This window comes from Corynebacterium atrinae, assembly GCF_030408455.1.
Classification (GTDB): Bacteria; Actinomycetota; Actinomycetes; order Mycobacteriales; family Mycobacteriaceae; genus Corynebacterium; species Corynebacterium atrinae.
In genome coordinates this window covers 1,940,964-2,054,190 of record NZ_CP046977.1, presented here as the reverse complement: position 1 = coordinate 2,054,190, position 113,227 = coordinate 1,940,964, and the positions used below count along the sequence as shown (strand labels likewise).

The following is a 113,227-nucleotide window of genomic DNA, read 5'->3' as shown; positions in this document are numbered from 1 at the left end:
CGACGGTCGCCCCGGCCTTCTCCGCGGCCGCCACCGCAGCAGCGCAATCCTCCACTGCCAAGTAAACGGTCCAGGCGGTGGGGTACTCCGGCTCCTCGAGCGGGCGATCCGGGCCCATGAGCGAACTCATCATGCCGCCCACCGGGACACCATCCTTGGTAGCGATGCGGTAGCCGCCGAACTCAGCCGCTCCCTCGGGGATGTCCCAGCCAAACACTTGCGAGTAGAAGGAGTCGGCCCCATCGATGTCGTGGGTGCCGAGGTCAATCCAGATGGGGCTGCCGGTGCGTGCCATTGTTAAGGGCTCCTAGCTTGAGGGATCGGTGACCTCCAGGAGTGGAGGCCCACGCGATTTTACGCCTGGAAATGTGTGCTGCGCCACAGGGTTGGGCGTCGCGAGTGCCAAAATTCTCTAGAATCTAAAAGCTGATTTGCGGCGACCTGCGGAAACGCCGAGCGCCCCGACGCATTTTAGAGAATTTTGGCACCCGCCCGAAAGCGCCCCCAGCAGTGTCTGATTCCGTGACATCGTTCCGCATGTCTCATGAGATCGTTCCGCCCCATAAAGCCCTGATGTCTCACAACACTGTTCCGCATGCCCCGCCCTCCCACGGGAGGAACATCATCGTGCCCAGGATCAGAAAAGCAGATGTCCCGGGACATCGTTCCACCCACTATGAACACGCAGTGTGGACGAGTATCAGAAGGGGCCACGGAAACGTCAAGGCCAGCCGCTAGCAGCCTTACAACTCGGATCAGTAGGTTCCCTTGGTATCAGCGAAGATCAGCCAGGTACAGGAGGCCGCCAGTGGCGGCTTTAAATACTGGGGCACCCAAGAAGTCTCACGCATCAGTGGAGAAGAAGCTCCGATACTCCCGCCGAATCGACCAGATTCGACCGACCTGAACCCGCGCAAAAAAGGTCATGCCCCGAGACAAAGTAGGAACTATGTCTCGAGACACGACAAAGCGCCCCCAGCAGGACTCGAACCCGCGACCAGCCGGGTAGAAACCGGATGCTCTAATCCACTGAGCTATGGGGGCTGTGCGGAAAAGAGTTTAGCGCACGATCCGCCGGAAGCAGAAAAGTTCCCAGCTAGTGACCAGTTTCACGCTGGCTATGACTTAGGTCATAAGGTGATTAGGGTGGGTCGCATGGCAGATACGGATGTGGTGGGCAACGGGCGGGCGCAAATAAGCAGTGCCACGAAGGCCTTGAAGGCGCGGCCGACCTGGCCTCTCTTCCTGCTTTTCTTTGCGGTGGCCGGCGCGGTGGGCGCGACGATTTCCTATGGTTTCCTCGCGGGTTCGCTCGCTGCCTTGGGCATTCCGGATCCGGGGCGGATCACGACGATTGGGTTGCCGTTTTTCCGGGCGGTGGGGTGGATGCTGGCGGCGCTGTCGGTCGGCTCGTTCATGTTCTCGTCCTTCTATATGGCTCCGTCCATCCCGGGCAACGATAATTCGCAGCTCGTGCGGGCGAAGCTCTCGGTTGATGGGCACCTGGCGGCGCGGACGGGTGCGGTGTCGGCGTTGTGTTTCGGCCTCGTTGCCCTGCTCATGATCCCGCTGGTGCTTTCCGACGTCTCCGGTACCCCCTTTGCACAAACCCTCGATGTGGCCAGTTGGTCTTTGGCCATTGAACAGGTCGCGACTGCCCGCGCCTGGGCGGTCGTTGCAGGGATTGCCCTGGTCGTGGGCGTGGCGGGGCTCTTCTTCCGCTCGTGGATCAGCCAGCTCCCCCTGTTTATTGGCGCGATTCTCATGATCGTCCCGCTGGGCATGGAGGGGCATTCGGCTTCCGGCGGCGACCATGATTGGGGTACGAACTCCTACCTGTGGCACCTCATTTTCATGATGGTGTGGGTCGGCGGGCTCATGGCGCTAATCGCGCACGGTCGTCGCCTTGGCCCGTACCTGGGCACGGGGCTGCGCCGCTACTCCAATGTGGCATTCATGTCCGTCATCGTCATGGCGGTGTCGGGCCTCATTAACGCGGTGATCCGGGTGGAATGGTCGGATTGGCTGACCTCGACGTATGGCACGATTCTCATCGTCAAGACCGTGGGCGTGGTGGTTCTCGGGCTGTTCGGTTGGGTGCACCGCAGGTTGACCATCCCGCAGTTGGAAACCAAACCCGCGCTGTTCATGCGTTTCGCCATCGTCGAGGTGATCGTCATGGCCGCAATCACCGGCGTGGCCATCACGATGGGCCGGACCCCGCCGCCCCCGCCGCGCAACCCCAACCTGTCGAACATGGCGACCCAGCTCGGTTTTGATCTCTACGAGAAGCCGACCTTCTTCAACGTCTTCACCATGTGGCGTTTTGATGTCATGTTTGGCACCATCGCTCTCTTGCTCACCGCCGGTTACCTCTATGGAGTGTGGCGGGTGCGGCGTGCGGGCGGATCGTGGAGCACCACCCGCACCGTGTTTTGGCTGCTGGGCACCTTCACGCTGTTGGAGACCATGAGTTCCGGGCTCGGAATGAACATGGGTGCCGCCTACTCCATTCACATGATCGTGCACATGATTTTGTCTATGGTTGTGCCGCTCTTCTTGGCGCTCGGTTGCCCGCTCACCCTGATCATGCGGGCCTACGCTCCCGGGGAGCCGGGCCAACCCAGTGTCCACGACATGGTCTACGCCTACACGCAGTCGCCCTGGCTAAGGTTCCTCAGCCACCCCGTGGTCAACCTCGCGCAGTTCCTCTTCTTCTTCTACATCCTCTACCTCATCATTCCGTTGTATGAGGTGATGATCTCCGAGCACGCCGGCCACCTCATCATGAACTGGGTCTTCCTGTTCTCCGGCTACCTCTATTTCTGGGAGGTCGTGGGCAAGGACCCGCTGCCCGTCCAACGCCCCGCCGCGATCCGCCTCGCGTGGCTGGTGGGTTCCATGCCTTTCCACCTCTTCGCCGGCATCTACCTCATGCAGCTGACCACCATCATGGGCTACGACTTCTACATGTCCCTCGGCCTGCCGTGGGAGCTAAACCTGCTGGAGGATCAGCGCGTCGGCGGCGGCATCGGCTGGGCCTCGGGGTCGTTCCCGCTGGGTCTGGTGTTCCTCATTCTCTTCTTTGAGTGGCGGCGGGAGGATCGAGTCATCGAAACGGAGTACGACCGGCGCGTTGATGCTGGTGAAGATGATGATTTCGAGGCCTATAACCAGATGCTCGCCCAGATGAGCGCCGGACGATACGTCACCGACGATGAGTTGGGCAACCCCTCTGCCCGCTAAAGGCTACTTCTGTGGATAACGTTCCGCCTTGTCAGGCGGTTATCCACAGCTTATCGACGCCCCGGTAGTCACCGTCCCCCCGCCCTGTCACCCTGGGTGGTGCCAGGTCAACACAAACACCACCCAGGGGGATATCACCATGGCTCATACGACCACCACCATCATCGGCAACCTCACCCACGATCCCAAGCTCCAACGCTTCGAGCGCTCCGGCGCCCAAAAGTGCAGCCTGCGCATCGCCTCCAGCCGCCGCGTGCAGGATAAGGACAACAACTGGATCGACATCGACCAGATGTTCTTGAGCGTCGATGTCTGGGGCCCGCTCGCCATCAACTGCAAGAAGTCCCTGTCCAAGGGCATGCCCGTCATCGTTCACGGCACGTTGATCACTCACCAGTGGGAAGACGAGCACAACCAAAAGCGCTCCAAGACTCTCATGCGCGCCAACAGCGTCGGCTTGGATTTGAACAAGTACATCATCGGTTCCATGAAGGTCGATAACGCGGAGAAGAACCTCATCAACGTTGGCATTCCCGATCCCCAGACGGCGGACACGCTCTACGACGAAATCGTGGCCGATCAAAGTGACCCAGCGGAGCGGCCGAGTGAATCGCTGCCGCCGTTGCCCGCCGCCCCCGCCCCCCCCAGCCATGGCGGCTGCAGTGGGCGAGGGGACCGGCGAGGGGACGGGGACGCCTCCCTTCTAACCGGGAGAGGGAGGTCATGTACCCTTGTGCGTGACGTCTGAGCATTGCGTGCCGGCAGTGCCAACAAGCAACACATAAGGGGAACAATGTCCGAATTCATCTACACGATGAAGAACGTGCGCAAGGCCATCGGTGACAAGGTCATCCTGGACAATGTCACGATGGCCTTCTACCCGGGCGCCAAGATCGGTGTCGTCGGCCCGAACGGTGCCGGTAAGTCCTCGATCCTCAAGATCATGGCCGGCCTGGATCAGCCCTCCAACGGTGAGGCTTTCCTCGACCCGGGTGCCACCGTCGGCATCCTCATGCAGGAGCCTCCGCTCAACGAAGAGAAGACGGTCCGCGAGAACGTGGAAGAGGGCCTGGGCGATATCTTCGAGAAGAAGAAGCGCTTCGAGGAGATCGCCGAGGAGATGGCGACCAACTACACCGATGAGCTCATGGATGAGATGGGCAAGCTCCAGGAAGACCTGGACGCCGCCGATGCGTGGGAGGTCGACTCCAAGATTGAGCAGGCCATGGAGGCCCTGCGCTGCCCGCCTTCGGATGAGCCGGTCACCCACCTCTCCGGTGGTGAGCGCCGCCGGGTTGCCCTGGCCAAGCTCTTGCTCTCCGAGCCGGACCTGCTGCTCCTCGACGAGCCGACGAACCACCTCGACGCCGAGTCCGTCCTCTGGCTAGAGAAGCACCTCGCCGATTACAAGGGCGCCGTCCTTGCCGTGACCCACGATCGCTACTTCCTCGATCACGTCGCGGGCTGGATCTGTGAGGTCGACCGCGGCAAGCTCTACCCCTACGAGGGTAACTACTCCACCTACCTGGAGAAGAAGGCCGAGCGCCTCGAGGTGTCCGGCAAGAAGGACCAGAAGCTGCAGAAGCGCCTCAAGGAGGAGCTCGCCTGGGTTCGTTCTTCCCCGAAGGCTCGCCAGTCGAAGAACAAGGCTCGCCTTGAGCGCTACGAGGAGATGGCTGCGGAGGCTGAGAAGTACAAGAAGCTCGACTTCGAGGAGATCCAGATCCCGACCCCGCCGCGCCTGGGCAACAAGGTCGTCGAGGTCAAGGAGCTGGAGAAGGGCTTCGACGGCCGCGTCCTCATCAAGGACCTGTCCTTCACCCTGCCGCGCAACGGCATCGTCGGCGTCATCGGCCCGAACGGTGTGGGTAAGTCGACGCTGTTCAAGACCATCGTTGGGCTGGAGCAGCCCGACGCCGGCGCCGTCGAGGTGGGTGAGACCGTCAAGCTGTCCTACGTTGACCAGAACCGCGAGAACCTCGACCCGGAAAAGACCGTCTGGGAGATCGTGTCCGATGGCCTCGATTACATCATCGTCGGCCAGAACGAAATGCCGTCTCGCGCGTACCTCTCCGCGTTCGGTTTCAAGGGCCCGGATCAGCAGAAGCCGTCCAAGGTTCTCTCCGGTGGTGAGCGCAACCGCCTCAACCTGGCGCTGACCCTCAAACAGGGCGGCAACCTCATCCTCCTCGATGAGCCGACCAACGACCTTGACGTGGAAACCCTGGGTTCCCTCGAGAACGCTCTGCAGAAGTTCCCGGGCTGTGCCGTGGTCATTTCCCACGACCGCTGGTTCCTGGATCGCACCTGTACGCACATCCTCGCCTGGGAGGGCAATGTGGCTGAGGGGCAGTGGTTCTGGTTCGAGGGCAACTTCGGAGACTACGAAAAGAACAAGGTCGAACGCCTCGGCGCTGACGCTGCTCGCCCGTCTCGGGTTACTCACCGAAAGCTGACCCGCTAGGCGAAGTGTAAATGTCGGAACACGGGCGAGAGGTATAGATTGGACGTGGACAAACACGGACAATTCGCTGCACCGACCCCGTGTACGCCAGAAAGGAACGAGCGCCCGTATGTACGGAATGACCGCTGACGATAACTCCCCGCTTCACATCACCACGGTTCCGGTCCGCTGGTCTGATTTTGACCGCTATGGCCACATTATGAACGCGAATTACGTGGAGGTAGCCCAGGAGGCGCGTCTGAAGTTCGCCGAGGATGAATTCACGGCGCGCGGGCATGATTTCGCGGTGTTCGTCCGCCACCTCGATGTGGATTACCTGCGGCCCGTCCTGCCGGACACCACCGAGCTGGTCGTTGAAACCCAGGTGGTGGAGATCGGCAACACTTCCTTCACCACCCGTCAGGAGATCAAGGATCGCCAGGGTCGGGTCGCCTGCATCGTCGAGTGCGTGCAGGTGGCGGTGGATATGAACACGGAGCGTCCGCGTTCGATCACGGAGAAGGAAGTCAAGATCCTTACTCGTTCGCCTGATGTTGATCAGCTGGAGCCGGGTGAGTCCGACAAGTGACATTGGAGTCGCTGCGGATCGTTGATGGCCGCCCGGGGTTGCGCTCACTCATTGATCGCGCCGTCGGCCTCGACGCTTCTGCCTCCGCCCGCTTCCGTCAGCTTGATGGGCAGTCGGTGGATGTCTTCGTCACCACTCCGTTTCAGGTCGTTGCTTCCAGGCGGATCACTGGTTCCGCCTCGCGCGACGGTGCGGTCGTCGCCGCCACCGACTTGCTCGATGCACTGCGGGATGAGGCCGAGGACATAGGTCCGGCGCGGGACCCGAATTGGCCGGGCGCGTTGCCGCCGGCCTCGGGTTTCGCGATCGTCGATACGCTTCCGGTGCAGGTCGTGCGCGAATTGGCAGACAAGGGCCAGGCGCTGGCCCGCCAGTTTTCCGGGCCGCTGGGCCCGCCCGCCAGCCTGCTGGATCAGGCAGTGATCACGCTCGACGGCACCGTCGAGGTCCCCATGCGCATGATCTTCGCATGCACCTCGCTCGGGCTCATCCCGGGCTTCTCCGCCCCGATTGATATTCCCCGCCACCTGCGGGTATCCACCACTGGGCGGTGGGTGCGTATCGACGCCCCCTTCGGCTCCGTCTACCGCTCCACCTCCCTGTCGCTGTTTTAGAGCAAAAAGGCTCCCGCCGCTGCCGCGCCGGCCGCCACCGCCCACGGCGGCAGCTTCCACAACGCCAGCGCCAGCCAGCAGGTGACGGCGATGGCCAAGCTCGCGGTGCCGGTGATGCCATGCGTGATCACGGGGTCCCACAGTGCCGCTGCCAACAGGCCCACGACCGCGGCATTAATGGCGGTGAAGGCTTTGCGGACCCCGGCTAGGTGGCGCCAGCGACCCCAAAAATGCATCCCGCCGACCATGAGCAACGCCGCTGGGGCGAAGATGGCGACGGTGGCGAGTATCGCCCCAGGGATTCCAGCATCGACCGCCCCGAGGTAGGACGCGAAGGTAAACAGCGGCCCCGGCACCGCCTGCGCCGCCGAATACCCGGCGAGGAACTCGGCCTGGTCAACCCACCCGGAGGCTACGGTTAGGCGCTCCAGGAGTGGCAGGACGACGTGCCCACCGCCGAACACAAGCGAACCTGCCTGGAAGTAGGCGGCAGCGCGACCGCCGACGGCCGCAGCGGCAACGAGCAGGGCCGTGAACAGGCCGAGTGCCAGGGAGGCCGCGCGGAACGACACGGGCCGCAGGTCCCCCCGCGTGACACCCGGAGTGGATTCTTCGCGCATGACCAGCAGACCTATGAGGCCCGCTCCGGCGATGACCGCCAGCTGCGTCAGCGACCCCGGCACCGCAACGACGATGAGCCCGGCTACCACGGCAATCGTCGCCGCCACGGGGGTCGACGCCATCGCCCTCGCCATCCCGCTGACCGCATGGAAAACTACCGCGACGGCCGCAGCGAGCAATCCCGTTATCCACCCCTGTTCAGCACCGCCTTGTGCGAGGAAGATCCCGAACGCTCCGAGCGCCACCGCAGAAGGGAGCGTGAACATGAACCAGGCCGCAAACATCCCGGCCCAACCTGCCCGGTGGTAGCCCAGGGCCATTCCGACCTGCGATGATGCTGGACCCGGTAAGAACTGGCCCAGGGCGACCAGTTCAGCGTAGGCCTGCTCGCTCAGCCATGACCGACGCGCGACGAATTCTTCCCGGAAGTAGCCCAGGTGCGCCGTCGGGCCACCGAAGGCGGTGATTCCCAGCAGGCCGAAACTCCCAATGACCTCGAGAAGGGGACTGCGCTGTCGGCTCATCATTGAGATGTTAAGCCAGGACTGGCCTGTGCGCTTGCCAAGCAGTCGACGGTATTCCTTCAGTACTGTGAAGAGGTATGCGCATCGGTATTCCACAAGAAGTGATGAACAGCGAGGGCCGCGTGGCCTTGACCCCCTCGGCCGCCGGCACCCTGGTGGCAGACGGGCATGAAGTCATCGTCCAGCAGGGAGCGGGGCTGGGGAGTTCCTTTCCGGATGCGGAGTATGAGGCCGCCGGGGCGCGGATCGTGCCCACGGCGGAACAGGCTTGGGGCGAGGCGGAAATGGTGCTCAAGGTGAAAGAGCCCTTGGAGGAGGAGTTTCCGTTCCTGCGCGAGGACCTCATTTTATTCACCTACCTCCACCTGGCCTCCTCCCGTGAGGTGACGGAGGCCTTGCTCAACGCCGGCACCACGGCCCTGGCCTACGAGACCGTCACCGATGCGCGTGGCGGGTTGCCCCTGCTCACGCCTATGAGCCAGGTCGCTGGTCGGCTCGCGGTGCAGGAGGGAGCGCACCACCTCATGAGCCCGAAGGGCGGGCGCGGCGTCCTGCTCGGCGGCGTGCCCGGCACATCACCGGCGAAGGTGGTCGTGCTGGGTGGCGGCCAGGTCGGGGCGTCGGCGGTCGCCATCGCCCAGGGCCTACGCGCCTCGGTGACGGTCCTCGATCTCGACCCGGGCGTACTCGCCCGCTTCGATGACATCTATCACGGCAATGTCCGCACGATCATTTCTGATCAGCTCACCATCGAATCAGAGCTTCTCGACGCCGATCTGGTTATCGGCGCCGTCCTCGTCGCCGGGGCCAAGGCCCCGACCCTCGTCCCCGACAGCCTGGTCGAGCGGATGAAGAGCGGGGCAGTGCTTGTCGACGTCGCCATCGATCAAGGTGGCTGCTTCGAATCCTCCCGCAAGACCTCCCACGAGGAGCCCACCTATCGGGTGGGGGAGACCCTGTTTTATTGCGTGCCCAACATGCCGGGCGCTGTCGCCAACACCTCGACCCGCGCGTTGACCTCGGCGACCCTGCCGTATGTCCGCGCGATGGCATCGCTGGGGGTGGAAGGGGCCGTCGAAAAGCATCCCGGCCTCGCGCCGGGCCTTATGACCGAGGGTGGACGGCTGATCAGTGAACCTGTGCGGGCGGTGTTCCCGGATCTGGCTGATTAATCAGCATCGCCGCGACCCGCTGCATGTGATCCCAGATCGCATGCCGGTGGGCGGGCGGAATGGTCTCCTCGTCGATCTGGGCTAGCGAATTCTCCATAAGATCGAGCCAACGAATGGCCGCGGCCCGGTCGACGGGAAACTCTTGGTGGCGCCGCCGCAACATCGGTGCCCCACGCTGCTCATTGAACGTGGTCGGCCCGCCCCAATACTGGGCGAGGAACCACTTGAGGCGGTTTTCGGCGCCCTCCCAGTCATCCTCGGGGTACATCGGCCCGAGGATGTCGTCGGTGCGGACCTGCTCGTAGAAGCCTGCGGCCAGGCGGGTGAAGGTGGCATCGCCACCGACGGCGTCGTAAAGCGATTGACTCATGGCTCCACCTTAAAGCCGCCGATACCGTGTGGGTACGGCGTGCTGATCCCCGCAGCCTGCATATCGGAAAGCGTCTGGCTGAGGAGGCGGCGCTGCACGGTCCATTGCTTGGCGGGGAGGGTCTTCACAGATAGGCGCAGGCTGAGGTGGTCGGGGGCGACATCGGTAATGCCATTGAAGGTGGGATCGCCGAGGACGAAGTCCGAAATCGCGGGGTCCGCCACTGCCTTTTTCGCCGACGCCAGGATCACATCCGCCGCCTTGTCCGTGTCATTCGATAGGCCGATGGGAACCTGGATGCGCGCGATGGAGAATTCGTCGGAGAAGTTGCCCACGCGCAGGATCTCCCCATTGCGCACGTACCACAGGGTGCCATCAATGTCGCGCAGTGTGGTCACGCGGAGGGTGACCTCCTCGACCTCGCCGGTGATGCCGTTGCCGACGTCGACGGTATCGCCGACGCCGTATTGATCCTCCAACAGCATGAAAATGCCGGAGAGGAAGTCCTTGACGAGCGACTGCGCTCCGAAGCCCAACGCAACGCCCACCACGCCTGCAGAAGCGATGATCGGCGCAACATTAACGCCGAGCGTGGACAGGATCGCCAGCACCGCCCACGACCACACGAGGATCGCCGCGGCGGATTTAGCCACGTCAGACAGGGTGCGGATGCGGGTAACGCGCCGCGCTTCCTGTGTCTGGCGCAGGGCTTCGGCCTGGGCGCTGGAATCCGCCTCCTCTCGCGGACGGCGAGTGAGCGTACCCGCGATCTTTGGCAACGAGATCTTGGTCGTGGCGTTATGCCGGGCCAGCCGGTCGATGAGCCGCCGAAGTAGCCAATGCGCCACCGAAGCCACGAGGAGGGTGAGGAGGATGTGTAACGGCTTCTCAATCAGCCATGATTGCGTCGCCGGCTCGCTCCACCAGGTGTTTAAGGTCTGCCTTGTTGTTTCCATGTTCATACGCCTACGAGGGTAGCGCGTGGAGGGGTGTGAATATAAGTGCGGTGGCAGGTTCGCTCGAAATGAACCGCTTGGTCTATAGTTGCGACAAGTTTGTCCGCCCCGTCGACCACTACTGAGAGGGAAGAACCGACATGAACAACGGTTTCTCAACCGCCTCGATCCACGCCGGCTACGACCCCGATGGCCTCTACGGCTCCATCAACACTCCGATCTATGCGTCGACTACCTTCGCCCAGAACGGCCTCAATGAACTTCGCGGCGGCTTCGAATACACCCGCTGCGGCAACCCCACCATTGACGCCCTTGAAAAGACCATCGCCGCGCTCGAAGGGGCCAGCCATTGCCGAGCATTCTCCTCCGGCATGGCCGCCACCGACGTCATCCTGCGCATTCTCCTTCGCCCCGGTGACCACCTCATCCTCGGCCACGATGCCTACGGCGGAACCTGGCGTCTCATCGACGAAGCTTACGGAGCGTGGGGGGTGGAATACACCGTCGTTGACACCACCGACGTTGCCGCCGTCGAAGCCGCCGTGCAGGACAACACCAAGCTCATCTGGCTAGAAACGCCCTCCAACCCGGCGCTCTCGGTCACCGATATTGCCGCCGTAGCCTCCATTAAGGGCGACGCCGCTTTGGTAGTGGACAACACCTTCGCCTCCCCCTACCTGCAGCAACCCCTTGCCCTGGGCGCGGACCACGTGTTGCATTCCACGACGAAGTACCTCGGCGGGCATTCCGATGTCGTCGGGGGAGCGGTGGTCACCAACGACCCCACCCTCGACGAGCAGCTGTTGTGGTTCCAGGGTGGCGTAGGCCCCGTCCCCTCCGTCTTCGACGCCTACCTCACCGCTCGCGGCATCAAAACCCTGGCCGTTCGCATGGATCGCCACTGTGACAACGCCGAAGCCGTGGCCGCGCACCTGGAGGCGGCCGACGTCGTGGCCAGCGTCCTCTACCCGGGTTTGCCCTCCCACCCGGGACACGAGGTAGCCAAAGCCCAGATGAAGCGTTTCGGCGGCATGATCTCGGTGCGCTTCCACTCTGAGGACGCCGCCCGCGCCTTCTGCGTCAACACCACCCTCATCTGTCTGGCTGAGTCCCTCGGAGGGGTGGAATCCCTCCTCGAACATCCCGCGACGATGACCCATCAATCGGCCACGGGCTCGCAGTTGGAGGTGCCGCGCGATCTAGTGCGCATCTCCGTTGGAATCGAAGACATTGAGGATCTCCTCGCGGACATCGATGTCGCCCTGGAGGCGGCACGGGCGGTGGAGCGCTAGGCAGGGGCAGGAAAGACGAGGTGGGGGAGTTGGGCACCCTGAAGGTAATATAAATGAACCCCCATATGCGTTAGAGGATATGAATTAGCTAATATAGGCCTAGTGAACATCCCCTCCAAACGTCCCCCCGCGTACGTGATGATCGCAGACCAGCTTCGAGGTCGCATCGAACGCGGCGAGTTGCTGCCGGGCGATCGCCTCCCCGCAGAGCGAGAACTTGTCGACGAGTTTGGGGTGGCCCGCATGACTGTGCGCCACGCATTGGACATTCTGCAATTAGAGGGGCTCATCGACCGCCGCCGGGGGCGCACAGGTGGCACCTTCGTGCGAGGGATTCCCCCGGTCCTGGACCTCACCTGCATTGATGGCCTCATGCCTCAGCTGCGGGAGCGGGGGCTGACAGTCACCTCGACGATCTTGGAAGCCACGGAAGAATCGGCGTCGCCAGCCGTTGCCTGTTCCCTAGACCTGGAAGTGGGCGAGCCCGTCTTCCGTGTCAGCCGACTGCGCCATGTCGACGGCACGCCCATGTTCATTGAAATCTCTTATTTTCCGGCCGCGCTCGTTCCGGGTCTCCTCGAGGAGGATCTTTCCGAGTCCCTCTATGCACTCCTCCGTAACAAGTGGAATCTGCATCCGGCGCGGAAATCGGAAACCATCAATCCTGGCATCGCCTCCGGGTGGGAGCAGGATAAGCTGCGCATCTCCCGGAACCTGCCGTTGCTGCGCATCTCCCGCGTGGCCGAAACAGCAGATGGCGTCAAGATCGAGTTTTCCGAGGATGCCCTGCGCTCGGACGTCACCCAGATTCGCGTGATTACGGATACAACGGCGGCGTCGGATTAGCTCCCACCGGGTGTGCCCTGCCAAAATTCTCTAGAATCCATCAACCGATTTCCAGCGACCTGCGGAAACGCTAGGTACTACCTTAGATTCTAGAGAATTTTGGCACCCGATTGATTCTTTGGCTTCAGCACAAGCGATACCCGGAGCCACGAATCGTCTCCACCTTCTCTGCGCCAATCTTCTTGCGCAGCGTCCGAATGTAGACGTCCACGACGTTGGAGCCGGGGTCGAAGTCCATGCCCCACACCATGCTCAGCAGTTGGGCACGGGAAAGGATCTGGCCGGGATGTCGCATGAACGTCTCGAGGAGCCCCACCTCGCGTCGGGAAAGGTCCTTCCACGTCGAACCCACTTGGACTCGTTGAGTGCGCAGGTCGAGGATGAGGTCGCCGCGGGTGAGCTGGAATCCTCCGTTGCCGGCGTCACCGACCTTGTCTGCCAGGCGCAGCCGCACCCGGGCGAGGAGCTCGGCGAATTGAAACGGCTTGGGCATGTAGTCGTCCGCGCCGCCCTCCAGGGAGCGGATGCGATCTTCAATTTTGGTGCGGGCGGTGAGGACAATGATGGGCAGGGTGACCCGCAGTATCCGCAGCTGTTCGAGGACGTCGGCGCCGTCCATGTGTGGCAAGCCGAGGTCCAAAATCATCAGATCGAAGTCACCGGACCGCGCCATGCCGAACGCCGCGGGACCGGAGTCGACGACGTCGCAGGCATAGCCAGCGGCGGTGAGACCTCGGTGGATGAAGTCGGCGATGCCGCGGTCGTCTTCAGCGATGAGGATCCTGCTCATGGGAGTTCTCCTTCTTCTGGGGCGGGGATCTCGAGGCCGAAAACTGAGCCCACCCCGACGGTGGATTCGACGAAGGCACGCCCGCCGTGGGCTTCGCCGATGGCGTGGACTATCGAAAGCCCGAGGCCAGCGCCGCCCGGGCGGGTCGTGCTGGGGTGGGAGCCGCGGGTGAAACGGCTGAACAGTCGCTCTTGTTGAGCGGGGGGTATTCCGGGCCCCCGGTCGCGGACCCAGATGCGGAAGATGCGGTCGGCGCCGGAACCGGAGTATTCGGAAACGAGGTCGATGAGTCCTTCGCTGTAGCGGAGGGCATTGCCGTAGAGCTCGAGTATGGCCTCGGTGACGCGCTGTTCGTCGAGGACGACGGTGCCCTCGGCGACGTCGATAAGCGAGATGCGATCGCTGAGGATGGTGGCTTTGTCTTCGATGTCGATGGCGAGTTCGGCGACGTCGCAGTCGGCGAGGCGGAGGAAGGCACCGGAGTCGGCGACGGCGAGGGTAAGGAGGTCATTGACCATGCGGGACATGCGGTCCAGTTCCGCGGTGGCCAGCTCGATCGAGCGGGTTTGTTCAGCGGGCGGGGATGCCTCCAAAAGCTCCAGCTGCCCACGCACCACCGTGATGGGAGTGCGGAGTTCGTGGCCGGCGTCGTCGACAAACTGCCGTTGGTCTTTGTAGGCGGTCTCGATGCGGTTGAGCATCTTGTTAAAAGTGGTGGCCAGTTGGGCAGTTTCATCGTGGCCCTCGACGGGGACGCGCTGGGTGAGGTCGGTGTTGTTGATCGCGGCGGCGACCTCGCGGACCCGGCGAAGCGGGGCGATGATCTGCCCGGCGATAAGCCACCCGATGAGGATCGCGGCCACCACGCCGCCGACGCCAATGAGGCTGAGCATCCGCACCTGAGAGGCCACTGCGGCCCGAGCCTCGGCGGTAAAGTACACCACGGCAAAGTGCGAGATTGGCTGGTCCTCGCCGGTGAAGAAGGAAATCCGACCCCAGTGAGCGCGACCGCGTTCGGGGTCGTCGTAGATTCCCGAGGCCAGAGCTGAGTCGAAAACTTCGTGGACCAATGGTTCGGAGGGAACCAGTGGGGCGGGGTGTGAACCGCTGAGTGAGCTGAGATCCATCTGAATCAGTCGCCCATCAGTGAGGCCGACTATCGCCTCATTATCGTCGGGAATCTGGCGGGAGAGGTATAGCTCAATGAGCTGCGCAGGGGACTCAAACGTGGTGTTGGTGGTGGGGTCTTGCCCCTCATCAACGAATCGGAGGAACTCGCCGATCTCTTGCTCTACTGCGGTGTTGGCGCTGTCCGAGGACTCCGAGAGCATGAGAGAGCGGGCAATGAAGATGACGCTGATGAGAGTCACCACCACCACGGCGGCAATCCATATGACGATTCGCCACCTCAGAGATGCCGCGACGTGGCGGATCTCCTTCCATGCGATTCTGGGCGGGCGCATGGTTAGTCGTCGTCCCCGCCGTCGTCATCGTCATCGTCGTCGTAGTTCTGGACGTTGAGCGGTGCCTGCGGGGCCTGCGGGGCCGGAGCAGGAAGAGGAGCAGGAAGAGGAGCGGGAGCGGGCACCGGTGCGGGAGCTGGCACTGGCAACGGCTCCGTCGCTGATTCGAACGGGCCCTCGGCGCCGTCGTCGGAAGCGGGAGGCGTCGACGTGGGTTCGAGGGTCGGTGCTTGCATGGTGATGGTCGCTCGGGTGGAGTCGATGCGCGGGCCCTGGTCCTTGTTGGCTAAGGCGGCTCCGACGAGCCCGACGAGGAACAGAAGACCCAGGATCGCGATGAGTGGTGCGAAGCGGCTGAAGCTGCTCATGGTTGCACGTCCTTCTCGTGGTGGAATGTCTGCTGTTCCTATTGTTCAGCCGTGTCGTGAAACGTCAGTGAGGTGCAGATGAAAGCTTCTTCATCTGCACCTCCCTTGCAGCTAACTGGCGTCGACGCCGCGATTCCGCAGCGCTCGCTCTACCCGGGAGCGTTCCTCGGACACCGCGCGGCGCAGGCCGGAGGGCAGGTCACGCTCGAGGAAGCGGTCGGCTCGGGCCAAGCCCTCGGAGCTGATGTCCCAGGACGGGTAGAGCCCGACGATCGCCTGCAGAGCCATCTCGGTGGATAGCCGCTGCCACACGTCTTCGGCGACGTCGAAGTAGGGTTCAGCGAGGGGAGCGCGGGCCGCGGCGGAGCCGGGGTAGCTCAGGCCCTCCAACTTGTGGCGGGCGGCCAGGTTGGACAGCTGACCCGCGACGACGTCGTCGAACACGCCGCGCTTGACCTCGACGGTGTTCACGGCGGCTGCCGCGCGCAGTGCCGCCTGTTCGCCGGTGGCGCTGCGATCCTTGGATCGCTGCTCACCAATCTGCTTATCGACGTCCGCGATCGCCCCGTAGGCGATCAGCGCAGCCAATGCGAGCCAGCGCAGCTCGGCATCCTCGGATTCGACGAGCACCTTCTGCAGGTAGTCGGCGGTGACGTCGTTGAGTGGTGCCTTGGCCAGGGCGTGCTCGAATACCAACGACATGTCGGCGCCGGATTCGCGGACGCCGGCGAGGAGGGTGTCGGCGAGCAGGTCGCGGCCTTGGCTCTCGGCCCAGGTGGGATCAGCGTAGCTGCGCAGGGCGGTGGAGGCCTGGGCGAGGATGCGCTCGAGGACAGCCAACTCGGTCTCCGCGGGGGCGCCCAAGGCGACGAGGCGGATGAAATCACGGGCCTTCATCACGCCGGCGCGGGTGGCTTCCCAGGCGGCGGACCAGCAGAGGGTGCGGGCCATGGGGTCGTCGAACTTATCGATGTTGTCGACCACGAACTTCAGCGAGGCCTCGTCGAGCTGCATGAGGCAGTAAGTGAGGTCGTCGTCATTAACTAGCACCACATCGGCGGCCGACAGGCCGACGAGCTCGTCGACGGGAGTCGACGCGCCGGTGACGTCGAGCTCGACGCGGTGGGTGCGGGAGACGCGGCCGTCGATAAGCGAGTAGAGACCGACGGCAATGCGATGGGTCCGCAGCTCACCCGCGCCGGGCTCGGCGCCGGATTGTTCGACGGTGAAGGAGGTGTAGCGGCCGTCGTCGGAGACCTCGAAGACGGGGGTGAGCTGGTTAATGCCCGTGGTCTTGAGCCACTGGTCGGCCCAGCCGGAGAGATCGCGGCCCGAGGCGGTCTGCAGGGCGGCCAGCAGGTCATCGAAGGTGGCGTTGCCCCAGGCATGGTCGGCGAAATGACGGCGGACGCCGGCGAGGAACTCCTCGCGGCCGACGTAAGCCTGGAGCTGCTTGAGCACGCTCGCGCCCTTGGCATAGGTGATGCCGTCAAAGTTCTGCTCGACGGTCTCGATGTCGGTGGCATCGGCAAGAATCGGGTGCGTGGAAGGCAGCTGATCCTGCTGGTAGGCCCAGGATTTCTCGACATTAGCGAAGGTCACCCATGCCGTGTCGTACTCGGTGGCCTCGGCCTGGGAGATGGCGGCGGCCCAGGTGGCGAAGGACTCATTGAGCCACAGGTCATCCCACCACCGCATGGTGACCAAGTCGCCGAACCACATGTGGGCGAGCTCGTGAAGGATGGTGTCGGCGCGGCGCTCGTAGCGGTAGTGCGTGGCCTTGGACGTGAACACGTACTCGTCGCGGATGGTTACAGCACCGGCGTTTTCCATGGCGCCCATGTTGTATTCGGGGCAGAAGATCTGGTCGTACTTGCCAAAGGGGTACGCCATGCCAAAGTGCTCGTGGTAGAAATCGAAACCCTGCTTCGTCTCCTTGAACAGGCGGTCGGCGTCCAAGTGCGGGGCGATGGAACGGCGACAGAAGATGCTCATGGGCACCTCCAGCTCCGTCGGCTCGCTCGCGGGGGTCTCCGCATGGTGGGTCAGCTGCCCCTTCCACGTGGAACGAACCTCGTGGTAGCGGCCGGCGCAGATGGCGACGAGATACGTCGACAGGGGGTAATCGATGCGGGACGTATGCACCGCCGAGTCCTCCTGCATCGTGGTGCGCTGCGGCGCGTTGGAGATGACCTTCCACGCACTGGGAGTAGTCACCGACAAGCTATAGGTGGCCTTGAGATCCGGCTGGTCGAAGCAGGCGAACACGCGCTTGGCATCCGCCGTTTCGAACTGGGTGTACAGGTAGACCTGGCTATCGGCCGGGTCAACGAAGCGGTGCAAGCCCTCACCGGTGCGGGAATAAAGGCACTGCGCGTTGACGCGAAGGACGTGGCGGCCGACGGTGAGATTATTCAGCGCAATGCCGAAAGTCTCGTCGTAGCCGTTCTTATCCAAGGTCAGGGCCTCGGAGCGAATATTCTTCCCATCCAGGTACACCCCATCGATGCGCTTGGCCCGCAAATCGATGAAGGTGGAACCCGGCTCCCGCACCGTGAACTCGACGGTAGCCAGGGAGGAAAACTCCGTATCGGACTGGGTCAGGTCCAAAGCAATGTCATAATTGTCCACTGTGAGCAGCCGGGCCCGGTGCGCGGCTTCTTCTCTAGTGAGGTTCGTGGAGGTCATGAATGCGTCTCCTTCGACGTCGACGGACAAAACTAGATCAAATGCAAGCGCTCATGCAAGCGTGTCTTAGCGCCCAGCCTAATCCGCTCCTATCCTGGCGAGTATGACAACTAACACAGTTTCTTTTTGGTTCGACGCTACCTGTCCTTTCTGCTGGCAAACCTCCCGCTGGATCAAGGAAGTAGAAAAGGTCCGTGACATCTCCGTCACCTGGATCCCCATGTCCCTCGCCGTGCTCAACGACGGCCGCGATCTCGACCCCTCCTACGCCGCCGCAATGGAAGCCGCCTGGGGCCCCGCCCGCGTCTTTGCCAAAGTCGCCATGGAAGAACCCGCCAAGCTCGACGAGCTGTACACCATCATGGGCACCATGATCCACACCCAAAAGCAGGGTGGAAAGAAGGGCTACGGCGCCTACGACGAGATCATCGAAGCTGCCTTGAAGGAGGCTGGACTCAACGCTACCTACGCCACCGTCGCCAACTCAGATCAAGTCGATGAGCAGCTGCGCGAGTTCCACCAAAGCGCGATGGACCAGGTCGGCGACGACGTGGGCACCCCCGTGATCAAGCTCGGCGACACCGCCTTCTTCGGTCCCGTGATCACCCGCGTCCCCACCGGCGAGGAAGCCGGCGAGCTTTTCGACGCCGCCGTCCGTCTCGCCCAGTACCCCTACTTCTTCGAAATCAAGCGGTCGCGGACCGAAGGTCCGCAGGTCTAAGCGGGTTAAGGTTGGTTTTGGGGGCGGCGCGGGGGTAATCGGCGCTGCCCGTTGTGGCAGTGGAAATTTGCTTAGGTTAAGCTAACCTCTGGTTTCTTACAGTGGGCTGATCTCTTCCTCAGTTTCCTCATCCTACAAGGGGTTTTACATGCGCTTTAGCACCCGTCTCGCCGCTACGGCCGTCGCTGTGTGCGGCTTGGCTGCAGGCCTCGTCGCTTGCGGCTCCGGCGATTCTTCCAGCACCTCTGCCACGACTGGTGCCGGGGAGACCTCGGCCGCCGCCGCCGATGGCCCGCTGGTCATCTACTCGGGCCGCAGCGAGGATCTCGTTGCGCCGCTGATCGCCGATTTCGAGAAGGAATCCGGCATCGACGTCGACGTGCGTTATGGCAGCACCTCCGAGCAGGCCCAGTTGCTGCTCACCGAGGGTGACGCTTCTCCGGCGCACGTGTTCTTCTCCCAGGAGGCCGGCGCACTTGGTCTGCTCCAGGACAAGGGAATGCTGACCAAGGTTCCCGAGGAATCCTTGAAGAAGGTCCCGGCGGGCTTTGCCTCCGAGGACAAGGAATGGGTCGGCGTGACCGGGCGCGCACGCGTCGTGGCATATGACAAGGAAGCGGTCGAGGAAGCGGACGCCCCCGACACCGTCGCTGAGATGGTGGACCCAAAGTGGAAGGGCAAGCTGGGCGTCGCCCCGACGAATGCGTCCTTCCTTGCGTTCGTCACCGCCATGCGTGTCACCGACGGCGAGGACGCCACCCGCGAGTGGCTGCAGAAGCTGGCTGATAACGAGCCCAAGACTTATGCCAAGAACGGCGATCTACTTAAGGCAGTCGAGGCAGGCGAAGTCGAGCTCGGCCTGATCAACCACTATTACTGGTACGCCGAGGCCGCCGAGAAGGGCGCGGATAACCTGCGCGCCCAGATCAAGTTCGGCGCCGACGGTGACTTGGCCGCCCTCGTTAATGCCACGGGCGTCGGCATTCTCAAGAACGGCGAGGGCCGCGAGGATGCGAAGGAGTTCGTGGAGTTCCTGCTCTCCGCTGAGGGGCAGAAGTACTTCGCAGAGAAGACTTTCGAATACCCGCTCGTTGAGGGCGTCGAAGGCCCCGCAGGCGTTCCGCCGCTGAGCTCGCTCAAGGTTCCCGACGTGGATCTGTCCAAGTTGGGCACGGTGGAAGAATCTGCCGCACTGATCGATGAGGCCGGTCTGACTGTCAATTGATCAACCGTTCTAGCCTGAGCGGCCGACGTGCACCCGCACGTCGGCCTCTTCGGCGTTTCTCCGTCTCCTCCTACCCGGTGCTGGTGACGCTGGCGCTGCTGAGCGTGGGAGTGGTGGCGACCCCGCTGATCTTCCTGCTCAGCGAGGCCATCGCCGCCCCGAATGATCGCATTATCGACGCCCTCCTGCGTCCCCGCACCGTCACCCTCACCGTCAATACGCTGTTGTTAACGGCGGGGGCGACCGTGGGAACCTTGCTGGTCGGTGTGCCCAGCGCTTTCGCCCTGGTGCGCACCAATCTCATCGGGCGCCGGTGGTGGTGGGTCGCGGCCTCCCTGCCGCTGGCCATCCCCTCCTACGTGGCGGGTATGTCCTGGGTCAGTGTCATGCCGCTGCGTGGCTACTGGGGTTCGGTCCTCGTGCTCGTGTTGGTCTCTTCGCCCTATGTCACTCTGCCCGTCGCGGCTGCCCTGCGTCGGGCCGATACCGCGGTGGAGGATGTGGCCCGCACCCTGGGATTGGGTCCCGTCCGGGCGTTTTTGTCCATGACACTGCCGCAGATCGCCCCCGCAGCGGGGGCCGGAGCACTGCTCGTAGCGTTGTACACCATCTCCGAGTTCGGCGTGGTCGCCGTCATGCGCTATCCCTCGCTGACGCCCGCGGTGCAGGCGGCCTTCTCCGGTTCCTTCAATCGGGAGCTGGCGATGGTGCTCTCCTTGCTTCTCGTCTTCATGGCGCTGCTGGTCGTGGCCGCCGAGCGCGCCCTGCGCCGGCCCGTCGCTGCGCTAAAAGTCCGCGTCAACGCCACCCCACGCGTCCACTTGAGTTGGCGCGGGCAGCTGGCCACCTGCGTCGGGATGGGCACCATCCTTATCGCCGCGGTTGGGGTGCCCATCGCGGTGCTGCTCTACCAGTTGTCGCTGAGCGTAGCTGGCCGCGAAGTCGACGTTGCCCGCTTGCTGGCGGCGGCCCGTACCACGGTGTTCCTCGGTTTTGCGGGCGCGTTGGTAGCCACCATCCTCGCTCTGCCCGTGGGCATTCTGGCTGCTCGCCGCCGCACCAAGCTCGTCGCCGGATTGGAATCGGCCACCTTTCTCGGTCACGGCCTACCCGGCATCGTCCTCGGCCTCTCGATGGTCTACCTTGCTTTGGCCGTCGTGCCCTCGCTCTACCAAACCGTGGGCTTGCTCGTCATGGCCTACGGCATCCTGTACGTGCCCAAGGCGATGGGGTCGGTGCGTACATCGGTGGCCCAGGTTCCGCCGTCCTTGGAAGATGCCGCGCGCACCTTGGGTCGCTCGCCCCTGCGGACGTGGACCGACGTCACCGGAAAGCTGGCGTGGCCGGGAATCGCGTCGGGGGCCATGCTCGTGGCACTGACCGTCATGAAAGAACTACCGGCCACGCTGATGATGCGCCCCACCGGAGTGGATACCCTGGCTACTCGCCTGTGGCAGCTCTCAGACATTTCTGCCTATGGCGCCGCTGCGCCTTATGCCCTCATGCTCATCGCCGCAGCCAGCATTCCGGCTCTGGTGCTCGCCCGTAATCCTGGAGGAACCCGATGACGTCCGCTTTGACCGTCTCCGGCCTATCAGCCCGCTACCCCGGATCCGACGCCACGGTGCTGCACGAGGTCAACCTTGACGTACCCGAGGGCGAACTCCTCGCCGTGCTCGGCCCGAGCGGTTGCGGCAAGTCGACATTGCTGCGCGTCCTTGCCGGTCTCATGCCCGCCACCGCCGGCACGGTCGATCTGGCGGGGCGGCGCGTCGTCGATGGCCCGACCGGCGTGGCGCCCGAGCACCGCAACATCGGCCTCGTCCCTCAGGACCCCTCCTTGTTTCCGCATCTCGACGTCGCCGCCAACGTCGGCTTCGGCCTGGGGCGGCGCCGCCGCTCCGTCCCGGAGCGGGTCACTGAGCTTCTCGACGTCGTCGGCATCCCCGAGCTCGCCCACCGTCGCCCCGACGAACTCTCCGGGGGACAGGCCCAGCGGGTGTCTCTCGCCCGGGCGCTCGCCCCAAACCCAGACTTGGTGCTCCTCGACGAGCCTTTCTCGGCCCTCGACGCTGCTCTTCGCGTGCGTCTGCGCAGTGAGATTCGCGGGATCTTGGCAGCACGCGGGGCCACGGGCCTACTGGTCACCCACGATCAGGACGAGGCCCTATCCACCGCCGACCGGGTCGCCATCATCAACGCCGGACGCATCATCCAATGCGGAACCCCGGAGGAGGTCTACTCGCGGCCCGCCACGGCGTGGGTAGCTGAGTTCGTCGGTACGTGTTCGCTCCTGCGGGGTGTGAACGACGGGCACACCGTCACCTCTGTGTTCGGCACCTTTCCCACGCCTTCGTCGTTGCCCACCGGCGAGGTCCTGGTCGTGGTGCGCCCCGAACAAGTGCGGGTCGTCGAGGACGGTGAGCTTGGTGTTGAAGCGGTGGTGGCGGCCATCGAATACTCCGGGCATTCCACCCGCTACCTCCTGCGCAGCTCGGCATCTGGGGAGGAAATCACCGCCCGCGAGTTCGGTCCCGCACGCCATGCGGTGGGGGAGAAAGTCACGGTTGCGGTTAGCGAACGACTGCATGCGGTCGCCAGGTAAGATCAACCGCATGCGCGTTTACCTTGGAGCTGACCACGCCGGTTTTGATATGAAGAACATCATTGCCGCCCACCTGACTAAACAGGGCCACGACGTCATCGATTGTGGCGCCCACACCTACGACCCGGACGATGACTACCCGGCCTTCTGCATTGAGGCCGCCTCCCGCACCGTTAACGACCCGGGTTCCCTGGGCATTGTCCTCGGCGGTTCGGGCAATGGCGAGCAGATCGCCGCCAACAAGGTCAAGGGGGCTCGTTGCGCCCTGGCCTGGTCGCCGGAGACTGCCCGCCTGGCCCGCGAGCACAATAACGCCCAGCTCATCGGCATTGGTGGCCGCATGCACTCCGAGGAAGAGGTCCTCGCGATCGTCGACGCCTTCCTGGATCAGGAATGGTCGAACGCGGAGCGCCACCAGCGTCGCATCGACATCCTCGTGGACTACGAGCGCACTGGCATCGCCCCGGAACTCCCGGAGGACTAGGCAGCGTAGCGCTGTCGCACCGATTCTTCTCGACGTCCCGACACCGCGCACCCCAGCATCAGCAGGCGGAGGGCGCGCTCGGCGGCGTCGATAAGCAATTGCCGTCCGTCCCGGACGGCATCCTCGAGTGCCATCGGCACGGTCATGATCGACTGGATCGCACCGATGCCGACGTCGTGAACCTGCGGCGCACCCTTGCCCAGCGAGCCAGCCAGCGCAAGAACCGGGACGCCGGTGGTTTGTGCACGGCGGGCGACTTCGGCGGGGACTTTGCCGCGCGGCGTCTGGAAGTCGATGGCACCTTCGGCCGTGATGACGAGGTCTGCGGAAGCGACGAGCTCGTCGAGGTTCGCCGGGGAGGGGAGGTCGCCGAGGAGCACTTCGAAGCGATCCCGGGCGGTGGCGCCCAAGGCCATGAGCCCGGCGCCGAGCCCACCCGATGCGCCTGATCCGGCCCCGAGGTGCAGGTCGGCCTCAGGTTCGAAAGTCGACGTCAACAGATCCGCCCAGCGGTGCAGGGCCTTTCCTAGCTGCTTGACCTGCTTCTTACTTGCCCCTTTTTGGGGCCCGAAAACCTCGGCGACGCCCGTCGACCCCGTGAGCACGTTGTGGATGTTGCAGGCGAGGGTGATTTCGACGTCGGCAAGCCGGGGGTGCAGACCACTGGTATCGATGCTCACCGCCTGGGCCAATCCCGCGCCACCGCGCTTGATGTCCACGCCATCGTCGTCGAGGATGCGCGCGCCGAGGGCGCTGAGCGCTCCCGCCCCGCCGTCGGAGGTGCCGGAGTCGCCGCAACCGACGACGATCCGGTCGACCCCGTGATCGAGGATAGTGGTGATGAGCTGGCCGACACCATAGGTTGTCGTGGAGGTAGGATCGCGCAGATCCCGCGGCACGAGGCTCAGGCCGGCGGCGGACGCCATCTCAATGACGGCGACCGATTCCTCCGGAAACTCCAGCCACGTCGCGGTGACTTTCTTACCCACCGGCCCCATCACCTTCGCGGTGTGCAGGACGGTGCCGGGGCGGGCAGCGAGGATCTCGATGGTGCCCTCACCGCCATCAGGGACGGGGTAGAGGTCGACGCGGACGCCGGGCAGGACGCGGCGGACGCCGGCGGCGATGGAATCAGCGACTTCGACAGCCGACAGGGACTCCTTGAAACCAGAAGGCGAGACGAGGACGCGTTCGGGCAGGTACATAGTCATGATGTGAGCTCCTAAAGGAAGAGGGGAAGGCCGAGGATCGGCCAAATGAGGAAAGCGAACAAGGCGGTAACCGCCAGGTGCATCGGTGCGAGGAGCGCGGAGATGCGCATAAGGTCGGCGGTGTCGTAATTCGGGTGGCCCTCCTCGCCGCGGAAGATCGCGAGCGGCTTAGCTGAGGCGGGCAAAGTGTGGCAGAACCCGGCGGCGGCCGTGGAAATGAAGGCAATGGCGACCGCGCTCATCCCAAGCGACGGGGCGATAGCGATGACGATCGGTACCAGCACCGCGGAGCGAGCCGAACGGGACTGAATAACCAGGTGCGCCGCTGTCGATACCGCGATGACCAGCAGGACGAATAGCCAACCGGGCGTATTGCCCGTTAAGCCCGTAGCCAGTACCTTGGCAGCTCCGGATGCAGACAGCGCGTGGCTAATGGCAATGGTTGCGGTCATGAACAGCAACAGAGCCCAGGGCACCTTTTTCACCGTCGCACCAAGATCCTCCGTGCCGAGGTAGGGCGACGTAATGAGCAACGCTCCCAGCACGGCGACCATCGCCGGTGGTATGCCGTGAATGTCCTCGCTAAACCACAATGCAATGGACACACCCAGGATCGACAGGGCACGGGTCTCGGCGGAGTTGAGCCTCGGGCGCAGCTCCACCGTGTCGGAGAGACCCTCGCGGGTAATGCGGAGAGTGCTTTGGCGCTGCGCAGACGTACTCAGCGCCAGATAAGTAATCTCCGCCGCCAGGTGCGAAGTGACCAGCGCGAACGGCAAACCCAACACAAGCCAGCGACTGAAACTGAACCCGGACATCCCCGAACCAGTGAGAATTTGATCGGTGATGAGGTGAGCACCGGCTCCAATGAGCGAGGCCACCGCCGAGAACAACACGACTCCGGGCAGCGCGATGGCCAGCACTCGGCGGTACCACGCGGGCAGCACCGGGCCCAGAGCCAAGAACACCGGCAAGATAAGTGCGGCCCGACCGCTGGTCGCCGGAACCGCAAACGCGGTGCACACCGTCGCGAGTGTGAGCAGATGCAACAACGTCCGCGGAGAAGAGATCCCCACGCTGAGCCACACCGCCGCGCGGACCGCCAGCCCCGTTGAGGTCACCGCCGAGGCAATAATGAACGCGCCGATGAGCAACCAGACGGTGTCATCGCCCAGCGGGGCGAACATATCCTCCACGTCGATGATGCCCAACAAGACGACGATGCTGGCCGCACCAAGGGCCACGAACGTATCCGAGACTTTCGAAAACACCCAGAACCACACCGCCGAGGAGAACACGACGAGGGTCGCGCGGGCGTCGCCGCTGACCTGATCCGGCAACGGAACAACGACGAGCCCCATGATGAGCAACGCGGCGACGATCTTGGCCACGTTGGTGGCCGTGAACGCCGGACGCCTCCAGGACGTTTTGGCCGTGGCTAACGGCGGGGGAGGGGTAGTAGCGATACGAAGGCTCATGACGCCACCTTCACCAGCGGCAAGTCCACCCCGAGGGAGATCCCCGCCCCGGATGGAGACTCAGCCCAAGCGCGGCCGCCGTGGTGGTCCGTTACCGCGCGCAGCAGCACCCCGGCCAGCTCCCCGCCGTCGTGATCTGCAGGTTGCCATTCAAACAAGCCCTCCAGGGCCCCCGGCTCCAGGCGCGCCGGGCCACTCAGGCTAATCCGCAGCTGCGCATCGTGGATACTCGCGCTGACCTCGGGCGGAGCATCGAAGAAGCGGGCACACTCGCTCAACGCCAGCGCGACCAGCTCCCGATCCACCGCGAGAGTGGCTTTCGGCAGTGGTCCCACCAAGCAGGCTTCGGGAATTCGCGTGACGACGTCCCCGACCACCACCTCCGCAGCCACCGGCGCCGTGGCGCCGTGGTCACCGCGCACACCCGGCGGAATGCCCGCCAGCGCCGCCAGCACCGCCGAGCTTGGCTCCGACTGGCGGGATGCACGGGTGAGGATGCCGCGGTGGGCGGCATCGGCGGCGTCGATACGCTGGTGAAGGGCGAAAACTGCCTCGTCGTGGATCCGCCGGGCAACCACCCACGCTAACGCGGAGGCGAGGACCAAGGCGCCGAGACCGGTGAACAACATCGCGCGGAGGGTCGCGTTGACCGCCGCAGTATCCGTATCGGTGAAGCGAGCGACCACGAGCGAGCTTTCCGTGCCAGCGATCGCGACCCTGCCCCAATGAACTGCGCCGCGCTGCTCATCCTGGAAGACACCCGAAGTCTGCGGGGAAGAAGTAGCGGCCTCCACTAGCGGCTCCCCAGCCAACAGCGGTCGCGGACCGAGGTCCGTCTGCATCAGCTGTCCATCGACCACGCCAACGAGCGCCTCGTCCGGATGAGGAATCTGCCGCGAGAGAAACACCTGAAGCAGCCGATCAGGAGAATCGAAAGGCGCGGCGGTCTCCGGATCGAGGCCCTCGTTGGTGAAAGTGAAGAACTCCTCGATCTCCTGTGCCACATCCTCATTCGCGGACTCAGCAACCCCGGACTGCAAGACCGTACGAGTGGTGAGGATAAGCGCGATGAGCGTGATCGCCACCAACGCGATGAACCAGCCGATGACGCGGCGTCGAAAAGCGGTGAATGGCGCGGAAGGTGTGTTTGTCATGAACACCATGGTTGCCCGCTGGTGTGAAGAGACCATGAAACCGACATGAAAGAGCTTTCATGTGGCTATTTCTAGCCCGTGACATGCAAAACCGGCCCGTGGGCTGGGTTCCCAGGGCCGGTCTTTTGTGGCTTAAGTGCTAGAAATCGAAGTCGAAGCCGCCATCGAAGAAGCCTCCGCCGGCGTCACCGCCGCCGAAATCGCCACCTCCCATGTCTCCCATATCTCCCATGTCTCCGGCGTCGCCCATGTCACCCATATCGGCTGCTTCGGTGCCGTCACCGGCGCCGCTGGCGAACTCGTTGGCCCCGTAGTTCACACCAGCCATGCCCGAGAACATCGCCGAGAACATCATCATCGACGCCGCAGTCCACATGCCGGTAGCCATGGCATCCGCCCACCACGGGCGCGAGTACCAACCAGCCGGCACCGGACGACCAGCAACGTTGCCGCCGGGGTAGTAGTTCGGGGTCTCATCGGTAGCAACTGGCGAGGCCGTGAGAACCTGGCCGTCCTGCTCGATCGTGCGTCGCTCCGTCACCTTGCCGGCATTGCGCTGGCCCTCCAGAGGCGGCAATTCCGGCCCGGGGGTCATGCCCATAATCTCGCGGGCGGCATTCATGTAATGCAAGCCCTCGAGAGCTGACTCGCGGGCCAGCTCCGCCTGGCGCACCGTCGTCGCGGTGGAAATCGCCGAGGCGGCGGCGTTGTAGCGCTCAGAAGCATCAGCAATCGCCTGTGTGGACGCAGTATCGTTGCCAGCGATGGTGAGCACCTGGGAGCCGAGGCGCTCGATCCAGCGTCGGGCGTCTGCCTGGGCATCCTCCAGCTTGACGGTCTCAATCTCGGCCGTCTTCTGCTTGGTGGAACGGGTGGACAGGTAGTACAAGCCGCCACCAATGATCGCGAGGATAAGTAGAGGTTCCAAGGAAAATCACTCCGGTCTGTAAGTAGTTGTCTCCCATACAACGCACAACCTGCGCACAAAGTTCCAGTTTTCGCGAACGGGTGCGGATGGGTTAAACTAGTCCAGCGCACGCAGGGGAATGTCGTATAGTGGCTAATACCTCAGCCTTCCAAGCTGAAGACGCGGGTTCGATTCCCGTCATTCCCTCCACGTAAATCAACCCCTGACCTGGCATGATCGCCGGTCGGGGGTTGTGTCGTTCCCGTCCGGCTAGCGGGGCGGATCTCGTTTGGCTACCCCAATGTATGCTCGCTTGGAGCGGAGTAGTTAAACTTCGGTATCACCTACGGGGCGTGGCGCAGCTTGGTAGCGCACCTGCTTTGGGAGCAGGGGGTCGCAGGTTCAAATCCTGTCGCCCCGACGTAGGGGGTCACTGTGGTGGCCTCATATATCTTTTACCTTCAATGTGAAACCAGGAGAGTTCTTCGTGAAGAGTTCCGTCGAGAAGTTGAGCGACACCCGCGTCAAGCTCACCGTCAATGTTCCTTTCGAGGAGCTGACCCCGGAGATCGACCAGGCCTACGCTGCCATCGCACAGCAGGTCACCCTCCCGGGCTTCCGTAAGGGCAAGGCTCCGCGCCAGCTTATCGACGCCCGCTATGGTCGCGGTCCGATCCTCGAGCAGGTCGTCAACGACATGCTTCCGTCCCGCTACCAGGCCGCCTGCGAGGAAAATGACCTCGTCGTGCTGGGTCAGCCGAGCGTCGACATCACCAAGATCGAAGACAATGACTTCGTCGAGTTCGTCGCTGAGGTGGACGTCCGCCCCGAGATCGAGGTCCCTGACTTCTCTGAGCTTGCCGTCGAGGTTCCGGCCATCGAGGTCAACGACGAAGCCGTTGAAGAAGAGATCGACCGCCTCCGTGGCCGCTTCGGTGAGCTGAGCGACACCAACCGCAAGCTCAAGACCGGCGACTTCGCCATCATCGACCTCAAGGCCACCGTCGACGGCGAGATCGTCGACGAAGCCACCACCGAGGGCCTGTCCTACGAGATCGGCCAGGGTGACCTCATCGACGGCCTCGATACCGCCCTGCGCGGGCTGAAGTCCGACGAGGATGCCGAGTTCACCACCACCATCGTCGCCGGTGAGCACAAGGACAAGGAAGCCACCGTGGCTGTCCACGTCCAGCAGACCAAGGAGCGCAAGCTCCCCGAGTTCGACGACGAGTTCGCTCAGATGGCTTCCGAGTTCGACACCGCCGACGAGCTGCGCGAGTCCATCAAGTCCCAGGTCGAGGATTCCAAGAAGGGCGAGCAGGCCGCCGCCATCCGCGACGAGGTCCTCAAGGCCGCCCTCGCCAAGACCGATTTCGCCCTGCCGGAGTCCATCGTCGACGAGCAGGTGCACAACCAGCTGCACTCCCTCCTCGGCCAGATGGCCCACGATGAGGATGCCCTCAACGAGGTCCTGAAGTCCCAGGGCACCACCCGCGAGGAGTTCGACAAGCAGGTCCACGACGACGCCGAGAACGCCGTCCGCACCCAGCTGTTCCTGGACACCCTCGCTGAGCAGGAAGAGCCGGAGGTCTCCCAGCAGGAGCTCACCGACCACATCCTGTTCACCGCCCAGTCCTACGGCATGGACCCCTCCCAGTTCGTCGGCCAGCTGCAGCAGTCCGGCCAGATCGCTAACCTCTTCGCCGACGTGCGCCGTGGCAAGGCACTCGCCGCCGCCATCTGCCGGGTCTCCGTCAAGGATGACCAGGGCAACGACGTCGACGTCACCCAGTACTTCGGTGAAGAAGACAACGCCACCGACGACGTTGAGGCCGAGTCAGAAGACTAAATCCTCAACCCCCGGCCCACGCCTCGCCACCGCTGCAAGCGGTGAGCGGGGCGTTCGTCGTCAAGCAACAGCCATCGAACGCTGATAGCGAACAGAGAGGCGGTTTGCCCGACCGCGCTTGTAATCTAGAGACACAAACGAGAACTACAGGAGTTTGACTAACATGACTGACCAGATCACGATGACCTCCCCCGGGGCAGGTATGAACCTGGGTGACTCGGTGTACGAGCGACTACTGCGCGAGCGGATTATCTTCCTCGGGCAGCAGGTGGACGACGAAATCGCCAACAAGCTCTGCGCCCAGATCCTCCTTCTCAGCGCCGAGGATCCGACCCGCGACATCTCCCTTTACATCAACTCGCCCGGCGGTTCCGTCACCGCCGGCATGGCCATCTACGACACGATGAAGTACTCCCCGTGCGACATCGCCACCTACGGCATGGGCCTTGCCGCCTCCATGGGGCAGTTCCTGCTCTCCGGTGGCACCAAGGGCAAGCGCTTCGCCCTCCCGCACGCTCGCATCATGATGCACCAGCCCTCCGCCGGCGTCGGAGGAACCGCCGCCGACATCGCCATCCAGGCAGAACAGTTCGCCGCCACCAAGCGCGAAATGGCCGAGCTCATCGCCGAGCACACCGGCCAAACCTTCGAGCAGATCACCAAGGACTCCGACCGTGACCGCTGGTTCACTGCCGAGCAGGCCAAGGAATACGGGCTCGTAGACCACGTGGTCAGCCACGCACAGGGCTCGATCAGCAACTAGGGAATTTAAGGAGACACAACATGAACAACGGATTCCAGATGCCCCAGTCGCGCTACGTCCTGCCTTCCTTCATCGAGCAGTCCGCCTACGGCACTAAAGAGACCAACCCCTACGCCAAGCTCTTCGAGGAGCGCATCATCTTCCTGGGCACCCAGGTCGACGACACTTCCGCGAACGACATCATGGCGCAGCTGCTCGTCCTCGAGGGCCTCGACCCCGACCGCGACATCACCATGTACATCAACTCGCCCGGCGGATCCTTCACTGCCCTGATGGCGATTTACGACACCATGCAGTACGTCCGCCCCGACGTCCAGACCGTCTGCCTCGGCCAGGCCGCTTCCGCCGCGGCCGTGCTGCTCGCGGCCGGTGCCCCCGGCAAGCGCGCCGCCCTGCCGAACGCCCGCGTGCTCATCCACCAGCCCGCCACCCAAGGAACCCAGGGTCAGGTCTCTGACCTCGAGATTCAGGCTGCTGAGATCGAGCGCATGCGCCGCCTCATGGAGACGACCCTTGCCCGCCACACCGACCGCACCCCGGAGCAGATCCGCATCGACACCGATCGCGACAAGATCCTCACCGCCCCGGAGGCCAAGGAATACGGCATCATCGACACCGTCTTCGATTACCGCAAGCTCAACGGCTAGGTAGTTGCGTGGTTAGGGGCCCTTCGGGGCCCCTCTTTTTTGCTTATCGACGCCCACGTTCTTCCCGAGGTCACCGCGGGCACTCGATGGGGTCTATTCCTCGGCCGCCTACCTGGAACTTTTTGGGGTTCGTGGTGACGGTAGGGCCGGAACTGGCCGTCGGGGTTCTTAGGTCACCACGAACCCTCAGTCGGATTGTTCCGGTGGCTGCTTACCTGTGCCTTTTGGGGTTCGTGGTGACGCTGGCGCTGGTTCGACCCCGCGTGGATTCTTGTGTCACCACGAACCGTGAGTCGGGCGACTTCGAGGCTGGTTGCCCTGCATTTTTGGGGTTCGTGGTGACGGTAGCGCCGGAACTGGCCGTCGAGAGTCCTTAGGTCACCACGAACCCCAAAAGACCAAGCGCGACCTAGAGCTCGTCGAGGACGCGCGGCAGCTCGGTACGGGTGCGCACGCCGAGCTTTCGGTATACGCGGGTGAGGTGGTACTCGACGGTTTTGGCGGAGAGGAAGAGCTCGCGGGCGACTTCGCGGTTGGTGGCGCCGTCGGCGACCATTTTGGCGATTTCTTCTTCTTGGGGGGTGAGGCCACCGGCGCCGGTCGTGCGGGTACCTAGGCCACCGGCGCGGCGTTCGCGGTTGCAGCGCTCGACGAATTCGGTGGCGCCCATTGCGGCGAAGACTTCTCCGGCGCGGGCGAAGATTTCGTCGGCTTGGCGTCGGCGACCGAGTCGGCGGAGGACTCGGCCGTATTCGTAGAGGATGCGGGATTGGTAGGAGGGCATGGCGAGTGAGTCGATGAGTTCGACGGCTTCTTCGAAGCGCCGGATGCCGCCGTCGATGTCGCCGCGGGCCATGAGGATGCCGGCGCGGGGGACGGCGAGTTTGGCGGTGAGGGAGGTGATGCCGGAGGAGGCGGCCTTTTCTTCGGCGGCGGTGACGATGGCGTCCGCTTCGTCGATGCGGCCGGCGAGGACGAGTTGTTGGCCCCAAACGTCTTCCCAGGGCCAGAAGCCGGGGTGGCTGGTATCGGTTTCGCGGCCGATGTTGACGAGGGTTTCGCCGGCGCGGTTGACTCCGGCGTTGTCGCCTTCGATGGAGGCGATGAGCATGCGGCACATGGCTGAGGGGATGCGTTGGATGACGAAGGTGTCGTGGCTGAAGGTGAGGCGGTTGACGTAGGAGCGGGCGAGTTCGCGGTCGCCTCGGAAGGCGGCGATGGAGGCGCCGGTCCAGAGGAGGAGTGGTTCGAGGAATTTGATACCGAAGCGTTCGGCGCGGGCGAGGCCGCGTTCGACGACGCGTTCTGCTTCGCGGTATTCGCCGAGGAGGAAGAGGGTGCGGGCGAGCCAGCCGTCCATCCATAGGGAGATGCGTTCGGAGCCTTCGCCTCCGGAGTTGAATTGGAGGTATTGGCGGGCGGAGACGGGGTCGTCGTGGACGAGGGAGATCCAGCCGGCGGCCATGTTGCGGCGTTGGGCTTGGGTGGGGGTTTCTCCGGGGAGGGGAACGTCGGGTGGGATGGTGCGGGTGAGGGCGCTCGTGCCGATCATGGCGATGTATTGCGCTTCGATGCGCATGGGGGAGCCTTCGGGGGCCCAGTCGTCGGTGATGGCTGCCCAGTCGACGACTTTTTGGGGTTCCCAGTTGGCGAGGTGGATGAGGACTTTGCGGGAGGCGACGCGGGTGCGCATGGCGGCGTCTGTGGAGCGCGTTTCTTCGAGGGTGTCCCAAGCGCGGTCAATGAGGCTGGTGGATTCGGAGCGACGTCCTTCGTGGAGGGCAAGGTAGGCGCGCATGGAATCGACTTTGACGTCGCGGGAGACGCGGGAGAGGGCACCGGCGTGGAGGCGGGCGCGGGGGATGTCGGCGGCGGCGATGAGTGATTCGATGGAGTTGAGGTGTTGGTCGTGGGAGACGTCGGGGGCAGAGGCGACTCTGGAGGCGAGGGAGAATAGTTCGGCGGCGCTGAGCCATTCGCCGGCGGCGGCGAGTTGTTCGGCGCGTTCGGATAGTTGCTGGCCTACGCCTTCGTTGCTGCCTTCGGTGCCTAGTGCTTCGTGAATGAGGGCGGCGTCGAGGTTGTTGGCTGCGTGGTGGTAGCGGGCGGCACGGCGGTGGAGGCGGGTCACCTCGGCGGGGCCGGTGGTGGCACGGATGACGGCGCGGTCGGTGGGGTGGACGAATTGGACGATGGACGTGCCGGTGTTGGGGACGATTTCGAGGAGATTGTTGTTGACGGCGGCGTCGAGAAGCGATCCGTTGAGGTCGTCGGCGAGGAAGCGGATGAAGTCGGGTTGTCCGCGGCCGGTGCCGGGGAGGATGGCGACGGCGCGAAGCACCGCATCGATCGACAGGTTGCGGGTGCGGCGGTCGAGTGCGGCACGCCAGGGGGCGGGGATGGGGATTTGGGGGTTGGACAGGCGCCAGTGGTCGGCGGGGGCGGCTTGGAGAACTTCGCGGATGCGGCCGGGGCGTCCGCCGGTGATGTCGCGGAGTTCGGAGGCGGTGAGGGGGGAGAGGTGGGCGCCGACGACGGAGAGGGCGAGGGCAGCGACGTCCCCGACGTCGAGTGGGGGGATCATGACGGATTGGTCGGCGAGCTCGCGGAGTTGGGCCATGGGCAGGTCGGCGCTGCCGTCTGCGGCGTCGGAGGCGGTCATGATGAGGGCGAGGCGCCCGCGCTGGAGGCGGCGGGTGGTGGAGATGAGTTCCTGGAGGGAGGCGGCGTCGGCCCAGTGGGCGTCGTCGATGACGATGGCGGTGGCGGCTCCTTCCTGATCGACCAGGTCAAGCAAGCTGTCGGAGCCGCCACCTCGGGCAATGATGTGCCGAACCAGCGCGCCGGAATCGCCTGCCTGCCAGGACAGGGCAGAGACGCGGATTCCGGCCCAGCCTGGCAGGGAGCGGCCGATTTCGCGGACCAGCGAGGATTTACCGGAACCGGCGGGCCCGGTGAGCATGAAGATGAGGCCGCCGCCGGATTCCAGTTCGGTGACCTCGTCGATCATCGAGCGAAGCATGGGCGCGGTTGTCGCTTGGCTCCCTAAGTTGTGGGTGGTGAACACGGTACCCACGCTAACACCCTCCTGTGGTGATCATCCCTGGTCGCCACCGGCTACTGGCAGAATCGTGCCGGTGATGTAACTTGCTTCCCGTGAGGCGAGGAAGACGATGGGGGCGGCTTGTTCGGCGAGGGTGCCGTAGCGTTTGAACAGGGAGGATTCGATCGTCTGGTCGACGATTTCCTGGTACCACTGTTTGCTTTGCTCGTCCTCCGGGAGGGGTCCGCGCTGGACTTTTCGTGCTGGGGCCAAGGTGCCGCCGGGGGCGGTGCCGACGACCCGGATGCCCTTGTCAGCGGCTTCGAGGGCCAACGCGCTGACCAGGGCGTTGACGCCGCCTTTGGCGGCCGCGTAGGGGACGCGGTTGACGCCTCGGGTGGCCACGCTGGAGATGTTGACGATGGTGCCGGGGACGGGGGCGTCGATAAGCGCTGGTAGTTCGGCCCGCACTGACCACAAAGTGGTGAACAGGGAGCGGCGGATCTCCCTCTCAATTTCCTCGGGGGTGTAGTGCTCGAAGGGCTTGGCCCAGATCGTGCCGCCGACGTTGTTGATGGCAGTGTCGATGGAACCGAGCTTCTCGACGCCCGCGTCGACCATCGCCGCAGCTCCCTCCCAGGTCTCCAGGTCCGCTACCGCGGACCCGACGATGCCGTCGGTCACCTCCGCCAGCTCGGCGGCGACGTCGTGGACGAGCTCGGAACGATCGACGAGGAAGAGCGAACCATTCTCGTGGGCGATGCGGTGGGCGACGGCCTGGCCGATGCCCTGCGCAGCGCCGGTGATGAGGACGTTCTGCCCCTGAAAGCGATTCGGGGTGATGAACTCGGGGGCACTCATGATGTCTCGATCGCTTTGTGCATGGTGGAAATGGCGTGATGGTTGTGGCTGACCAGCAGCTCACGGACCCGGAGCATGTCCTTGGCCTCGATGGCGTCGATGATGTCGAGGTGTTCCTGCGCGATGCCGGGTTCGATGAAATCGGCGTCGGCCAAGGCCTCGTCCATCGCCGCGACGGTGTTGAGGTTGGTGTAGGACTGGAGCATCGCGTCGTTGCCGGCGCGGCCGAAGAGGAAGCGGTGATAGTCGTTGTTGGCCGCGATGTAGGCGGCGGAGTCGGTGATCCGATCGCCGTCGATGAAGGAATTGGCGCGCTCGGCCAGCTGGCGGAACTCCGCGAAGTCTTCCTCGTCGAGCAGGTTGATCACGAGCTCGATGACGCCGAGTTCGAGGGCCAGTCGGGCGTTGAATTGGGACTCGGAATCCGCCTTGGCGCGGTGGATCTCGCCGGTCTCAATCCCCGGCGCTGAGACGGATACCGATTCGAAGCCATCCTTCTCGCTGCGGGTGACCTCCGAGGTGGGGGCACTGGGAGTTCCGGCGGCGGAGCTGAACTTCTCGTAGTAGAAGCTGCCCGGCGGGTTGGGTTGGTCATTGAGGAAGGTGCGCACGGCCTCGACCATGGGCGGAGGGCCGCACAGGTAGACATCGGCTTCGCCGTCGTGGAGGTGCTCCTCGTCGGTCATGTGCTGCGTGACGTAGCCCTTGCGCTCGTTGTTCGACTCCGGGTCGGAGACGACGGTGAAGTAGTCAAAGTCGGGGAGGCGATCGCGGAAGGCGTCGAGCTTGTCCAATTCGACGAGGTCGTGGTCGAAGGTGGCGCCGTAGATGAGCCGCACGGGGACGTCGAGAAGCTCGTCCTCGGTGAGTTTTTCCAGGATGGACATGACCGGGGCCAGTCCGGTGCCGCCGGCGAGCAGGAGAATCGGGTTGACCGGCTCGCGCAGGAAGAAGGAGCCCATCGGGCCGGTGAGGTTGAGTGTGTCGCCGACCCGCGAGGTATCGGTGAGGTATTCACTCATCATGCCGCCCCGGGTTAGCTTGACCAAGAAGGTGACGATGTCCTCCGACGGCCCCGAAGAAAACGAGTAGGAGCGGTGCCAATCCGCGTTCGGCGGCGCGATGTTCATGTACTGGCCAGGCAGGTACTGCAAGGACTCGCGATCCTCGATCTGCACGGCGAACTTCACCGTGGACTCCGACAACCGCTCCAGCTCCGTGATGGTGCCCACCAGCGTCGATGCCCCGGTCTTGGCCAGCACCGATGTCGTCGCGATCTGCACGACCATGTCCGTGTGCGGCTTGGTCTGGCAGGTGAGGATGTAGCCCTCGGCGGCTTCCTCCTCGGTCAGGGCGTCGTCGATGTACTCGCCCTCGTCGTAGTCGCCGGATTCGCAGAAGGATTTGCACGTTCCGCAGGCGCCGTCGCGGCAATCGAAGGGGATGTTGATGCGGGCCTGGTACGCAGCGTCGGCGAGGGTTTGGTCGTCGTTGCACTCGATGAAACGGGTGATGCCGTCCTCGAAGGCCAGGGCGATCTGGTGGCTCATGGCGGGCTCCTTAGAGTTGGTAAATGTCGACGACGTGGTGAATGAAGTCGTTCTTGAGCACGATCTTCTTCTTGCGGATCTTCAGCTCGGGGCCGCTGGTGTCGATGGTCAGCCACGTCGTCCCGAAGTAGTGGTCCGTCGTCTGGTAGCGGTAGTAGTAGGAAATCCAGTTGTAGCGAACCTCCACCTCTGCTTCTCGACGATCGAGTATCTCCAGGTTGGTGAGATAGTGGCCGGTCCGCGGTTCCGGGATCGATGTCGCAGACGACCGCTCCGTCCGGATGCGGAACACCCGGTCTTCCAGACCGCCCCGGTTGGGGTAGTAGATGAGGGAGATCTCCTTCTTCGGGTCCTGCGTGAGGGTGTCGTCGACGTCCCAGGCGGGCATCCAATAATCGACGTCCTCGTGGTAGCACTCGAGCCACTCTTCGAACTTGCGGTCATCGAGTAGGCGATTCTCGAGGTAGAGGAAGTCCTCGATCTCGGTGCGGGTGATGTCGGTAGACATGTTCTTCGGTTCCTTTTCGGTGTCGGGAGGTTAGGCGCGGGAGCGACGGCGGCGTCGAGAAGCGGGGGCAGCGGAGGATGCTGCTGCCTTGGCGGCAGCGCGACGCTGGGCAAATGCGACGGTGGCGGCGGAAGAATGCTCATCGTCCTGGACGAACTTGTTCTTCGCGGTGTCTTCAGCGTCGACGGCCCGGAGCATGACCTCCTCCCAATAGCCGTGCTGAATGGGGTAGAGGCCCTCGTCCTCCGTGCGAGCGCCGGAGGACAACACGGAGGTGAGCCCGAGCTCGCGAGCCTTGTCATTGAGGCCGGGCACCTGCTGGTGGAGGCCACGAGTCATGTCGTTCCAGGGGAAGGACGTGGCCAGGTAGGTCTTCTGACAGGAGCGGAATTCCTCGAGATCATCCGGGGTTGCCATGCCGGTGGCGTTGAAGAAGTCCTCGTACTGGCGGATGCGGGCCTCGCGCGCCTTATCCGACTCACCCTTCGGAGCGATACACCAAATGGTGACCTCGGTCTGGTCGACGCCCTTCGGCTCGAGGCGGCGGATCTGCGTGGAGAACTGATCCATGATGTAGACGTTGGGGTACAGGCACAGGTTGCGCGAGGCACCGACCATGAAGTTGCCGCGGGCCTCGCCATGCAGCTCCTTCAAGGTGTCCAGGCGATCGTAGAGGGGGCGATCCTCCGGGTTGGCCCAGTCCGTCCACAACAACAGGTGGCCATTGGGGAAGGAGAAGTACCCGCCGCCCTGCTCGCCCCATTTGCCGGCGTCCATCGCCTTGGTCTCATTCTTCGACTCGCCGGTGCTGCGCCTGGAGGTGGTAGCGGCGTAGTTCCAGTGTGTCGAGGAGACGTGGTAGCCGTCCGCGCCGTTCTCGGCCTGCAGCTTCCAGTTGCCGTCGTAGGTGTAGGTCGAGGATCCCTTGAGCACCTCCAGGCCCTCCGGGGACTGGTCAACGAGCATATCGAGGATGACGCGGGCATCGCCCAGGTGCTCCTCCAGCGGAACCACATCGGCGTTGAGGGAAGCGAACAGGAAGCCCCGGTAGGACTCGAACTTCGGGACCCGGCGCAGATTGTGAGACCCTTCCGTGTTGAAATTCTCGGGGTATCCACCGTCCTTCTCATCCTTGACCTTGAGCAGGGTGCCGTCATTGGAGAAGGTCCACCCGTGGAAAGGGCACGTGATGGTCGTGCGATTGTCCACCTTCTTGCGGCACAACATCGCGCCGCGGTGTGAACAGGCGTTGATGAGGCAATTGAGCTCGCCATCCTTGCCGCGCGTGATCACGACCGGCTGGCGGCCGATGTTGGTGGTGAAGTAGTCGCCGACCTCGGGGATCTGCGAATCGTGGGCCAGGAAGAGCCAGTTGCCCTCGAAGATGTACTTCATCTCCAGGTCGAAGAGCTCTTGGTCGGTGAAGACTTCGCGGTTGACTCGGACGATGCCTTCCTCTGGTCGGTTCTCTAGAGCGCGAGTGAGGATCTCGCGGGCGATGCTGGTGGTGGTCATGGCGGTCATGGTGGTCAGCTCCTGTGCTTGGGGACGGTGTGCGAGGATGAGTTGCTGCTCATAGTTGCCGGTTATTCAGGCGGGCGCCCCAGGGGATGCCCTAGGAGTGGTTCAGGGGGTGGCATGCGAGTTCGTCTGCCTTGCCGACGTGATAGGGGAGGTGCTGCGCAAACGGTGTTTTCGGGAGCACTTTGTGGGACCTAGGGGAATTTTGGGGAGTGGTCGGGGTTGCCGGCGCTCGTACCCTGGCCATGTGGCTATTGGTCGGCGAGGCCCTGGACAGGGCGTTTGAGGTGCTTGTGCAGGGGCTTTCGAGGAATGTGGGGGTAAGTTTGGCGCGCTGATCTACCCCCGAAAGGGCGGTTCTTCATGAGGGGGTTACCTAGGCTTTCGCCAGGGTGGGGTGGGCGACTTTTGATAGGTTCGTTCTCTCTGCGGCCCTGACCTGCGGGGATGAAATTAAAGCGGATCGGCGGGGCTCGCGGGGTCGATGCCTGCCGGAAACTTCCCCTTGCCATCGCCCCGTGAAGTGGGACACAGTGGTGACATTCCAGCGATTGCACCACTCTCGCTGGCTTCGTCAACTTCCGCCAGCCATGAAGAAACCCACATCCCGTTAGGAGACACCCCGCATGTCTTTTGAAAACCTTTCCGGAACCGAGGGCGACCCCACCGCCAAGGGCTCCGGCAACGCCGCCACCGACAAGTTCAAGGGGGAGGCCGTCAAGTCGGACACCTCCAAGGACCGCGCCAACGCCATTTACACCGACCTCCTCGCCGCCATCGCTGAGGTCGCCCACAAGCACGAAGTCACCTACGACGAATACCGCGTGCTCAAGAACTGGATGATCCAGGTTGGCGAGTACGGCGAGTGGCCCCTGTGGCTGGACGTCTTCGTCGAGCACGAGATCGAAGAAATCAACTACAACCGCAACGATTACACCGGCACGAAGGGCTCCATTGAGGGCCCCTACTACGTCCCCAACTCCCCGGAGCTGCCGTGGAAGGCCGAGATCCCCATGCGCGAGCAGGACAAGGCCGCGCAGCCGCTCATCTTTAAAGGCCAGGTCACCGATATTTCCGGCAACGGTCTCGGCGGCGCCACCATCGAGCTCTGGCACGCCGACGAGGAGGGCTACTACTCCCAGTTCGCCCCCGGGATCCCCGAGTGGAACCTCCGCGCTACCTTCGTCAGCAATGAGAACGGCGAGTTCGAAATCAAGACCATCCAGCCTGCTCCGTACCAGATCCCGACCGACGGCCCGACCGGCTGGTTCATCGAATCCTACGGTGGCCACCCTTGGCGCCCCGCCCACCTTCACCTGCGTGTGAAGTCCCCGGGCTACCGCGAGATCACCACCCAGCTCTACTTCGAAGGCGGCGATTGGGTGGAGAATGACGTCGCCACCGCCGTGAAGCCGGAGCTCATCCTCACCCCGACCACGGACCCCGAGACCGGCTACAACGTCGTCGTCTACCCCTTCGCTCTGGACAAGGAAGACTAGTCTTTCTCCACTCTTGCCCCACGTCCCCGATAATGGGGCCGTGGGGCATTTCCCATTACTAAAGGAGTTCGCAGTGTCAGATCTGACCATCACCCGGGTTGACACCCGGCTTCTCGACGTCCCCCTCATCCGACCGCACGGATTCGCCACGTACACCGCCACGACGCAGCCCATCTTGCTAGTCTCCGTCGTCCTGGACGGGGGAGTAACCGGCTTCGGAGAAGGCGTCGTCCCAGGTGGAGCCTGGTGGGGCGGCGAAAACGCGGAAACCATGAAGGTGATCATCGACGGCGAGCTGGCCCCCATCATGATTGGCCGCGATGTCAACGACCTCGCTGGCATCATGGCCGACTTCGAACGTTCGGTGGCCAACATGCGCTTTGCCAAGGCTGCCTGCGACATTGCCATGCACGACGCCTGGGCTCGCGCCCTCGGTATCCCCGTCCGTGACCTGCTCGGCGGCCGCGTTCGCGACGACATCGACGTCACCTGGGCCCTCGGAGTTCTCCCGCTCGACGAGGCAGTCGCGGAGGTCGAAGAACGCATCGCCTCCCACGGTCACTCATCATTCAAGCTCAAGATGGGTTCCGGCGACCCTGCGGAAGACACCCGCCGCATCGTCGCACTAGCTCGCGCGCTGGAGGGCCGGGTCGGTTTGCGCATTGACGTCAACGCCCGTTGGGACCGCATCACCTCCCTCAAATACCTGCCCCAGCTTGCCGACGCCGGCCTCGAACTCTTCGAGCAACCCACCCCCGCCCACGATCTCGCCACCCTCCGCGAAATCACCCAACGAATCGGCGTACCCGTCATGGCCGACGAATCCGTCTGTTCCCCAGCCGACGCCCTCGCCGTGGTCCGTGCCGAAGCCGCCGACGTCATCGCCATCAAAACCACCAAACTTGGTGGCCTCCTCGAATCCAAAAAGACCGCCGCGATTGCCGAAGCCGCCGGCCTCGCCTGCCACGGCGCCACCTCCCTCGAAGGCCCCTTCGGTACCGCCGCCTCCCTCCACTTCGCCTGCTCCACCAAAGCCATTTCCTACGGCTCCGAACTCTTCGGCCCCATGCTGCTCAAGGAGTCCTACACCACCGAAGACCTGGTCTACGCCGATGGCAAGGTCACGCTTCCCGACGGCCCCGGCCTGGGACTAGAGCCAGACTGGGACAAAATCAACCACTTCACCCGCTCATGAAGTCCACCTGGCTCATCCGTATCTCCATTGGATTCCCCGCAGGCATCGATCCGGAAGTCCGCGCCGACCGCCTTTCGCGCGTCCGTGATTACGTGCAGTCGTGGCCAACCGCCGCTGTGTGGCAGGTGGTGGGCGGGCTGGATCTGGTCGCGGTTGTCACGGCGGCTGATCCGCAGGTGCTATTGGCTGGTATGCCCGCTGGTTCCTGGCTGGACGTGAGCGTGGAGGCGATGGTGGGTCTATGAGCTGGGCGGTTTCGCTGCACTCCTGCTTCCGACCTGCTTCCGTCCTGCTTCCGGTCGTGAGGAGGGCGTCGCGATCACCCCAATTTTCGCAGATTTCGGGCCATTCGCGTCGCGATCACGCCTGATCCCGACCCCCTCCTTCCGACGCGAGCCTTCCGCTACCTCAAATCCGCCATCCGCCGCAATGGCTACCCGACCCGGATGTGGATAACCTCCGGCGCGATCCGGTGCTGTCCACAGATTCCCTAGCCCCGGCGGCGTCGGCAAGCAGGACGCTGTCGAATCGCCGACACTGGCCGCATGAAGAACTGGCAGCAGGAATTCGGATTGATCAATAAGCGGAACATGGCCATCAGCGACACGGAGTTCTGGGAGTCGCTCGCCTCCTACAAATTCCTCACAGCAGAGGTTGCAATGCCTCGGAGCTCCTACGATGAGCTAGCGCCGTGGGTGAGGCCAACGGTCCAGGCTGCGGCGGTGGGAATGTCGGTGGATACCGCAGTCGTCGCTGGTAGAGCGGCGGCTCGGCTGTGGGGAATCGCGCTCCACAATTGGCGGGACCCGACGGTTGATCTCCTCTATACCGATGACAAACGGCCGGGTGGGCGGTCGACGTGGCCGGCTGGTTGGGTCTATCATTCGGCGCATCTTTCGCCCGATGATGTACGAGAGTTGCGGGGTGTCCGAGTGACGTCGGTGATGCGAACCCTTCGCGATATTGCTTCGTGGAACGGGGAGCTGGAGGGTGTCGTGGCCACGGATTCGGCGAGGGCCAAGTGGTCGGAGCTGACGAAGGCAACGTTAAGGAGGCACATGCTGCCCAGTCCGCGCTTTGCGGGGAAGGCATCGGTGGAGAGGGTAATCGAGCTTTCTGATGAAAAATCTGGGAGCCCGTTGGAATCTCACGCGCGCTTCCTCCTCGTGGAGGCCAATCTTGAGGGTGTGGTATCCATCGAAACCCAGGCCAAGGTGACTGATCCCGCAACTGGGCAGAACTTCCTCCTTGACCTGCTCATCAACAACTGGATCGCAGTGGAGATTGATGGGCAGGTGAAATACGACGGGGTCTCCTTCGGTGCCACCGAGGATGTCATTCGGAGGGAACGGCAGCGGGAGAAGACGATTCAGAACATGGGGTTGGTAATGATCCGGACTAGTAAGCCGGAAGAGGTGGTGGAGCTGGTAGCCCGGGCATTGGCGCGGGTCATGCCGTCGCTGAAGCGGGCTTAGTGGGTGATCATCGATAGGCCGGAGGGGGAGTTGCGGGTGGTGTTGATGGTGAAGGAGGCCAGGCTATGGAGGTAGCGGTCATCGGAGGATTCGATCGGCTGTCCTTCGGTGGTGAAGGCACGTCGGCGCACGCGGAGTAGCGGTGTGCCCTCTTCGACTCCCAGTAAGGCAGCATCTTCGGTGTCTGCGGGCACGGCGTCGATAGTTCTGGTGGCCGTGGCGATGTCGACGCCACTGTCTACGAGGTGCTGGTAGATAGAGCCGGAGTCAGTATCAAAGTTGAGTACCTGCTGGCCGATCCACAGGGGGTAATTGAGCCTCTCAACGAGCGCGGGTACCCCGTCCATCAGTCGTAATCGCAAGACAGAGACGATGGGGGAGTGGTCGGGGGTTTCTAGTTCCGCAGCCAAGTGCGCATCGGCTGGCCTCTTGGTTACCCACTGGGTGCGCTGGCCGGGCTCAATTCCGGAGTTGTGGCACCACTGGCTGAAGGAGAAGACGTTGTCAAAGGACTGGGTGGGTACGGCTTTGAGTACTCGGGATCGGCGGCCCTGACCGGAGGAGATCATTCCTTCGGAGCGGAGGAGCGCCACCGCTTGGCGGACGGTTCCACGGGCGGAGTCGAATTGGCGGCACAGTTCCGATTCGGAGGGGATGGGCTCGCCCGGTTGTAGGTTTCCATCACGGATCGCGCTTCGGAGGTGCGCCGCGATTTCCTCGTATTGCTGCATTCGCGTGGGCCTCCCGCTGGTATGTCGGCCGATTCTCTTATCTGAACAAGAACTCCGCTTTATGGGTGTATGGCTCACACACTAGTCGCATCCGCCGCCCCATGCCTAGGTAGAAGTCAGGCCAGGACGGGAGGGGAATGAACAAAAAGTGAACAGCGGAATAACTTGTCTAGGCAGGTATGGCAGCGGCGCCTATGGATGAGTCAAGATCGGAGCATGACTTTCCCTGATCTTATTGTTGTCGGCGCTGGCATTATCGGGCTCGCCACTGCTTACCAAGCCCACTGCAAGGGCATGTCCGTCCACGTCATTGATAGCGCTGACCGCCCCGTCGGCTCTTCCATTCAGAACTTCGGCCATGCGTGTTTTACGGGCCAAGCGGACCTCGTCCAGGAAGTCGGGCGCAGTGCGCGCGCCGGATGGCTCCATGCCGCAGGTGAGGTCGGATTCTGGGCTGAGCAATCAGGCACCTATATCCCCGCCACCACGGAGCTGGAACTACATGTCCTCCAAGAGTTTGCCCAGCACAGGGGTGAAGAAGAAGTCACGATCCTCAGTCCGAAAGGCGTTGCCCAAGCCATCGGTAGCCCCGACCTGCAAGCCCTGGGCGGTGCCCATCTCCCCCTCGACGTTCGTGTCAATCCCCGTGAGGTAGCGCCAAAGCTGGCGGCCTGGCTGAGTAAGCAGGGCGTTGAATTTACCTGGAACACTCACGTATCCGCCGCCGGGGAGGGGGTCGTCGCCACCAGCCGTGGCGACTTCCGGGCCGCTCAGCTCGTGGTATGCCCAGGATATCGCCTCATGGAGTTGTTTCCTGGGCTGGCGGAGTCCCACGAGGTACGCGTCTGCACTCTGGCCATGAGTCTCATTGAGCGGCCGAGCCGCATTCCGCAGGGTCTGGGCATGCTCACTGGCACGTCGTTGGCGCGCTATGACGGTTTTGCTGCCATGCCCAGCGTGCCGGCATTGAAGGCTGAGTTGGGGCGCCGGGAACCGGAGCTGGTCAGCTGCATTGCCAATCTCATGGTGACAGGTATTGATCAGGGGCTCCTCGTTGGTGATTCCCACGCCTACAGCTTGAGTCCTGAACCGTTCATTGATGAAGATGTGGCGCAGTTGCTGCTCGATAAGGCGAGTGCCCTATTGGGGCTCGAGCGTCCGAAGGTGAAGCAGCGCTGGCTTGGTCGCTATGCCGACAGTCCCGCCACCAATCTGGTGCTTGAGCGGCCGGACCCCCGTACCACCGTCGCGGTGGTGACCTCGGGCATTGGCATGACCTTGTCTTTTGGTATCGCGGAGCTCGTCCTGGAGGGCGGCAATGTGGAGGGCTTCTAACCGGTTGGCGTACGCAAGGTTTCTTGTACATGAACTTTTCCGGCTCGACTAGACAAGTTATCCATCCGGCCCCAAAATGAGGTCAAAGCACCGAAAACCCTCAGAAAGGCCCTCCCATGACCACCACCCTCTTGCGCAGCGGCAGAATCTCCGCAGCCGCGGCAGCAGCCCTCTCCGCATCCATCCTGACGGCATGCAACACAAGCAACGCTGAGGACACCACCCTCACCTTCGCCGCCGTTCCGGCAGAGTCCTCAGCCAGCCTAGAACAATCCTTCGGCAATATCACCGCGCTCATTGAGCAGGAGACGGGCGCGAAGGTGAAGTTTCAGAACGCATCTGACTACGCCGCGGTCATCGAGGGGATGCGCGCCGGGCAGGTGGACATTGCGTCCTTCGGGCCGTTTTCTTATGTCATCGCCAAGGATTCGGGCGTGAACCTGGAACCGATTGTTGCCCCGACCAATGATCCCAATGAGCCGCCCGCTTACACTTCCCTCGCCTACGTGAAGGCCGACTCGGACATTCAGTCCATTGACGATCTCAGGGGCAAGACCGTGTGTTTTGTCGATCAGGCTTCTACGTCCGGCTACCTCGTGCCCATGAAGGGCCTCAAAGATGAGGGCATTGACCTCAGCACTGATCTCACGTCGGTGTTGGCCGGCGGCCATGACGCGTCGCTGTTGTCACTGGAGTCAGGCAATTGTGATGCGGCTTTTGCACACGATGCCATGCTCACCACGCTTACCAACTCCGGCCAAGTCGCAGCCGGGGAGCTAAGAGCGGTGTGGGAGTCGGACCCGATTACGGAGGATCCGATCGCTATCAACCGCGACACCGTCAACGAAGAGCTGGCCACCAAGATCGTCGAGGTCTTGCGGGATAAGGCGAACAAGAAGGACCTGGTGGCGGCGGGAATCTGCGCATCCGAGGAGGAGTGCGGGCTGCCGGAGGAGACGGAGTATGGCTACGTTCCGGTCTCTGATGCCGATTTCAATCCGATTCGTGAGATCTGCGTGGCCACGGATGCTCCTGCCTGCAAGAACGTGGGTTAGCGCCGTGAATTCACTCTCCGCGATCCAGCGCGAAGTTGACTCCATCTATGCCGTGCAAATGGATAACGTGACCAAGGATTTCGGCGGTGGAGTCAAGGGTTTGGACGATGTGACCCTTGGTTTCCGGACTGGTGCCATCACGGTGTTGTTGGGTTTGTCGGGTTCGGGCAAGTCCACTCTCCTTCGCCATATCAATCGCCTGCATACACCGACGTCTGGCCACATTCGCGTCCTTGGCCAGGAGGTTAATAGCCTCAAATCCCCAGGCCTAAGGGAGTTGAGGCGCGATGTGGGCGTCATTTTCCAGCATTTCAATCTGGTGGGTCCGATGTCGGTGTTGGAGAATGTGTGCACTGGCCGTTTGGGTTCTTTGCCGGGTCCACGCTTGAGCTTGATGATGTACCCGAAACGCGTGCGTCGAGAAGCTTTGGAAAAGCTGGATCGAGTCGGCCTGGCCGATCGCGCCTACCAGCGGGCGGATACGTTGTCGGGCGGGCAGCAGCAGCGGGTCGCGATTGCGCGCGCCCTCATGCAAAATCCCAAGATTTTGCTTGCCGACGAACCCGTTGCCTCCCTCGATCCGGTTTCCTCCCTGGAGATCATTACGTTGCTGCAGCAAATATCGGCTGAGGACAATCTCACGGTCATTGCGTCGCTGCATCAGGTGCAGCTGGCGATCGATTTCGCTGATCGCATCATTGGGTTGCGTAGCGGCCGGGTCGTGCTGGATCAGCCGACGACGGGGCTAAGCGCAGAGGAGGCATCTCGGATCTACTCCAGCGTGGCGGGTCTCGGCAAGGAGTCAGTGGAGGTGGGGAGTGACTAGCCTCGCCACTCGGACGCGTCCCGCCTCACTTGCTGCCACATTCGTGCTGTTGGCCCTCGTCAGCGCCGGAGCCTGGTCTATCCATTCCCTCGGAATCAGCTTTGCGACGATCGCGGATTCCCTCAGCAATGCGATCAGCTTCAGCAAGCGGATGTTCCCCCTCGATTTCCCGCCGCTGGGGGAGACGCTGTCCCTGGTCGCAGAAACCCTTGCCATCGTTTTTCTGGCCACCGCCCTGTCCGTCGCGCTGTCGATCCCCGTGGCACTCGCCGCCGCTCGGCCCACGACCCGCGGCCGCACGTCTCAGGCTGTCGCGCGTACCCTCATCGTCTTGGCCCGCGCCATCCCGGACCTTGTGTTGGCCATCGTCTTCCTCCGCATGTTCGGCCTCGGCGCCACGGCAGGCATCCTGGCGATGGGCATTCATTCGGTGGGGATGATCGCCAAGCTCTACGCCGATGCCATCGAAGAGCTTGACGACGGCCCCCGCGAGTCACTCGAGTCCGCCGGCGCGACGCGCCAGCAGCAAATCATGTCGGCCATCACGCAGGCCCTCACTCCACAAATGATCGCCACTGGATTGCACCGTTTTGACATCAACCTGCGCACCTCAGTGTTGCTCGGTTACGTCGGGGTGGGCGGTATCGGCCTGGCCATTTCCGACTCTCTGCGCGTTCTTGATTACCAGCGGGGCATGGCCCTCGCGCTCATTGTCCTGGGCTTGTGCATTGTCATCGAGTTGCTGTCCGGGGCGATCCGCGCCGCGATCATGAACAAGTCCGGTGGCGCGGTCGTCGGCGGTACCTGGGTCGATCGGATGCTCAACCGAGGCCGGGTGACTGGCAGCAACGACGTCACGCTCACCCCGCCGTGGAGCACTGAACGCCTCCGCCGCTTCGGGGCCATCGCCCTCATCGGCGCCCTGGCGGTGCTGTCGCTGGCCCGCGTCGATGTCACCTGGTCGACACTGTGGTCCGGGCTGCTTAACCTGCCGCAAACCCTGGCGTTGTTCTTCCCGCCGTCGGCCGGGGGAGTCTGGGGCACAATCCTGGAAGAGCTGATGGTGACCGTGCAGATCGCACTTGCGGCGACCCTCCTAGGCGCCATCCTCGCTCTGCCCATTGGCGTGCTCGCCGCCCGAAACGTCGTGGCCAACCGCTATGTGCACAGCGTTTTCCGAGTCTTCATCGTCATCATCCGCGGCATCCCCGAGCTCATCCTGGCCATCATCTTCGTCGTCATCACCGGCCTCGGCGGTGTGGCAGGCACCCTGGCCTTGGCAGTGGGCGCCGTTGGGCTGTTGTCCAAGCTGGTGGCCGACTCCCTTGAGGAGACCGACGTCGACGTGCAGGATGCGCTGCGTACCGCCGGGGCCACCGAGGCGCAGATCTTCTTTTCCGCCACGCTGCGCCAGGCGGCCCCCTCATTTGTCGCGCACACGATGTACCTGCTGGATACGAACATCCGCTCCGCGACGTTGCTCGGCGTGGTCGGCGCCGGCGGAGTGGGCTTCCTCCTGCTCAACGCCTCCCGAATCAACCAATTCGATGTGGTGACCATGATTTTGCTGCTCATGGTCGGCGTCGTCCTCATCGTTGAAGCGCTGTCCATGTGGCTGCGCACCACTGTCCGCTAACAATTCCCCAGGAGTTCCCTTGATCACCACCGCCATTTTCGACATGGCCCACACCACTATCGACGACCGCGATGAGGTGTACCGAGTCCTGCGCGAAGCCACCGAAACGCGCGGTGCCAGGTACACCGACGAGCAGTTCCGGAAGTACATGGGAACGGAGAAGAAGTGGGCGATCGCCCAGCTCCTGCAGGTAGGCGGCATCGAGCCCACCGATGAACTCGTCGAGGAATCCTGGGAGTGGTTTATGGCGGAGCTGCGCCGCACCTACACCGAAAATCCTCCGGTCGCGCTGCCCGGGGTTGAGGACATGTTCGCCACCCTGCGCGCTCGCGGCATCCGCATCGGGCTGACCACCGGATTTAGTCGCGAGATCGTCGACCTCATCCTCGGGACCATGACTCTCGACGTCGATGCCACCGCCGCAGGCGACGAAGTGGAGGCCGGCCGCCCGGAGCCCTTCCTCATTGGCAAGGTCATGGCCGACCTGGGAGTGACTGACCCCACCGAAGTCATCAGCCTTGGCGACACCTCCGCCGACATCGTTTCCGCCCAACGAGCTAGCGTGACGTCCGTCGGGGTGCTCACCGGCCACCTAGACCGCGAGGACTTCGCCGAGCTCAACGCCGATCACGTCCTGGCCTCCGCCGCCGACCTGCCGCACCTTCTGGAAGAAATCTAATGCACGCCCGAGCCCAGGTATGGGAGGGCGGCCAGACGTTCAGCTTGGTAGACATCCCACTGCCCGAGCCCGGACCAGGCGACGTGCTCGTGCGAGTGACCACCGCAACGATCTGCGGATCGGACCGACATACAGTGTCAGGGCGTCGACAAGCAGCATGCCCATCCGTCCTCGGGCATGAAGGCGTCGGCATCGTCGTGGACAGCCGCCGCGCCGGTTTCGAGCGTGGCGAGCGAGTCGTTTTCGCCGTCACCGCCTCGTGCGGCGCATGCCGCAACTGCACGCGCGGGCTGAGCGCCAAATGCGCGCACGTGCTCAAAGTCGGCCACGAATCACTCAACGGAGAATGGCCTCTGTCCGGCACCTACGCCACCCACATCCTCCTGCGCGCCGGGCAGGCCATCGAGCGCGTTCCCGATTCGCTTTCCGACGCCGTCGCTTCCACCGCCGGCTGCGCCGTCGCCACCGTCGTGGCGGTCCTCGAGAAGGCCGGCGATCTACAGGGCCGAACGGTGCTGGTCACCGGCATTGGCATGCTCGGCACCATCGCGTTGGTGGCGGCGCGCGCCAGGGGAGCGGAGCGGATCATCGCCTCGGACTGCCGAATCGCCGAAAGGGACTACCTCCGTGAGCTTGCCGACGACCTCGTTGCCCCCGGTACCCAGCACCTCGTTGACGTCGCCCTCGAATTCTCCGGCGCCGCCTCCGCAGCGGAGGAATGCGTCAACTCCCTCGACATCGGCGGCACCGCGGTCCTCGCCGGTACCGTCGCCCCCGTCCCCAGCATCGCCCTCGACCCAGAATGGCTCGTGCGAGGCTGGCGCACGGTCACCGGAGTGCACAACTACGAGCCGCGCCATCTGGCAGAGGCTCTGGACTTCTTGGACTCCTGTGGCGATGTGCTGCCGTGGGACCAGATCCTCGGCGGGCCGATCACGCTGGAGGAATTGCCTGCGGCTTTCGCCGATGGTTCGGGTGCGGCGCGTGTGGTTGTGCAGATGTAGCCCGGCGGGAAGTACTACTTCTCGAGCCAGGTGAGCACGTGCTCCAGCTGAGTCGCGAGATGTTCCCACGGCCGATTGAGGTCGAGAGTCTGCGCTCCAATGCGATTTCCTTGAACAGTGATGTCAAGATCAGGCTGCTGAACAGCGTCGGTACGCGCGTAGAGTACGAGTCCGCTAACTGAGCCATCGCGATCCACATCCGAATTCTTCACATAGCTCAGCATTTGATAGAGGTGGGATGAGTGCACTGTTGCCTTGTTCCACCTACCCATCTGCATTGACTGGCTGTAAAACTTCGCGTCGATGATGAGGGTGTGCTGTCCATTGCGGAGTGTGACATCGGTATACATCGTTGGCAGCTGCTCGGCTCCGAGCGCGCGCTCGTCGTCGTAGTCCCAGGCGACAGACGGCGCGCTGGGAGAGAGCTCCGGATGGTGGAACGCGTAGTACTCAAGCAGAAACCGCTCATACAACCTATTCATCGCTTCATCCGAGATCCACGAAGCGAGTTTGGTAGATCCGGGGTCATTCGTTGGTAGAAGTCCCCGAACTACGAGTTCACATACTCCCAGGAGCAAACGATAGTTGGCATTAGCTCGGTGGTAGGTGAGTGCTTCCCACCGGATTGATCTGGGAGCGACGAGACTGACCTCATCCAGGTAGGGCAGGAGTCGACGTAGTGCGTCTCGGCGGGGTTGGTCAACATCCCCATGCCGGATGAGGAACACGATGATGGATTTCAGCGCCTGGTTGTGCGGAGTATCGGATCTGTACTCATCAAACTCGCACACCAGTCGTCCTTTGACTGCAGAACGAGTGGCGACCGTCCCAGCGATGTCGATCCGACCGCGAACAGTGGGTAGTTCGTCGCTGAGGTGCAGATAGTCGCGGTGGATTCCGCGCTTGACCTGGGATCCGACACCACGCACGAGGATCTCCGAGAACAAATCATGAAGATGCTCGAATGGTTCAGCTGCCATCGAGGCATGACCTTCACTACGGATTGCCCGAAAGGCATACGCCATCATCACGTACACGTTGCGGATGGAAACTGAGCTAGAAGCCATCAGAGTGCAGCTCGAAGAATGCCCGACCACTCTTCTGCCTTGGTCGGTTCGTCGAACCAATATTCGTCAATTAATGGGATGAGCTCATCCTCTACGACGGACTGGAGCCAGTCATCGTCGAGGTCCCCTGATGCAGAGCTGGACATGAAGCTGTGCCCGATAGCGAAACCTTGGCCTAATGCTGGGTCAGCGGAAATGACCTTGTTGAGGTCAATGACAGCCTCGACGAGGCGGTCGAGTATCGGGCTATTGACGGAGCGTTGCCAATTGACGAAACCGTCTGAGGTGAATCCCGGTGGCATCTCAAAGAATCCGAATCGACGGCGTAAGGCGTAGTCAAGCACCGCCAGGCTCCGGTCGGCTGTATTCATCATCCCGATGATGTGGACGTTGGCGGGCACGGAGAATCTCTCGTTCTTGTACAGCAGGCGAATATCCTGACCGCGCTTGTCGGCTTCAATAAGCATGAGTAGCTCACCGAAAATCTTGGAGATATTCCCGCGGTTGACCTCGTCGATGATGAAGAAGTACGGACGCGTGGTGTCATCAGCCCGGGCTTTCTCGCAGAATCGATAGAATGGTCCTTCCGCCAGCGTGAAGCCACCCACCTCTGTGGGGCTGTAGCCCATTACGAAGTCCTCGTATGAGTAGCTCTGATGGAATTGAACCATCTGGACCCGGCTCTGGTCTTTCACACCCATCACTGAGTAGGCCAAGCGCTTCGCGGCAAAGGTTTTGCCCACGCCGGGTGGTCCTGCGAGGATGACGTTTTTCTTCCGGGTCAGTAGGGAGCGCAAGCGTTCGTAGCGTTCTTCGGAAAGATAGACCTCTTGCAGGAAGGCTGCCTGATCGTAGGTCGGAACTGAGTCCGGAGTATTCGGCAGCTCCGGCTCATCCTCTCCGGTGATCAGTTCCTCCAGCATCTCGACGTAGTCCTGTTTGGCTGTGATGTCAGTGAGCGTCTTTGTAGACGCATTGCCGGGGTGTGCCCACAAGCCGCTATGGGTCCACTTCACTGATCGGATGTGTGGGTAGGAGGCCTCATCCTCTTCATATCGAGCATCGGAAGTTACCTCGCCCCTGCCGACAATTTCTTGCCGTCCGCGTTTGGCGTAGATGATGTCACCGACGGCGATGTCATTCTGGAACTGCCACAAGGCGAGGGCATCGTTGGTTCTCGATACGCCAGTTTCACCATCGTCGAGGGCTCGGCGAATCGCTTCCTGGCTCGGGTAATCGGCGAGGTCACCGAGCTTCTCCCACCCAACGGCCATGATGCCGTCGGAAGAGAACTCCTCCCATTTCGATGCCTGAGGTCCAGGAGAATAAAGCCAGTAGTGGCGCGGGCGGGGCTCCGCCAGCTCATTAGTGGTGGGGTTTGTTTGGGGTGAGTCCCATAGTTCGCGCACTCCGGGAGTCCAGAAGTGGAACGGTTCCTTGATTTCGGGGGCTAAGGCAGCGCGGATGGCCAGGAGATCGCGATCAATCGATTCAGGGTCGCTACCCGAAGCGCCACCGATTCGATCGGCAATTGCATCACGAATCTTCTTCTTCATCGAGGCTGAGGAAATCGGCTCAAAGGTAGATGGGCGCGCGAGGAACTGCAGCACATTGCGGATGGTGGGTCTGTCAACTCCGGAGGAGAGCATGGTTCGCTGCAGCTCCCATGGATCAGCAGTCGCCGCCTCCCTCTTTACGTCAGATAGCTTGTTCCATTCGCGCACGAAGGTGGACACCCAAATGAGGTGGCGCCACAAATCGCTGTTATACCAGGGTCCTGGTTCGAACCCGGCAATTCCGGCAGGGCGGTCGAGCCATGAGGACATTGCTTCGGGGATCGGAGGAGGAGGATCCAGCTGGGACAGTACTTGGTTAACGTGGTCTCGCCTAGTTTGAGGTAGAGCCGAGCGCAGCCCATGCTCGCGCAAAAAGACAATTTCGGCCGCCAAGAGAACAACTTCCCGGGAGGCACCGTCGAGCTGCAGGGCAAGTTTTTGCCACTGGGTGCGATCTTTGCCGGAGATCGGATTGTCCTCTATCCGCGCACGAAGCTCTTCGGCCGCCGCTGCCGTCCAAATGGTCGTCGTCGGTTCAATCAATGATCGACCGTCTCCCAACATCTGGGTGATGATCGGGCTTACCTCGCGGCCCATTTCCATGTCAGGAGCGGGACGTGAGGCTTCGAGTTTGTCAGGCATGGTTCAAGTCTGCCCGATGGCACTCGCTACTTCGACTAACCCCGATCCAACAGCCACCCCACCACCCCTCCGAACACGAGCCCCCAGAACGGCGCAGTGATGCCCAACAGGGTGAGTTCAGAGACGGTGATGAGGAAGCAGACGAGGGCGCCCGTCGAGAAGCTTCCTTTGAAGCCTGCGAGGAAGGCGTTGCGGAGGGGGATGAGCATGGCGACGCCGGCGAGGGCGGCGATGAAGGAGGCTGGCATGGCCAGCATGAAGCCGACGAAGGCGGGGGAGATGAGGCCGACGAGGATGGCACCGACGGCGGTGACCATGGCGGCGGTGTAGTGGCGTTCTTTGTGGGGGCTGGAGACGATGAGGGCGTTGGTGGGGCCGGTGAGGCAGGTGGAGGTGGTGCCGAGGAGGCCGAGGGGGAGGGACCAGAGTCCAGAGGCGGCGGCGGCGAGGTTGACGCCGGGGCGGTGGCCGGCTGCGCGGAGGACGGCGGTACCTTGGCCGTTTTGGACGATGACGACGGTGATGGTGAGGGGGATGACGAGTTCGGCCATCGCGGCGAAGGAGAAGGTGGGGGTGGTGAGGAGCGGTGAGGCGATGATGCCGTTGTCGAGGGCGCCTGGGGAGAGTTCGCCGAGCAGGAGGACCGTGATGGTGCCTACGACGGCGGCCACCGCGACTGGTGGCGCGACGGCGGCTGCCCGGGGGAGGGCGGTGAGGAGGAGAAAGACGAGGACCATGGGGAGGGCGATGAGGGGGGCGTCGATAAGCGCGTAGACCAGTTCGAGGCCGAAGCGTAGGAAGATTCCGGCGACCATGGCCATGACGATAGTGGCGGGGAGCCAGGCCATGAGGCGGCCGATGAGTCCGCTCCAGCCGAGGAGGAAGACGAGGACGCCGGTGACTAAGTAGGCGCCGACGACCTCGGAAAATGTGAGGCGGGTGAGGGCGTCGCCGACGATGATGGTGCCGGGGATGGTCCAGAAGTACGCCTGGGGGCTGCGGTAAGACCAGGTGAGGAAGAGGGTGAGCAAGCCGTTGCCGAGGAACGCGCCGAAGATCCAGGAGCTGGTTTGCGCGGGGGAGAGGTTGCCGGAGGCCGCCGCCGCCAGGATGACGGCGATCGGCCCGGAGGCGGAAAAGAGAAGCGCCACGAGCCCGTTGCCGAATTCTTGCGGCCCCAGATCGCGGGCGATCTCGCGGAGCGTCGGTCGACTCAGCTGTGGGCGTTCGATGGCGCCGATCATTAGCTCAGGAACTCCTTGAGCAACTGGTTCACCTCGGAGGGGCGTTCCACGGTGGGGACGTGGGCGGCAGGGGAGAGGACTTCCACGCGCGCGGGGCCGCTGACGCCATCGGCGATCTCTTGCAGGATGGCCGGCGGGGTGGAGGGGTCGTCGGCTCCGGCAATGGTCATAGCGGGGACAGCGATCTCCCCGAGGCGGGAGCGGAAGTCCCACTCGGCGAGGGCTTCGCAGGCGGCGATGTAGCCCTCGTCGGAGGTGGCGGTGATCATGCGGAAGAAGAAGTCCGTGGTGGCGGGCTTGGTCTGAAGGAATCCGGGGGAGAACCAGCGGTCGACGATGGCTCCGGCGATCGAGGGCAGGCCGTTCTCGCGGACGGCGGCGGCGCGCTCGAGCCAGGATTCGGAGGTGCCGAACTTGGCGGCAGTGCACATGAACACGGCCTTGTTCACGCGCGAGCAGGTCGCCGCGAGGTATTGGGCGATGGCGCCGCCGAGTGAGAGTCCCACGACAGAGAACTTCTCGACGCCGCGGGAGTTCAGCGTTTCCAGCACGTCATCGGCCATGTCGGCCACCGTGCAGGGGCCAACGAGGACGGGGGAGCGGCCGTGTCCGCGATGATCGACGGCAATGACGCGGTGAGTGGTGGAGAGTTCGTCGAGCTGGGGCAGCCACATGTCGGTGGTGGAGCCGAGCGAGCCGATAAAGACGATCGTCTCCGGGCCGGAGCCAAATTCGACAGAGTGCAGGATAGGCATGATGTTCTCCTCTAGGGCTTATCGACGACCGCGGCCAGGCCCTGTCCGCCACCAATGCACATGGTGACCAGGCCGGTGCGAGCGTCGGGGTTGCGGGACATGTTGTGGGCCATGGTAACTAGCATGCGGGCGCCGGTGGCGCCCACCGGGTGGCCGAGGGAAATGCCGGATCCGAGCGGGTTAAGTCGGGGATCGTCGGCTGGGATTCCCCACTCGGCTAGGACGGAGAGGGCTTGGGCGGCGAAGGCCTCGTTGAGTTCGATGAGGTCGATGTCGTCGAGCGTGAGGCCGAGGCGGGAGAGCACCTTGGCGGTGGCGGGGACGGGGCCGATGCCCATCGCCTCCGGGGCGACACCGGCGACGGCCCATCCACGCAGCACGAGCATGGGCTCGAGGCCAAGTTCAGCAGCCTTGGCGCGGGTGGTGACGATCATCGCCGCGGCCCCGTCGTTTTGGCCAGAGGCGTTGCCGGCGGTCACGGTCGCCTCAGCATCCGAGCGGCCAAGCACCGGGCGCAGTTTCTCCAATTTCTCCAGGGAGGTGTCGGGTCGGGGGTGTTCATCTTTGCTCACCACCACGGGCTCCCCCTTGCGTTGGGGGACGGCGACGGGGACGATCTCGGCGTCGAAAAGCATGCTGCCCTGAGCCGCGACGGCGCGGGCATGGGAGGCCACCGCCATCTCGTCCTGGGCTTCGCGGCTGATACGAAAGGCGCGGCGAAGGTTCTCGGCAGTCTCGATCATGCCGCCGGGGATGGGGTGGTGCTTGCCACCAGCGGATTCTCGGCCCTCGGCGAGTCGATCGCGCAGGACGAGGTCGCCGCCGCGTACTCCCCAGCGGATGTCGGGGGTGACGGAGTATTCGGCCCGGGACATGGATTCCGCGCCACCGGCGATGATGAGGTCGGCGGCCCCGGCGGCGATGTGCGCGGCAGCGGTGGCGACGGCCTGCAGGCCGGAACCGCAGCGCCGGTCGAGCTGCATGCCGGAGACGGAATCGCCGAGCCCGGCGTCGAGGGCGACCACGCGACCCAGGGCGGGGGCGGAACCGGCGGGGGAGGCCTGACCGAGGATGATGTCATCGATGTCCTCCGGGCGAAGGCCAGTGCGTTCGACAATGGCTGTGACCACGATGGCGGCCAAGTCCTGGACCGGAACGTGAGCGAGGGCGCCGCCGTAGCCGCCGACGGGGGTGCGCAGCGGGGAGCAGAGGACGATGTCGGAGGGGGAGGTGGGAGACACGTGGAGGAGGCCTTTCTAGAACAGTTCGGTGGCGGCGAGGTCGGCGGTGATGTGTTCGGCGGTATCGATGAGCGCGGGTAGGAAGGTGCGGTGGAGTTCCTCCAGGTCGTGAACCACCGTCTGCGTGGAGATGTTCACGGCGGCGACGACCCTCCCCTGCGGGGAGTAGACGGGGGCGGCCAGCGACCGCAGACCTGGTTCGAGTTCCTGGTCGACGATGGCCCAACCCTGCTCGCGCACGCGTTGGAGTTCGGCGCGGAGCTCGGCGGCGTCGATAAGCGTGGCGGGGGTGAGTGCCCGCAAGTCAACCGCGGCGAGGTAGGCATTGAGCTCCTCCTCCGTCATCCCCGCGAGGATGACGCGGCCCATGGAGGTCGCGTACGCAGGGAAGCGGGTGCCAATGGTGATCGAGACGGTCATAATTCGGCGCACCGGCACACGGTTGACGTAGACCACGTCCGAACCATCGAGCACGGACAGCGAGCTGGATTCTCCGACGTGCCGGGAAAGCTCTTCGAGGCGGGGCTGAGCGATGGCGGGCAGCCCCAGGCCAGACATGTAGCTGTAGCCGAGTTCGAGGACGCGGGGGGTGAGCCAAAATTCGTTGCCATCGGTTCCGGCGTAGCCGACGGTGACCAAGGTGTGGAGGAAGCGGCGGGCGGTGGCACGGGCTAGGCCGGTGGCTTCGGCTACCTGGGCGAGGGTCTGGCGGGGCCGGTCGGCGTTGAAGGTGCGGATGACCGAGAGGCCGCGGACCAAGGATTGGACGTTGGGAGTTTCCATATCCGAGATTCCTTTCTGGTCGCATAGTGAACGCTTGTGCAGTTCGTGAACGCCAGTGTACAGTCTGGCTCATGCTTGACAAGACCCTCCCCTCCATCGACGCCGCCGTCGCCGACATCCCCGACGGCGCCTCCATCGCCGTCGGCGGCTTCGGGCTGGTCGGCATCCCCGCCCGGCTTATCGACGCCCTCCGTGCCCAAGGTGCGAGCGACCTCACGGTCATCTCGAACAACCTCGGCACCGATGGCTTCGGGTTGGGGTTGTTGCTCGCCGACAAGCGGATTTCCACCTCCATCGGCTCCTACCTCGGCTCGAACAAGGAATACGCCCGCCAATACCTGGCCGGCGAACTCACCGTCGAGTTCACCCCACAAGGCACCCTCGCCGAACGCCTCCGCGCCGGTGGCGCGGGGATTCCCGCCTTCTACACCACCGCGGGCGTCGGCACGCAAGTCGCCGAAGGCGGACTCCCGCAGCGCTACTACGCCGACGGCAGCGTCGCTGTCTACTCCGAACCGAAGGAAACCAGGGTCTTTGACGGCCAGGTCTACGTGCTCGAGGAATCGATCCGGGCCGATTTCGCTTTAGTCCACGCCCACCAGGGGGACCGCTACGGCAACCTCGTGTTCAACAAGACGGCCATGAACTTCAACCCCGACGCCGCGATGAGCGGGCGCATCACCATCGCCCAGGTCGAGCACCTCGTCGACGTCATCGACCCCGAGCGAGTCGACCTGCCCGGCATCTACGTCGACCGCGTCGTTGAGGTCGGGCCCCAAGAAACCGGCATTGAAAACAGGACGGTGAGCTAACCATGACCTGGAGCAAGCAACAGATGGCGGCGCGCGTGGCCACGGAATTGCGCAACGGCCAATACGTCAACCTCGGGATCGGCATGCCCACCCTCATCCCCGGATACCTGCCCGACGGACTGGAAGTGGTGCTGCACTCCGAAAATGGAATCCTCGGCGTGGGGCCCTACCCCGCCGACGCCGCAGTAGACCCCGAACTCATCAACGCCGGCAAGGAAACCATCACCATCACCGAAGGAGGGTCCTATTTTTCTTCCTCCGATTCCTTCGCCATGATCCGCTCCCGCGCCATCGACGTCGCCGTCCTCGGCGCCATGGAAGTCTCCCAGTATGGTGACCTCGCCAACTGGATGATCCCCGGGAAAATGGTCAAGGGGATGGGTGGAGCGATGGACCTCGTGCATGGCGCCAAGCAGATCATTGTGATGATGGATCACACCACCAAAATGGGCGAGTCCAAGATCTTGCGGGCCTGCCTCCTGCCGCTCACCGGGGCCACGTGCGTCGACCTCATCGTCACCAACTACGCCGTCTTCACTGTCGATCCAATCGAGGGCCTGACGCTGGTGGAATGCGCCGAAGGGGAGTCCGTGGAGTCCGTCCGAGCGGTCACCGAGGCTGATTTTGCGCTGGCTGAAGGCCTTTTGGGCGAGGCACCCGACACGGTTTGACCGGGCTACTAGAGTGGGTAGAACTTAGCTCACCTCTGCCTACAGCGAAGCGAGACCAACGACCGATATGGCACACATGCAAGAAAGCGCCGACCTGCTCAAGTGCTCCTTCTGCGGGAAAAGCCAGAAGCAAGTGAAGAAACTCATCGCCGGCGGTGGGGTCTACATTTGCGACGAGTGCATCGAGCTGTGCAACGAGATCATCGAAGAAGAGCTCGGTGCCCAGGAAGCCGCGGAGAAGAAGGAAGACAAGCTCCCACGCCCGTCGCAGATCTCCTCCTTCCTGGACAATTACGTGATTGGCCAGGACAAAGCCAAGCGCATCCTCGCTGTCGCCGTGTACAACCATTACAAGCGAATCCGCAGCGATGACAACGGCGGCGCGAGCGCTTCAATGTCCAAGCGGAAGTCGAAGAAGGACGAGGTGGAGATCGCCAAGTCCAACATCCTCCTCCTCGGCCCGACCGGATCTGGCAAGACTTATCTAGCCCAAACCCTGGCCCGAATGCTGGATGTGCCCTTCGCCATCGCCGACGCCACCTCCCTCACCGAGGCCGGCTACGTAGGCGAGGACGTGGAAAACATCCTGCTCAAGCTCCTCCAGGCCGCCGACTTTGATGTGCAGCGTGCCCAGCGCGGCATCATTTACGTTGACGAAGTGGACAAGATTTCCCGCAAGTCCGACAATCCGTCTATCACGCGCGACGTCTCCGGCGAGGGCGTGCAGCAGGCACTGCTCAAGATCCTCGAAGGCACTGTCGCGTCGATCCCGCCGCAGGGCGGGCGCAAGCATCCGAACCAGGAGTTCATCCAGCTCGATACCTCCAACATTCTCTTCATCGTCGCTGGTGCCTTCGCCGGACTTGAGAAGGTCGTGTCCGAGCGAGTGGGCAAGAAGGGGATCGGCTTCGGCGCAGAGATCGAATCCGCCTCCGACCGCGAGTCGCAGGACATGTTTTCCCAGGTCCGCCCCGAAGATCTGGTCAAGTTCGGCCTCATCCCCGAGTTCATCGGTCGCTTGCCCGTCGTGGCTACCGTGGACAACCTCGACGCCTCCTCCCTGGTCAAGGTGCTCACCGAGCCGAGAAACTCCCTGGTCAAGCAGTACGAGCGCCTCTTCGAGATGGACGATGTTCGCCTCGTCTTCGCGCCCGGCGCCATGGAAGTCATCGCCGAGCTGGCCTTGGAACGGGGGACCGGAGCCCGAGGCCTTCGCGCCATCATGGAGGAACTGCTGGTGCCCATCATGTTCGACATTCCCGATCGGGAGGACATCGACCAGGTAGTCATCACCGCCGACGTCGTCCGCGGGGAGGCAGAGCCGGAACTCGTGTTGGTGGACAAACAGGAGACTGCTTAGACACCTCGGGCTATTCGGTGTCGTAGACACCCAAGCCTGAGGACTGCTCCTCGTCGCTGACCCGGTCAGAGACGAGGTAGCTGTCGTGTCCGTTGTTGGACAGGTTCGAGGTCAAAAACGCGAGGATCGAATCGACCGTTAGTCGGCGAATCCCGGCAGTATTGTCCTCGCTCGTCGTATCAACGTCGAAGATGCTCACCATGAAGTCGCGGTGGCTGACGCGGAAAAACGTCAGCGACCACAGCAGGTAAAAGAGGTCATCGGCGGAGATACCAGGCCGGAAGGCCCCGGAATCTTGGCCAATCATGAGGAGTTTGTCCAAGAGGAGTAAGACCTCGGAGTGCTTAGCCATCGTTGATAGCTCGGTGACATTGAGCACATCATGCAAGCACTCCAGCGATAACACTCGCACTGATTCCGGGTTGGTGGACATCTTCGAGTACACGGCATTGACGAGTTTGGTTACCCCCTCCACCGGCACGCTCGAGTCGATATCAACGTCCTGCGCGGTGGGGTGAATCCGATCGAAGGCCTCGACGATGCAGCGCCGGTAGAGGCCTTTCTTATCACCAAAGTGATAGTGGATCATCCGCTTGGACATGCCTGACTTCTTGGCGATGGAATCCAGCTTGGTTTCCTGGAAACCCTCTTTTGCGAACTGCTGAAGGGCGATGTCGATGACCATATCGACGGTCGCGGCATCAACAAGCTGGCTGTCAAACGCGCCGTCAAGCCCACGGGGGCTTGATTCCTCTGCTGCTATGTCGTTGATGTGCATGCCGATGTGGCCTTTCGCTGGGATTTCTTGAAATTGTGGTTCGAGTGCTCGGGGCTGTGGTGCTACTGGTGATTCTGCTGTGGATAGCGCTTATAACCAGACATTGGTCTGATGTCCTTTCAGAGGTCCATCGTGCCCGAAATGGGCGGCCAGTGTTATGAATTCGCAACCTTCCCCAATGCCCTCCCCTGAAACGCGACATGCGGGCAGGTCAATGCGTAGGTTCCCGCAGCCGCCTATCCCTTTTCGGGGGTGGCAGGCCGGGAAGGGCAATGTCGGTAGACTGGTCGGCGCTAGTGCATTTTCCGCACGAAAGGAATCCTCGATGACTGTGTCCCCCAAGAAGATCGTCGTCACCGGTGCCGCCGGTAACATCGCCTACTCGTTGCTGTGGCGTATCGCCGCCGGTGACGTCTATGGCGACGCCACCCCCATTGAGCTCTCCCTCCTCGAGATCCCTCAGGCCGTCGGCAAGGCCGAGGGTGTTGCCATGGAGCTGTCCGACTCTGCCTTCCCGTTGCTGCACAACATTCAGATCACGGATAAGGCTGAGGAGGCTTTCGACGGTGCCAGTGCCGCTTTCCTTGTTGGGGCTAAGCCGCGCGGTAGGGGTGAGGAGCGGGCTGACCTGCTCGCCAACAATGGCAAGATCTTCGCACCACAGGGCGCAGCCATCAACGACCATGCCGCCGATGACATTCGTGTCCTCGTCGTGGGCAACCCTGCCAACACCAACGCTCTGATCGCGCAGCAGTCCGCCCCGGACGTTCCGACCGACCGCTTTACCGCCCTCATGCGCTTGGACCACAACCGTGCGCTGTCTCAGCTGGCCGCCAAGCTCGGCGTAGCCACCACGGACTTCGACAACGTCGCGGTGTGGGGTAACCACTCCGCCACCCAGTTCCCGGACCTGACGTTTGCCACCCTCAACGGTGAAAAGGTCATCGACCTGATTGACCACGACTGGTACGTCAACGAGTTCATCCCGCGCGTGGCCAACCGCGGCGCCGAGATCATTGAGGTTCGCGGCTCTTCCTCCGCCGCTTCTGCTGCTTCTGCTGCCGTCGATCACATGCGTGATTGGATTCAGGGCAGCGAACGGTGGGTGTCCGCCGCAGTCGTCTCCGATGGTTCCTACGGCATCGATGAGGGCCTCGTCGCCGGTTTCCCGACGGTTGCGCGTGACGGCCACTGGGAGATCGTCCAGGGCCTCGACCTCAATGACTTCCAGCGTGAGCGCATCGCCGCTAACGTCGAGGAGCTCAAGGCCGAGCGCGAGGCTGTCGCTAGCCTGTTGAAGTAGAAAAAGTAATTCGTCTGTCAGCCTCACCCGGACCCCAGCTTGTCGGTCCGGGTGAGGTTTTCGCTGTGGAGTAGGGTCAGGTTCATGCGTTTTGGGATTGATTTCGGCACAACCCGCACCGTCGTCGCCGCGGTAGACCGTGGGAACTACCCGCTGGTCAACTTCATGGACGCCAACGGCGACGCCCAGGATCACATTCCTTCCGTCGTCGCCCTCGACGGTGATCGACTGTTGGCCGGCTGGTCAGCCGTGTCCCGGGACTACCCCACGTTGGCCCGTTCCTTCAAGCGCCTGCTCGGTTCTCCCGATGTCACCGCTGATACTCCGGTGGACCTCGGTGATGAGTCACGGCCCCTGGGGGAAGTGCTGTGCACCTTCGCCACCGGGGTCATCGAGGCGCTGCGGGAGTATCAGGCAGCGTTAGATGACACCTCCGATATTGAAATTATGCTCGGCGTCCCCGCGAACTCTCGTTCCGCGCAGCGCCTGCTCACCCTCGATGCCTTCACCCGCGCGGGCGCGAACGTCCTCGGTTTGGTCAACGAACCCAGTGCCGCGGCCTTCGAATATTCTCATCGCCACGCCCGGACGCTGACCGCGAAGCGCTCGAGCGTCATCGTGTACGACCTGGGCGGAGGCACCTTCGATGCCACCTTGGTGCGCATCGATGGGCACCAGCACGACGTCGAGAATTCGCTGGGTATCAGCCACCTGGGCGGCGATGATTTTGATGAGATCCTGGCAGACATGGCGCTGGGTATCGCGGGGCGCGATGCCGATGCCTTCGGTCGTCGCGCCCGCCGCCGCCTACTCGACGAGGCCCGCACCGCCAAGGAGCAGCTCAAGCCGCAGTCGCGTCGCCTCGTGTTGGAAATCAGCTACGAGGACATTGTCGTCGGGGTGCCGGAGTTTTATGACGCCGTGACCCCGCTGGTCGAGCGCACCCTTGACGCGATTCGCCCCCTGGTCGGGTCGTCGGAATCACTGACCGACACGGACGTCGCCGGAGTCTACTTGGTCGGCGGAGCCTCCTCGCTGCCGTTGGTGCCGCGCCTACTGCGGGAGCGGTTTGGGCGTCGTGTGCACCGCTCGCCGCTACCCACTGCTTCCACTGCGGTGGGTCTGGCTATCGCCGTTGATCCGACATCCGGGTATTTGCTGCGCGATCGGCTTTCCCGCGGGGTCGGGGTCTTCCGGGAACGCGACGGCGGTCGAGGAGTTAGCTTCGATCCGTTGGTTGCCCCCGGCACCCGTCCCGATTCTTCGGGCACGATCCGCATCACCCGCCGCTATCGGGCGGCACACAACGTTGGCTGGTTCCGCTTCGTGGAATACTCCGCGTTGGATGCCTCCCGCGATACCCCGGGTGACCTGGCGCTGATCGCCGAGGTCCTCGTCCCCTTCGATGTGGCTCTGAAAGACGTCGCCGACCTCACCCAGGTTCCCGTGGAGCACAGCGATATATGGCCGGAGGTTGAGGAGACCGTCACCATCGACCCCGACGGCATCGCCTCCATCCGCATCGACGTCCCCTCCCAGGGGATTTCCGTTCTCGCTAACGTCTCCCTGGCCGGGAGAGGTGCGGATTAGTCCACAGGTGACCTGCAAGAAAATCCATCTCAACACCCGCAGGGCTCAATCGCGGTGATCGAACGTCTCGCGGAGCGCGCTGCCAAGCTCGTCGACGACGGGGCCTAGGTGTTCGGCTTGACGTTCCCGGTCACCCGCGGCGGTGGTGGCCATGTAGAGGCTGGCGAATCCGCCGAGCACCCAGCTCACCTTCACTAGCGTGCCGGAGATCGCCAGCGGCCCGAGTTTGACCAGGACCGCCGGGGCGCCGGTCCACAGTGCGATGGTGGCCTGGGGGACCGCCGTCAGCCCGAGGATGAGGAAACCGACGAACACGAGCATTCCGAAGAAGCTCGCCTGAGCCAGGTACACCGTGGCGGCGTTCCACCGGATGTTGAGCTTGATGCGGAAGGGCAGCTTTCTTTCGACTTCCTCCAGCACGAGCTGGGTGTGGCGGTTGACCGTGACCACGCAGACGACTGCGCCGACCGTCCAAAGCAGCAGCGCCACCGTCAGGGCTTGATTGACGTTCCAGGCCGTGCCCAGCTGCCAGAGGTTCGAGTTGAAGAAGAAAAACAGGAAGGCGACAAGCAGCAGGGGCAGGTAGGCCATGCTGTGTCTCAGGGAGTCGGGGATCTCGCGCACCGCTCGCAGGGAAGTCCACAGCATCAGGTGGGCCCAGCCGCTATAGGTGAGAAGAACCACGAACCCCACCCATGCCGCACTCGCGAGGAGGGGAAAGCCCAGGACTAGCGGCGCGACCACCGACAACACCAGCAGCGCCAGCGCGGCGATCAGGCTTGGCTTCTCGGGCAGGTATCGCAGGATCAGCCAGAAGCATAGTGGCGCGAGGGCTACCGCGAAGAAGCTGATGAGCAAGGGAAGGAAGAGGTTGTCCAGCACGGCACCCTGATCGGCCGCCCCATAGAGCGCTTCCCAGTCCTCTTGGTTCAACGAGTTGGATAGCACCGTATCCACGACCGTGCCTACCGCGAAGAGGCTGGCTCCGGGGGCACTGCGCTGCGCCAGATGCTGGGCGCGGTCGCGAGCAGGGACAGCGGCAGGCAGTCCTGCGATCCACAGAAGGCGGGAGGTCGAATTCACCTGCTCATTCTAAACCGGTCAGGCGTGGGCCGAGCCGTGTGGCCTGAACGCTAAGATGGGGCGCGTGACTGAGCAAACTATGGGGCAAACAATGGGCCAAGACCGCAGCGGCGCGCTTCCGAAATCGTGGGATCCCCAGGCGGTGGAGTCCGATCTCTACCAAGGGTGGGTGGATGCTGGTTATTTCACCGCTGATCCCGCTTCGGAGAAGCCGGCCTATTCGATTGTCCTGCCGCCGCCCAATGTGACTGGTCAGCTGCATATGGGGCACGCGCTGGACCACACTCTCATGGATAGCTTGGTGCGCCGCAAGCGGATGGAGGGCTTTGAAGTCCTGTGGCTTCCAGGCATGGACCATGCGGGTATCGCGACGCAGACCAAGGTCGAGGCGATGCTCAAGGAGACCGAGGGCAAGGATCGCTACGACTACGGCCGCGAGGAGTTCATTGCCAAGGTTTGGGAGTGGAAGGAGCAGTTCGGCGGCACGATCACGGATCAGATGCGGGCGATCGGCGATTCCGTCGATTGGTCCCGCGAGCGCTTCACCCTCGACGAGGGCTTGTCGCGCGCCGTCCAGACGATCTTCAAGGAACTCTTCGACCGCGGCCTCATTTACCGCGCCAACCGCCTGGTCAACTGGTCCCCGGTCCTCGAGACGGCCGTCTCCGACATCGAGGTCGTGTACCAGGACGTCGAGGGCGAGCTCGTCTCCTTCCGCTATGGCTCCATGAATGATGATGAGCCGCACATCGTCGTCGCCACCACCCGGTTGGAAACAATGCTTGGCGACGTCGCTGTGGCCGTGCACCCGGACGATGCCCGCTACGCGGACCTCGTCGGGCAGACCCTTCCGCACCCCTTCCGCTCGGATCTGTCGCTGGTCGTCGTAGCCGACGACTACGTGGACCCGGAGTTCGGCTCCGGTGCCGTGAAGATCACCCCGGCTCATGATCCCAATGACCACGCCCTCGGCCAGCGCCACAATCTTGATATGCCGTCGATCATGGACAAGACCGGCCATATCTGCGACACGGGCACTCAGTTCGATGGGCTCAGCCGCGAGGAGGCGCGCGTCGCCGTGCGCGAGGCTCTCGCCGAGCAAGGTCGCATCGTCAAGGAGATCCGCCCCTACGTCCACTCCGTCGGCCACTCGGAGCGTTCCGGCGAGCCGATTGAGCCGCGCCTGTCCCTGCAGTGGTTCGTCAAGGTCGACGAGTTGGCCCAGATGGCTGGAGATGCCATCCGCGAAGGCGACACCGTGATCCACCCGCAGAGCATGGAGCCGCGGTACTTCGACTGGGTGGACAACATGCACGATTGGACGATTTCTCGCCAGTTGTGGTGGGGCCACCGCATCCCGATCTGGTACGGCCCCAACGGCGAGGTTGTCTGCGTCGGCCCGGACGAACAGGCCCCGGAAGGGTATGAGCAGGACCCGGATGTCCTCGACACGTGGTTCTCTTCCGCACTTTGGCCGTTCTCCACCATGGGCTGGCCGGAGAAGACCCCGGAGCTGGAGAAGTTCTACCCCACGACCGTCTTGGTCACCGCGTATGACATCCTCTTCTTCTGGGTCGCCCGCATGATGATGTTTGGCACGTTTGCGTCCACCATCACCCCGGACATCCTGGGGGAGGGCCGCGACGGACGCCCGGAAGTCCCCTTCGACAACCTCTTCCTCCACGGCCTCGTGCGCGACGAGTTTGGCCGCAAGATGTCCAAGTCCCTGGGCAACGGCATTGACCCGATGGATTGGGTCGAGCGTTTCGGTGCGGATGCCCTCCGATTCACCCTGGCCCGCGGCGCCAACCCGGGCGTCGATTTGCCGGTCGGCGAGGATGCCGCCCAGTCCTCCCGCAACTTCGCCACGAAGCTGTTCAACGCGACCAAGTTCGCCCTCATGAACGGCGCCGAAGTGGGCGAGCTGCCCCCGCGCGAGGAGCTCACCGACGCCGATCGCTGGATCCTCGATCGCCTGGAGCAGGTGCGCGGGCAGGTGGACGGCTACTTCGACAACTACCAGTTCGCCAAGGCGAATGAGGAGTTGTACCACTTCACGTGGGATGAGTTCTGTGACTGGTACTTGGAGATTGCCAAGACCCAGATCCCGCGCGAGGGCTTCAGCCAGGAAGGCCGCAACACCCAGCTGGTCCTCGGCCGCGTCCTCGACGTCGTCCTGCGCTTGCTCCACCCAGCCATGCCATTCGTTACCGAGGTGTTGTGGAAGGCCTTGACGGAGCAGGAGTCCATCGTCTTGGCCTCCTGGCCCACGGTCGAGGAAACGAACCTCGGGGCGGCGACGGATGAGGTGGCAGCTCGCCGTATCGCGGATGCGGAAAAGCTCATTACCGAGATTCGCCGTTTCCGCTCTGACCAGGGTGTCAAGCCCTCGCAGAAGGTACCGGCCGCCCTTGATTTTGCCGCCGCCGACCTGGAATCCCTGGAGACCGCAGTGCGCTCCTTGGCCAAGGTCGAGGCTCCGGGCGAAGACTTCGCGGAGTCAGCCTCCCTGGAGCTGCGCCTGTCGCAGGCGACGATCACCGTCGCGTTGGATACCTCCGGCACCGTCGATGTCGTCGCGGAGCGCAAGCGACTGGAGAAGGACTTGGCCGCCGCGCACAAGGAGTTGGAGGGTACCGCTAAGAAACTCGGCAACGAGGCGTTCTTGTCGAAGGCCCCGGACGCCGTCGTCGATAGGATCCGCACTCGTCAGCACGTTGCCCAGGAAGAAGTCGAACGCATCACCGCCCGCTTGGAGGCCCTGAAATGAGCAACGAAGAAGAGCGCGAAGAGATCCTCGCCAACGCTGCCGACGATGAAGACTTGGAAGACTTGGACGTCCTTAACGACGCCGTCGAAGTGACGGACCAGGGATTAAAGCTCAACATTGAGCTCGGGGACGTCGAAAAGCCGGCAACGGTGGAGGTCACCCCGCAGGACCTCGCCGAGCTGATGCTGGCCGACGCCGAGCTGGATACCCGCTGGCCAGAGACCAAGATCGACCCGTCGCTGGAGCGCATCGAGATGCTCATGGACCTTTTGGGGTCCCCGCAGAATTCCTACCCAGCCATCCACGTCGCCGGCACCAATGGCAAGACGTCGACGGCACGGATGATTGAGTCGCTGCTGCGCGCCTTCCACCGCCGCACCGGGCGCACCACCAGCCCCCACCTGCAGCTGGTGACCGAGCGAATCGCGATCGATGGCGCCCCGATTCACCCCCGAGATTTCGTCCGCACGTGGAACGAGATCAAGCCCTTCGTCGAAATGGTCGATGAGCGCCTCGGCCGGATGTCGAAGTTCGAGGTTCTCGTCGCGTTGGCGTACACCGCGTTTGCGGACACGCCGATCGACGTCGCCGTCGTCGAGGTGGGCATGGGCGGGCGCTGGGATGCCACCAATGTCATCCAATCTGACGTCGCCGTGATCATGCCCATTGGCCTCGACCACACCGACTACCTCGGCGACACGATCGAGGAGATCGCGGCGGAAAAGGCCGGCATCATCAAGGCCCGGTGGGACCTCGATGACCTGCTCACCCCGCCCGATAACGTCGCCATCGTCGCCGAGCAGGACCCCGCCGCCATGCGCGCCATCCTTGAACAAGCAGTGCTTGCCGACGCCTCCGTGGCGCGCGCAGGCGTCGAGTTCGGCGTCGTCTCTTCGACGGTCGCCGTCGGCGGCCAGCAACTCACCCTCCGTGGGTTGGCGGGCGAATACGAGGATATTTTCCTGCCGCTGTCCGGGGAGCACCAGGCTCGCAATGCGGCCGTCGCGCTCGCCGCCGTCGAAGCCTTCTTTGGCGCCGGGGCCGGACGTACCCTCGACATCGCCTCCGTGCGCAACGGCTTCGCGCAGGTCACCTCTCCAGGTCGACTTGAGCGGGTGCGGACATCGCCCTCGACGTTTATCGACGCCGCCCACAACCCCCATGGCGCCCGCGCCCTCGGGCAGGCGCTGGAGCGTGACTTCAACTTCAACCGCCTCGTCGGCGTCGTCGGTGTCCTGGGGGATAAAGATGCCCGCGGCATTCTCGAAGCACTAGAGCCCTACCTCTCCGAGATCGTGGTTACCCAAAACTCCAGCCCCCGCGCATTGGACGCCTACGACCTCGCCGACATCGCGCGCGAGATCTTCGGCGAGGAGCGCGTCCACGTCGACGACACCCTCCCCGGTGCCTACGCCCTGGCAGTCGAACTCGCCGAAGACGCCGACATTCAGTCCGGGGCGGGCGTGGTTATCACCGGCTCCGTCGTCACCGCAGGCGAGGCCCGCACCTTGTTTGGAAAGGACCCCGCATGAGCAACCCGGAGTTCGGCCCCCTCGGCCCAGGCCACGAACCCGCCAAGGACCCGATGAAGGGAATCCGCGGGGTCATGGCGGGCACGCTGGTCCTTGAAGCGATAACCATCTGGCTAGCCCTGACTGTCATCCTGCGCGTCGATGACGGCGCCTATTGGACCACCTTCAACTGGGTCGCTATCACCGCACTCGGTGCCGCCCACCTCATCATGGCATTCCTGCAGCGCTTGCCGTGGGCTCTGCCCGTTAACCTCGCGCTGCAGGTGTTGCTCCTGGCAGGCGTGTTTATTCACCCCTCAGTGGGCATCATCGCCATCATCTTCATCATCGTGTGGTGGTACCTCCTTCACCTGCGCTCCACCCTCATCGAAAGGATGAAGCGCGGGCTGCTGACCACCCAGCACCTCTAGTGCTTCCGCGGCCTAATCACCGGGTGCCCAGAAGCAATAGACACCCGGTTGAACGCGTTGATCATGATGATCGCCCACTCCAGGGCGGCAACCTGTTCCTCCGCGAACACCTCACAGGCCTCGACGGCGGCGAGGCTAATCTCACGATCCTGGGGTAGCAACGTGAGTGCCTCCGCCAACTCCAAGGCCGCGCGCTCCTGCGGGCTGAACTCCTTGACCATCCGCCACGCACTCAACGTGTCGAGCTTGAACTCCTCCACACCAGCCCTCCGGGCCGCCGGGACGTGAATGGACAGACAGGTGGCACAACCATTGAGTTGGCTGACGCGGATGTTGACCAGCTCGATGAGACCAATGGGCAGATCCACCTCGGGGAACAGCTCCCGCAGCTTCCGGGTCACATCCCCCAATTCGCGATAGATCTCTGGATAGAACTTGTCCAGGTACGGGGCCGAATGACTCATCGAAGGTGCTCCTGCAGCCACGTCAGGTCAGCCGGGGTGGGCTTGCGCCACTCGATGTCATGCTCTTCGGTCTGCAACCACTTGAGCACAAACGGGCAGACAGCGACGATAGAGAAACCCTCGGCAACCGACGTGGCCAAGGCTTCCGAGGTGATGATGCCAGCCAGGCCGCGCCCACCGAACGCCTCATCGATCTCGGTGTGGAAGAAGATGCGCTCGGCATCATGATCCCGGTAGTGCGACGACCCCGCAGTCTCCCCGTCATCGGTGATGACAAAACGGCGGCGGTCAGTCTCTTGAGTAACGGACGTGTTCATTAGATTCTCTCCTCTGGTCGGGCAACCGAGTCTGGATTGATGCGGGGCCTAATTCGGGAATGGGGCAATTCGGGGGCAGGCAACCACGACAAGCCGTCTGCGTGGTGGCCAATGTATCCGTAGGTGTGACCGAAGCGCTCGTCCTGCGCCTGCCACTGCTCGCGGAATTGCTCAATCTCCTCGTACTCGCGGCCGATGAAGTTCCACCACATGAGGATGTTTTCAGTGAAGGGCTCACCACCGATGAACACCATCCGCGCAGGCGTATCACCCGTATTGCGGATGCGCAGATGCGTTTCCCCGGTACCCGTGTACGCCAACTCGCCGCGGGCGACGGGAACGCCTTCTAACTCGACCTCGCCGGCGTCGACAAGCAAACCATGCTCGAAGCTGACATCGACGTCGAAGCCGACCGTCGCGCCCGCAGCGAGACGGATCTCGGCGCCGACCAACGGCGTAAACGTGGTAACCGGCGAGGTATCGCCGAAGAGCGTGCCGAGGAACACCAGCGCCTGCCCGCCCTCAAACTCGATCGTCTCCGGCGCATGATGGTCAAAACGGCGCGGCCCATGCCGGTGCGCCTCCGGCAGCGCAGTCCACAACTGCACCCCATGCAACGTCGTCGTCTCCTGCGTCGACACCTCCGAATGGCAAATTCCCGCCCCTGCTGTCATGAGATTGACCTCACCGGGGAAAACCACCGCGTGATTGCCTCCCGAATCGTGGTGGGAAATCGTGCCTTCGAACAACCACGACACCGTCTGCAGGCCCGTATGTGGATGCGGTGCGACATCCATGCCGCCCGAAGCAGACACGTCATCAGGGCCGTAATGATCCATGAAACACCACGCCCCAATGAGGCTGCGCTGCTTTTGCGGCAATGTACGACGTACTGTCATCGCACGGGGACCACCCAGTGGCACCTCGCGGGCAGTGATGATCTCGACCTTCGCACCATCGGGACAATGTGGGGGAGAAGGAGCGAGGTTCAGCTCCTGAGGGTTCGGATTAGCATCAGACATAGAGCCATTTTACGCGGCATTTGTGGGCACGTCCGCAAAGTCACCCCTGGGTTAAGATGAGGCCCATGCGCGCCGTTTACCTCGCCCTTGCTGCCACCTTCTGCCTAGTAGCCATCGTTGTCCAACTCATCGACGGCTCTCCCAAGATGGCCGGCTCTGACTTCCTCGCCTACGCCAACTTCCTAGCAGTCGTATCGCTCCTGGCCGCCGGAATATTCCTCGTCCTTGGGTTGAAATCGACAGCAGCAGTTTCTCAGCCGGAAACGATCACGCTAGACGAAAAGAAGAAGGCGATCCTGCAGCCAATGCTCGACCGGGGTGACGAAGGCGCAGCCGTCCGCCAGGTACAAATGTGGTTCCGCGGTTCCACCCCAGAAACCGCGCGCGAAGCCGTCCAAGAGCTGAAGGAATAACTTAATAGGCCAGCACATCGCGGTAAGAACACCCCTCCGGTAGAGTAGCCAACCATGACTGAACGCACTCTCATCCTCATCAAGCCGGACGGCGTCAACAACGGCCACGTCGGCGAGATCATCGCCCGCATCGAGCGCAAGGGCCTCAAGCTCGCCGCCATGGACCTGCGCGTCGCCGACCGCACCACCGCCGAGCAGCACTACGCCGAGCACGCCGACAAGCCTTTCTTCGGAGAGCTCGTCAACTTCATCACCTCCGCTCCGCTCGTCGCCGGCATCGTCGAAGGAGAGCGCGCCATCGAGGCATGGCGTCAGCTGGCCGGCGGCACCGACCCCGTCTCCAAGGCCACCCCGGGCACCATCCGCGGCGACTTCGCCCTGACTGTCGGCGAAAACGTCGTCCACGGCTCCGACTCCCCGGAATCCGCCGAGCGCGAAATCGCCATCTGGTTCCCGAACCTCTAAGCCTGCCTAGCTTGCGTGCTACTAGCCCCTCTTCGGAGGGGCTTTTTCGCGCCCGCGGGGTTGAGTACGGGTGATCGCGACGGGTTGATTGCGACCTGAGCGCTTCGCGGGGTGGGAATCCGCAGGTCGCGTTTGAGCGGCGGGCGGAAATTGGGCTTCAGGTCGGGAGGGGTCGTGATCGCGACGGCCTGTTCGCGACCTGAACGCTTCGCGGGGTGGGAATCCGCAGGTCGCGTTTGAGCGGCGGGCGGGAATTGGGCTTCCGGTCGGGAGGGGTCGTGATCGCGACGGCCTGTTCGCGACCTGAACGCTTCGCGGGGTGGGAATCCGCAGGTCGCGTTTGAACAGCGGGCGAAAAATCGGCTAAAAGTCGAGAGAAGGGCGTCGCGATCACGGATTTCGAAGGTTTCGGCCCCAGGTTCTCCGGGCGAGTGAGGAACAGCCCGGCGGCTAGACCCTGAGTAGGCCGGCCTCTTCGATCACTCGAACGCCGACTTTGGTCAGGTCAACCAGGTGACGGGAGATGTCGTCGCCGGAATCGAAAGTGGAGACGCCGACGAGCCCCGCGCGGTAGAGCTCGGTGGCTTCCTCCTTGACCTGCTCGTTGGTCTGGCCCGTGATCTCGGCGATCTTCCACACCCGGACGCGTATTCCATCGACGGCGCCGATTGTGAGCAGGGCTTCGAGGATCGGTCGGTGGTGGGCGGCGACGCCGAGGCGCTCGGAGGTGGCATAGGCGGGGGTGGTGTCGGCGAGGGTTTCGCGGATGAGCAACGTGGCTTCTTGTTGGGTGCGGCTACCAGCGGACCGCAAGGAGAGGAACATCGACCCGGCAATTGCGAAGAAGGTCACGGCGATGGCGAGAGTGGTCGGGAGGACCTCGAAGAAGATGCCGGAGAAGGCGATCATGGGGAAGGGGAGGAAGAATACGAGGTTGTTTTTCCATGAACCCTTGAAATTGAGCGGGAGTCGGCTGGATTCCAGGCCCGAATTCCAATCTTTGCGCGGCACCACCAAAAGGCAAATGGCGACGAAAACTACGACGGCTGCCAATAGCCACCACCACATTCGCAGCTGCATGAGGACGCAGATTAAGCCGAGACCGGCACTCAATATCGCCGAAGAGGTGAGTCCGAATGGGTGAGAGGTATTTAACATCGCCATGTTCCCAGCCTAGGTCGTACCGCAGTTTCTTGGCAGGGTGTGGAACAATGGCGAACAGGTTGTGCTGTAGGCACGCTTGTTTGTTCCAACTGAATAGAACACACCACCACAGATTTTTCGGTTTGCCCCTGTGCGGCGGCGGCGATGATATTCGCCAGCGCCCGGGGGACAGATCGGCCAACAATTACAGGAGTATTCGTGGCTGATTCCACAGATCCCACCGTGTCCAATGAACCTGCGGAGCAGGAGCAGGCGCCGAAGAAGCGCCGGGTAGCTCGCAAAGCGGTGAAGAAGACCGCCAAAAAGACCACCAAGAAGACCACTAAGAAGGCCGCTAAGAAAGCAGTAAAGAAGGCCCCGAAGAAGGCACCCGCGCTTGCTTTCCCTGATTTCGATCGGGAGCAGCTGGGCGCGAAGGTGCGCGTCCATGCCTTGGCCAAGCAGCTGAGCTTGACTTCGAAGGAACTCATTTCCGCGCTGGATGGGATGGGGCTGAAGAAGGTGGCGCAGTCCACGATCTCTCGCGAGGAGGCGCTGGCGTTGTTGGATGCCCTCGCCGCGCCGGACACTAAGCCGGAAACCCCGGAGCCGGAGGCCCCGGCGGAGCCGGAGGAGAAGATCAGGATTCGCGTTCGTAAGAATGTGGAAAACGAGATTCACCAGATCGAGGAGAAGGTCGAGGCTGATCTTGCCGCGGTCGTCGAGGAGCATATCGACGAGGAGCCGCTGGAGGACATTGAGCCCGCGATCACTCCCGCGCCGGAGAGCATTGAGGGTTCTGCCGTCGAGCAGTTCACGCCCGTTTTCATGCCGCCGGGTGCCGCAACGGAGACGCCTGTGGAGGAGGAGACCTCCAACGCTGCTTCTCGACGCCGCCGTCGCGGCCGCCGCGGCGCCAGCCGCGGTCGCGGGGCCGAAGAGGTTGAGGTAGTCGAGGCTGAAGAAGCCGCTGAAGTTGCGGAAGAGCTTCCCGACGAGCCGACTGCTCTGCGTGGATCCACTCGCCTAGAGGCGCAGCGCCGCCGCCGCACTGAGCTGCGCGAGGAGGGGCGGAAGAAGCGTCACATCGTCTCGCAGGCGGAGTTCTTGGCGCGTCGCGAGTCGGTCGAGCGCACCATGGTCGTGCGGGAGCGCGAGCGGCACGATAGCCCAGGCTTGGTTACCCAGGTGGGTGTGCTGGAGGATGAGCTGCTCGTTGAGCATTTCGTGACGTCGGAGGCGCAGGCCTCGATGATCGGCAATATCTACCTCGGACGGGTGCAGAACGTGTTGCCGAGCATGGAGGCAGCTTTCATTGACATCGGGCAGGGCCGCAATGGTGTGCTCTATGCCGGTGAGGTCGATTGGAAGTCCGCGGGCCTCGGTGGGCGTAGCCGCCGGATCGAGCAGGCTCTGAAGTCTGGTGATCAGGTGCTCGTGCAGGTGAGCAAGGATCCGCTCGGCCATAAGGGTGCTCGGTTGACCACGCAGATTTCGCTGGCGGGTCGCTACCTCGTTTATGTGCCGGGTGGCCGCAGCGCGGGTATTTCTCGCAAGCTTCCCGGGCCGGAGCGGGCTCGTTTGAAGGAGATCCTCACGAAGGTCGTGCCCGGCCAGGGCGGGGCGATCATTCGTACCGCAGCTGAGGGTGTGTCGGAGGAGGCGATCGCCGCCGACGTCAATCGCCTGCATTCACTGTGGGAGGACATCCGCGCCCGTGCGGATAAGGAGACCCATTCCAAGGGCTCGAAGCCGATCACGATGTACGAAGAGCCGAATATGCTCGTCAAGGTCGTGCGCGACCTCTACAACGAGGACTTCTCGCAGCTGGTCGTCGATGGTGGCCGTGCGTGGAACACTGTTCACGCTTATGTGCAGTCCGTGGCTCCGGATCTGCTCGACCGAGTGGTCAAGTATGACCGGGCCGCACACGGCGGGGTTGATGCCTTCGAGCACTACCGTATTGATGAGCAGATCCAGAAGGCCCTCTCGGAGAAGGTGTGGCTGCCGTCGGGTGGCACGTTGATCATCGAGCGCACGGAAGCCATGACGGTCGTTGACGTCAACACCGGCAAGTTCACCGGTTCCGGTGGCAACCTCGAAGAGACCGTCACGCGTAACAACCTTGAGGCCGCCGAAGAAATCGTCCGGCAGATGCGACTGCGTGACATGGGTGGCATGATCGTCGTCGACTTCATCGATATGGTCCTGCCGGAGAACCAGGAGCTCGTGCTGCGGCGCCTCAAGGAGGCGCTGGGTCGCGATCGCACGCGTCACCAGGTTTCCGAGGTCACGTCCCTCGGCCTGGTTCAGATGACCCGCAAGCGCTTGGGCACTGGCCTGCTGGAGACCTTCTCTACCGAGTGTGAGCATTGTGCCGGCCGCGGCATCATCCTGCACGAGGATCCAGTGGAGGAGCCGCACGATCATCACGAGGACAAGCGGGCTGAGCGCCGCCGGAAGCCGGAACAAGATCCGACTCGTCACCCAGCTGCCGTGGCTATGCAGGAAGAAGACGAGGAGGAGCACGCTTCCATCGAGGAGCTGGCTGCCGCCGTCGTCGTAGACGAGCCGCAGGAGAAGCCGAAGCGTTCGCGTCGTTCCCGCCGCAGCGCCAAGGCGGAGAAGGTGGAGGACAGCTTCGAGAAGATTGTGTCCGACGCCGTGGAACTGGCGGACGCTGAAGATCCGGAGGAGCCGTCGGGTGCCTCCTACGTGCCCGCCGAGGACACGGGAGAAAAGACCTTCCAGCAGGCCGTGGAGGAGTTTGAGACCTCGCCGCGCCGACGTCGCAAGACGCGTGGCAACTCCCGCTCCGATCGTCGCCCGCAGCCGGAGGACTTCCCAGGTTCCGCTTCCACCGCACCGGCCGCCCAGCTTGAAGATGAGAAAGAGCGTTCCGACGCCCGCCGGTCCCGCCGCCGCACCACCCGCAGCAACCGCCCGAACCGGGCGGTCGCCGAGCAGGAAGCACCTCAGCAAGAGGAGAAGTCCGAGGAGACCACGGTTGTTCGGCGGACGCGAGGGCGCCGACGGGTCGTGCGACGCACGACCACCAGTGAGATCCCTGCGCAGGCCCCTCAGGCGGACGTCGATAAGCAAGAGGCGCCGAAGCGTGCCTCTCGTGGGCGCCGCCGAGTGACCCGGCGGACATCCGCTCGTTAGGGCGGCCGGACGGCGGTTTGTCATTTGGCTGGCCCACGGGGTAGTCTTTGACAGTCGCTGTTTCGGGGATATTGCGCCGTCAGGATCTTTGCAGGTCCAGGCGTGCCCGCGTATCCGAAACGCAAGTGAAATACACGTCCATTCAGGTGGCCCACACGGGAGCCTGAGCCGAGTTTAGATAAGGGGTAACCCTCCTATGTACGCGATCGTCAAGACCGGCGGCAAGCAGTACAAGGTTGCCGAAGGTGACCTCGTCAAGGTCGAGAAGATCGAGGGTGAGCCGGGTTCGTCCGTGGCTCTCACCCCGGTTCTGCTCGTCGACGGTGCCAATGTCACGTCCAAGTCCGATGATCTGGCCAAGGTCAGCATCGACGCAGAGATCGTCGAGCACGCTAAGGGCCCGAAGATCGATATCCTCAAGTACAAGAACAAGACCGGGTACAAGAAGCGCATGGGCCATCGCCAGCCGCTGACCGTGCTCAAGGTCACCGGAATCAAGTAAGCCTGCAGTCTTCCGAGTAAAAACCCCAAGGAGGGAAAACCAATGGCACACAAGAAGGGTGCTTCTAGCTCCAGCAACGGACGCGACTCCGAGTCCAAGCGTCTTGGCGTCAAGCGTTTCGGTGGCCAGCAGGTCAGCGCCGGCGAGATCCTGGTCCGCCAGCGCGGCACCAAGTTCCACCCGGGCGAGAACGTCGGCCGTGGTGGCGACGACACCTTGTTCGCCCTGAAGGCTGGCGCAGTCCAGTTCGGCATCAAGCGTAACCGTCGCATGGTCAACATCGTTGAAAACGAGACCGTCAACGCCTAAGTCTCACGAAGATCCGCTTTCCCAGCCATGTGCCGGGGAGGCGGATTTTTCGATTCCGGGGTTGGCGCTGGTCAATGGTACGGTGGGAGGCTACTTGTTACACCTACTGGAGGGTTCCCCACAACTATGTCGCGCTTCGTAGATCGCGTGGTCTTGCACCTATCCGCCGGCGACGGCGGTAGCGGTTGCTCATCAGTCCACCGTGAGAAGTTCAAACCCCTCGGCGGGCCCGACGGCGGCAACGGCGGGCACGGCGGCGACGTCATCTTGGAAGTGTCGCCGCAGGTACACACGCTGCTGGACTTCCACTTCCGCCCTCACCTCAAGGCCGGACGCGGAGCTAACGGTGCCGGGCGGCACCGCAATGGCGCCCGCGGGGAAGACCTCGTTCTCGAGGTGCCGGTGGGCACCGTCGTCGTCGATGCCAAGGGCGAGACCCTCGCCGACCTCACCATCCCCGGCACCCGCTTCATCGCCGCCCAGGGTGGCTACGGTGGCCTGGGCAACGCCGCGCTGGCGTCAGCCAAGCGCAAGGCTCCCGGCTTCGCGCTCAACGGCGAGCCGGGCGAGGAACACGACATCGTCCTGGAACTGAAGTCCATGGCCGACGTCGGCCTCGTTGGCTTCCCTTCGGCGGGTAAATCCTCGCTGATCTCGGTGCTGTCCTCGGCGAAGCCGAAGATCGCCGACTACCCCTTCACCACGCTTGCCCCCAACCTCGGCGTGGTCAACGTCGGGCACGAGTCCTTTACCATTGCCGACGTGCCGGGGCTTATCCCGGGGGCGTCGGAAGGCAAGGGCCTCGGCCTCGACTTCCTGCGCCACATCGAGCGCACCAGCGTGCTCGTCCACGTCGTCGACGCCGCCACCCTAGAGCCCGGCCGCGACCCCGCCAGCGACATCGAGGCGCTGGAAGCGGAGCTGGCCGCGTACCAATCCGAGCTGGACGAGGACACCGGCCTCGGAGATCTCCGGGATCGCCCGCGCCTCATCGTGCTCAACAAGGCCGACGTGCCCGAAGCGCAGGAACTAGCCGAGTTCGTCAAGGAAGACCTGGAGAAGCAATTCGGCTGGCCCGTCTTCATCATCTCGGCCGTCGCCCGCAAGGGCCTGGATCCCCTGATGTACAAACTCCTGGAGATCGTGCAGCAGGCCCGCAAGGAACGCCCCAAGGCCAAGGCCGACAGCGAACACACGATCATCCGCCCCCGCGCCGTCGACGCCCCCCGCACCGACTTCGAGGTCCACCCGGATCCGGAGGTGCCGGACGGCTTCATCGTCACCGGACGCAAGGTTTTGCGTTGGATCATCCAGACCGACTTCGAAAACGAAGAAGCGATCGGCTACCTGGCCGACCGATTGGAAAAGGCCGGCGTGGAAAAGGCACTGTTCAAGGCCGGTGCCCGCGAAGGCTGCACCGTCACCATCGGTGACATCTCCTTCGAATGGGAGCCCATGACTGGTGCCGGAATGGATCCGACTGTTGCCGGACGTGGCCAAGACGCCCGCCTGCTGCGCAATGATCGCATTTCCGCAGCGGAACGCAAGCGCGCCTCCCAGGCCCGCCGCGGTCTTATCGACGAGCTCGACTTCGGCGAGGGGCAGACGGCCGATCGTGAGCGCTGGCAGGGTTAAGCACGGTCTGTAGGGTGGTTGGACATGACGACTTCTCCCGGATTGCCTCTGTCCCCGTACCGGAATACCGCTGACGACGTCGCCTTCCCTGGGCCGGCCACCGCGCCGGGGGAGAGTCCGGCCTTTGGGCATGATTCGGAGATGCGCTCACGCATCGCCAATGCCAAAAGGATCGTGGTAAAGATTGGATCTTCATCCCTGACCGGGGAGGACTTCACCGTTGACCCAAACAAAATCAACCACATCGTTGATGCCCTCCAGGCGCGGATGAGCCGATCGGACATCATCGTGGTGTCTTCCGGCGCCGTCGCCGCTGGAATGGGACCCCTAGGGCTCGCGCAACGCCCGACCGACCTGGCCACCAAGCAGGCTGCGGCGGCTGTTGGGCAGGTCCACCTCGCCCACCAATGGGGCCAGTCTTTTGCCCGTTATGATCGCACGATCGGTCAAATCTTGCTCACAGCGGCGGATGCTGGTCGACGTGATCGCGCCCGCAACGCCCAGCGCACCATCGATCGCTTGCGCCAGATGAGGGCAATTCCAATCGTCAACGAGAATGACACGGTAGCCACCTCGGAGATGCACTTCGGCGATAATGACCGGCTGTCTGCCATCGTCTCCCACCTAACTACCGCGGATGCTCTTGTCCTGCTGTCGGACGTCGACGGGCTCTTTGACCGCAATCCTGCCGAGCCGGACGCACGTTTCGTCTCCGAGGTTCGTACCGGTCGCGACCTCAAGGGTGTTATCGCGGGTGACGGTGGCTTGGTGGGCACGGGTGGCATGGCATCGAAAGTCTCGGCGGCGCGCCTTGCCTCGCGCGGCGGAGTTCCGGTGCTGTTGACCTCGGCCGCTAATATTGGACCCGCCTTGGCGGATGCCAGCGTGGGTACTGTTTTCCATCCACGGGAGAATCGCCTGTCGGCGTGGAAGTTCTGGGCGCTCTACGCCGCCGACACCGGCGGTACCCTCCGCCTGGATGCGGGTGCAGTTCGCGCCGTCACGGCCGGTGGCACCTCGCTGTTGGCGGTCGGGATCACCTCGGTGGAGGGTGAGTTCCAGGCCGGTGAGATCCTCGACATCATTGGCCCCGACGGGCAGATCATCGGCCGCGGCGAGGTGGCATACGACTCGGACACCCTGGTGGGCATGCTGGGCAAACACACTGAAGACCTCCCCGAGGGGCAGCGTCGCCCGGTTGTGCACGCAGATTATTTGTCCAACTACGCCTCGCGGATCTAGGTAGCGTGGGGGCATGAAATTCACCGTCATGCCCCATCCCTGGCCAGATACCATCACTGAGTTGGAGGCGGCCGGGCACGAATACACCGAGCTGCTCGACCAAGCGCAGGCGGTGGTGTTCAACGGCCAGCCAGCGGATGTGCCGGACCCATGGCCGGAGAGCGTGCAGGTGGTGCAGGCGGTGTTCGCGGGCGTCGAAACACTCAATGATGCGGGAGTGTTCGGCCGCAAGGGTCCGCGCTGGGCGAATGCCGCTGGTCTTTATGCTGACACGGTTGCAGAGTCGACGATGGCGCTGTTGCTGGCCCAGCTGCACATGCTGAAGACGGCGGTGACGGCAGCGTCGTTTAGCGTCATGGACACGATCGACAAGAATAAACAGTGGTTGTTCGAGGATAAAACGGTGGCGATCCTCGGGGCGGGCGGGATCGGTAAGCGTCTCGTGGAACTGCTAGCGCCGTTTCGTCCGCACATCATCGCGGTGAATCGCAGCGGATCCGCTATCGAGGGGGCGCACGAAACGCTGGCGATGTCCGAGGCCGACGATGTGTGGGGGCGCGCCGATTACTTTGTGCTGCTGACCCCGGTGACGGATGAGACGCGGGGCCTGGTGAATAAGGATGTGCTTGGGCGGATGAAGCCCAATGCCGTGGTGGTCAATGTTGGTCGCGGCCCACTGATCAAGACGGATGATTTGTACGAGGCCCTGCGGGATGGTGTCATCGCCGGCGCTGCCCTTGATGTCACGGACCCCGAGCCGCTGCCCGATGATCACCCGCTGTGGGCGCTGGACAATTGCCTGATCACTCCCCACGTGGCCAACACGCCTTCGATGGTCCGGTCGCTGACGGCGTCGCAGGCCGTGCGCAATTTCGCGGCTTTCGAGGCGGGGGAGAAGATGCCCACGGAGGTGAATCCCGAGGTGGGCTACTAGGCGTGATTCGCTACACTCGATGGGCATGACAGATCAGCGAAGCATCGAACGAGAAGAAGTACTGTCGAAGGCCCGCGCGGCGAAGGCGGTTGCCCCCATCGTGGCCCAGCTGCCAACGTCTACGAAAAATGATCTGCTCCTCGCCGCTGCCGATGCGCTCATCGCGAATACGGATGCGATCATCGCGGCGAATTCCCGCGACATCGATGAGGGCCGAGCGGCCGGCTTGAGTGAGTCCCTCATTGATCGGCTGGCGCTGGATGCCGCCCGCATTGAAGGCATCGCCGGCGGGCTGCGCCAGGTTGCGAGCTTGAAGGACCCGATCGGGGAGGTCCTCACCGGGGGTGTCATGCCCAACGGCATCCAAATGCGCCAGGTCCGCGTCCCCCTCGGCGTCATGGGAATGGTCTACGAGGCCCGCCCCAATGTCACCGTCGACGCTTTTGGCTTGGCGCTCAAATCCGGCAACGTGGCGCTGCTGCGCGGTTCGAAGACGGCCAAGCATTCCAATGCGCAGCTCGTCGAGATCCTGCAGGGCGTGCTCGCCGAGGCTGACCTGCCGCGGGAGGCGGTCCAGCTCCTGCCCTGCGAGTCCCACGATTCCGTGCAGGATCTCATTACCGCCCGCGGGCTTGTCGACGTCGTCATTCCCCGTGGCGGCGCCCGCCTCATCGAAGCCGTGGTCACCGGCGCAACCGTCCCTGCCATCGAGACCGGCACCGGCAATTGCCACTTCTACATCGACGCTGAGTCGGACGTCGAGCAGGGCATTGCGCTGGCCATCAACGGCAAAACCCGCCGCTGTTCGGTGTGCAATGCCACCGAAACGGTGCTTATCGACGCCGCCCTGCCCGACGCCGCCAAGCTCCGCATTGTTGAAGCGTTCCAAGAGGCAGGGGTCACCGTCCACGGAGACGTCGCCGAGCTCGCCGCCTTCGGCGCCTCGGACGTGGTGGAGGCCGGCGAGGCGGATTGGGCGGATGAGTACCTGTCCATGGATATCGCCGCCAAGGTGGTCGACGGCGTGGACGGGGCGATTGCCCACATCGCCCGCTGGAGCACGGGGCACACTGAGGCGATTTCCACGACGAACATCCTCACTGCGCAGAAGTTCGCCGACCAAGTGGATTCTGCAGCCGTGATGATCAATGCCTCCACCGCCTTCACCGATGGCGAGCAATACGGCATGGGAGCTGAGATCGGCATTTCCACCCAAAAGCTCCACGCCCGTGGGCCGATGGCCCTGCCCGAGCTGACGTCGACCAAGTGGATTCTGCAGGGTACGGGGCAGGCCCGCCCGTAGCCGGTCCCCGCTACGGGAATTCCTCGCCTTAGTTGCTGCGCCGACTACTTCCTCGGTGAACACCGTAATGACCATGACGCCTACGTTGCGGACGTCTTCGCGGAGTGGATTGCCACGTACAATCGCGGTGCATGAGCGCTCGCATTGGTGTCATGGGTGGCACCTTCGACCCGATCCACCACGGTCACCTGGTGGCTGCCAGCGAAGTGGCAGCCCAATTCGACCTTGATCGGGTGATCTTCGTCCCCACCGGTCAGCCCTGGCAGAAGGCTGATCGGCAGGTGTCGGCCGCGGAGGATCGATACCTCATGACCGTCATCGCCACCGCCTCTAATCCTCGGTTTCAGGTCAGCCGGGTCGACATTGATCGTGGCGGGGACACCTACACCGTCGACACCCTGCAAGACCTGCGGGCCCAATTCCCCGATGCGGAGCTATTCTTCATCACTGGCGCGGACGCGTTGCGCTCGATCATGTCCTGGCGGGACTGGGAAGGCATGTTTGACCTGGCTGAATTCGTCGGCGTCACCCGGCCAGGCTACGAGCTCAGCGAGGACATGCTCCCGGAAGAACACCAGGCGCGCGTGCACTTGGTCGACGTGCCGGCGATGGCGATTTCCTCCACTGACGTGCGCAAGCGGGCGGCGGACGGGCGGCCGGTCTGGTACTTGGTGCCGGACGGGGTGGTCCAATACATCACGAAGAACGATCTTTACCAGCCCTAGGTGGGGTGTTGCTTGTAGAACTCGACTAGGACATATGGCCCCATCCGTGGGAAACTTGGGGGATAATCTATATCTACTGCATCAAATTTGAGGATACTGAGTGACTGCTTCTGACGAATCCCGCCGCCTGGCGACCATCGCTGCCCTCGCGGCCGACGAGAAAATGGCCCGCAACATCGCGGTTCTAGATGTTTCGGACGTGATGGCGATCAGCGATGTCTTCGTCGTGGCCTCGGCTGATAATGAGCGCCAGGTTGGTTCCATCGTGGAGGAGATCGAGGACAAGCTCACCGAGGCTGGCCGCGAGCCCATCCGCCGCGAAGGCAATCGCGAAAACCGCTGGGTGCTGCTGGACTATGGCCAGTTCATCATCCACGTCCAGCGCGACGCGGAGCGTGAGTTCTACGGCCTGGACCGCCTCTACCGCGATTGTCCGCTTATCGACGTCGAGGGGATCGACCCGCCGGAACGTCCCGGCGAGTGGTCCGACGAGGTTGACGTCCGCACCGTCTCTTCCATCGAGGAAATCCCCTTGGCAGCGCAAGCTCCGGGCGATGAGGACGAGGAGAACTAATCCCATGACCCGCCGACTCGTCTTGATCCGCCATGGCCAGACCGACTACAACGCGACTCGGCGCATGCAGGGCCAGCTCGACACCAACTTGTCGGAGCTCGGACGAGAACAGGCGCGTGTCGCAGGCGAACAATTAGGTGATCTGGGCATCAACCGGATCCTCTCTTCTGATCTTTCCCGCGCTTTTGATACCGCGATGATCATTGGTGAGCAGTTGGGCGTGGACGTCGAAAAGGACTCGCGCTTGCGCGAGACCCACCTCGGCGGCTGGCAGGGTAAATCCTCCGTCGAGGTCGACCAGGAGCTGCCGGGGGCGCGCGCCAAGTGGCGCCACGACGCCTCGTGGGCACCGCCCGGGGGCGAGTCCCGCCTCGACGTCGCCGAGCGCGCGCGGCCGGTCATCGACGAATTGATGGAGGGCTATGACGATTGGGACGGAAACGCGGTCCTCGTCGTGGCTCACGGAGGCACGATTTCGGCGCTGACCTCCAACCTGCTGGGCCTCGATGTCTCGATGTACCCCATGCTTTCAGGCCTGAAAAACACGTTCCGCTCGCAGCTGACTGCGCGCCCGCGTTTCGCTCCGGGTAGCCAGGACGCTCTCGACGATTTTCAGATCCGCGCCAACAGCATCAATGGCTCGCAGAAGGCGCCCACCCCGGCCTTCACTCCAGAAACGGTCGGCGATGCCCAGTGGTACCTAGACGGATGGAATATGGGATAAATGCCGGTACGAGTAGTCACTGATTCTTCCTCCGGTCTGCCCCCGGAGGTCATCGACGAGCTCGGAATCACGGTGGTTGATTTGCACGTCATGACCGATGACGAGGGCAACGATGCCTCCACCTCCGGTCTCTCTGCCTTGGAATTGGTGGCTGCCTACGCCCGACAGCTGGAACGCGGGGGAGACGACGGCGTTCTCGCCCTGCACCTGTCGCGGGAGCTCTCCTCCACGTGGTCCGCGGCAGCCCAAGCGGCGGCTATTTTCCCCGAGGATGCGGTCCGCGTCATCGACACCGGCTCGGTGGGCATGGCGATCGGTGCCGCGGCGATGGCCGCTGCGAAGGTTGCCAGTGAGGGTGCTGACCTCGAGGAATGCCACGACATCGCGGTGGATACCCTCGGGCGCTCCGCCACCTGGGTTTACCTGCGCGGCATCGAAGAGATCCGCAAATCCGGCCGCATTTCCGCCGGCACCGCCGTGCTCTCCGCCGCCTTGCTGGCCACGAAGCCGATCATGCAGATCACGGACGGCCGACTGGAACTCGTCGGTAAAACCCGCACCCAATCAAAAGCCTTTACCAAGCTTGTCGAGCTCGTGGTGGAGCACGCCCACGGCACGCCCGTCTTCGTGGCCATCCAGCACAATGACGCTGCCGACGACGCCCTGCACCTTTTAGAGATGTTGGAGGCCGTGCTCCCTGAAGGCTCCAGCTTCATGTCGATGGAGATGGTTCCCACGCTCGCCGTCCACACTGGAGCTGGAGCAATCGGGGTGTCCGCGGTGTTCACCACCCGGCCTGAGGATAACTCCACCGTTAGGTGACACATCAGCGTGGTTATCCACAGACTTGCCGGTTGACGCTCGCTTGGCGGGTCCGCTAGCCCTAGTTTGAGGGGCATGAGCTCCACCGTGGACCGCCTCAAAGAACTCACCCGCCCGACCGGCGAAGAAGAGCTTCTCGACGTCGCCTACCCCAAGCCCCGCCTGTCAATGTCCCTGCGGCAGGCGGCAATCGCCGCCGCCGTGGTGGTGGTTCTCGTCGGTGGGTGGGTGCTGTTCCACGGTCTACGCGAGCCCGAGCCGGTCACCGCGATCGACCTGCCGGCGGTGGGACCATCGGGATCCACAAGTTCCGCTGAGGCGGAGCTGGTGGTCTCCGTGGTGGGGGAGGTCGAACATCCCGGGCTGGTCACCTTGGCGCCAGGATCGCGTATCGACGACGCCCTGCTCGCCGCCGGCCCCAGCCCGGACGCCGACACGTTCTCCCTCAACCGGGCGCAGCGGCTCACGGACGGCCAGCAGATCGTCGTGCCGAAGGTGGGAGAACCTGCGGCGGCCGGACCTGGTGAGGGTGGTGTTGGGGGAGTGTCGCTCAACTCTGCCTCTGCCTCCGAACTCACCTCCCTCCCCGGAGTCGGGGCAGCGACCGCGGCGGCGATCATTTCCCACCGGGAATCGCACGGAGGATTCGGTGCGGTAGAAGAGCTCCTCGACGTCAAGGGCATCGGGCCCGCCAAGTTCGAGGCGCTCAAAGACCAGGTCACTTTGTGAGCGAACTCCGCCTCGTTCCTGCTGCCGTCGTCGTGTGGGCGGTCGTGCTCGCCTTACTTCTGGCGGTCCATCAGGGGTGGGTGATCCTGGCGCTAGGCGTGGTGGTCTTGGGTGCCGTGGTGCTGCGGCAAGCAGGCCAAGCGATTCTGGTGGGAGCCTTGGGCGTGCTTGCGGTAGGTATCACTGAACTGCGTCGGTGGCAGGCCCACCGGTGGGAACCTGGGAAGCCCCTCGTGGGAACGGTCAGCTCATCACCCGTAGAAGTGGAGGGAGGACGCTACCTCATTCGACTCGACATACCGGGCTATCCGGTGGAGATGCCGGTGTTCCTGAACGAACTTCCCCCGGGAGTAGTCACGGGCGCGCACGTCACGGGTGATCTCACCCTGGGGGAAAGCGGACGTCCCGGAATTGGCATGCAGGTAGCCCGCGGAGAGGTCAAGGTGATCGGATCCCCGGAGGGAATGTCGGCCATCGCGGGCAGGGTGCGCGAGACTTTCCGCGAAGCAGTAATGAACACGGTGGGAGAATCCTCCCAAGGGCTTATTCCCGGCATGGTGCTCGGTGACACCTCGGGTCAGGACGCACAAGAGCGTCAGCTCTACATCGAGACCGGGTTGAGCCACCTGTCGGCGGTGTCGGGAGCGAACGTCGCGATCGTGACTACCGCCGCTGTCCTGTTTTGCCGCGCGCTGACGATGGGGCCTCGCGTGCAAGTAGCTGCGGCATTGTTGGCGTTGGCTGGTTTCGTCGGCCTGGTCGGAACGGAGCCCAGTGTGTTGCGCGCTTCGGTCACTGGTCTGGTGGGGCTACTGGCGGTACTCGGTTCTTCCCGAGTGGAACCAATCCACGGCCTCAGCGTGGCCGTCATTGGCCTGCTGCTGTGGAATCCCGACCTGGCAGTCACCTATGGCTTCGCGCTGTCCGTCGCGGCGACGGCCGGGATCGTCGCCCTCTTTCCCCTGATCTACCGCCCGCTCGCACGGACCCGTGCCCCGGACATTCTCGTGCGGGCCGTGGCAGTGGCCGTCGCAGCCGACGTGGTGACCATGCCCATCATTGCCCTCATGGCCGGTGAGGTCTCGTTGGTCTCCGTTCTAGCCAATGTTCTCGTCGCCTCTGTTGTCCCACCCGTGACCGTCATCGGGCTCATCGCCGTCGGGTTAGCTCAACTCCCCGGCGGCCTTGAGTTTCCCGTCCTCCACCTCATCGAACCGTTGACGTGGTGGATTCACACCGTCGCCCAGTGGTGTGCGCAACTGCCGAATGCAATCGTGCCAGCCTCGCCAGTGTGGGTGCTGCTTGGCTACGGATGGGTGCTGGCCGGGGTAATCGCGGGTCATCCCCTCAAGACACTGGGAGCGTTAGCGGCTTTGTTTTGCTACTTCGCGCAGTCTCCGCAGCTCCCACCGAAGGTGGAGTGGGACGACTTTGAGGTCCACGTGGTGGACACCGTCGAGCAGGTCGGCACCGCTCCGGCGGGCACTCAAGCGATCATCGTGAAGGACGGAGAAGGAAAGCCAGCGAACCGGCCAACGGTTACTCGCGAGGGGATACCCGTGTTGTTCCCGCACCGCGATGGTCCGGTGAGCCTGCATGTGGATGGCTCCCAGCATGCGGCTGACGGCCGTTTCTAGGCCCCTGTTGTGGCACCATGGACAGCATGTCCGTGGCTGATGTTTTCCTCATTCTCGGCGAGGATGACTTCCTTGCTGAACGCGCTCGTCGCACCATCATTGAGCAGATTCGTGCGAGCCTGCCGGAAGGGGCTGAGCTGGAGACGACAATGCTGCGTGCCTCGGAGGTGACGGTCCCGGAGATCATCGAGGTCACGAGCCCTTCTCTTTTTGGGGAGGACCGGGCGGTGGTGATCACGAAGGCTGAGCTGGCGGGTAAGGAGCCGGCGGAGATATTGCTGAGCGCGTGCAAGGATGTAGCGCCGGGCATTCACCTCATCATCGAGCACTCTGGCGGTGGGCGGAATAAGTCGATGGTGGCGTCGTTTAAGAAGCTCGCCGAGGTGCATGAGGCCAATCCGCTGAAGCCGAGGGATCGGCAAGCATGGGTGACCAACGAGTTCCGCAATCATGGCATCCGACCGACCCCGGACGTGGTGCACGCGGTGCTGGAGGGCGTTGGCTCGGACCTGCGGGAGCTGGCGTCGGCAGTGTCGCAGTTGGTGTCCGATACCGATGGGGACGTCACGATCGCGGCGGTGCGGGCATATTACGAGGGCGTGGCCGAGGTCTCTGGTTTTGATGTCGCCGATCTGGCGGTCAGTGGGCAGGAGGCCCGGGCGGTGGCAAGTACCCGCCGGGCGTTGCAGCTGGGCCTGCATCCGGTGGCGCTGGCGGCGGCGTTGAGCAGCAAGGTAGGGGCGATTGCTCGCCTGTACTCGACGAGGACGAATGACTATCGCTCGTTGGCGGGGTCGTTGGGCATGCACCCGTTCGTCGTGGAGAAGACCGCGAAGGTCGCCCGCCGGTGGTCGGGGGAGGCAGTGTCGGAGGCAGTGATCCTCATGGCCAAGCTCGATGCGGAGGTCAAAGGCCAAGGCGGCGACCCCAATTTTGCCATCGAGAATGCGGTGCGAAGGGTCGCGGAACTGGGGCGTTAGTATTGGAATCCATGAGCAGCATTCCTGAAGATGTCCGCGAGTTCGCAACTCGACTATTCGATATGGCCCGCAACGGCGATCTCACCCTCCTCGACTACGTTGACCAGGGTGTTGACCCTGATCTGTCGAACGAGGACGGTAACAGCCTGCTGATGTTTGCCGCCTATCACGGGCATGCGGATCTGGTGACGGGGCTGGTGGGGAAGGGGGCGGACGTCGATAAGCGAAATGGCCGGGGACAGACTCCGCTGTCCGGTGCCGTCTTCAAGAAGTTCGACGACGTGGTCGACGCCCTCGTGGCGGCGGGCGCTGACCCGCATGCCGGGCAGCCGACTGCCGTGCAGACGGCCCAGATGTTTGAGATGACGGACACGCTCAAGCGCCTCGGCGTGGGGGAGTGACCCCGGCTCAACTGGGGGCGCTCGTCGCACTCAACCTGGTGGGGGCCGCCTCACCGGGGCCGGATGTCTTCCTGATCACGCGGTTGGCCACCCGCTCGCGCCGACACGCGCTGGCCGCCACCTTCGGCATCCAGGTGGGAATCATCTTCTGGTGCACCCTCACCGTGCTCGGGGCGGCTGCCCTGCTCAACGCCTTCCCGGCTATCCTCGGCGCGGTCCAAGTCGTGGGCGGCGCATGGCTGATGTGGATGGGACGCGGAATGCTCACCGGCGGGCTCGCGGACCGAAAGAACCCGCCCGCGGACCTGCAGGAGGCGGCGGCCCGGCTGGGCAGGCTGCGGCACGCTTTCCTGCAAGGCCTGAGCACCAACCTCTCCAACCCCAAGATCGTCCTGTTTCTCTCTGCGATGATCGCCCCGCTGCTGCCGCCCTCGCCGACGATTGGGGTCGCCATCGGCGTGGTCGTCCTGCTGTCGTCGTCCGCGTTCCTCCTGCAGCTGTCAATGGCGCTGCTGGTATCTACTAACGCGATGCGCCGAAAGTTGCTGAGCTCGGGACCGTGGATCGATATCCTCGCGGGCGTGTTCTTCCTCATCGCCGGTGCCGTGCTCATCATCAATGGGGTCCACGACCTGCTCTCATCCCCGTGACGGGAAGATGTTGGACATTCGCCCGCACATTGCCGCCTGCACCAGATGTCATGCGATGAGTGCGGCTGGCATGGGGGACTGCAAAACCGGCACTTCCTAACAACTCCGGGGTCAATCGCCCTCCCAAACCGGCCGAGTTGTTAGGAAGTGCCGGTTTTGAGGCCGCCTGGGGTAGTCGGAGACCTATCCGCCCAACCCCTCCAACCCAAAATCCCCTGGCCTTGATGCGAAAACATCAAGGCCAGGGGATTGTGCTGCGGAGAGGGGAGATTACTCACCCATCTTGTTGAAGGCCAGCGCCATGCTGGACTTCTTGTTGGCGGCGTTGTTGCGGTGGAACACGCCCTTGGTCACAGCCTTGTCCAGGGTGCGGGAAGCAACGCGCAGCTGAGTCTCGGCGGCAGCCTTGTCGCCAGCCTCAACGGTCTCGCGGAACTTGCGGATCTCGGTGCGGACGGCGGAGCGAACAGCCTGGTTGCGGACGCGACGCTTCTCGTTGGTGAGGACGCGCTTCTTCTGGGACTTGATGTTTGCCATGATTTTTACCTCTTGGGATCGAAGATTTCGGTGTCAGTAACCCACCAACCGGGGATAGAAGTGATTGCGCCGGTACTGTCAGTGAACGGACCCAAGGTCCTGCCCGTCCCGACCGGTGCGCCCGGAAGTGAATAACAGAAGCAGCCTAGCAGGGGGTGTGGGGTTGGGCCAAAAGGCCTAACCCCAGTGGTAGTGCGTGCGCAACCGATTGGCTATGCGTTCGAAGCGCCGCGGCGGAAACAGGGCGCCCTGCCGGCGGATGCCCAGTTCCGAGACCTCCAGCACGCGGTCTAGCCGTACCCAACACTGGCGGCCGGAGGAATCCCACTCACCGGCGCCGATGTCGATCCAGGATTCTTCGCGGTCGTGTTGGGGGTTCGGGGAGATTAGCAGCCCGAGGATGCTGTGGCGGTCGCGGCTGATGACGAGCATGGCTCGCTCGCGGGGTGGGTTATCCGGGCCGTCGGAGGGCGCCCACACCCACACGACTTCGCCGGGCTCGGCCTGGCCGTCCATGTCGGGGGCGTAGTAGATGTTGCGGGTGATGCGCTCGGTGGCCTCGACGCGGATGCGAGCTGCGGTGGCGCGGACGGCGTCGGATTGGTAGCTGGTCTGCAGACCGAGCCGGTCGTTGATGCGGGCGAGTCCGGCTTCCAGGGGGCTGGACGTGGATCCGGTCAGCATGAGCCGCAGTCGGTCGCGCAGGCGTCCGCCGAGTCGCTTCGGGGACTCGTCCTGCGTGGCGGGGGCGTCGCTGACCGGGTCATTCATGGTGTGGGCCGTCCTGAAAAACTGGTGGATAGCTAATGGTTGTCCAGTCTAACGGGTCACTGTTGTTCGGGCCAGGGTCCTGCGGGGCCGCTGGGATCGCAACTGGCCAGCACTCGCATGGATTCCAAACCGCCTAGGCACTAGGCTGGTGAGGTTAGGCGCCACGGGTGCCTCGCCGACCGCCATGTGATCACGGATAAGGATTCAGTTGACCAGGAAATTTGCAGAGCAGACGTTCACCGATCCGGAACGAATTCGGAACTTCTGCATCATCGCGCACATCGACCACGGCAAGTCGACGCTCGCTGACCGCATCCTGCAGCTTTCTGATGTCGTGGATGCGCGTGACATGCGGGACCAGTATCTGGACAACATGGATATTGAGCGCGAACGTGGCATCACGATCAAGGCCCAGAACGTGCGGTTGCCGTGGGTGCCGCGGAGCGGTCCGCTGCAGGGGCAGGAGATCGTCATGCAGATGATCGATACGCCTGGTCACGTGGACTTTACCTATGAGGTATCCCGCGCCCTTGAGGCGTGTGAGGGTGCGATTTTGCTGGTCGACGCCGCTCAGGGCATCGAAGCCCAGACCCTCGCCAACTTGTACATGGCGATGGACAAGGACCTGGAGATAATTCCGGTCCTCAACAAGATCGACCTGCCCGCGGCGGATCCGGATAAGTACGCCCTGGAAGTTGCCAACATCATCGGCTGCGAGCCGGAGGATGTGCTGCGCGTATCGGGTAAGACGGGCCAGGGTGTGCCGGAGTTGCTGGACAAGGTCTGCGAGCTCATCCCGGCTCCCAGCAGCGAATTCGGGCCGGAGGCCCCGGCCCGCGCCATGATTTTTGATTCGGTCTACGACACCTACCGGGGCGTCGTCACGTATATCCGCATGATGGACGGCACCCTCAAGCCGCGCCAGCGCATCAAGATGATGTCTTCAAGTGCGGTGCACGAGTTGCTGGAAATCGGCATCGTATCTCCCACTCCGAAGAAGTGTGACGGCTTGGGCCCGGGCGAGGTCGGCTACCTCATCACGGGTGTGAAGGATGTCCGCCAGTCCAAGGTCGGCGATACCGTGACCTGGGCAGATAAGGGCGCGACCGAGGCCCTGCAGGGTTATGCCGAGCCGAAGCCGATGGTCTACTCGGGCCTGTTCCCCATTTCCCAGTCTGATTTCCCGGCTTTGCGCGAGGCCTTGGAAAAGCTCCAGCTCAATGACGCTTCCCTGACCTGGGAGCCCGAGACCTCCGTGGCTCTGGGCTTCGGTTTCCGTTGTGGCTTCCTCGGCCTGCTGCACATGGAGATCACCCGCGACCGTTTGGAGCGCGAGTTCGACCTCGACCTCATCTCCACGTCCCCTTCCGTGGACTACCGAGTCATCGCTGAGGATGGCACGGAGCACCGCGTCCACAATCCTTCGGATTGGCCGGGCGGCAAGCTGCAGGAGGTGTATGAGCCGACGGTCAATGTCACCATCATCGTCCCCAGCGAGTTCGTGGGCACGACCATGGAGCTGTGCCAGTCCAAGCGCGGCGAGATGAAGAACATGGATTACCTCTCCGAGGATCGCGTTGAGCTGCGCTACCATATGCCGCTCGGCGAGATCATCTTCGACTTCTTCGACATGCTCAAGTCCCGCACCAAGGGCTACGCCTCCCTCAACTACGAGGAGTCCGGCGAACAGACGGCCGACCTGGTCAAGGTGGATATCCTTTTGCAGGGCGAGCCCGTCGACGCCTTCTCGGCGATCGTTCACCGCGACAACGCCCAGTGGTACGGCAACAAGATGACCGTCAAGCTCAAGGAACTCATCCCGCGCCAGCAGTTCGAGGTCCCCGTGCAGGCGGCGATCGGTTCCAAGGTCATCGCGCGCGAGAACATCCGCGCGCTGCGCAAGGACGTCCTGGCCAAGTGCTACGGCGGCGATATTTCCCGAAAGCGCAAGCTCCTGGAAAAGCAGAAGGCCGGTAAGAAGCGGATGAAGAACATCGGCTCGGTGTCTGTTCCCCAGGAAGCCTTTGTTGCCGCCCTGTCCACGGACGGCAACTAGGCTGCTTTTCGACGTCCGCGGGGCTTAACGCTTGCCCTTCCCGAAGGCGTAGACATCGGCACCGGAGATCATGTCCGGCACCGTCCACCCGTCGAGGTCGTACTCGGACATGAACTGCTCGGCCAGCCCTCGCATCTTCGCGGAATCTCCGCGCTGGTTGGCGGAAAGTAGCAGCTCACGCTTGACATTTTCGTGGTTGCCCGAGTAGTTGCGCTCGTAGAGTTCGTGGCGCCCGCCGAACTCGGAGCCAATGGAATCCCACAGGGCCTTCATGACCTTGACTCGCTCGACGGCGCTGATGCCGTTGGAGCCGCGGACGTACTTGTCCAGGTAGGGGCGAATCTCTGGGGTCTGGAAGTCAACCGAGGAGCTCGGCAGGTAGATGAGGCCCGAGGCGACGTCCTGCTCGATGATCTCCTTGATTCGGGGATAGCCCTGCATCATGAACATGCGGTAGGTCAGCCCGTACTCGAGCTTGGGGAGGTAGGTGCCGTCCACCCATTCCTCCGGGTCACGGGCCATGGATTCGGTCAGTGACCAGAAGAGGTTGCGCCAACCGATGACCTCGCCGACTCGGGCCTCAACTCCGCGGAACCCGCCGGAGCCGGTGGCATCGAGGGCCTTCATGAGCAGCCCGGCGATGAAGTCCAGTTTGACCGCGAGGCGGGTGCATCCTTGGAAGGTGAAGCGGGGGAGGAATCCCGACTGGGGGAAGAAGGAGTTGATCTTGTCAACGTCTCCGTACATGAAGACGTTCTCCCAGGGGACGAGGACCTTGTCAAAGATGAAGATCGCGTCGTTTTCATCCATGCGCGAGGACAATGGGTAGTCGAAGGGCGTGCCCGTGACCGCAGCGTTTTGGGCATAGGAGGCCCGGGAGATGAGCTTGATGCCAGGAGCATCCATGGGCACCGTGCAGATGAGGGCGAACTGCTTCTTCTTGATGGGCAGTCCGTAGTGCGCAATGAAGTTATAGTTGGTGATCGCCGAACCCGTGGCAACAACCTTCGCACCGGAGACGATGAGGCCGGCGTCGGTTTCCTTCTCCACCTTCATGTACACATCGCCGACCTCGTCCGGTGGGAGCTGGCGGTCAACCGGCGGGTTGATGATGGCGTGGTTCCAGTAGAGGACCTTCTCCTGGGACTCGCGGTACCACCGCTCCGCGTTCGCGCCGAAGGGCTGGTAGAGCTCTTGATTGGCGTGCAAGGTGCCGAGGAAGGAGGCCTTGTAGTCGGGGCTGCGGCCCATCCATCCGTAGGTCATGCGTGCCCAGGCGGCGATGGCGTCTCGTTCCTTGAGCAGGTCCTCTGGCGAGGTGGGGGCCTTGAAGAACGGCATGGTCACGCCGCCATTGCCGGTGTCGGTGGGGGTGGTGAGGACGTCGACGTCGGGGCCGGTATGAAGCGCATCGTAGAGGCGGGCAACCATGCGGATGGAGTTGCGGAAGGCGGGGTGCTCCGTGACATCGTTGACGCGGTCGCCGTGGAGCCAGACTTCGCGGCCGTCGCGAAGCGACTCGATGTACTCATCACCCGTCATGGGTCGGGTGGCAAAGTTCTTTTGGTGGTTGGCCTCGGCGTCCGCGCCGGGGTTGACGGTTCCGCCGTGGGTGCGGTCTTCGGTGGTCATGATCGTGAGTCCTTATCTAGTAGATGGGGCGGAGGTCGGCGGTGGCGCCGAACCATCCGGTGTAGGGGTCGTCGCCGCTGAAGCTCCAGGTGGCCTCGTGGGAGGTGGGGCCGATGGAGTGGAAGGTCGAGCGAAAGAAAAGGAGGGGGTCGAGGTCTTCGGCGATCTCGGCGTCGATGATTTCGCCGATGATGATGACGTGGTCTCCGCCGTCGTATTGCGCCCACGGGGCACACCACAGGGTGGCGAGGTTGCCTTCCAAGGAAGGGGCGATGTTGTCGGCGGCCCAGCGTATCGGCTCGGATTGGGGGCGTCCGGCGAAGTGCAGCGCGGTGTCATTCTGGGTGCTGGCCAGGATGTTGACCGCGAAGCTGTTGTCGTTGAGGATGGTGCAGGCCTTGGAGGTACGGGTCAAGGTCACTTGGCATAGGCGGGGCTCGAGTGAAATGGAAGTGAATGCGGTGACAGTGGCGCCGTGCGGAGTGCCATCGTCGCTGGCGGCAGTCACGACGGTGACGCCGCTGGCGAACTGTCCGAAGATGTTGCGGAGTTGGCGTCCGTCAGGTGCTTGGGCGGTCACGGTGGTGGGCTCCTTTCGAAGTGTGATTGTTGAGGAAGAGGTCACATGGCTATGATGGGGGTCACATTCAGCAGAATAGGTCTAAGCACTACTGGTGGAAATCCATTAAGCGCACACTTGTCCGCTTTGCGAATCGTCCCAGGATCGGCCCCACAACATGATGCGAATCAACCACTCAGCCGCCACTTTCCGAGAGATATCCCAGGTCACCGAACGCAACTACTTCCCCCACACTGTTCGGGCAGAGTCGCGGGTCTTGGCGTGCCGCGCCAATTTGGTCAGCCAAGACCTCGGTGATGCGCGTCTGGTGCAGCTCAACTGGGGTGCCGCCGTGCACGTGGAAACCGAGCATCCCGGATCCTTTGCCATCAACGTCCCCCTGCGGGGTCGCATGTCGGTGCGTTCGGCCCACGGGCGCCAAGAAGCTGTCGCCCACACCGCCATCGTCTGCCCGCCCGACGTTCCCGTGGCCTTCCCCGCGTGGGGAGGGGAGGTGACCATGCTGGGTTTACGCCTCAACGGCGACTACCTCCGCCACAACCTGGAGGAGGCCGGGTTGCGCTCGCCCAAGGTTCCCACCCTGCTTGACCTCCGCCAGGGCTATGGGGTGGAGTGGCTGGCCATTGCCACGAGCTTGCTATCCCATCGCCACGACGGTCAGGGGCTGATGGACAATCCCCTAGTGGGGCGGCATCTGGCGGCGGCGTTGGCCTCCGGGTTGACGCTCATGCTCGCCGAACTCCAGCCCGCTGGGCTTTCCCCCACTCCGGCCCGGGTGCGCCGCGCCGCCGAGGCACTGGAGGCCGACCCGGCTCGGGCGTGGACGGTAGCGGAGATCGCTGTGGTCGCAGGTTGCAGCATCCGCACGTTGCAAGCTGGTTTTCGCACCGAGTTTGGGGTCGGGCCGATGGAGTATCTGCGCGGCATCCGCCTCGACGTCATCCACGATGAGCTCCAGGCGTGTGATCCGCACGGGACGCATACCGTCACCGAGATTGCTACCCGCTGGGGCGTGACCCACTTGGGCCGCTTCTCCGCTGCTTATCGACGTCGCTTCGGCGAAGCTCCGCGCCACACCCTCAGTACAGCGACGGTCTAATCGTCTGCCACGCCGGAGCGAGCTGTTCGTTGAAGTAGCGCCAATTGTGCGCCCCGGTCGGGGAGTATTCCACGACCTGATGGGTCATTCCGCGCTCGCGCATCGCCTCGTCTAAATCACGCGTGCAATCCAACACACCTCGCTCCAGCGCGGTGCCGGCAATGATTGCCCTGGCGGGATCTTCGGCATAGAACTTGAGGTCCTCCTGCCCAATGACCCCATTGGCAGCGGCCAGGTAGACCGCCATGTCCCGCAGTCCGTCAGGCTTATCGACGGTGTCGTGGCTCGCCCACTGCGGGGACCCAAACGGTCCCCACAGATTATCGAGGATTCCTCCCCGGGTACTGACAAGTGCATTGATCGTCTGCCGCCCCAGCTCACTCGTGGTGGAATAGCAGCCGGAAATGCCGATGGCAGCGTCGTAGATCTCAGGATTGTTGTTCGCGAGGTGGAGGGCGCCGATCGCCCCCATCGACAACCCGCCGATGGCCCGACGGCCATTGAAATGCAACAACGGATCGGCCTCCAGGGCGCGGGGAAGTTCCTCAGTAAGGAAGGTCTCCCACTGATTGCGCCCCAGCTCCGGGTCATCGGCTACCCAATTTGAATACAGCGACGCCCGCGCTTGGGTCGGCATGACGACCGTGACGTTTTCTCGCCCGAGCACGTTCGGCACACCGCCATTGGCAACCCACCCTGAGTTGTACTCGGCATCTGCCCCGTCGAGCAGGTAGAGCATCGGGGCGGGCACGAAGGGGTTCGCCGAGCGCTGGATCTGCACCGAAACGTTGCGTCCCATCGCCGGCGAGGCGACAGTCCACCGTTCGACGCGATGCGACAAGCTATCGATGCGCCTGTTGACAATGCGCACCTCTCGGATGCTCTCATCCACTGGCAGCGGATACTCAGGGCTGATTTCCTTTAGCGGCCCGGGAATATTGAACTGCGAGGAGCCGAGGTTGGCCAGTGTTTCTATCGTCTGGTGGAGCTTTTGACCCGACCAGTCCGGGTCCTCGCTCGATTGCGTGGCCACCTCCCTCACCGTCTCATCTGAGCTCTGGGCGTGAGCGACTGCGGGCAACAGCAGCGCGGCGCTGGTGGCTGCCGCTACAAGGGACAAGGCGGGACGGTGGTGCACAATCGCCAAACTACACGAAAATGGATTCTAATATGGCTCGACGCTCACCCGGACAACCGAACCATGTCGGCGTCCCCGAATCCGCAAAAGTACAGCTACCAACGAAATCGCAATGGTGAGTACTGTCGCGATGAGCAGGGCATCCATGCCGAGGTAATGGAAACCAATCGCCCCGCACAAAGCTCCGGCGGACAGCCCCGCCCACATCTTCAAATGCTCAATCCACGCGGCATGAGTACCGCCGAAGAAAGCATCGACGAAACGCTGACCCATTTTTACCAACGTGCCGGTCATGTACGTCAAGGGAATGGACACCTCGCCCGCGCGCTCGAAGATGCTGTTCATGGAGCCAATGGCGACGGAGGCGAAGATGATGGCGGCCGTGGGGGCGTCGAAAAGCACAAAGATGGAAGCCACGGTGAACAGTGCGCAAGTATTGGCGAGGACCGCCTCGCGGACGCGATCGGTGGGTACCCGCCGCATCGCGATGCGGCGGACCAACGCACCTTCCATGACTCCCAACAAGAACAACACGACCGCCGACCCAGCCAACCAGGCCAAGCCCGCATCGCCCTCGACCGCGGACGTCGCCAAGCGAGTCGTGTTTCCCGACATGAACGACAGGAACACACCGCCGAGGAAAATGAAGCCGATGGAATCGACGAAACCGGCGATGAAGGCGAACGCGACGGCCAAGTTCTTCTCCGCCGCAGTGTATTTGCGCAACTGGTGCACGCTCCTAGACTTAATTTGGGCTCAGGTAGCCCCTAAGTCTAGGCGGTGACCGGGGCGGTATCGCCACGCAGCAGGTCTTCGACGGCTTCGGCCGCGCGGAACACCGCCTCCCAGCGGAAACCGGGGGCCATCGGCTCGCGCGCCGTGTAGTTGTGGAACCACTCCGTGCGCCGACTGCGCGGAGGAACCCACAGCCGCTCCACCGCGATATAGGCGGCTGCCTCGGATTCCGGCCCGCGCTGAGTGCCTGCGTCGGTCGGGGTGCCAAACACCTTATCCACGTAGCCGAGGTAGATCTCCGCCACGCATCGCGCGACCTCCACCACGACGTCGCGACCAATCTCCGGGTTGAGTTGAATGCGATACCACGCGTTCCATTCGTTCATGGCCGGATCGGGTCGCTCTCCCGTCGCGGGGCGGCGATCCAGGTAGCACCACGACGTCTCGCCATCGTGGTCATATTCCCACGTCGCGACCGCCCCGATCTTCCACAAGTTGCCCAACATCTCCACCCGGCGCAGGGGAATCTTCCGCCCGAAGCCTTGTTGAGTGAACTCGGCGTAGTCGAGGTTCGGGGTGGTGGCACTCCCGAGGCGTCTGCGCCAACAGCTCACCACCTCCGTGTGGGAAGGCAGATGCTCCACCCCGCTGTGCGCGCGACGAGTATGCGTAGAAAGGAAATGATCCTCAAAGGCAATCTCGCTGAGCTCGCTCTCCCGGGGCTGCTCCAATCGAATAGGGACCGCCTCATTGGTGGGGGCGTAGCCAAACAAGTCCCACTCCGACGCCGGGCGCAACTGCAGGCGGCTGACCAGGCCTTTCATTGCCTCAAAGCCCTCGATCTTTTCCAGTTCGACGTTCTCTGCGAGCTGCAGCGCGGCGGAGGTGACTTGCGGAATGGTCAGGTGCGGCCACGCGCGGGCGAGTTCCACGCTGAACTGGACGGTGCGGGGGTGCAGCTTGAGGTCCATGGTGTCGGATTCCCTTCCGGGGTGAGGTGGCTGGCGAATCTCCTTGGCGTGAAAGTGAAAATGTAATGTGGGTCACATCCTAGTAGGGTTGCCGAGGGAAGTAAAGGGCCTAGTCAATGCCCGGAGGGTGGGCAACAATTAGAAATATGTGCGCCCATCGCCCCGACCTCAGCCTCCTGCCCACCGATCGTCGAGACCCCCTCGAGATCATTCAGGAGCAGAATCACACTCGCCTCCAAGACCTGGTGCCCGTCCGCATTGGCCGCATGCTCGAATCCCCCTTCGCTTTCTACCGTGGTACGGCAGCGATCATGGCCTCTGACCTGTCCCGCGTGCCAAACAGTGGCCAGCAGGTTCTGTGCTGCGGCGACGCCCACATCTCCAACTTCGGCCTCTACGCCTCCCCGGAACGCCGACTGCTCTTCGACCTCAATGACTTCGACGAAGCTGGCTTCGCTCCTTGGGAATGGGACCTCAAACGCCTCGTCGCCTCGGTGTACCTGGCCACCATCAACAACGAAGGCACCGAAGACGAAGCCCTAGAGATCGCTCGAGAAACCTCCAAGAGCTATCGGGAAACCCTGACACGACTGGCCGGGATGAGCGCACTTGACCGCTTTTACGCTGCCGTGGACACCGACTTCATTACCGAGCAGCTGGACTACAAAAAGGCCCGCAAGCGCATGGAGAAGCTGGAGAAGAAAGCCCGCAAGCGGAACTCGTTGTCCGCGCTGAAGAAGCTGACCTTCGTCACAGAAAATGGCCGTGTCCGCATCCAAGACCAACCCCCGCTCATGCGCCACACCGAGCACGCCACCCCCGAGCAGATCGAATCCATTTGGGGTGGCTACCTGCGCAGCAGTGGCAGCGAAATCCGCTACCTGCTCAATAACTTCGAATACGCCGATCACGCCCTCCGCGTCGTCGGCGTCGGCTCCGTGGGCACCCGCTGCTACATTTTCCTCCTCACCGGACCCAACGGTGAACCCCTCTTCCTGCAGGTCAAGGAAGCCGGAGCGTCAGTCCTGGAAACCTACGGTGGCATCGACCAGTCCGCCATCATGGAAGGGGCACCCGAGGGTGCGATCGGGGATGGCTACCGAGTCATCTCCTCCCAGCGCATTCTGCAGTCTTACTCCGATCCCTTCCTGGGATGGATCCGCGGCTTCGATGGCGAACAAGGCGAAGAAGTGCCCATCGATTTCTATTGGCGCCAGTTCCGGGACATGAAGGGCTCCGTCGACCTCTCCCTCCTCAGCGGGCGGGAAATGCTCATCACCTCCCGCGTCTGCGCCAGCCTCCTCGCCCGTGCGCACTCTCAATCTAAGGGTGTCTACGAGATCGTCGACACTTACGGTGATGATAAGTCCCTGGACAAAGAACTCGCCGAGTTTGCTCGCGGCTACTCCGCGATCGCAATTTCCGACGCCGCCGCCCTCCAACAGGCTGCCGACGACGGCGTCGTCCCCGTCGAATACGGATTATAAAAGGTTAGAGAACGCCTAACAGGCCCTTGGACAGGAAGATCACCCCGCCGAGCAGCAAGCCAGCCACCACCAGCGACCTGCTGTACTTCTCGAAGATGTGGGCAATCTTCTCCAGGGCCCTCTGGCCTTCCCTGGAACGAGAAAGTAACAGTGGGCCCCACCCCGGCAAACACGCCCCTGCCAGCAGGAACAACAGTGCCAAGGCCATCCAGATAACCGAGACCCCACTAGCCGAAACATCCTTCGACGCGGCGATCACCAACGGCATCGTGGTGAAATTCGTCGCCATGGCGAAGACACCAAACCCAAAGGCATCCCGCGCGCTCAGGCCGTGCTTCTTATGCTCTTTCGGCTTGGGTTTGTGGCGAAGGAAGAACAGCGCCAGTCCAAGCAACACGAGGCCGAGACCAATGTCCATTCCCGCGCTGAGTTTCGGCGCCTTCGGGAGCTCCAAAGAAGCACCAATGGTCTGGACGAGAGCAATGAGAACAACAAGAACCACGGCTGAGCCCGCCGCGTAGGCCCGCGCACTCCGACGCCCGTTCTGGCCGCTGAGAAGCAGCAACTGTTCACTGAGCATCATCGGACTGACAGCGGCGGCCAGAGTCATCGGGATAAGCACGGCGAAGAGATGAACCATGGTCTTGAGCTTACTTTGGTCCTATTCGGGGTTCGTGGTGACTATAGGGAGCGGACACCACGAACCCCGCAAAGCCGAATGGTGCTGAGCTTGGCGCGGGAGGTGGGGAACAAGGGGGCGTCGATAAGCGTTGTGCGAGGCATGCGTATTGATATTTGGTCTGATTACATCTGCCCCTTCTGCACGGTGGGGGAGCGTCACCTCAATCTTGCCCTGGAGAAGTTCGATGGCGACGTCGACATCGTGTGGCGGAGTTTTCAGCTCGACCCGGATGCCCCGACGGAGCCGACTGGCAGCGTCGTCGATTATCTCGTGGAGAAGAAGGGCGCTCGGCCGGAGCAAATTGAGCAGTTCAATGATGATCTGGCGAAACGTGCCGCGGCGGTGGGATTGGAGTTCAATTGGCGTGAGTCGACCATGGCCAACACGCTGACTGCCCACCGGCTGGGGCATTTTGCTCGGAGTTTGGGCAAGGGCGTGGAGTGGGATGAGCTGGTCAAGCGTGGCTATTTCACCGAGGGCAAGAATGTAGCCGACCACGATCAGCTGCGATCCTTTGCTGCGGAGGTCGGCCTCCCAACTGAGGAAACCGAGCGAATCCTCAATGATCCGAGCGCTTTTGCCGATGAGGTTGCCCAGGACATCGACGTGGCTCGTCAGATCGGGGTGCAGGGTGTGCCCTTTTTCGTCTTCGATGGCAAGCTTGCGGTCTCCGGTGCCCAGCCGGTCGAGGTGTTCACTCAGGCCCTCGAACAAGCCGCAGCCGAATAGGCTGGTCCCATGAATTCCTGGTTCACCTCGGATCTGCATTTGGGGCATCGTTTTGTCGCCCGGTTGCGCGGCATGGACGTCGTCCAGCATGACCGGCAGATTCTGGCCGGTATTCGGGCGCTGCCGCCGGGGGATCGGCTGTGGGTTCTGGGCGATTTGTCGCGGGGCTCGGCTGAGGAAGAGGAGCGCGCGCTCAACTTGCTCGCGGAGCACGGGGCTCACCTCGACATGCACCTCATCGCTGGGAATCACGATTCCTGCCACCCGATCCATAAATCGGCATTCAAAATGCAACGCCATTTCCTCGGGGTGTTCAGTTCGGTCGCACCGTTTCAAAAGCTCCGCTGGGAAGGTCGGACGGTGTATTTGAGTCACTTTCCGCGCCCCGGCTATGACCACGAGGGGATGGAGTCGCGTCACGACGACGTCCGCCTCGACGTCGATCACCTTGTCCACGGTCATCTTCATTCTTCGCAGGCGCTTGTTGCGCCGGGCATGGTGGACGTCGGTGTCGATGCGTGGGACTTGCGGCCTGCGCGGCAGCAGGACGTCGCAGCGTTGTTGTTCCAGCAGTGAATTTAATGAACCTTTTTGTCTATTAAAACTAGACAGATCAGTTTAGCTAGCCTTAAGGTCGGGACCTGACCACGAACAAACGAAGTGAAAGGTCCTCATACCCATGATCCTGACAGGCTTGGCCGTCGGCGCTGTCCTCGGCATCGTTATGCAACGCGGAAGATTCTGCGTGACCGGCATGCTGCGCGACATCTTCCTCCAAAGGACCTGGCGAACATTCGTCGCTCTGCTCATTGTCATCTCCGTCCATGCCGTCGGCATTGCAGCACTGACGTCGTTCGGGGTGATTAGCCCGTCGTACAACACCTTCGCCCCTGTGGCAGTCATCGTCGGCGGCTTCCTCTTTGGCCTCGGCATCATCTTGGCAGGTGGGTGCGCCTCCGGTACCTGGTATCGCTCCGCCGAAGGACTAGTTGGTTCCTGGATAGCGTTGCTGTTCTACGCGTTGAGCGCTGCTGCGATGAACACGGGCGCGCTGTCCGGTTTCAACACCTTCATGAACTCATTCGACACCTCCCTGACCACAGTTCCCGCCACCTTCGGCGTTTCCGCCTGGTACTTTGCCATCCCGTTGGCGTTGCTCACCATTGTCCTTGCCCGCCACTTCCTCGCCCGCGAGTCCGCCATCCCCAAGCTTGGCGACGCCCCCTGGAAGCGCCCCCTGCACGTCTACACGGCGGGGCTGCTCATCGGGATTATCGGCGTCATTGCTTGGCCCCTGTCTGCCGCTGCTGGCCGTAACTCTGGCCTAGGAATCACGACGCCCAGCGCCAACCTGGCCAATTTCACTATTACTGGTGATGCGGCGCGGATTGACTGGGGCGTCATGCTCGTCCTCGGTATTTTCGTCGGTGCTTTCCTCGCGGCGAAGGCCACCGGTGAATTCCGCGTGCGCGTGCCCGACGCGACGACCGCTACCCGCGCCATTTCCGGTGGCACGCTGATGGGGGTGGGGGCGGTTCTCGCCGGCGGGTGCACAGTCGGCAACGGCATGGTCCAGACCTCATTGTTTAGCTACCAGGGTTGGGTTGCGCTGCTATTCATCGCCCTCGGGGTGGGGGCCGGGGCTAAGCTCTGGCTCAAGCCCGCCGCGGCCACCCCAGCTGCCCAAACGTATTCCACGGAGGAGTCTCTTTCCCAGACGATCACCTCTGCCGAAGACTCTGTCTTGAGCAATGATTACGGTTTTGCGGTGGCACCGGGCACTGTGGCCCTGAAGTCTCGGCCCCGCCCGATAGAGAAGGCCCGCTCGCTGGGTAACGGACGTTACGCCCTTGACACCCTCGGAGCTGTCTGCCCCTTCCCGCTCATCGAAGCCAAGGATGTTTTCGAGTCCCTCGAGGTGGGCGAGGAGTTGGTCATCGACTTCGACTGCACCCAGGGAACTGAAACTATCTCGCGATGGGCAGCCGACAATGGCTACGAAGTCACCGATTTTCACCAGGTGGGGAATGCGGGCTGGCAGATCAGCATCCGCAAAACCTAGTCCAGCGCAGCCACCACCACGTCCATCGCGATGCGCACCTCGGCATCGGGGGCGAGGGGGTACCCCTTGAGTTCATCGCCGAGGAGGGCGGGTTCGACGCAAAGGAAGTCGGCCCATTCGCCGGAGCCCATGTCGGCGATGCTGGCTCCGTCAATGGGGCCGGGGTTCCAGACGATGGTGGAGTCGGCGCCCTCGGAGGTGATGGTGATGCTGCGACCAAGTCCCGGGTCGATGATGGTTGCAGGGGCGGAGCTGGTGAAAATCCAGTCGAATTGGCCCTCGACGTGGACATCACCCTCCTGGACGGCGGTCTTATCGGTCACCCGGTTGAGTCCGGTCGCGCCGGAAAGCCCCTTGACGGTCACCGCTTCCGGGTGGCTGACTCGGAAGTAGGGGTGGAAGCCGAGCTGGACGGGAACAGTAGCGGAGCTGAGATTTTTGGCGGAAAGCTCAAGCCGGACGCCGTCGGGAAGCTCGGTGACGTGGAAGGTGAGTTCGAGTTCATCATGTTCGAGGGTGGCATTGATACCGACGACGTCGGCGGTCACTCGCCAGCCGCTGGTGCGAGCCCAGCCGTGGTGGGGTTTTTTGCCCCAGAGGTCGCCGAACCAGGGGGCGATGAGGGGAACGCCGCCGCGGATGGCGTGTCCGACGCCGTGGGATGTCTTGGATGACACGTAGAAGAGCTCACCGAGGGTGGTATCGGTGCTGGTCAGGTGTGCTCCGGAGGGGCAGAGGGAGAGCCGGTTTGTGGTGAGGAGGTCGTCCATACCTTCCCAGGATAGACCCAGAATCGGCCCAGACGAGTCGGTATGCTCTTCTTCGTGACTGAGCTGAGGACCACCCACCGCGCCTTCAACGGGCTTGACGTCCGCGAACACACCCTGACTGTCGAATGGGATCGAGCCCACCCAGGGGAGCAATTGGAGGTGTTTTGCCGGGAGCTCAGTGCCGATGACACGCTCCCGCCGCTGTTGTATCTGCAAGGCGGGCCGGGCTATGGCTCGCCGCGCCCGCTGGAGGTCAGCGGCTGGATCGGCGAGGCCCTCAAGCACTATCGGGTGTTTTTGCTTGATCAGCGGGGGACGGGGCGATCGACCCGGCTTGACCGCTTTAGCAATCAAGAGCTTATCGACGCCGAGCATCTCGCCCTCCTGCGCGCCGATCACATTGTCGCCGACGCGGAGGACCTCCGCTTGGCACTCGGGTTCAGTCAGTGGGATATTTTGGGCCAGTCTTTCGGCGGGTTTTGCATCACCACGTATGTCTCGCTCTATCCCGATTCGGTGCGCCGTGCCATGTTTACTGGTGGGCTGCCGGGCATGGAGGTACACGCCGATGATGTGTATCGAGCGACGTACGGGAAGCTGGCGAAGCGTCACGAGGCCTTCTACCAGGCTATTCCCTTCGCGGAGGAGCGTATTCGCGAAATCTGTCACCACCTCGATAATTCCGCGGAGCTGCTCCCTACGGGTGAGCGCCTGAGTTCGCGCCGCTTCCGCACCATTGGCATCGAGCTAGGCCGGGGGACCGGATTCGATAACCTTGGCTATCTCCTGGAGGCCCCCTTTCACATTGTTCGAGGGGAAAAGCGCCTGCGTGGAGATACTCTCGCGGACCTCAGCGCCCGCCTGTCCTTCGAAGCCGCGCCCCTCTATGCCGTCATCCACGAGTCGATCTATGGTGGCAACGTGCCCGGCCCGACCGCCTGGTCAGCGCATCGCATGCGCGAGGAGGTCGAGGGCTTTGAGGAGAACCTCGACCCGCGGGCAGCGGGGCGGTTCTACCTCACCGGCGAGCACATCTACCCGTGGTTGTTCGAGGAGGACCCCGCACTTCATGCTTTTCGACGCCCCGCTGACACTCTCGCCATGCGAGAGTGGTCAAGGCTCTACGCCCCAGAGATCATCGGCAGCAGCGAAGTCGTGGCCGCCGCGGCGATCTACGAAGACGATATCTTCGTGCCGCTGGAGCTGTCGCTGGCCACGGCCCGGCGCTTTCCGGACCTGCAGCCGTGGGTGATGGATACGCATCAGCATGATGGGCTCCGCGCCGATGGTGAGCACATTTTCACCACCCTGCTGGCCAAGACCCCGGTGTAGAGTGAGGGACATGCATTTGCCCGATCATCGCGAGCATGTGGACCTCTCTGGGGTCGAAGTCTCGGAATTCGAGAGGTTGACCAGCGTCTTTGAGGTCACCGACGAACACCTCTTGGACACTGGGATCTTAACCGTCTTCTACGCGGGCTAGGCCCGCGTAGATCAGAAGGGCACGCCGCTGCGGAAAATCACATTCGCGTAGGGCGTGGTTTCTCCGGTGCGGATGACGAAGGAACAGCTTTTAAGCTGGTCCTTGAGATCATCGTGGGTGGTCTCGACGAGGGGGACGTCGATAAGCATGTCCCGGACCACAGCCGGCGTGGAGTCGGCGATGGTGCCGGACTCGACGACAACCTCGGCCAGGACGGCGTCGACGACCTCGGCGAAACGGGGGACGCCGAAGACCAATGCCAGGTCAACAACCGGCACCCCAGCGGGAATGGGGAGCCCGCAGTCGGCGACGGCCCACGTGTCGGTGTGGCCGAGGCGATTGATCAGCCTCGCGAGCTCCGAGTTGAGGATTCCGTGTCGGCGCATGAGGCTAGCTCACCTCCGGCAACGTTTCCGTGAGCGCCGGGTATGAAGCCTGCGCGCCCTCACCCGTGACGGCGAAAGCACCGACGCGGGCCGCGTGCTCGGCCGCCTGCACCAGCGAATCGCCAGCGGTGAGGCGGGCGACAAACGCCCCCGCAAACGCATCCCCGGCGCCGGTAGTGTCAACGGCGTTGACCTTCGGTGTGACGATGGGAGTCGTACCTCCAGCATCTGCAACCATCGCGCCCGCCCCGCCGAGGGTGAGGACGACGGAAGGGAAACCAGCGTCAAGAAGCGCTTGGGCCAGGTCTGCCGGATCCGCGGAGGCGATGCCCGCGCCGAGCTGCTCAAGGATGAGCCCCGCCTCGTGCTCGTTGGCCATGAGAGGATCGGCCTGGAGGAGGGCCTCGCGATCGACCTCGATGACCGGCGCCAGGTTGACCACGACTCGCCCCGTCGCGTGCTGGACGGCAGCGGCGAAACCATCGGCCGGGATTTCACCCTGCAGCAGGACTATCTCGGCGGCAGCGATAACACCCGCACAGGAATCTACATACGCAGCGTCCACGGAGGCATTTGCGCCGGGCACCACGACAATGCTGTTCTCGCCGTCATCTGCGACGGTGATCACGGCCAACCCGGTGGGGCCGTCCACCTCGGCGACGGATTGCATATCGACGCCCGCCGCACGCAGGTGCTTGGTGGCCGGGGCAGCATAAGGATCCTTGCCGACGGCCGAAACCATCGCCACCGACGCCCCCTGCAGAGCCGCCGCGACGGCCTGGTTCGCGCCTTTTCCACCCGCTGTCACGCCGCCGCCAGCGCCCATGAGGGTCTCCCCGGGGGCGGGGTGGCGTGCTACGCGAACGGTGAGGTCAGCGTTTATGGAACCGACGACGACAATACTCACAGGTACTCCTCAACGTTGTCCTTGGTGACGGTCACGACCTCGACCGGCACCTCCGCCTGCGGGGTCTCGCCGTCGAGGATCTTCTTGGCCTCTTCGACCGCACGGGCACCCAGCTCGCCCGGCTGCTGGGCGATGGTAGCTACCATACGGCCCTCCTTGACGGCACGCAGGCCATCAGCGGTGCCGTCGAATCCAACGACCATCACCTCGGAGCCGGCCCGAGCGCCAAGGGCTTCGAGGGCGCCCAGCGCCATCTCGTCGTTCTCGGCGAAGATCGCCTTGACATTCGGGTGTGCCTGCAAAAGATTCGTGGCGACGTCCAGTCCTTCCGTACGGTCGAAGTTCGCCGTCTGGGTCGCTGCCACCTTGATGTTCGGGTAGGCGGCGATTCCTTCGGCGAAGCCCTGGCCACGGTCGCGGGAGGCGGAGGAACCGGCGATGCCCTGGAGGACGAGGACCTCGCCTTCCTCGCCGATGGCGGCGGCGAGGGCATCGGCGGCCTGCTTGCCGCCGGCGACGTTATCCGAAGCGATGAAGGACGCGATCTCGCCACCGTTAGAAGAACGGTCCACGGCGATCACGGGGATGTCGGCATTGTTGAGGGCCTGGACGGCGGGGACGACGGCATCGGAATCCGTGGGGTTAACGATCACAACTTCCGCGCCGGAGCTGGCCGCATTGTTGAGCTGGTTGGTCTGGGTCGAGGGATCGTCCGAGGCGTCCTGGACATTGAGCTTGATGCCCAGCTCATCGGCCTTTTCCTGCGCACCATCACGCACCTGCACGAAGAAGGGGTTGGTCTGTGTGGACAGGGCGAGGGTCACGCTGCCACTACCGCCTTCACCGGCGGAATCGCGGTTGCAGGCAGCCAAGCTGAAGGCCAGGGATACGGAGGCGATAACTGCGACGGACTTGCGGATCAAAGACATGAGATTCCTGCTTTCTGGAGAGGGGAATTAAGAGGTGGTCTTCTTGCGGAGGACGTCGAAACCGACGGCCAGCGCGATGACGAGGCCGATGACAATCTGCTGCCAAAACGACGACACGTTGAGTAGGTTGAGGCCATTGCGGATCACGGCCAGGAGGATCGCACCGACGAGGGTGCCGGTTGCCTTGCCGCTGCCGCCGGCCAGCGATGCACCGCCGATCACGACCGCGGCGATGGCGTCGAGCTCATAGCCCACACCCGCCTGCGGCTGCGCGGAAGAAAGCCGGCCCGCCATGACCAGACCCGCCAAGCCGGCGAATAAACCGGACAGTGCATAGACGGTGACGAGGATCTTCTTCACCGGCAGACCCGATAGGCGGGCTGCCTCGGTGTTGCCGCCGATCGCGTACATGGAGCGACCAATGACCGTGCGGGACAGGATGAACCAACACAGCAGGCCAGCGATGACCATCATGACGATGGGGATCGGGATGCCCGCCACGGTCGAGCCGAGCCAATTCACGCTCGACGCGGTCGGGATGGGGGAGCCCTGGGAGATCACCAGGGTAGCGCCGCGGGCGATGGACATCATGGCCAGCGTGGCAATGAACGCCGGCAACTTGCCATAGGCGGTGGCGAGGCCGCTGATCGCACCCGCCAGCAGCCCGGTGAGCAGGCCCAGGATCAGGGTGATCCAGCCCGGGAGGCCAGCCTCGACGAAGAACCACGCCGAGACCATGGCGCCAAGCGCCGCGACCGCACCGACGGACAAATCAATGCCAGCGGTGACGATGACGAAGGTCATGCCGAACGCCAAGATGGCGACCGTCGCGGCCTGAATACCGATGTTGACGAAGTTGTTCACCGTGAGGAAGTGCGGGGTGGCGATAAACAGGGCGATGCACAAAACGACGAGGCCGACGAGGGCACCGTTGTTCATCACCCAATTGAGGACAGCGCGCCCCTTGGTGGAGCGGGTCGGGGTTGCGGTGGTCATCGTGTCTCCTGTTCGTGTTCTTCTGTTTCAAGGTGGGCGAGGGCATCGTCGGTGAGCCCGTCATCGATTTGTGACACCGCGAGAGCCATGACTTCATCTTGGGTGGCGGTGTTCGGCAGCTCGCCGGCCAGGCGCCCGCCCGACATGACGAGCACGCGATCCGACATACCCAGGACCTCGGGCAGCTCGCTGGAGACCATGAGGACGGCACCGCCGGCCTCAGTCAATTCGTTGATGATGTTGTAAATCTCCACCTTGGCGCCGACGTCGACGCCGCGCGTGGGTTCGTCGAGAAGCAATACTGTGGAACCGGCGAGCACCCAGCGGCCGAAGACGGCCTTTTGTTGGTTACCGCCGGACAGATCGCGGATCGGCTGGTCAAGGTTGGCCATGCGGATGCGCAGTTTCTCGGCGACGTCGGCGGCGCGAGACTTCTGGCCCTTCAAGTCAGCCAGGCCGAACCGAGAGGTCGAGCGCAGCGTGGCTAGTCCCAGGTTTTCGCCGACAGTGGCATCGAGGACCAAGCCCTGCGACTTACGGCTTTCCGGAACATGGCCGACGCCGCGCCGAATGGCTTCGGCGACGTCGTTGTGGGGGACCGGTTGGCTGTCAATGATGACCTCGCCGGAATCGATGGGATCTGCCCCCGCCAACGCCCGAACTACCTCTGTACGGCCGGCGCCGACGAGGCCAGCCAAGCCGACGACCTCGCCAGCGTGGACGGTGAAACTGATGTCGCTGAACTTGCCCGCGGAGCTTAAACCGTTGACTTCGAGGACTGGCAGCCCGATCTCGGGCTTGACGCGGGGGAATTGATCCTCAATGTCGCGGCCGACCATGAGGCGGACGAGGATGTCTTCGGCGGTGGTGGCGGGCACCTCGGCGACGAACTCGCCGTCGCGTAGCACGGAGACGGTGTCGGCGATGCGAGCGATCTCATCAAGGTGGTGGGAGATGAAGACCATGCCCACCCCTTTGGCCTTGAGATCATCAACGACGGTGAACAGCTGATCAATTTCGTGGCCGGTGAGTGCCGCGGTGGGCTCGTCGAGAATGAGGATGCGGGCATTGAGTGAGAGCGCCTTGGCGATCTCCACGAGCTGCTGGCGGGCAATGCCGAGCTCGCCGACGGGGGTGTCTAGGTCAACGTCAACGCCAATGATGTCAAGGGCGGCCTGGGCTTGCGCGCGCATCTCACGGAAGTTGACCATCCCCATCCGCGTTGGCATGCGGCCGAGCATGACGTTCTCGGCGACGGACATGGTGGGAACGAGATTGAGCTCCTGGTGGATGGTGCCGATCCCGAGCTCTTCGGCGGCCTTTGTGTTGGGGAGGTGGGTTTCTTTTCCGTCGATAATGATGCGGCCGGAATCCGGTTGGTACACACCAGACATCATCTTGATGAGTGTCGATTTACCCGCACCGTTTTCTCCCAGGAGTGCCTGGACCTGGCCGGGATGAACCGAGACGCTGACGTCGCGGATGACATTGACGGGGCCAAAGGACTTTGAGACTTTATCCAATTGGAGCAGCGGCTGAGACTCGTTTGTCATGGTCGTACCTCCTTATCTGTGGTTGATGAGCGATCGAAATCTGAGGACGCCCGGATGATGAGCGTCGTGGGCGTTCGGATGGAGGAAGGCGGGGACTTTCCGCTGCCGCCTTCATCGGTGATGAGGTTGTGGAGCAGCGAAAAAGCCAGCCGCCCCATCGTTGCGACCTGCTGGTCGATGACCGTGATCGGGCAGGCCTGCAAGCGCATGATGGGCTGGTCGTCGAAACCGATGAGCGCCACGTCGTGGCCGATGGCGATGCCCTTTTTGTGGCAGGCTTCCAGTGCCCCGACGGTCATCATGGAATCGCCCGCGATGATCGCATCGACGTTCTGGGACAGCAGCCACTCGGTGCCGCGGTAGCCATCCTCGCGGTGGTATCCGCCCTGATAGATAGGCTGTTCCGGGAGCTGAAAATGGTGGCAAGCGGCGGTGAATTCTTCCAGGCGGGTAACGCCGGTGGAGGTCGTCATTGGGCCGGAGAGATAGCCGATGCGTCGGTTGCCCTTCTCCAAGAGGTGGGCGACGGCGGAGCTTAAGCCAGCACTGGAGTCCGAGGCCACTGACAGGTGCTTGTTTCCAGGCAGCTCGCGGTCGACGAGGACCAAAGGCATGCCGGTGGCATCGAGCGCGGCGAGTGAATCTTCCGTGCCGTTGTAGGGGACCGCGATGATGCCGTCCACGCGCTGATCACTGAGGATGTGAAGTGAGTCGATCAGCCGCTCGGCGTCTTCAGAGGTAGAGGAGATGATCGTCGATATCCCGGCCCGGTTGGCTTCCTCTTGGATGACGGCGGCCATCTCCGCGAAGTAGGGGTTGACCAGGCTGGGGATGGTGACGCCGATGATGTTGGACCGGGAGCTGCGTAGAGCGCGGGCTTGGGCGTTGGGCCGATAGTTGAGCTGCTCGGCACACTGCCGGACTCGGTCGCTGGTCTCTTGGGAGACCACGGGGTTGCCCGCGAGAGCTCGTGAGGCCGTGGAGACTGCCACTCCCGCGGCGTGCGCTACGTCTTTCAGCGTCGCGGCGGTGGATGCCATGATCGGCTCCTTCCCGACTGTGAGGCGGTGTGCAATCGATTGCACAAGCTGCTGAGTGCTACGCTATCCACAAAGTGCTACCCCCGTCAAGTGGCGGGGCTCACATAAAATCAAAGCTGGTGGTCCGTGGCACATTCCCTCTTCGGTGACGGCGAATGACGAGCACCCGCTCCACATCTCCTGCCACCACACACCATGAGAAGACTGTTTTCCGCCCTACTCCCCTCCGAGGCAGCCAGGGAACACCTGGTGTCCACCCTGCGCCCGCTGCGCGGGGAGTTTCCCAATAGTCTGCGCTGGGTCGACCCCGACAATTGGCATGTGACGTTGTGTTTCTACGGAGAGCAACCCAACGACACCTCCCAGCTCGCGGCCCACCTTGCCCATGCCGCCAGCGCCTGCGAACCCTTGACGCTTCGGATCAAGGGCGCCGGATCCTTCGGCCATCGCACCCTGTGGATGGGTGTGGCGGGAGACAAAAAGCCCCTCACACGCCTCATGGCGGACAGTGCTCTCGGGGCTCTCGGGCTGGAATCAGGAGAGCCAGGCCATCGACCGCAGAAACCGCACCTGACCATCGCGCGGACGAGGGAACGCTGGGCGGTGGGGGAGCTCGTCCACATCCTCAACGTTTACCAAGGCCCCGCGTTCGCGTGCGATGAGGCTGTGCTCATGGAGTCGCACCTTGGTCGCGGGCGAGGTGGGGGACCGCACTATGAGGTGCTGGAGCGGATCAAGCTAGGGCGAAGTGCCAAAATTCTCTAGAATGAATCGTATGACCTAGCGTTTCCGCAGGTCGCGCAAAAGGGAGAATCGCATTCTAGAGAATTTTGGCACCGCCGCCTAGCCGTCGATCTCCAACGTCGCCGCCAGCAAAGAGCAGGTGTAGTCGTGCTGCGGGTTAGCCCAGATCTCGGCGGTGGGTCCCATTTCGACGATTCGCCCCTGGTGCATGACAGCTACGGTGGTGCAGACTTCGCGGACGAC

The 113,227-nt window shown here is 63.2% G+C and carries 107 protein-coding genes and 3 tRNA genes (2 of these 110 only partly in view); 63 read left to right on the top strand and 47 right to left on the bottom strand.

Annotated elements, in window-relative coordinates; all coding sequences use genetic code 11:
- Together CATRI_RS10020 and CATRI_RS10015 are read right to left on the bottom strand one after the other, a co-directional pair.
- Positions 1–295, bottom strand: partial view of a VOC family protein gene (locus tag CATRI_RS10020; RefSeq protein ID WP_290217171.1) — the 5' portion only. Its footprint begins 512 nt before the window's first position; only the first 295 of its 807 coding nucleotides appear in the window; its start codon is at positions 293–295; its stop codon lies beyond the left edge, outside the window.
- Positions 296–970: 675 nt separating this feature from the next.
- Positions 971–1,044 (bottom strand) — tRNA-Arg (locus tag CATRI_RS10015).
- Between the two features lie 111 nt (positions 1,045–1,155).
- Between CATRI_RS10015 and CATRI_RS10010 the strand changes: the two genes are divergently transcribed.
- From CATRI_RS10010 to CATRI_RS09990, 5 genes are all read left to right on the top strand, one after another.
- Positions 1,156–3,246: a bifunctional copper resistance protein CopD/cytochrome c oxidase assembly protein gene (locus CATRI_RS10010; protein WP_290217169.1), complete on the top strand. Its 2,091-nt coding sequence runs from the start codon at positions 1,156–1,158 to the stop codon at positions 3,244–3,246.
- A 139-nt stretch (positions 3,247–3,385) separates the two neighbouring features.
- The gene (locus CATRI_RS10005; RefSeq protein WP_290217168.1) at positions 3,386–3,994 is read left to right on the top strand and encodes a single-stranded DNA-binding protein; all 609 of its coding nucleotides are present in this window, start codon (positions 3,386–3,388) and stop codon (positions 3,992–3,994) included.
- A 45-nt stretch (positions 3,995–4,039) separates the two neighbouring features.
- On the top strand, positions 4,040–5,710 hold the full coding sequence (gene ettA, locus CATRI_RS10000) for an energy-dependent translational throttle protein EttA (protein ID WP_047253662.1): 1,671 nt from the start codon (positions 4,040–4,042) through the stop codon (positions 5,708–5,710).
- Positions 5,711–5,828: 118 nt separating this feature from the next.
- Positions 5,829–6,278, top strand: a complete 450-nt coding sequence (locus CATRI_RS09995) for an acyl-CoA thioesterase (protein WP_290217166.1) — start codon at positions 5,829–5,831, stop codon at positions 6,276–6,278.
- Positions 6,275–6,892: a DUF8185 domain-containing protein gene (locus CATRI_RS09990; protein WP_290217164.1), complete on the top strand. Its 618-nt coding sequence runs from the start codon at positions 6,275–6,277 to the stop codon at positions 6,890–6,892. Before CATRI_RS09995 ends, CATRI_RS09990 begins: the two co-directional genes overlap by 4 nt.
- Here the strand turns inward: CATRI_RS09990 and chrA are convergent.
- On the bottom strand, positions 6,889–8,037 hold the full coding sequence (gene chrA / locus CATRI_RS09985; RefSeq protein WP_435384204.1) for a chromate efflux transporter: 1,149 nt from the start codon (positions 8,035–8,037) through the stop codon (positions 6,889–6,891). The two genes, CATRI_RS09990 and chrA, sit on opposite strands and share 4 nt — an antisense overlap.
- Before the next feature lie 77 nt (positions 8,038–8,114).
- Between chrA and ald the strand changes: the two genes are divergently transcribed.
- The gene (gene ald, locus CATRI_RS09980; protein WP_290217159.1) at positions 8,115–9,209 is read left to right on the top strand and encodes an alanine dehydrogenase; all 1,095 of its coding nucleotides are present in this window, start codon (positions 8,115–8,117) and stop codon (positions 9,207–9,209) included.
- On the opposite strand, the gene CATRI_RS09975 is transcribed toward ald, so the two are convergent.
- Together CATRI_RS09975 and CATRI_RS09970 are read right to left on the bottom strand one after the other, a co-directional pair.
- Positions 9,166–9,579, bottom strand: coding sequence for a globin (locus CATRI_RS09975; protein WP_290217157.1), 414 nt, complete (start codon positions 9,577–9,579; stop codon positions 9,166–9,168). The genes ald and CATRI_RS09975 overlap by 44 nt on opposite strands.
- Positions 9,576–10,541, bottom strand: coding sequence for a mechanosensitive ion channel family protein (locus CATRI_RS09970; protein ID WP_435384162.1), 966 nt, complete (start codon positions 10,539–10,541; stop codon positions 9,576–9,578). The genes CATRI_RS09975 and CATRI_RS09970 overlap by 4 nt, the downstream gene beginning before the upstream one ends.
- Positions 10,542–10,675: 134 nt before the next feature.
- Here CATRI_RS09970 and CATRI_RS09965 point away from each other — a divergent pair, with 134 nt between their 5' ends.
- Together CATRI_RS09965 and CATRI_RS09960 are read left to right on the top strand one after the other, a co-directional pair.
- Positions 10,676–11,827 (top strand): cystathionine gamma-synthase, encoded by a 1,152-nt coding sequence (locus CATRI_RS09965; protein WP_290217152.1) that lies wholly within the window; start codon positions 10,676–10,678, stop codon positions 11,825–11,827.
- Positions 11,828–11,929: 102 nt separating this feature from the next.
- Positions 11,930–12,673, top strand: a complete 744-nt coding sequence (locus CATRI_RS09960) for a GntR family transcriptional regulator (RefSeq protein ID WP_290217150.1) — start codon at positions 11,930–11,932, stop codon at positions 12,671–12,673.
- Between the two features lie 124 nt (positions 12,674–12,797).
- Here the strand turns inward: CATRI_RS09960 and CATRI_RS09955 are convergent, their stop codons facing one another.
- From CATRI_RS09955 to pepN, 4 genes are all read right to left on the bottom strand, one after another.
- Positions 12,798–13,463 (bottom strand): response regulator transcription factor, encoded by a 666-nt coding sequence (locus tag CATRI_RS09955; RefSeq protein WP_290217147.1) that lies wholly within the window; start codon positions 13,461–13,463, stop codon positions 12,798–12,800.
- Positions 13,460–14,926, bottom strand: coding sequence for a sensor histidine kinase (locus CATRI_RS09950; RefSeq protein WP_290217145.1), 1,467 nt, complete (start codon positions 14,924–14,926; stop codon positions 13,460–13,462). The genes CATRI_RS09955 and CATRI_RS09950 overlap by 4 nt, the downstream gene beginning before the upstream one ends.
- 2 nt (positions 14,927–14,928) lie before the next feature.
- Complete coding sequence (locus tag CATRI_RS09945) at positions 14,929–15,294, bottom strand: hypothetical protein (protein WP_290217143.1); 366 nt, start codon at positions 15,292–15,294, stop codon at positions 14,929–14,931.
- 111 nt (positions 15,295–15,405) lie between these two features.
- A complete protein-coding gene (pepN, locus tag CATRI_RS09940; protein ID WP_290217141.1) occupies positions 15,406–17,982 on the bottom strand; it encodes an aminopeptidase N in 2,577 nt (858 codons plus the stop codon).
- Positions 17,983–18,085: 103 nt separating this feature from the next.
- On the opposite strand from pepN, the gene CATRI_RS09935 reads away from it, so the two are divergent.
- From CATRI_RS09935 to CATRI_RS09915, 5 genes are all read left to right on the top strand, one after another.
- Positions 18,086–18,703, top strand: a complete 618-nt coding sequence (locus CATRI_RS09935) for a mycothiol-dependent nitroreductase Rv2466c family protein (protein WP_290217139.1) — start codon at positions 18,086–18,088, stop codon at positions 18,701–18,703.
- A gap of 148 nt (positions 18,704–18,851) precedes the next feature.
- On the top strand, positions 18,852–19,928 hold the full coding sequence (locus tag CATRI_RS09930; protein WP_290217136.1) for an iron ABC transporter substrate-binding protein: 1,077 nt from the start codon (positions 18,852–18,854) through the stop codon (positions 19,926–19,928).
- Positions 19,925–21,496 carry an ABC transporter permease gene (locus tag CATRI_RS09925; RefSeq protein WP_290217134.1) on the top strand — a complete coding sequence of 524 codons (1,572 nt, stop codon included), beginning with the start codon at positions 19,925–19,927 and terminating at the stop codon, positions 21,494–21,496. The genes CATRI_RS09930 and CATRI_RS09925 overlap by 4 nt, the downstream gene beginning before the upstream one ends.
- Complete coding sequence (locus CATRI_RS09920; protein ID WP_290217132.1) at positions 21,493–22,533, top strand: ABC transporter ATP-binding protein; 1,041 nt, start codon at positions 21,493–21,495, stop codon at positions 22,531–22,533. The genes CATRI_RS09925 and CATRI_RS09920 overlap by 4 nt, the downstream gene beginning before the upstream one ends.
- Positions 22,534–22,543: 10 nt before the next feature.
- Positions 22,544–23,017, top strand: a complete 474-nt coding sequence (locus tag CATRI_RS09915) for a ribose-5-phosphate isomerase (protein ID WP_290217130.1) — start codon at positions 22,544–22,546, stop codon at positions 23,015–23,017.
- On the opposite strand, the gene CATRI_RS09910 is transcribed toward CATRI_RS09915, so the two are convergent.
- The 4 genes from CATRI_RS09910 to CATRI_RS09895 all read right to left on the bottom strand — a co-directional run bounded on the left by CATRI_RS09910 (position 23,014) and on the right by CATRI_RS09895 (position 27,788).
- Positions 23,014–24,228 (bottom strand): glycerate kinase family protein, encoded by a 1,215-nt coding sequence (locus CATRI_RS09910; RefSeq protein WP_290217128.1) that lies wholly within the window; start codon positions 24,226–24,228, stop codon positions 23,014–23,016. The two genes, CATRI_RS09915 and CATRI_RS09910, sit on opposite strands and share 4 nt — an antisense overlap.
- Positions 24,229–24,239: 11 nt before the next feature.
- A complete protein-coding gene (locus tag CATRI_RS09905) occupies positions 24,240–25,706 on the bottom strand; it encodes an SLC13 family permease (protein ID WP_290217126.1) in 1,467 nt (488 codons plus the stop codon).
- Positions 25,703–26,860: a hypothetical protein gene (locus tag CATRI_RS09900; protein ID WP_290217124.1), complete on the bottom strand. Its 1,158-nt coding sequence runs from the start codon at positions 26,858–26,860 to the stop codon at positions 25,703–25,705. The genes CATRI_RS09905 and CATRI_RS09900 overlap by 4 nt, the downstream gene beginning before the upstream one ends.
- A gap of 139 nt (positions 26,861–26,999) precedes the next feature.
- Complete coding sequence (locus tag CATRI_RS09895) at positions 27,000–27,788, bottom strand: DUF1542 domain-containing protein (RefSeq protein WP_290217123.1); 789 nt, start codon at positions 27,786–27,788, stop codon at positions 27,000–27,002.
- A gap of 114 nt (positions 27,789–27,902) precedes the next feature.
- Between CATRI_RS09895 and CATRI_RS09890 the strand changes: the two genes are divergently transcribed.
- The 5 genes from CATRI_RS09890 to CATRI_RS09870 all read left to right on the top strand — a co-directional run bounded on the left by CATRI_RS09890 (position 27,903) and on the right by CATRI_RS09870 (position 31,026).
- Positions 27,903–27,977, top strand: a tRNA-Gly gene (locus CATRI_RS09890).
- Positions 27,978–28,114: 137 nt separating this feature from the next.
- A tRNA-Pro gene (locus tag CATRI_RS09885) sits at positions 28,115–28,188 on the top strand.
- Between the two features lie 66 nt (positions 28,189–28,254).
- Positions 28,255–29,616, top strand: a complete 1,362-nt coding sequence (tig, locus tag CATRI_RS09880; protein ID WP_290217121.1) for a trigger factor — start codon at positions 28,255–28,257, stop codon at positions 29,614–29,616.
- 163 nt (positions 29,617–29,779) lie between these two features.
- Entirely contained in the window at positions 29,780–30,379 is a 600-nt protein-coding gene (locus tag CATRI_RS09875) for an ATP-dependent Clp protease proteolytic subunit (protein WP_290217119.1), read from the top strand.
- A gap of 20 nt (positions 30,380–30,399) precedes the next feature.
- Positions 30,400–31,026 (top strand): ATP-dependent Clp protease proteolytic subunit, encoded by a 627-nt coding sequence (locus CATRI_RS09870; RefSeq protein ID WP_047253636.1) that lies wholly within the window; start codon positions 30,400–30,402, stop codon positions 31,024–31,026.
- A 409-nt stretch (positions 31,027–31,435) separates the two neighbouring features.
- Here CATRI_RS09870 and CATRI_RS09865 read toward each other — a convergent pair whose 3' ends face one another.
- The 5 genes from CATRI_RS09865 to benA all read right to left on the bottom strand — a co-directional run bounded on the left by CATRI_RS09865 (position 31,436) and on the right by benA (position 38,512).
- Positions 31,436–34,048 carry a helix-turn-helix transcriptional regulator gene (locus CATRI_RS09865; protein WP_290217116.1) on the bottom strand — a complete coding sequence of 871 codons (2,613 nt, stop codon included), beginning with the start codon at positions 34,046–34,048 and terminating at the stop codon, positions 31,436–31,438.
- 75 nt (positions 34,049–34,123) lie between these two features.
- On the bottom strand, positions 34,124–34,930 hold the full coding sequence (locus tag CATRI_RS09860) for a 1,6-dihydroxycyclohexa-2,4-diene-1-carboxylate dehydrogenase (protein WP_290217114.1): 807 nt from the start codon (positions 34,928–34,930) through the stop codon (positions 34,124–34,126).
- A complete protein-coding gene (benC, locus tag CATRI_RS09855; protein ID WP_290217111.1) occupies positions 34,927–36,480 on the bottom strand; it encodes a benzoate 1,2-dioxygenase electron transfer component BenC in 1,554 nt (517 codons plus the stop codon). Before benC ends, CATRI_RS09860 begins: the two co-directional genes overlap by 4 nt.
- 10 nt (positions 36,481–36,490) lie before the next feature.
- Positions 36,491–36,988, bottom strand: a complete 498-nt coding sequence (gene benB, locus CATRI_RS09850) for a benzoate 1,2-dioxygenase small subunit (protein ID WP_290217109.1) — start codon at positions 36,986–36,988, stop codon at positions 36,491–36,493.
- Positions 36,989–37,018: 30 nt separating this feature from the next.
- Complete coding sequence (gene benA, locus CATRI_RS09845; protein ID WP_290217107.1) at positions 37,019–38,512, bottom strand: benzoate 1,2-dioxygenase large subunit; 1,494 nt, start codon at positions 38,510–38,512, stop codon at positions 37,019–37,021.
- A 623-nt stretch (positions 38,513–39,135) separates the two neighbouring features.
- Here benA and catA point away from each other — a divergent pair.
- The 4 genes from catA to CATRI_RS09825 all read left to right on the top strand — a co-directional run bounded on the left by catA (position 39,136) and on the right by CATRI_RS09825 (position 42,678).
- Positions 39,136–40,008: a catechol 1,2-dioxygenase gene (gene catA / locus CATRI_RS09840; RefSeq protein ID WP_290217105.1), complete on the top strand. Its 873-nt coding sequence runs from the start codon at positions 39,136–39,138 to the stop codon at positions 40,006–40,008.
- Between the two features lie 73 nt (positions 40,009–40,081).
- The gene (locus tag CATRI_RS09835) at positions 40,082–41,203 is read left to right on the top strand and encodes a muconate/chloromuconate family cycloisomerase (RefSeq protein WP_290217104.1); all 1,122 of its coding nucleotides are present in this window, start codon (positions 40,082–40,084) and stop codon (positions 41,201–41,203) included.
- Entirely contained in the window at positions 41,200–41,448 is a 249-nt protein-coding gene (locus tag CATRI_RS09830; protein WP_290217102.1) for a hypothetical protein, read from the top strand. The genes CATRI_RS09835 and CATRI_RS09830 overlap by 4 nt, the downstream gene beginning before the upstream one ends.
- A gap of 300 nt (positions 41,449–41,748) precedes the next feature.
- Positions 41,749–42,678: a hypothetical protein gene (locus tag CATRI_RS09825; protein ID WP_290217100.1), complete on the top strand. Its 930-nt coding sequence runs from the start codon at positions 41,749–41,751 to the stop codon at positions 42,676–42,678.
- On the opposite strand, the gene CATRI_RS09820 is transcribed toward CATRI_RS09825, so the two are convergent.
- Positions 42,675–43,409: a GntR family transcriptional regulator gene (locus tag CATRI_RS09820; protein WP_290217098.1), complete on the bottom strand. Its 735-nt coding sequence runs from the start codon at positions 43,407–43,409 to the stop codon at positions 42,675–42,677. The genes CATRI_RS09825 and CATRI_RS09820 overlap by 4 nt on opposite strands.
- Positions 43,410–43,625: 216 nt before the next feature.
- Here CATRI_RS09820 and CATRI_RS09815 point away from each other — a divergent pair, with 216 nt between their 5' ends.
- From CATRI_RS09815 to CATRI_RS09790, 6 genes are all read left to right on the top strand, one after another.
- A complete protein-coding gene (locus tag CATRI_RS09815) occupies positions 43,626–44,744 on the top strand; it encodes a TIGR03364 family FAD-dependent oxidoreductase (protein WP_290217096.1) in 1,119 nt (372 codons plus the stop codon).
- Positions 44,745–44,860: 116 nt separating this feature from the next.
- On the top strand, positions 44,861–45,799 hold the full coding sequence (locus CATRI_RS09810) for a phosphate/phosphite/phosphonate ABC transporter substrate-binding protein (RefSeq protein ID WP_290217094.1): 939 nt from the start codon (positions 44,861–44,863) through the stop codon (positions 45,797–45,799).
- A 58-nt stretch (positions 45,800–45,857) separates the two neighbouring features.
- Positions 45,858–46,625: a phosphonate ABC transporter ATP-binding protein gene (phnC, locus tag CATRI_RS09805; RefSeq protein ID WP_290221096.1), complete on the top strand. Its 768-nt coding sequence runs from the start codon at positions 45,858–45,860 to the stop codon at positions 46,623–46,625.
- On the top strand, positions 46,618–48,261 hold the full coding sequence (gene phnE / locus CATRI_RS09800; protein WP_290217092.1) for a phosphonate ABC transporter, permease protein PhnE: 1,644 nt from the start codon (positions 46,618–46,620) through the stop codon (positions 48,259–48,261). The genes phnC and phnE overlap by 8 nt, the downstream gene beginning before the upstream one ends.
- Positions 48,262–48,280: 19 nt before the next feature.
- On the top strand, positions 48,281–48,940 hold the full coding sequence (locus tag CATRI_RS09795) for an HAD-IA family hydrolase (protein ID WP_290217090.1): 660 nt from the start codon (positions 48,281–48,283) through the stop codon (positions 48,938–48,940).
- Positions 48,940–49,944 (top strand): zinc-binding dehydrogenase, encoded by a 1,005-nt coding sequence (locus CATRI_RS09790; RefSeq protein ID WP_290217087.1) that lies wholly within the window; start codon positions 48,940–48,942, stop codon positions 49,942–49,944. Before CATRI_RS09795 ends, CATRI_RS09790 begins: the two co-directional genes overlap by 1 nt.
- Before the next feature lie 14 nt (positions 49,945–49,958).
- On the opposite strand, the gene mcrC is transcribed toward CATRI_RS09790, so the two are convergent.
- Genes mcrC through CATRI_RS09760 form a run of 6 tightly spaced genes read right to left on the bottom strand, consistent with a single transcriptional unit; the run spans position 49,959 to position 57,232 of the window.
- Positions 49,959–51,011 carry a 5-methylcytosine-specific restriction endonuclease system specificity protein McrC gene (gene mcrC / locus CATRI_RS09785; RefSeq protein ID WP_290217085.1) on the bottom strand — a complete coding sequence of 351 codons (1,053 nt, stop codon included), beginning with the start codon at positions 51,009–51,011 and terminating at the stop codon, positions 49,959–49,961.
- Positions 51,011–53,209 (bottom strand): AAA family ATPase, encoded by a 2,199-nt coding sequence (locus tag CATRI_RS09780; RefSeq protein WP_290217084.1) that lies wholly within the window; start codon positions 53,207–53,209, stop codon positions 51,011–51,013. The genes mcrC and CATRI_RS09780 overlap by 1 nt, the downstream gene beginning before the upstream one ends.
- A 35-nt stretch (positions 53,210–53,244) precedes the next feature.
- Complete coding sequence (locus CATRI_RS09775; RefSeq protein ID WP_290217081.1) at positions 53,245–54,453, bottom strand: benzoate/H(+) symporter BenE family transporter; 1,209 nt, start codon at positions 54,451–54,453, stop codon at positions 53,245–53,247.
- Positions 54,453–55,208, bottom strand: a complete 756-nt coding sequence (pcaD, locus tag CATRI_RS09770; protein WP_290217080.1) for a 3-oxoadipate enol-lactonase — start codon at positions 55,206–55,208, stop codon at positions 54,453–54,455. Before pcaD ends, CATRI_RS09775 begins: the two co-directional genes overlap by 1 nt.
- Positions 55,209–55,219: 11 nt before the next feature.
- Positions 55,220–56,449: an acetyl-CoA C-acetyltransferase gene (locus CATRI_RS09765; protein ID WP_290217076.1), complete on the bottom strand. Its 1,230-nt coding sequence runs from the start codon at positions 56,447–56,449 to the stop codon at positions 55,220–55,222.
- Between the two features lie 15 nt (positions 56,450–56,464).
- On the bottom strand, positions 56,465–57,232 hold the full coding sequence (locus CATRI_RS09760; RefSeq protein WP_290217074.1) for an IclR family transcriptional regulator domain-containing protein: 768 nt from the start codon (positions 57,230–57,232) through the stop codon (positions 56,465–56,467).
- 71 nt (positions 57,233–57,303) lie between these two features.
- On the opposite strand from CATRI_RS09760, the gene CATRI_RS09755 reads away from it, so the two are divergent.
- The 3 genes from CATRI_RS09755 to clpX all read left to right on the top strand — a co-directional run bounded on the left by CATRI_RS09755 (position 57,304) and on the right by clpX (position 60,075).
- Complete coding sequence (locus CATRI_RS09755; RefSeq protein WP_290217072.1) at positions 57,304–58,044, top strand: CoA transferase subunit A; 741 nt, start codon at positions 57,304–57,306, stop codon at positions 58,042–58,044.
- A 2-nt stretch (positions 58,045–58,046) separates the two neighbouring features.
- Positions 58,047–58,715 carry a 3-oxoacid CoA-transferase subunit B gene (locus tag CATRI_RS09750; RefSeq protein ID WP_290217071.1) on the top strand — a complete coding sequence of 223 codons (669 nt, stop codon included), beginning with the start codon at positions 58,047–58,049 and terminating at the stop codon, positions 58,713–58,715.
- Positions 58,716–58,782: 67 nt separating this feature from the next.
- The gene (gene clpX, locus CATRI_RS09745; protein ID WP_290217069.1) at positions 58,783–60,075 is read left to right on the top strand and encodes an ATP-dependent Clp protease ATP-binding subunit ClpX; all 1,293 of its coding nucleotides are present in this window, start codon (positions 58,783–58,785) and stop codon (positions 60,073–60,075) included.
- A 10-nt stretch (positions 60,076–60,085) separates the two neighbouring features.
- Here clpX and CATRI_RS09740 read toward each other — a convergent pair whose 3' ends face one another.
- Positions 60,086–60,853, bottom strand: a complete 768-nt coding sequence (locus CATRI_RS09740; protein ID WP_290217068.1) for a TetR/AcrR family transcriptional regulator — start codon at positions 60,851–60,853, stop codon at positions 60,086–60,088.
- Between the two features lie 325 nt (positions 60,854–61,178).
- Here CATRI_RS09740 and CATRI_RS09735 point away from each other — a divergent pair, with 325 nt between their 5' ends.
- Both CATRI_RS09735 and CATRI_RS09730 read left to right on the top strand, forming a co-directional pair.
- Complete coding sequence (locus CATRI_RS09735) at positions 61,179–62,156, top strand: malate dehydrogenase (RefSeq protein WP_290217065.1); 978 nt, start codon at positions 61,179–61,181, stop codon at positions 62,154–62,156.
- Positions 62,157–62,240: 84 nt separating this feature from the next.
- Positions 62,241–63,746, top strand: a complete 1,506-nt coding sequence (locus CATRI_RS09730; protein WP_290217063.1) for an Hsp70 family protein — start codon at positions 62,241–62,243, stop codon at positions 63,744–63,746.
- Positions 63,747–63,791: 45 nt separating this feature from the next.
- Here CATRI_RS09730 and CATRI_RS09725 read toward each other — a convergent pair whose 3' ends face one another.
- Positions 63,792–64,829, bottom strand: coding sequence for a hypothetical protein (locus CATRI_RS09725; protein ID WP_290217060.1), 1,038 nt, complete (start codon positions 64,827–64,829; stop codon positions 63,792–63,794).
- A 55-nt stretch (positions 64,830–64,884) separates the two neighbouring features.
- On the opposite strand from CATRI_RS09725, the gene CATRI_RS09720 reads away from it, so the two are divergent.
- From CATRI_RS09720 to CATRI_RS09710, 3 genes are read left to right on the top strand one after another with little or no spacing between them, the layout of a single operon-like run.
- The gene (locus tag CATRI_RS09720; RefSeq protein ID WP_290217058.1) at positions 64,885–67,599 is read left to right on the top strand and encodes a valine--tRNA ligase; all 2,715 of its coding nucleotides are present in this window, start codon (positions 64,885–64,887) and stop codon (positions 67,597–67,599) included.
- On the top strand, positions 67,596–69,131 hold the full coding sequence (gene folC, locus CATRI_RS09715; RefSeq protein WP_290217056.1) for a bifunctional tetrahydrofolate synthase/dihydrofolate synthase: 1,536 nt from the start codon (positions 67,596–67,598) through the stop codon (positions 69,129–69,131). Before CATRI_RS09720 ends, folC begins: the two co-directional genes overlap by 4 nt.
- Entirely contained in the window at positions 69,128–69,541 is a 414-nt protein-coding gene (locus CATRI_RS09710) for a DUF4233 domain-containing protein (RefSeq protein WP_290217054.1), read from the top strand. The genes folC and CATRI_RS09710 overlap by 4 nt, the downstream gene beginning before the upstream one ends.
- On the opposite strand, the gene CATRI_RS09705 is transcribed toward CATRI_RS09710, so the two are convergent.
- The 3 genes from CATRI_RS09705 to CATRI_RS09695 are packed head-to-tail and all read right to left on the bottom strand — an operon-like array spanning position 69,538 to position 71,344.
- Complete coding sequence (locus tag CATRI_RS09705) at positions 69,538–70,005, bottom strand: carboxymuconolactone decarboxylase family protein (protein ID WP_290217052.1); 468 nt, start codon at positions 70,003–70,005, stop codon at positions 69,538–69,540. The genes CATRI_RS09710 and CATRI_RS09705 overlap by 4 nt on opposite strands.
- Positions 70,002–70,322: a GNAT family N-acetyltransferase gene (locus tag CATRI_RS09700; protein WP_290217050.1), complete on the bottom strand. Its 321-nt coding sequence runs from the start codon at positions 70,320–70,322 to the stop codon at positions 70,002–70,004. Before CATRI_RS09700 ends, CATRI_RS09705 begins: the two co-directional genes overlap by 4 nt.
- Complete coding sequence (locus CATRI_RS09695) at positions 70,322–71,344, bottom strand: pirin family protein (RefSeq protein ID WP_290217048.1); 1,023 nt, start codon at positions 71,342–71,344, stop codon at positions 70,322–70,324. The genes CATRI_RS09700 and CATRI_RS09695 overlap by 1 nt, the downstream gene beginning before the upstream one ends.
- A gap of 65 nt (positions 71,345–71,409) precedes the next feature.
- Here CATRI_RS09695 and CATRI_RS09690 point away from each other — a divergent pair, with 65 nt between their 5' ends.
- Positions 71,410–71,757, top strand: a complete 348-nt coding sequence (locus CATRI_RS09690) for a hypothetical protein (RefSeq protein ID WP_290217046.1) — start codon at positions 71,410–71,412, stop codon at positions 71,755–71,757.
- 54 nt (positions 71,758–71,811) lie between these two features.
- Positions 71,812–72,222: a nucleoside-diphosphate kinase gene (gene ndk / locus CATRI_RS09685; RefSeq protein WP_047253588.1), complete on the top strand. Its 411-nt coding sequence runs from the start codon at positions 71,812–71,814 to the stop codon at positions 72,220–72,222.
- A gap of 450 nt (positions 72,223–72,672) precedes the next feature.
- On the opposite strand, the gene CATRI_RS09680 is transcribed toward ndk, so the two are convergent.
- Positions 72,673–73,302 (bottom strand): hypothetical protein, encoded by a 630-nt coding sequence (locus CATRI_RS09680; RefSeq protein ID WP_290217043.1) that lies wholly within the window; start codon positions 73,300–73,302, stop codon positions 72,673–72,675.
- A gap of 501 nt (positions 73,303–73,803) precedes the next feature.
- On the opposite strand from CATRI_RS09680, the gene CATRI_RS09675 reads away from it, so the two are divergent.
- The 16 genes from CATRI_RS09675 (at position 73,804) to CATRI_RS09600 (ending at position 89,697) form a co-directional block, all read left to right on the top strand.
- Positions 73,804–76,530, top strand: coding sequence for a translation initiation factor IF-2 N-terminal domain-containing protein (locus CATRI_RS09675; protein ID WP_290221093.1), 2,727 nt, complete (start codon positions 73,804–73,806; stop codon positions 76,528–76,530).
- Positions 76,531–76,726: 196 nt separating this feature from the next.
- Positions 76,727–77,032 (top strand): 50S ribosomal protein L21, encoded by a 306-nt coding sequence (rplU, locus tag CATRI_RS09670; protein WP_290217040.1) that lies wholly within the window; start codon positions 76,727–76,729, stop codon positions 77,030–77,032.
- A 42-nt stretch (positions 77,033–77,074) separates the two neighbouring features.
- A complete protein-coding gene (gene rpmA, locus CATRI_RS09665; RefSeq protein ID WP_290217038.1) occupies positions 77,075–77,341 on the top strand; it encodes a 50S ribosomal protein L27 in 267 nt (88 codons plus the stop codon).
- 126 nt (positions 77,342–77,467) lie between these two features.
- Positions 77,468–78,976: a GTPase ObgE gene (obgE, locus tag CATRI_RS09660; protein WP_290217037.1), complete on the top strand. Its 1,509-nt coding sequence runs from the start codon at positions 77,468–77,470 to the stop codon at positions 78,974–78,976.
- Between the two features lie 24 nt (positions 78,977–79,000).
- The gene (proB, locus tag CATRI_RS09655) at positions 79,001–80,218 is read left to right on the top strand and encodes a glutamate 5-kinase (protein WP_290217035.1); all 1,218 of its coding nucleotides are present in this window, start codon (positions 79,001–79,003) and stop codon (positions 80,216–80,218) included.
- Positions 80,219–80,231: 13 nt separating this feature from the next.
- A complete protein-coding gene (locus tag CATRI_RS09650) occupies positions 80,232–81,152 on the top strand; it encodes a D-isomer specific 2-hydroxyacid dehydrogenase family protein (RefSeq protein WP_290217034.1) in 921 nt (306 codons plus the stop codon).
- Between the two features lie 19 nt (positions 81,153–81,171).
- A complete protein-coding gene (locus tag CATRI_RS09645; protein WP_290217033.1) occupies positions 81,172–82,455 on the top strand; it encodes a glutamate-5-semialdehyde dehydrogenase in 1,284 nt (427 codons plus the stop codon).
- 131 nt (positions 82,456–82,586) lie between these two features.
- Complete coding sequence (nadD, locus tag CATRI_RS09640; RefSeq protein ID WP_290217032.1) at positions 82,587–83,180, top strand: nicotinate-nucleotide adenylyltransferase; 594 nt, start codon at positions 82,587–82,589, stop codon at positions 83,178–83,180.
- A gap of 100 nt (positions 83,181–83,280) precedes the next feature.
- Complete coding sequence (gene rsfS, locus CATRI_RS09635; RefSeq protein WP_290217031.1) at positions 83,281–83,754, top strand: ribosome silencing factor; 474 nt, start codon at positions 83,281–83,283, stop codon at positions 83,752–83,754.
- Positions 83,755–83,758: 4 nt separating this feature from the next.
- Positions 83,759–84,478, top strand: a complete 720-nt coding sequence (locus CATRI_RS09630; RefSeq protein ID WP_290217028.1) for a histidine phosphatase family protein — start codon at positions 83,759–83,761, stop codon at positions 84,476–84,478.
- Positions 84,479–85,300 (top strand): DegV family protein, encoded by an 822-nt coding sequence (locus CATRI_RS09625; RefSeq protein ID WP_290217027.1) that lies wholly within the window; start codon positions 84,479–84,481, stop codon positions 85,298–85,300.
- A gap of 75 nt (positions 85,301–85,375) precedes the next feature.
- Positions 85,376–86,029: a ComEA family DNA-binding protein gene (locus CATRI_RS09620; RefSeq protein ID WP_290217024.1), complete on the top strand. Its 654-nt coding sequence runs from the start codon at positions 85,376–85,378 to the stop codon at positions 86,027–86,029.
- Entirely contained in the window at positions 86,026–87,666 is a 1,641-nt protein-coding gene (locus CATRI_RS09615; RefSeq protein WP_290217022.1) for a ComEC/Rec2 family competence protein, read from the top strand. Before CATRI_RS09620 ends, CATRI_RS09615 begins: the two co-directional genes overlap by 4 nt.
- Positions 87,667–87,692: 26 nt before the next feature.
- Complete coding sequence (gene holA, locus CATRI_RS09610; protein ID WP_435384161.1) at positions 87,693–88,646, top strand: DNA polymerase III subunit delta; 954 nt, start codon at positions 87,693–87,695, stop codon at positions 88,644–88,646.
- Positions 88,647–88,657: 11 nt separating this feature from the next.
- Positions 88,658–89,047: an ankyrin repeat domain-containing protein gene (locus CATRI_RS09605; protein ID WP_290217018.1), complete on the top strand. Its 390-nt coding sequence runs from the start codon at positions 88,658–88,660 to the stop codon at positions 89,045–89,047.
- Entirely contained in the window at positions 89,044–89,697 is a 654-nt protein-coding gene (locus CATRI_RS09600) for a LysE family translocator (RefSeq protein ID WP_290217016.1), read from the top strand. The genes CATRI_RS09605 and CATRI_RS09600 overlap by 4 nt, the downstream gene beginning before the upstream one ends.
- A 270-nt stretch (positions 89,698–89,967) precedes the next feature.
- Here CATRI_RS09600 and rpsT read toward each other — a convergent pair whose 3' ends face one another.
- Positions 89,968–90,234, bottom strand: a complete 267-nt coding sequence (gene rpsT / locus CATRI_RS09595) for a 30S ribosomal protein S20 (protein ID WP_290217014.1) — start codon at positions 90,232–90,234, stop codon at positions 89,968–89,970.
- A 177-nt stretch (positions 90,235–90,411) separates the two neighbouring features.
- Positions 90,412–91,005 carry a type II toxin-antitoxin system PemK/MazF family toxin gene (locus CATRI_RS09590; RefSeq protein ID WP_435384160.1) on the bottom strand — a complete coding sequence of 198 codons (594 nt, stop codon included), beginning with the start codon at positions 91,003–91,005 and terminating at the stop codon, positions 90,412–90,414.
- 208 nt (positions 91,006–91,213) lie between these two features.
- Here CATRI_RS09590 and lepA point away from each other — a divergent pair, with 208 nt between their 5' ends.
- Positions 91,214–93,061 (top strand): translation elongation factor 4, encoded by a 1,848-nt coding sequence (lepA, locus tag CATRI_RS09585; protein WP_290217012.1) that lies wholly within the window; start codon positions 91,214–91,216, stop codon positions 93,059–93,061.
- A gap of 24 nt (positions 93,062–93,085) precedes the next feature.
- On the opposite strand, the gene CATRI_RS09580 is transcribed toward lepA, so the two are convergent.
- On the bottom strand, positions 93,086–94,693 hold the full coding sequence (locus CATRI_RS09580; RefSeq protein ID WP_290217009.1) for a 4-hydroxyphenylacetate 3-hydroxylase family protein: 1,608 nt from the start codon (positions 94,691–94,693) through the stop codon (positions 93,086–93,088).
- A 16-nt stretch (positions 94,694–94,709) separates the two neighbouring features.
- Positions 94,710–95,273: a flavin reductase family protein gene (locus CATRI_RS09575; RefSeq protein ID WP_290217007.1), complete on the bottom strand. Its 564-nt coding sequence runs from the start codon at positions 95,271–95,273 to the stop codon at positions 94,710–94,712.
- A gap of 157 nt (positions 95,274–95,430) precedes the next feature.
- On the opposite strand from CATRI_RS09575, the gene CATRI_RS09570 reads away from it, so the two are divergent.
- On the top strand, positions 95,431–96,372 hold the full coding sequence (locus CATRI_RS09570; RefSeq protein WP_290217006.1) for a helix-turn-helix transcriptional regulator: 942 nt from the start codon (positions 95,431–95,433) through the stop codon (positions 96,370–96,372).
- On the opposite strand, the gene CATRI_RS09565 is transcribed toward CATRI_RS09570, so the two are convergent.
- From CATRI_RS09565 to CATRI_RS09555, 3 genes are read right to left on the bottom strand one after another with little or no spacing between them, the layout of a single operon-like run.
- Positions 96,353–97,492, bottom strand: a complete 1,140-nt coding sequence (locus tag CATRI_RS09565) for an alpha/beta hydrolase (protein WP_290217004.1) — start codon at positions 97,490–97,492, stop codon at positions 96,353–96,355. The two genes, CATRI_RS09570 and CATRI_RS09565, sit on opposite strands and share 20 nt — an antisense overlap.
- A gap of 45 nt (positions 97,493–97,537) precedes the next feature.
- The gene (locus CATRI_RS09560; protein ID WP_290217003.1) at positions 97,538–98,245 is read right to left on the bottom strand and encodes a YoaK family protein; all 708 of its coding nucleotides are present in this window, start codon (positions 98,243–98,245) and stop codon (positions 97,538–97,540) included.
- Positions 98,246–98,283: 38 nt separating this feature from the next.
- Complete coding sequence (locus CATRI_RS09555; RefSeq protein WP_290217001.1) at positions 98,284–99,216, bottom strand: hypothetical protein; 933 nt, start codon at positions 99,214–99,216, stop codon at positions 98,284–98,286.
- Positions 99,217–99,362: 146 nt separating this feature from the next.
- Here CATRI_RS09555 and CATRI_RS09550 point away from each other — a divergent pair, with 146 nt between their 5' ends.
- A complete protein-coding gene (locus CATRI_RS09550) occupies positions 99,363–100,703 on the top strand; it encodes a DUF2252 domain-containing protein (RefSeq protein WP_290216999.1) in 1,341 nt (446 codons plus the stop codon).
- A gap of 4 nt (positions 100,704–100,707) precedes the next feature.
- On the opposite strand, the gene CATRI_RS09545 is transcribed toward CATRI_RS09550, so the two are convergent.
- Entirely contained in the window at positions 100,708–101,343 is a 636-nt protein-coding gene (locus tag CATRI_RS09545) for a GAP family protein (protein WP_290216997.1), read from the bottom strand.
- A 141-nt stretch (positions 101,344–101,484) separates the two neighbouring features.
- On the opposite strand from CATRI_RS09545, the gene CATRI_RS09540 reads away from it, so the two are divergent.
- From CATRI_RS09540 to CATRI_RS09530, 3 genes are all read left to right on the top strand, one after another.
- Complete coding sequence (locus tag CATRI_RS09540; protein WP_290216995.1) at positions 101,485–102,114, top strand: DsbA family oxidoreductase; 630 nt, start codon at positions 101,485–101,487, stop codon at positions 102,112–102,114.
- 9 nt (positions 102,115–102,123) lie between these two features.
- On the top strand, positions 102,124–102,690 hold the full coding sequence (locus tag CATRI_RS09535) for a metallophosphoesterase family protein (RefSeq protein ID WP_290216994.1): 567 nt from the start codon (positions 102,124–102,126) through the stop codon (positions 102,688–102,690).
- A 103-nt stretch (positions 102,691–102,793) separates the two neighbouring features.
- Positions 102,794–104,176 (top strand): YeeE/YedE thiosulfate transporter family protein, encoded by a 1,383-nt coding sequence (locus CATRI_RS09530; RefSeq protein ID WP_290216991.1) that lies wholly within the window; start codon positions 102,794–102,796, stop codon positions 104,174–104,176.
- On the opposite strand, the gene CATRI_RS09525 is transcribed toward CATRI_RS09530, so the two are convergent.
- Entirely contained in the window at positions 104,173–104,946 is a 774-nt protein-coding gene (locus CATRI_RS09525) for an aldose epimerase family protein (protein WP_290216990.1), read from the bottom strand. The two genes, CATRI_RS09530 and CATRI_RS09525, sit on opposite strands and share 4 nt — an antisense overlap.
- Positions 104,947–105,000: 54 nt before the next feature.
- Here CATRI_RS09525 and CATRI_RS09520 point away from each other — a divergent pair, with 54 nt between their 5' ends.
- Both CATRI_RS09520 and CATRI_RS09515 read left to right on the top strand, forming a co-directional pair.
- A complete protein-coding gene (locus tag CATRI_RS09520; protein WP_290216988.1) occupies positions 105,001–106,278 on the top strand; it encodes an alpha/beta fold hydrolase in 1,278 nt (425 codons plus the stop codon).
- Positions 106,279–106,288: 10 nt separating this feature from the next.
- Positions 106,289–106,429, top strand: a complete 141-nt coding sequence (locus tag CATRI_RS09515; protein WP_290216986.1) for a hypothetical protein — start codon at positions 106,289–106,291, stop codon at positions 106,427–106,429.
- Between the two features lie 11 nt (positions 106,430–106,440).
- Here the strand turns inward: CATRI_RS09515 and rbsD are convergent, their stop codons facing one another.
- The 6 genes from rbsD to CATRI_RS09485 are packed head-to-tail and all read right to left on the bottom strand — an operon-like array spanning position 106,441 to position 112,240.
- The gene (gene rbsD, locus CATRI_RS09510; protein WP_290216983.1) at positions 106,441–106,815 is read right to left on the bottom strand and encodes a D-ribose pyranase; all 375 of its coding nucleotides are present in this window, start codon (positions 106,813–106,815) and stop codon (positions 106,441–106,443) included.
- 4 nt (positions 106,816–106,819) lie between these two features.
- Complete coding sequence (rbsK2, locus tag CATRI_RS09505; RefSeq protein ID WP_290216982.1) at positions 106,820–107,722, bottom strand: ribokinase RbsK2; 903 nt, start codon at positions 107,720–107,722, stop codon at positions 106,820–106,822.
- Positions 107,719–108,651 carry a D-ribose ABC transporter substrate-binding protein gene (locus CATRI_RS09500; protein WP_290216980.1) on the bottom strand — a complete coding sequence of 311 codons (933 nt, stop codon included), beginning with the start codon at positions 108,649–108,651 and terminating at the stop codon, positions 107,719–107,721. Before CATRI_RS09500 ends, rbsK2 begins: the two co-directional genes overlap by 4 nt.
- 27 nt (positions 108,652–108,678) lie before the next feature.
- Complete coding sequence (locus CATRI_RS09495; RefSeq protein ID WP_290216978.1) at positions 108,679–109,647, bottom strand: ABC transporter permease; 969 nt, start codon at positions 109,645–109,647, stop codon at positions 108,679–108,681.
- Positions 109,644–111,200, bottom strand: coding sequence for a sugar ABC transporter ATP-binding protein (locus CATRI_RS09490; protein WP_290216976.1), 1,557 nt, complete (start codon positions 111,198–111,200; stop codon positions 109,644–109,646). The genes CATRI_RS09495 and CATRI_RS09490 overlap by 4 nt, the downstream gene beginning before the upstream one ends.
- A complete protein-coding gene (locus CATRI_RS09485) occupies positions 111,197–112,240 on the bottom strand; it encodes a LacI family DNA-binding transcriptional regulator (RefSeq protein ID WP_290216974.1) in 1,044 nt (347 codons plus the stop codon). Before CATRI_RS09485 ends, CATRI_RS09490 begins: the two co-directional genes overlap by 4 nt.
- 195 nt (positions 112,241–112,435) lie before the next feature.
- Here CATRI_RS09485 and thpR point away from each other — a divergent pair, with 195 nt between their 5' ends.
- A complete protein-coding gene (gene thpR, locus CATRI_RS09480; protein WP_290216972.1) occupies positions 112,436–113,005 on the top strand; it encodes an RNA 2',3'-cyclic phosphodiesterase in 570 nt (189 codons plus the stop codon).
- Positions 113,006–113,083: 78 nt separating this feature from the next.
- On the opposite strand, the gene CATRI_RS09475 is transcribed toward thpR, so the two are convergent.
- Positions 113,084–113,227: the 3' portion of an ATP-binding cassette domain-containing protein gene (locus CATRI_RS09475; RefSeq protein WP_290216970.1), read on the bottom strand. The gene runs 1,290 nt beyond the window's last position; the window shows 144 of its 1,434 coding nt (coding positions 1,291–1,434); the start codon falls outside the window, past its right edge; the stop codon is at positions 113,084–113,086.

Bases quoted from the DNA above. Each gene is read 5' to 3' on its own strand.
- CATRI_RS10010 (WP_290217169.1), top strand. From the start codon at position 1,156: ATGGCAGATACGGATGTGGTGGGCAACGGGCGGGCGCAAATAAGCAGT.
- CATRI_RS10005 (WP_290217168.1), top strand. From the start codon at position 3,386: ATGGCTCATACGACCACCACCATCATCGGCAACCTCACCCACGATCCC.
- ettA (WP_047253662.1), top strand. From the start codon at position 4,040: ATGTCCGAATTCATCTACACGATGAAGAACGTGCGCAAGGCCATCGGT.
- CATRI_RS09995 (WP_290217166.1), top strand. From the start codon at position 5,829: ATGACCGCTGACGATAACTCCCCGCTTCACATCACCACGGTTCCGGTC.
- chrA (WP_435384204.1), bottom strand. From the start codon at position 8,037: ATGAGCCGACAGCGCAGTCCCCTTCTCGAGGTCATTGGGAGTTTCGGC.
- ald (WP_290217159.1), top strand. From the start codon at position 8,115: ATGCGCATCGGTATTCCACAAGAAGTGATGAACAGCGAGGGCCGCGTG.
- CATRI_RS09975 (WP_290217157.1), bottom strand. From the start codon at position 9,579: ATGAGTCAATCGCTTTACGACGCCGTCGGTGGCGATGCCACCTTCACC.
- CATRI_RS09970 (WP_435384162.1), bottom strand. From the start codon at position 10,541: ATGAACATGGAAACAACAAGGCAGACCTTAAACACCTGGTGGAGCGAG.
- CATRI_RS09965 (WP_290217152.1), top strand. From the start codon at position 10,676: ATGAACAACGGTTTCTCAACCGCCTCGATCCACGCCGGCTACGACCCC.
- CATRI_RS09955 (WP_290217147.1), bottom strand. From the start codon at position 13,463: ATGAGCAGGATCCTCATCGCTGAAGACGACCGCGGCATCGCCGACTTC.
- CATRI_RS09950 (WP_290217145.1), bottom strand. From the start codon at position 14,926: ATGCGCCCGCCCAGAATCGCATGGAAGGAGATCCGCCACGTCGCGGCA.
- CATRI_RS09945 (WP_290217143.1), bottom strand. From the start codon at position 15,294: ATGAGCAGCTTCAGCCGCTTCGCACCACTCATCGCGATCCTGGGTCTT.
- pepN (WP_290217141.1), bottom strand. From the start codon at position 17,982: ATGACCTCCACGAACCTCACTAGAGAAGAAGCCGCGCACCGGGCCCGG.
- CATRI_RS09935 (WP_290217139.1), top strand. From the start codon at position 18,086: ATGACAACTAACACAGTTTCTTTTTGGTTCGACGCTACCTGTCCTTTC.
- CATRI_RS09930 (WP_290217136.1), top strand. From the start codon at position 18,852: ATGCGCTTTAGCACCCGTCTCGCCGCTACGGCCGTCGCTGTGTGCGGC.
- CATRI_RS09920 (WP_290217132.1), top strand. From the start codon at position 21,493: ATGACGTCCGCTTTGACCGTCTCCGGCCTATCAGCCCGCTACCCCGGA.
- CATRI_RS09915 (WP_290217130.1), top strand. From the start codon at position 22,544: ATGCGCGTTTACCTTGGAGCTGACCACGCCGGTTTTGATATGAAGAAC.
- CATRI_RS09910 (WP_290217128.1), bottom strand. From the start codon at position 24,228: ATGACTATGTACCTGCCCGAACGCGTCCTCGTCTCGCCTTCTGGTTTC.
- CATRI_RS09905 (WP_290217126.1), bottom strand. From the start codon at position 25,706: ATGAGCCTTCGTATCGCTACTACCCCTCCCCCGCCGTTAGCCACGGCC.
- CATRI_RS09900 (WP_290217124.1), bottom strand. From the start codon at position 26,860: ATGACAAACACACCTTCCGCGCCATTCACCGCTTTTCGACGCCGCGTC.
- CATRI_RS09875 (WP_290217119.1), top strand. From the start codon at position 29,780: ATGACTGACCAGATCACGATGACCTCCCCCGGGGCAGGTATGAACCTG.
- CATRI_RS09870 (WP_047253636.1), top strand. From the start codon at position 30,400: ATGAACAACGGATTCCAGATGCCCCAGTCGCGCTACGTCCTGCCTTCC.
- CATRI_RS09865 (WP_290217116.1), bottom strand. From the start codon at position 34,048: ATGCTTCGCTCGATGATCGACGAGGTCACCGAACTGGAATCCGGCGGC.
- CATRI_RS09860 (WP_290217114.1), bottom strand. From the start codon at position 34,930: ATGAGTGCCCCCGAGTTCATCACCCCGAATCGCTTTCAGGGGCAGAAC.
- benC (WP_290217111.1), bottom strand. From the start codon at position 36,480: ATGAGCCACCAGATCGCCCTGGCCTTCGAGGACGGCATCACCCGTTTC.
- benB (WP_290217109.1), bottom strand. From the start codon at position 36,988: ATGTCTACCGACATCACCCGCACCGAGATCGAGGACTTCCTCTACCTC.
- benA (WP_290217107.1), bottom strand. From the start codon at position 38,512: ATGACCGCCATGACCACCACCAGCATCGCCCGCGAGATCCTCACTCGC.
- catA (WP_290217105.1), top strand. From the start codon at position 39,136: ATGTCTTTTGAAAACCTTTCCGGAACCGAGGGCGACCCCACCGCCAAG.
- CATRI_RS09830 (WP_290217102.1), top strand. From the start codon at position 41,200: ATGAAGTCCACCTGGCTCATCCGTATCTCCATTGGATTCCCCGCAGGC.
- CATRI_RS09825 (WP_290217100.1), top strand. From the start codon at position 41,749: ATGAAGAACTGGCAGCAGGAATTCGGATTGATCAATAAGCGGAACATG.
- CATRI_RS09820 (WP_290217098.1), bottom strand. From the start codon at position 43,409: ATGCAGCAATACGAGGAAATCGCGGCGCACCTCCGAAGCGCGATCCGT.
- CATRI_RS09815 (WP_290217096.1), top strand. From the start codon at position 43,626: ATGACTTTCCCTGATCTTATTGTTGTCGGCGCTGGCATTATCGGGCTC.
- CATRI_RS09810 (WP_290217094.1), top strand. From the start codon at position 44,861: ATGACCACCACCCTCTTGCGCAGCGGCAGAATCTCCGCAGCCGCGGCA.
- phnC (WP_290221096.1), top strand. From the start codon at position 45,858: ATGGATAACGTGACCAAGGATTTCGGCGGTGGAGTCAAGGGTTTGGAC.
- CATRI_RS09790 (WP_290217087.1), top strand. From the start codon at position 48,940: ATGCACGCCCGAGCCCAGGTATGGGAGGGCGGCCAGACGTTCAGCTTG.
- mcrC (WP_290217085.1), bottom strand. From the start codon at position 51,011: ATGGCTTCTAGCTCAGTTTCCATCCGCAACGTGTACGTGATGATGGCG.
- CATRI_RS09780 (WP_290217084.1), bottom strand. From the start codon at position 53,209: ATGCCTGACAAACTCGAAGCCTCACGTCCCGCTCCTGACATGGAAATG.
- CATRI_RS09775 (WP_290217081.1), bottom strand. From the start codon at position 54,453: ATGATCGGCGCCATCGAACGCCCACAGCTGAGTCGACCGACGCTCCGC.
- pcaD (WP_290217080.1), bottom strand. From the start codon at position 55,208: ATGCCTATCCTGCACTCTGTCGAATTTGGCTCCGGCCCGGAGACGATC.
- CATRI_RS09760 (WP_290217074.1), bottom strand. From the start codon at position 57,232: ATGGAAACTCCCAACGTCCAATCCTTGGTCCGCGGCCTCTCGGTCATC.
- CATRI_RS09755 (WP_290217072.1), top strand. From the start codon at position 57,304: ATGCTTGACAAGACCCTCCCCTCCATCGACGCCGCCGTCGCCGACATC.
- CATRI_RS09750 (WP_290217071.1), top strand. From the start codon at position 58,047: ATGACCTGGAGCAAGCAACAGATGGCGGCGCGCGTGGCCACGGAATTG.
- clpX (WP_290217069.1), top strand. From the start codon at position 58,783: ATGGCACACATGCAAGAAAGCGCCGACCTGCTCAAGTGCTCCTTCTGC.
- CATRI_RS09740 (WP_290217068.1), bottom strand. From the start codon at position 60,853: ATGCACATCAACGACATAGCAGCAGAGGAATCAAGCCCCCGTGGGCTT.
- CATRI_RS09735 (WP_290217065.1), top strand. From the start codon at position 61,179: ATGACTGTGTCCCCCAAGAAGATCGTCGTCACCGGTGCCGCCGGTAAC.
- CATRI_RS09730 (WP_290217063.1), top strand. From the start codon at position 62,241: ATGCGTTTTGGGATTGATTTCGGCACAACCCGCACCGTCGTCGCCGCG.
- CATRI_RS09720 (WP_290217058.1), top strand. From the start codon at position 64,885: ATGGGGCGCGTGACTGAGCAAACTATGGGGCAAACAATGGGCCAAGAC.
- folC (WP_290217056.1), top strand. From the start codon at position 67,596: ATGAGCAACGAAGAAGAGCGCGAAGAGATCCTCGCCAACGCTGCCGAC.
- CATRI_RS09710 (WP_290217054.1), top strand. From the start codon at position 69,128: ATGAGCAACCCGGAGTTCGGCCCCCTCGGCCCAGGCCACGAACCCGCC.
- CATRI_RS09705 (WP_290217052.1), bottom strand. From the start codon at position 70,005: ATGAGTCATTCGGCCCCGTACCTGGACAAGTTCTATCCAGAGATCTAT.
- CATRI_RS09700 (WP_290217050.1), bottom strand. From the start codon at position 70,322: ATGAACACGTCCGTTACTCAAGAGACTGACCGCCGCCGTTTTGTCATC.
- CATRI_RS09695 (WP_290217048.1), bottom strand. From the start codon at position 71,344: ATGTCTGATGCTAATCCGAACCCTCAGGAGCTGAACCTCGCTCCTTCT.
- CATRI_RS09690 (WP_290217046.1), top strand. From the start codon at position 71,410: ATGCGCGCCGTTTACCTCGCCCTTGCTGCCACCTTCTGCCTAGTAGCC.
- ndk (WP_047253588.1), top strand. From the start codon at position 71,812: ATGACTGAACGCACTCTCATCCTCATCAAGCCGGACGGCGTCAACAAC.
- CATRI_RS09680 (WP_290217043.1), bottom strand. From the start codon at position 73,302: ATGCAGCTGCGAATGTGGTGGTGGCTATTGGCAGCCGTCGTAGTTTTC.
- rplU (WP_290217040.1), top strand. From the start codon at position 76,727: ATGTACGCGATCGTCAAGACCGGCGGCAAGCAGTACAAGGTTGCCGAA.
- rpmA (WP_290217038.1), top strand. From the start codon at position 77,075: ATGGCACACAAGAAGGGTGCTTCTAGCTCCAGCAACGGACGCGACTCC.
- obgE (WP_290217037.1), top strand. From the start codon at position 77,468: ATGTCGCGCTTCGTAGATCGCGTGGTCTTGCACCTATCCGCCGGCGAC.
- proB (WP_290217035.1), top strand. From the start codon at position 79,001: ATGACGACTTCTCCCGGATTGCCTCTGTCCCCGTACCGGAATACCGCT.
- CATRI_RS09650 (WP_290217034.1), top strand. From the start codon at position 80,232: ATGAAATTCACCGTCATGCCCCATCCCTGGCCAGATACCATCACTGAG.
- CATRI_RS09645 (WP_290217033.1), top strand. From the start codon at position 81,172: ATGGGCATGACAGATCAGCGAAGCATCGAACGAGAAGAAGTACTGTCG.
- nadD (WP_290217032.1), top strand. From the start codon at position 82,587: ATGAGCGCTCGCATTGGTGTCATGGGTGGCACCTTCGACCCGATCCAC.
- CATRI_RS09630 (WP_290217028.1), top strand. From the start codon at position 83,759: ATGACCCGCCGACTCGTCTTGATCCGCCATGGCCAGACCGACTACAAC.
- CATRI_RS09625 (WP_290217027.1), top strand. From the start codon at position 84,479: ATGCCGGTACGAGTAGTCACTGATTCTTCCTCCGGTCTGCCCCCGGAG.
- CATRI_RS09620 (WP_290217024.1), top strand. From the start codon at position 85,376: ATGAGCTCCACCGTGGACCGCCTCAAAGAACTCACCCGCCCGACCGGC.
- holA (WP_435384161.1), top strand. From the start codon at position 87,693: ATGTCCGTGGCTGATGTTTTCCTCATTCTCGGCGAGGATGACTTCCTT.
- CATRI_RS09605 (WP_290217018.1), top strand. From the start codon at position 88,658: ATGAGCAGCATTCCTGAAGATGTCCGCGAGTTCGCAACTCGACTATTC.
- rpsT (WP_290217014.1), bottom strand. From the start codon at position 90,234: ATGGCAAACATCAAGTCCCAGAAGAAGCGCGTCCTCACCAACGAGAAG.
- CATRI_RS09590 (WP_435384160.1), bottom strand. From the start codon at position 91,005: ATGAATGACCCGGTCAGCGACGCCCCCGCCACGCAGGACGAGTCCCCG.
- CATRI_RS09580 (WP_290217009.1), bottom strand. From the start codon at position 94,693: ATGACCACCGAAGACCGCACCCACGGCGGAACCGTCAACCCCGGCGCG.
- CATRI_RS09570 (WP_290217006.1), top strand. From the start codon at position 95,431: ATGATGCGAATCAACCACTCAGCCGCCACTTTCCGAGAGATATCCCAG.
- CATRI_RS09555 (WP_290217001.1), bottom strand. From the start codon at position 99,216: ATGGACCTCAAGCTGCACCCCCGCACCGTCCAGTTCAGCGTGGAACTC.
- CATRI_RS09550 (WP_290216999.1), top strand. From the start codon at position 99,363: ATGTGCGCCCATCGCCCCGACCTCAGCCTCCTGCCCACCGATCGTCGA.
- CATRI_RS09545 (WP_290216997.1), bottom strand. From the start codon at position 101,343: ATGGTTCATCTCTTCGCCGTGCTTATCCCGATGACTCTGGCCGCCGCT.
- CATRI_RS09540 (WP_290216995.1), top strand. From the start codon at position 101,485: ATGCGTATTGATATTTGGTCTGATTACATCTGCCCCTTCTGCACGGTG.
- CATRI_RS09535 (WP_290216994.1), top strand. From the start codon at position 102,124: ATGAATTCCTGGTTCACCTCGGATCTGCATTTGGGGCATCGTTTTGTC.
- CATRI_RS09530 (WP_290216991.1), top strand. From the start codon at position 102,794: ATGATCCTGACAGGCTTGGCCGTCGGCGCTGTCCTCGGCATCGTTATG.
- CATRI_RS09525 (WP_290216990.1), bottom strand. From the start codon at position 104,946: ATGGACGACCTCCTCACCACAAACCGGCTCTCCCTCTGCCCCTCCGGA.
- CATRI_RS09515 (WP_290216986.1), top strand. From the start codon at position 106,289: ATGCATTTGCCCGATCATCGCGAGCATGTGGACCTCTCTGGGGTCGAA.
- rbsD (WP_290216983.1), bottom strand. From the start codon at position 106,815: ATGCGCCGACACGGAATCCTCAACTCGGAGCTCGCGAGGCTGATCAAT.
- CATRI_RS09500 (WP_290216980.1), bottom strand. From the start codon at position 108,651: ATGTCTTTGATCCGCAAGTCCGTCGCAGTTATCGCCTCCGTATCCCTG.
- CATRI_RS09495 (WP_290216978.1), bottom strand. From the start codon at position 109,647: ATGACCACCGCAACCCCGACCCGCTCCACCAAGGGGCGCGCTGTCCTC.
- CATRI_RS09490 (WP_290216976.1), bottom strand. From the start codon at position 111,200: ATGACAAACGAGTCTCAGCCGCTGCTCCAATTGGATAAAGTCTCAAAG.
- CATRI_RS09485 (WP_290216974.1), bottom strand. From the start codon at position 112,240: ATGGCATCCACCGCCGCGACGCTGAAAGACGTAGCGCACGCCGCGGGA.
- thpR (WP_290216972.1), top strand. From the start codon at position 112,436: ATGAGAAGACTGTTTTCCGCCCTACTCCCCTCCGAGGCAGCCAGGGAA.